We start from the raw sequence: 115,343 nt of genomic DNA, 5'->3' as shown, positions 1-115,343 counted from the left end.
GCCGAGGTCGGTCGCGATGCGCACGGCGGCACGGCAGTCGTCGAGCGCCTGCTGGTAGCGGCCCAGCCACCAGTTGATGTACCCGCGACTGGCGAGCGCGTCCGCCTCGAAGGCGATGTCGCCGTCGGCACGCGCCGCGGCGAGCGCGTTGGTGTGCATGACGAGCGCGTCCCCGTGGTTGCCGCTGATGTGGAAGTACCGCCACATCGTGGCGGCCAGCCGCGAGGCGTGCCGGAACCAGCCGTGTGCCAGCGCGTGCCCGGACATCGCGACCAGGTTGACCCGCTCGGCGTTGAGCCACGCGAGCGCGGCGTCGTAGCTCGACAGGTCGGCGGTGACGGGTGCGCGCTCGGTGAGAGTGGGCCGGTGCGCCCGTTCGGTGGGCGCGACGACGTCCATCGCTGCGGAGGCGGTGGACAGGTAGTGGTCGAACAGCCGGGTCAGCGTCGCCCGGCGATCGGCCGCACTGTCCGTGCGCACGGCGAGGTTCGTGGCGTGGGCCCGCAGCAGGTCGTGGAAGTGGTAACGACCGGGAACCGCCTGCTGCAGGAGGTTCGCGTCGACGAGGCTTTCGAGCTGCTCCTCGGTCTCCCTGGGCGTGCGGCCGGTGAGCGCGGCGGCCGCGTGCGGCTCGATGTCCGCTCCGGGAACCAGGCCCAGCGCGCGGAACAGCTGCTTGTTCCCGGTTTCCAGGTGCTCGTAGGAAAGGGTGAAGGCGACCGTGACGCTGTGGTCCTCCGTCCGGAGCTCGTCGAGCCGGCGGCGCTCGTCCCGTAGCCGCGAGGCCAGGTAGGAGATGGTCCACGACGGCCGGTGCCGCAGCCGGGCCGCCGCGATCCGGATGGCCAGCGGCAGCCTGCCGCACAGCTGGAGCACCTCGTCGGTGGCTCCGGGTTCGTCGAACGGCCGCTCGTCACCCACCCCGCGCACGAACAGCCGGCGCGCGTCGTCGACGGGCATCAGGTCGAGGGCGACGATGTCCGCGTCGAGACCGGTGAGCCGGTGCCTGCTGGTCACCAGCGTCAGGCACTGCGGTGAACCCGGCAGGAGGGGTTCGACCTGTGCGGTGTCGACCGCGTTGTCGAGCACGACCAGCGCGCGGCGCCGGGCGAGCTGTGCGCGCCAGAGTGCCGCCCTGTCCTCCAGCTCCCGCGGAATGCGTTCGCCGGGAACTCCCAGCGCCCGCAACAGCTTTTCCAGCACGGCGGCCGGGGTGGCGGGCCGCTGCCCGGGGGTGTGCGCGTGCAGGTCCACGAACAGCTGCGCGTCGGGGAACCGGCCGGCGAGCCGGTGGGCGGCGTGCACGGCGAGGGTCGTCTTCCCGACGCCGGCCATCCCGTCGATCGCGGAGATCACCATCGTCGTGCCCTCGGCGCCCGGCGTGACCGACAGGAGCCGGTCGAGCTCGGTGGCGCGTCCGGTGAAGTAGCTGATGTCCCGCGGCAGATCGCGCCGGGGCGTCCAGTGGCCGGTCTCGCCGCCGGTGACGTCCTCGTACAGCTTCCGCAGTTGCGGCCCGGGTTCGATGCCGAGCTCCTCGCGCAACGCGCTGCGGATGCGGCGGTACACCAGCGCGGCCTCCGCCCGCGAGCCCGACCGGTGCAGCGCGGTCATCAGCTGGGCGGCGAGCCGTTCCCGCAGCGGGTTCTCCTCCGCCCGGAGCGCGAGCTCGCCGGTGATCTCGCGGTGGCGGCCGAGTGCCAGTTCGAGCTCCGCGCACTCCTCGCAGGCGGTCAGCCGTTGTTCGTCGAGCCCGTTGGCCTGCGGGCCCAGTGCGGGGCAGTCGAGCCCTGCCAGCGCGGGACCCCGCCACAACGCCAGCGCCGCCCGGAACTCGACGACGGCTTCCCGCGCCCGCCCTTCGGCGGCCAGGCTGCGGGCGCGCTCGGTGCGGCGCGTGAAGTCGAGCGCGTCCAGCCGATCGCCGACGCCCAGGAGGTAGCCGCCCGCCACGGCTTCGATCGGGTGGCCGGTGAGCGTCCGCCGCAGCTCGGACACGGCGTTGCGGACCTGTTTTTCCGCGCTGGCGGGAGGATCCGCCTCCCAGACGACGTCGACGAGGTGCCCGAGCGGCACCACCCGCCCCTGCGCCAGAACGAGAGCGGCGAGGACCTTCCGCGGTTTCGGCCCGCCCAGCGGCAGCTGCCGGCCGCCCTCCCACACCGCCAGCGGTCCGAGCACCCCGAACTTCACCATTTCCCCCCGGAAACACGCAGCCGAACCTGCTGACGATAGCAGGATCGGGGGTGCGCCGAGGACGGAACGAGGACGGGATTTGCCAGTATCCGCCGACGGCATCGTCCTGGGAGGTCTTGTTGCAGTTACGCGGCATCTGCCACATCCGAGGAGAAAGCGCTCTCCCGCGCCGGTGCTTCGACTGTCGAGTTTGGACAGTGTTGCCGGCGTGCACGTGAACCCCGCAGACCTCGGCGGGCACCCGCTACTGGTGCCGACGGTCCGCGCTCCGGTGGCCCAGCGACTGGGGGTGCGGTTGCCCCTGGGGGCGTTCTTCGAGCGGGCGACCGTCGCCGCGCTGGCGGAGCGAGCGGCCACCGCCTGAGGCGGCCGGCTTCGTCCACCCTCCCCGGGCGGACGAAGCCGGTCGATCACCGGCGGGCGAACCCGGTCCACTGATGGTCACGCAGCGTGATCGGTTCCGATGGCGTGCGGTAAGCGCTTCCCGGAGGCAGCACGCCGGGTGCGGGTCCTTCTCGGCCGGTGGCACCACCGCTGACCTGCGCGTGACGGTTGTGGACCGTCTGCAGTGGAGGGCGCCCGCCGGGCGCGGGCCGCCGCCCGTTATGCTCGCCACCCCCACCGGTGAGAACCAAACGAGGACAGGCACATGGAAACCGAGAGCGACCAGCAGGCCGGTTCCGCGGACATCCTGAGCAGCGCGGCGCACGCCGTCAGCTTGGCCAAGTTGAAGACGATGGACGAGAAGGTCCGGTACGCCTGCGAGGCGCTGGACCAGCCGTCCACATCGGATGTCCTGGCGTTCCTGATGACCTACGGAGTGGTGACCAACCCCAAGCGCGAGCGCTCCTCGGTGGCCGCGCAGGTCAAGAAGTGGCGGGCGGAGCGTGGCCTCGGCGCCACCGGCGACATCCCGCGCATGACGCCGACGATGCTCGCCGAGCTCGACGCCGGCCGCGCCGCGGACGAGGCCAAGGCCGACGAAGCCAAGGTCGACGAGGCCGAGGCCGAGCCGGTGGAGGAGCCCGAGGCGGCTCCGGTGCAGGTCGAAGAGGCCGCGGCCGAGCCCGTGAAGGTGGCGGAGGCGGCTCCGGTCGCCGAGCCCGAACCGGCGCCCGCGCCCGCTCCGGTGCAGACCGTGCAGCTCAAGGAGATCACGGTCCCGGCGAAGCGCGCGACGCCGGAAGGTTCGCGCGGCTTCTACCTCGTGGCGTTCATGTCGCTGCTGGTTTCGGTCGACACCTCGTGGCGGTTCTTCGGCGAGAAGCTGGGAATCACGAACGTCTACGAGCGCGGCGCGATGTTCGCCGTGGTCGAGGTGGCGCTGATCGCGTGTGGTTTCGCGATGCGCGCGGGCATCCGCAGCCCGCACGGCAAGCCCGGCCCGGCGCGCCTGATCCTGTGGGCGCTGTGTGCGGCGTCCGGTTACATGGCCTTCGACCTGGCCGGCCCGGTTTCCGGCCTGGCGCGCGTCACGCTGGGCCCGGTGCTCGGCGTCGTGATGCTGCACCTGGCGCTCGGCATCGAGCTGCGTCACAGCCGCACCAGCGTCAGCACCTGGGCGCGGGTCAGCCGCGAGCTGAAGGAGCGTTGCCTTTCGCGCCTCGGCCTGGGTGACGACGAGCGTGACGCGCTCGCCCGCACCCGCGACCGCGCGGCCCGTCGTGCCGCGCACCTGGCCCGCGCGTCCTGGATCACGCCGTTCCGCAAGGCGCGCCTGGACCGAGCGCTGCGTTCGGCCAACGTGGCGCACGACGAGCGCATGCGCTCCCGCCTGATGGCCGAACTGGCGGCCGTCCAGCACGCCGACGAACTCCGCCGCCTGGACCTGGCGTCCCCGTGGTCGGACTCGCTGAGCAACGCGCTGAAGTACCTGAAGCGCTGAGGTTTCGCTGGTAGCTGTGGGCCGCACGGTTTTCCGTGCGGCCCACAGCTGTGTTCGGGGCTGGTCAGCTGCCCGCGGCTTGGTGCAGCTTCAAGGCCCGAGTCCGAAGGTGACGGCGCAGAACCCCTCGGTTCTTGCCCCGTGTTTTCGCGGCATGGCAGTTGGGGCAGAGCGCGATCATCCGACTCGGGTGATCCACAGCGGTTGGCTGGCGAATCAGCACCGCGTCCCGAGCTGACGAAGCTGAACTTGCCCGCGCGAAGCACTGCCTCTCGGTCGGTCAGATCCCGCAAAGCCATGCCGCCCCCAAGATGATCATTATCCGCGGCAGACGACTCTACTCCCGGATGAGGTCCGGGCTCTGAGCGGTGACGAGGAACGCTTCCGGCTCCTCCTGGTGAGGAACCGGAAGCGCCCGGTCGTCAACTCGCTTGTGGTCGCACCCGATTTGGTACACGAGCTGACTGTGCAATCCTGCGACACGCCCGTTTTCAGCCTTCCCGGCGGCTGCGCCTCACCGCGTCGTGTCAGGTCATGGCCGAGCGGGGCCAGGCCCGCCGCGATCGACCGCGTCCGCCCGTAACCTCTGCTGGGTGATGAAGCGTCGCAGGTGACCCTCTGCGCGCTGAAGCACGAGGTGCTCGTCGGGGTCGCGGACCTGGCCCCGTCGGGACCGAGCGCGTACCCGGCGGGAACCTTGTCTCGAAAGGACTTCCGCAACCCGGAAACCTCGATCGCCGAATCCGCCATGGAAAATCGCGAACACTCCGGGAAGCGGGCCCGCTCTCGATAGAGTGGGCGGATGGCAGCGCGCACCCACCCCCAGGAGGGCCAAGGCCGGTATGACCGCACCCGGTGGTGACTACCTGAGTACGGCCGAGGCGGCGCAGCGGCTGGGGGTGAAGACACAGACGGTGTACGCCTACGTGAGCAGGGGGCTGCTCAACCGGGTCCGCGTGGAGGGGCAGCGCACGAGCGTGTTCGTGCGCGCCGAAGTGGACAGGCTGGCGCGCCGGGCGCGGGAGGGAAGCCGGCCCGCGGGGTCGATCGAGCGCATCGCCAGCGCGGTGACCCTGATCGAGGACGACGAGCTCTACTTCCGGGGCCGGCGGGTGGCCGATCTCGTGGTCACCGAGTCGATCGAATCCGTGGCGTCCCTGCTGTGGACCGGCGAGTGCGTCGCGGGGCCGGGCTTCGCCACGTCGCCGCGAAGCGTCGCGTTCGCGCGGGCCGCGTCGGCCGGGCTTCCCGAGGTGGCGCCGTTCACCGACCGGCTGCGCGTCGGCGTCATCGCACTCGGCGCCGCGGATCCGGAGCGGGACGACTGCACACCCGACTCCGTGGTCCGGATGGCGCGCGAGACGATCGGTGCGGTGGTCGACGCACTACCGGGACCGACGGCCACGGGCGGGCTCGCGGACCGGCTGAGGCCGAAGCTGTGCGAGCGCCCGGAAGCGGGCCCGGTTCTGCACGCCGCGCTGATGCTGCTGGCCGACCACGGGCTCGCCACGTCCACCGTGGCCGCCCGGATCACGGCGAGCACGGGGGCGCATCCCTACGCGATGGTGTCCACCGGCCTGAGCGCTCTGGACGGCTCGTACCACGGCACCGCGAGCAGACCGGCGTACCGGCTCCTCGCGGAGGTGATGCACGATCCCTCGAACCTGACGCGGCACCTGGCCGGCAGGCGGGTCGTTCCCGGTTTCGGGCACCGGGTCTACCGCCACCGGGATCCGCGCGCCGAGGTCCTGCTGCCCCTGTTGCCCGCCGGTCCTGCCACGGAAGCCGTCGACCGGCTCGTCGCCGGTCTGCGCGGTCGCCACCACGCGTTCCCGAACGTCGACCTCGCGCTCGCGGCGATGCTGCACACCTACGGCATGCGGCCCGACGCGGGCGAGGTCGTCTTCGCGGTCGCCCGGATGATCGGGTTCGTCGCGCACGCCATCGAGGAGTACCGGGAGCCGCGCATGCGGTTCCGTCCGAACGGGATCTACAAAGGGCCGCCCACGGAGGAGGACGCAATCGGGCAGTAATGCCCCTTTTCGCCTCTCTGCCCGATTCGCCCGGCTGTCTCACGTCTACTCCCTTCGGGTGGCCGCGTGCCGCTCGGACAGTTCTGAAATAGCCCGTTCGTGGCACGAACGGATTATTGATTTCCGATTTTCAATGGGTCCCGCCGGAATGCGATGTGATGTACATCACAAGAGGTGGACGTGCCGTCTGGATCTATCAGAGCATCTGTCTGCGACTCGGCTGCCACTTCCGCCGGGCGCGACTGGGGCTGATCACACACTGGGGAAATTGAAGGGTTTCGTTCGCGAACCGACTCGTATTCCGCTGAACACTTGAGTCTTTCGCGGGAAACCTTCCGCCTGCCTTGCGCGGCGGACGAAAACTGCGGATTCCGCAGGAACTGGGTGATAAACCGTGCCTTTTTGCCGATTCGACGCACCTGATCTGGACCACCTGATCGGCGGCGAGCGAACACCGGGCTCCGGGTACGTCGAGGTGACCGACGCGCCCGACGGGAGCCCGCTCTACCGGTGTCCGATGGGGACGGCGTCCGAAGTGGACTCCGCGGTCGGCTGCGCCGCGGAGCGGTTCTCCACCTGGCGGTGGAGCACGAGCCAGGAAAGATCCGGGATGCTCGCGCGGACAGCGCGGCTGCTCGCCGGCTCGGCCGATGAGCTCGCCGCGCAGGTGACGCGGGAAACGGGCAAGACACTCGCCGCGGCCCGTGCCGAGGTGCGGTCGGCGGTACGCATACTGGAGACCACCGCGAGAGCCGTCCCGACGACCGCCGGCAGCGTGGTGACCGAGCATTCCCGGCAGGTCTGGGGCTTCGAGCTGACCGAGCCCGCCGGCGTCGCGGCGGTGATCGGGACGTGGAACATGCCGGTGCAGATCGCGGTGCTGAAGATCTCCGCCGCGCTCGCCGCCGGGTGCGCGGTGGTCTACAAGCCTTCGCCGCTCGCCGCCGCCACAGCCGGTGTGCTGGTCGACGCGTTCGCGCGGGCCGGGCTGCCCGCCGGGACGTGCGTGCTGCTGCACGGCGGTGCCGAGACGGCGCGCCTCCTCGCGGCACACGGTGGCGTCGCGGTGCTGTCCGCCACGGGAAGCGAGCTGACCGGGCAGGAGCTGATGCGCAGCGCCTCCGTCGGGGTGAAACGCTGCGTCCTCGAACTCGGCGGGAAGAGCGCGAACATCGTGTTCGCCGACGCCGACCTCGATCGTGCGATCGAAGGCGTGGTCGCGGGGTTCGTGCGGAACCAGGGCGCGGTGTGCACGGCCGGCTCCAGGGTGCTGATCCAGCATGCCGTCTACCAGCGGTTCCTGGAGCGGCTGACGGCGGCGGTCGCGGCCGTGCGGGTGGGTGATCCGTTCACCGCCGTGGACGTGGGCGCGATCCGCAGCCAGGAGCACTGCGACCGCATCACCGAGTCGGTCGAAAAGGCGGTCGCGACCGGGGCGACCGTGCGCACCGGTGGCGGCAGGGTGCCGGTGCCGGGCCGGTCGGGCGCGTACTTCCAGCCCGCTCTGGTCACCGAAGTCGACCAGAGCGACGCGTTGTGGCGGGACGAGCTGTTCGGCCCGGTCGCCGTGTGCGCGCCGTTCCGCGACGAGCAGGAGGCGATCAGCCTCGCGAACGACTCGCGGTTCGGGCTCGCGGCCGGAATCTGGGCTCGCGACCTGACCCGTCTGGAGCGGGTCTGGCGGGAACTCGACGTGGGCACCGTCTACGTCAATTCCTATCACCGCACCGATTCCATTCCACTGGCCGCCGGTGGCCGGAAAATGTCCGGGCACGGGGTCGAGCACGGCGCGGCCGGAATTCGAGAATTCCTCGCGAGCAAAAGCGTGCACATCTACCGCTAGCCGGTATCGGGAGGCAAAGATGAGAGAGTACGGGAATTTCCTGCGCAAAATCTTCACGAAAGTGGACCGGGTACCGCTCGACGTCGTGCGGAGGTACCAGGACTTCTATTCGGCCCTGATCTGCGACGTGCTCGGGAAGCACCAGGTGATGCACGTCGACCTGACACCGTTGAGCCCCGGTATGCGGTTCTGCGGTCCCGCGGTCACGTCACTCGGCCCCGACCTGACCGTGCGCCGGATGGCCATCGACCTCGCCGAGCCCGGCGACGTGCTGGTGGTCGCGGCCGGTGGCGTCCGCGACTACGCCTGCTTCGGCGACGGCACCGCGCAACGCATGATGACCAAGTCACTGGCCGGCGCGGTGATCGACGGATGCGTCAGGGATGCGGCGGGCATCCGCAGGCTGGGCTTCCCCACTTTCTGCCGCGGCGTGACGCCCCGCAACTACCACTACCCGGCCGCCGGTGACCACGGAGCCGTGAACGTGCCCGTCGTGTGCGGGGACGTCCTCGTCGAGCCGGGTGACCTGGTGTTCGGGGACGACGACGGGGTCGTCGTGGTACCGGGGGCGATGGCCGCGGAGGTGGCCGACGAGGTCGCGGACCGGCTCTCGGCCGAACGCGCCCAGCGCGGTTCCTGGACCGACTACCCGCCGTTCGCGGTGGAGGAGGAACTGGTGCGCCGTGGCTACGACGTCCAGTGACGCTCCGGCACTCGCTCCACTGACCGGCCAGGTGGCGATCGTCACCGGTGCGGGCGGCGGCGGGTGCGGAACCGCGATCGCGGTCGCCCTCGCCGGGGCGGGGGCACGGGTCGCGGTGAACGGCATGGAGCACCACCGCGCCCGGCTGGAGGAGCTCACCCGGTCCTGTCCCGGCGGCGCATTGCATCCGTCGATCGCGGACGTCGCGGACGGTGAGCAGGTGGAGCGCATGGTCGACGAGGTGGCGCGGCGGCTCGGCACGCCGACGATCGTCGTGCACAACGCCGGCCCGTCCCTGCCCCCGAGGCGCATCACCCAGCTGCCTGCCTCCCACTGGCGCGCCGAAACCGCGGTGATCCTCGACGGCGCCTACCACCTGGCCAGGGCGACGGCCGCGGGCATGACCGAAAAGGGGCACGGCCGGTTCGTCTTCATCTCGTCGAACACCGCCTTCCGCGGCGGCCGGGGCCGCAGCGCCTCCTACGCCGCGGCGAAGGCGGGTCTGCACGGGCTGGCGGCTCAGCTCGCGCTGGAGCTGGGACCGGCGGGCATCACCTGCAACGTCGTGGCGCCCAGCCAGATCGACACCCCGCGGGCCCGCCGCGGCGGACGGCGCGACGACGACAGCATGCGCCGCTCGGCGGCCCAGGTACCGCTCGGCCGGGTGGGCAGTGCCGACGACATCGCCGGCGTGGTGACGTTCCTGGCCGGACCGTCCGCCGCGTACCTCACCGGGCAGGTGATCCGGGTCGACGGCGGCTCGGCTCTCGCTCCCCCTGCCACCGCACTCGCCCAGGAGTCCGCATGACAGCGACACCTTCCGCCCGCCGGGAACACGATCTACTGGCACCACGGACGTTCGGCCGGACCGGACGCGCGGTCAGCGCCATCGGTCTCGGCACCTACCACCTCACCTCCGACCGGGGCGTGGCGCACGACGAAGCGCTCGACATCGTCCGGGCCGCCTACGACTCGGGTATCAACGTCTTCGACACCGCTCCGATGTACGGGGTCGGAGAAGCCGAGTTCATCCTCGCCACGGCGCTCGGCGGTGACTTGCTCGAACGGGTCGTCACCATCGACAAGATCGGCCGGTTCGAGAAGAGCATCCTCGCCAGGCTGGGCGAGCGGTGCTACACCGATCCCGCGGCGATGACCGCGCAGCTCGAACACTCGCTGCGCGTGCTCGGAGTGCGCAGGCTTCCGGTCCTCCTGCCGCACGAGACGGACTGGACCGAGTGGTGGCCGGACGGGGTCACCGAATCGGCCCCCGTGCTGCGGTTCCTCGCCGAGGCCAGTCAGCGGGACCTCGTCGGGCACGCCGGTCTTTCGGTGCGGAAGCCGGAGCAGGCCGTCACGCTCGCGGGCACTGGCCTGTTCGATGTGGCGTTGTACGTCCACTACTTCAACATGGTGTGGGCCGACACCGGTGCACCCGCGATCCAGGCGTTCACCGAGCAGCGGATGGGAGTGGCCGTCGGCGCACCCTACCGGCAGGGTCTGCTCACGTCGCTCGATCCGGACCTGCCGCGGCGGTTGTCCGCCGAAAGACGCGCTTCGGTCCCGCCCGGCGTGGTGCGCAGGATCGAGGGAGCGCAGCGGATCGCGCGGGAGGCGGGGCTGTCGATGGTGGAGATGGGCCTGCGCTGGCTGCTCGGAGATCCGCGCGTGCACACCGTCGTCGTGGGCCCGAGGTCCGCGCGGGAGCTGAAGGAGAACGTGGCGTGGGCCGCGCAGGGCCCGCTGCCCGCCGACGTGACAGCCGCGCTGGCCGCGCTGACCGCCATCGAACCGGGGAGCTGGGAACGTGGGTGAACGCCTTCGCGCCGGAATCGTCGGCCACGGCGGCCACGGCAACTACGGGCACCAGATCGACGCGGGTTTCGCCGCGGAGCCCCGGGTCCTGGTCGCGGCGGTGGCCGATCCCGACCCGGAAACCCGGGCGGCCAGTGCCGCCCGCACCCGGGCGCAACGGCAGTACGAGTCCTGGGCCGAGATGCTTTCCCACGAGGACCTCGACCTCGTTCTCGTCTGTCCACGGTGGATCGCCGGGCACGAGGAGGTGGTCGTCGCGGCGCTGCGGGCGGGCGCGCACGTCTACTGCGAAAAGCCCCTCGGCCAGGACCTCGCGCAGGTGGACCGGATGCTGGCCGAGGCCGACCGGGCCGGGCGGCTGCTGGCCACCGCGCTGCCCGCCGTGCACGAACCGAGGTTCCGGCGTTTCACGGATCTGCTGGCGAGTGGCGAGCTCGGCGAACCACTGCAGATGCGCGGGCTGTGCAAGTGGGACCACCGGGCCGGTGGCGAGGACCTCTTCGTGCTCGGTGGGCACCTCGCCGATGCGATGCGGCGCATCGGCGGGGACGCCGTCACCTGCGCCGGGTACGTCGGCACGGGCACCAAGCCGTTCACCCGGCAGGAGGCACGTCAGGGCGCGGAGGAGATCGGCCTCGTCGGCGGTGACCGGGTGCACGCCACCTACACCTTCGAACGCGGTCTCGTGGGCACCATCGAGTCGTGGCCCTGCGCCATCGAGGACCGCGCGGAACAGCCGTACCGGCTGGAGGTGCACTGCACGCGGGGCATCGCGGTGCTGCGCGCGCCCTATGCGGACGGTTCGGTGTGGTACACCCGCAAGCCGGTCGTCTACGCGGGTCACGACGACTGGTGCCGGCTGGACACCCGCGCCCCGGAGTCGTACGCGGGCTACCACGCCCACGCCGCGGCGGACTTCGTGGACGCCGTGCTGGAGGGACGGCCTCCGGCGTGCTCCGGGCGGGACGGTGCGGCCGCGATCGAGATGCTGCACGCGATCTACTGGTCGCACCTGGACGGACAGCTGGTGCGGCTCCCGCTGGACCGGCGGTGGCATCCACTGTCCGAAGTAGACCCCAGGACGACGGCGTGAACCCGCGGCTGGGCATCTCCTCCGCCTGCGCGAAACACCTCGACAGCGAGGAACTGGCGTCCTTGGTGCTCTCCCTCGGCGGGCGGACGGTCGACCTGCGAGCCGGGCGCGGCCACCGCTGGGAGCAGTCCGGACTGGACGGCTTCCGCGCTCTGGGCGTCGAGGTGGGGCACGTCGGGCTCAGCGTGGTGCTCGGGAATCCCCGCCACGATCCCGAGAAGGTCGCGAAAGAGGCGGCGCGCTACGGCGGGGTTCCCCTCCGGGTGTTCGCGGCCGAGCACGTCGCGGCCGACGATCAGCTGGTCGCGGAGCAGGTGGAGGCCCTGACGGGCGCGGCCGGACCGGTGGGCGACGTGCTCGTCGACACGCACCAGGGGTACGCCTCGCTGCGCCAGATCGAGGAGCTCCACGACCGGTACGGCGTGCGGGCCGTCGTCGATCTGGAGGGCCTGGCGTTCCTGGAGCCCAGCGTGGAAAAGGCCGCGGCACGGCTGGCGGCGTTCACCCAGACCGTGCACGTCAAGGGTTTCGCGCTGCGGCCCGGATCGCTCAAGACCCGGCACCGGCCACTCGGCCCCGCCGACCGGGTCGTCCTGTCCCGGGCCCGGGAGGCGTTCGCCGGGGTTCCCCGCGTCTGCCTGCAATCCGAGGCGGGTTCCGTGGCGCAAGACTTCGCCGTTCTGGCGGAGGTCTGGACCCAGTCCGGACTGACAGCCCCATCTGGGGGGACACCGAGCAAGGGAAGGGGGTGACCGAGATGGAGCGCGTCTTCACCGACGACAAGGAGACCATCATCGTCCTGGCGAACCTGGAGAACTGAGTCCAGGTTCCGCCGGGCGGGTGGGGTGCTTCGGCGCCCCACCCGCCCCCGGCGGCACCCCGGAACCTTCCCGCCGACGACCCGGAGCCAGCAATGAAGACCAGTGACCCGCCGGAGATCGCGTGGACGTCCGGTACCTGGCGGAGCAGAACTCCCGAACGAACCTGGTGCCTGCTGCAGCCCGTGGCCGAGGCCGCCGGGGTCACCAGGGTCGCGGACGTGACCGGCCTCGACGACATCGGCGTGCCCGTGCACATGGCGGTGCGGCCCCACGCCCGCACCCTGTCGGTGTCCCAGGGCAAGGGGACGACCGGCCTCCTGTCCAAGGTCTCCGCCGTGATGGAGGCGATCGAGCTCCACTACGCGGAAAACCTCGTGGCCGCCGACATCGAGGGTGCCACGGCCGCGGACCTCGGCAGCCTGCTCCACTACCCCGTGGAGGCGCTGGAACTGCATCCCGGTGCGCTGTGGCATCCGCGGTTCCCCCTCGACTGGCTCACCTGCACCTCGCTGCTCACCGGTCGCGCCTCCGCCGTACCGCGCGACCTGGTGCTGCTGGACCGCACGGTGGTTCCCGGCAGCTGGTACCCCCCGCTGTTCTCGGCCACCAGCAACGGCCTGGCGAGCGGCAACTCCGACCAGGAGGCGATGCTGCACGCCTTGTGCGAGCTCGTCGAACGCGACAGCGTCGCGGCGGCGGGAGACGTGCTGGGCAGACGCCGCTTCGATCCCGCGGTGGTGGGTGATCCGGCCGTCGACGCCCTGTGCGCCCTGATCAGCGCCGCGGACGTGCGGCTGAGCGTCTTCGACCTGACCGGGCCGACGGGGGTGCCGTGCGTGGGTGCCTCGGTCAGCGGCGGCAGCGTGCCGTTGACGTTCGGCGGCTTCGGCTGCCACCCCGCCACCGCCGTCGCGACGTGCCGGGCCATCACCGAAGCGGTGCAGCAACGCCTGACCGTCATCGCGGGCACCCGGGACGACCTCCCCGACGAGGTGTACGACCTGCTGCACCTGGGTTTCGTCCGGGAGACCACCCCCGTGCGGGACGGGCTGGAGTACGTGAGCCCGCCTCCGGCACTGCCGGTGCGCGGATTCGGGGAAGCGGTGGAGTGCCTGGCGGTGAAGGTCCGCGAGCACACCGGGCACGAACCGGTGTGGCTCCGGCTGACCGAGCCCGGTACCCCGGTTTCCGTGGTCAAGGTCGTCGCTCCGGGGCTGAAGCTGGCGGGGCACGGCAACTACACAGCGGCAGGAGGCTGACCGGGGTGTCCACTGTGCACGTCTACATCGGACCGACCATCGACGTGGACCGCGTGCGGGAACTGGCTCCGCACGCCCGCGTCCACGGCCCCATCGCGCACGGCGACCTGCTTCGCCTGGAACTGGGGCCCGAGACCACCGTGCTGATCGTCGACGGGGTCTACTACCAGCGGCCCGCCGTCAGGCACAAGGAGATCCTGCACGCGCTCGCACGCGGCACCGTGGTCGTCGGCGCGAGCAGCATGGGCGCGTTGCGCGCCTGCGAGTTGCGTGACGCCGGGATGATCGGGGTCGGTGACGTCTACGACCAGTTCGCCTCCGGCGTGCTCGACAGCGACGACGAGGTGGCTGTGGCGCACCTGGGCGCCGAGGACGGCCACGCGCCCCGCACCGTCGCGCTCGTGAGCGTCCGCGCGGCCTGCCGGCACCTCGTCTCCGCCGGCCGGGTCACCGAAGAGCTCGCCGACGCCGCGGTCGCGGCCGTCCGCGGGCTCTACTTCACCGAACGGACGCCGTTCGCGGTCCGCTCGGTCGTGCGGCAGGCCGGCCTTCCCGCCGCCGAGGCGGAGGAACTGCTCTCCGCACTGGGCAGAACCCCGGCGGACGCCAAGTACGCCGACGCCGAACGCGCACTGCGTCTGGTGGCGGAAGTCGAGCGGCCGCAGGGGGTTTCAGTGGTCCAGACCGCTCATGTGCGGCGGTGGTTGCGCCACCACGGTCCCCACGCCCGCGACACCCAGGCCACCGTCGTGCTGCAGGTGGCGTGGCCGCGGATGGCCGAATGCTACGAGGAACTGGTGTGCCAGGAACTGGCCCGGCTCTGGCAGGTGGGCCCGGACCTGCGTGCGCTCGGTGCCGAGTTCGGCCGCCGGACCGGTCTTTCCTCCGTCAGCGCCGGACTGGCGGAGTACTGGCTGGGAGACGGCAACGAGTCTGCCAGCGCTGCCGCGCTCGGCCGGCTGGCCGTGGTCACCCACCGCGCGCGGCCCGGCGTGATCACGGTACTGGACCGCCTTCCCCGGCATCCCGCGGTGCGCGGAATCTGGGCGGAGGCGAGCGAACTGGCCGACCGCGTCTCGGAGTTCAACCGCGCCCTGCTGGCGCGTGATCCCGGTTACCTGCCCGCGAGGATCCCGCGGGCGAGGGTGCTCGACTGGCTCGCGCAGCGCTGGCAGACCGACTCGGTCCGGTGCGCGGCACTGGCCCGCGGATTCCTCGACGAGGACGACGCGGTGCGAGCGGCGCGGCGGTTCCTCCCGTACGACCTCGAGATCGGTTTGGCCGTCACGGGAGGCTGAAACATGTTGATTCGATCAATCTTGACAGCTCGAAAACAGCGACGGTTAATGACGCGGGAAACGACGGACGACGGAGGCGGGCGGTGACGCAGGAACCGAACAGCTCGCGCGGCCGGCCCCGGGTGCTGCTGGTGGGCGCGGCGCCGAACATGTACGCGTTCCTCGCGGTACTCCGGCCGCACGTGGAGTTCATCGCGGCCACGAACTGGCTGCACAAGGCGACCACCTGCGCCAGATCCCGCTGGTGCGACGAGTTCTGGCCCATCAGCGTCGCCGAACCCACCGGCTGGGACGTCACCGCCGGCGTCCCCGCGGACGACGCGACGCTGGGATTCGTGCGGCACGTGCTGGATCTGGCCGCATATCTGGAGATCACGCACGTCGTGCCCGGTAGCGACCAGATGATCTTCTGGCTCTCCGGGTACCGTTCCGCTTTCACTGACGCCGGAATCGTGCTGTGCTGTCCGGATTTCGACGCCGGCTCGCTGGTGCAGGACAAGATCCGGCTCAACGAGTTCGCGGAACGGCACGGGGTTCCGGTGCCGCGCAGGGTGGTGGTCGAAGACGACGCGGCCGCGCTGGCGGCGCGCGAAGACCTCGGTTTTCCCGTTGTGGTGAAGGGACTGACGTCGACGGGAGCGAGCGGCGTGCGCTACGTGACCGACGACGGGGAACTCGTGGCCGCCGTACGGGAGCTGCGGGCGAGCTCACCGGAAGTGGCCCTGCACGAGTACGTTCCCGGCGCCATCGAGCCGTCCGTCACGTTCCTGCTGGACGAGAAGGGAAGACCGGTCGTCGAGACGTGGCTGCGCAAAATCCGCTACGCCGACAGCGGCCGGTCCTGCTGCGTGATCTCCATGCCGCCGCCCCGCGGGGCGGACGCGGTCCGCGAGCTGGCCAGGGAGTCGGGGCTGACGGGCTGGTGCGCGTTCCAGTTCAAAGTGGACTCCCGCGGTGGTGAGCTGGTGCTCATCGAGGGCAACCCCCGGATCGGCAACAACTTCAAGATCCTCGTGGAACTCTGGCGGCGGCTGGGCATCGACGTGGGCAGGCTCACGCTCGCGGCCTGGAACGGGCAGGCGCTGCCACGCCACCTCACCCCGCCCGGTCTGCTGGGAGTCTCGGTGCTCGAAGAGCCGACCGCGTTCGCCGTGGCACTGCGCGGACGGCGCCGGAAACCGTTCCGCCGGGACAACCGGCCGCCGGGCCTGCCCCGGTTCGTCCTGGCGACCCTGGCCACCTACGCCCGCCGTCCGGTGCTCGACGTGATCACGAAATCGCTGCTGCGCGACCCGGCGTTCTTCGTCGCGGCGGCGAAGCGGCTGGTGCGGATCCGGGTTCCGCAGCCGCAGTTCGTTCCCTGGGGGGACGCGACCCTTCCCCTGCGGCGAACGGGAAGCCGGCAGCTGGGCGTGGACGAGGAGCGGGGTGGATGAGCGCGAAAGAACCGGGGAGCCTGTGGAACAGGGCCACTTCCGCCTACGTGGCCGGCACGTTCCTGTCACAGTCGGGAACGTTCGTGTCCGCCACCGCGCAGAGCTGGGTGATCCTCGCGGCCACCCATGATCCGCTCAAGCTCGGGCTGTTCACCGCGGCGCGCTTCCTGCCGTCGACCCTGCTGGCGCCGGTGATCGGCAACTTCGTCGACGGGCGGAACGCGCGATCGCTCGTGGTCGTGGGCAATCTGGTGCAGTGCGGCATGGCCCTGCTCTGCATCGCACTCGCGTTCTCGCCGGGCTCGCTGCTCTTCGTCCCGTTCCTGATCGCCGGAGTGGTCAGTCAGGTCTTCTCGCTGCTGGAGTTCTCCGGCAGGCAGGCGTTCCTCAGCGGGATCGTGCCCGACGAACTGCGGGCCCGCTTCACCGGAGCCACCAATTCGGCGTCCACGCTCGGCCGGATCGTCGGGCCCGCGATCGCCGGGCTCGTCCTCTCGCTGGGCACCGCCGGTTTCGCGTTCGCGCTCGACGCGATCAGCTTCGTGCTGGCCGTCGTGCTCCTGCCCCGGGGCCGGGAGCTGCCGGTGCCGCAGAAGAAGAGTTCCCTGCGCAAGGGCCTGCGCCTGGTGCTGGGCCTGCCGGAGATCAGGGACCTGTTGCTGATCTTCGCCCTGGTCAGCCTGATCTCCTTCAACGTCGCCACGATGATCCCGCTCCTGGCCGGTTCGGACTACCTCAACAGCCCGGCGGCGCTGGGGGCGTTCAACGCCGCGTTCGGGCTGGGGTCGTTCGCCGGTGGCCTGATGCGGACGTACCTGAAGGCGGCACCGGCCGTGTCGGCCCTGATCGGGCTGGTGGTGTTCGGGGCGACGTTCGCGCTCGCCGGGCTGGTCCATCCACTGTGGGCGGTGATCGCGCTGATCGCCGTCAGCGGCATCGGCAGGCTGATGTTCACCGCGTCGTCCACGGCGGTCCTCATCCTGGGTGTCAGCCAGGAAAGACGGGGGCTCGTCAGCGGCCTCTACGCGTTCGTCTTCAACGGCACCACGCCGGTCGGCGCCCTGATCGTCACCGCACTGGCGGAAAGCGCGGGCACCCGGACCACCTTCGTGATCTGCGGCGTGACCGCGCTCCTGGGCAGCGCCCTGTACGCGGTGTCGCTGCGAGCCCGCCGGGCCACCACAGCTGCTTCGGCGTGATCGGAGCCGGAAATGGACGCACTGACGTCTCCACTCGCGCCGGTACGCGGCACTTCCGCCGATGCCGTGTGCACGGTCGCGTTGCGCATTGCCGAGGCCGGTTGCGACGCGGTGGCCGCGGACAGGGTGATGGAGCGGGCGGCCCGTGAGCTGCGGCTGGAGCGGCAGGCAGCAGGCGGGAGGCTCGTCGTCCTCGTGCTGGGCAAGGCGGCCAGGGGCGCGCTCGACGGACTCGGGCGCGCCCTCGACGGGAAGATCCACAGCAGCTTCGCCCTCGGCGGTACCCGTTATCCCGCGCCCGACCAGGCCGACGTCTGCGCTCTCGGTGATCATCCACTGCCGGCGGGAAACAGCACGCGCGCCGTCCGCTCGTTGCGGGAGTTCGTTTCCGCGCAGGCCCTGACCAGCCGGGACACCGTGGTCGTGGCGGTGACCGGCGGCGCGACCGCGATGCTGTCGGAGACGGCCGCACCGCTGCTGCCCGGTGACCTGGCCGAGCTGAGCCGGCTGCTCCTCCGCTCGGGGCTCGACGTCACCACCGTCAACGCGGTCCGGCGCGCCTGCGCGCCCCTGCTGGCCGGGGGCTTGCTCGACCTCCTCTCGCCCGCCCGGTGCATCGGTCTCGTGCTCACCGACAACGTGCAGGTGGGATTCCGCGGAGTCGGGTCGGGCCCGACGTTCGCGACCGAGCTGGACCTCCTGTTCGTGCGGCACGTCGTCACGACCCAGGTGCCCGAAGGTGGCCTCCGCGCCCGCCTGCTCGCCGCGGTGGACGGCGGCGCGAGCCGACGTGGGTTCGGCGTGCGGCACCACAACCACGAAGTGGGCGGACCGGGGCTCGCGTTGTCGGCGATGATCGACGAGGCTCGCGCCCTCGGCCTCGCGGTGGAGAGTCTCGGCGCCGCTGTGCAGGGAGACGTGGAACTGGTCGCCCGGACCTTCGCCGGCCGGCTCGACACCCTGGGCAGCCGTGCCACCGCTGTGCTGGGCTGCGGCGAAGTGACGGTGGCGGTGCGTGGCCAGGGGCGCGGCGGCCGCTGCCAGGAACTGGCGTTGCGCGTCGCGCAGCTTTCTCCGCGCGGGCGGGGGTTCGCGTTCGTGGCGGCCGCGACGGACGGAGTCGACAACCTGCCCGGGGTTTCCGGGGCATGGGTGACCCACGAGACGAAGAGCAGGGCGGCTGCGCGTGGCCTCGACATCCCCGCCCTGCTTCGCGACAACGACTCCCACCGGGCGCATCGCCTGCTCGGTCAGGTCCTCACCGGCCCGGCCGGCATCAGCAACACCTGCGACGTGTACGTCGGTATTACCACCAACCCGCACGGGTGAGAAGCAGGTCGTCCGGGCATCGGGGACGGGAAAGGACTTCTCGGCTGGGGCGTCCCCGGCCGCGCGCTGCCGGTAGGTGGGGATCCCCCCGCGCGGGCATGGTGAAGCCCAGCGCCGCGACGAGCACGAGCTTGCCCCAGGCCATTGCCGGCGACGAGGCAGACGGTTTACCTGCTGCCGCCGGGGCGGCGGGTCCCGCCCAGAGCCACCCACAGGCCCAGCATGACGAAAGCCGCGATGAGCACCCAGGCGATCAGCGCGCCTGTTCTCCTTGAAGTGGTGGGAAAGACGGCGAGCTTGCCGCCGGGGAACCCGGACACGCCCAGCGCCGCCGGCGGGCCGGATTGTGCGTTCGATGTAACCGACGTACCCATGCCGGGTGGTGGGCTCGATATCCGAAGCGCGGAGCCATTCGTCTATGGCGTGGCGCGGTCGGTGCCCTTGATCGTCTCAGCCAGGTAGCTCGGCTTGCCGGTGACCGGATCTACGCCCGCATACACCCGCACCTGGAGCGAGTTTCCGCGCTGGGGATGTTCCCCCGCTTGCGGCCTTCCGTGTCGCTCATGGACACGAGCGTGAGCTGCGCGTTCGGAGGCCGTCAAGGGACAGCCAGCGAAGAGCTGGTCTTGAAAACTCGAAGAAACCCCAGTTCACAGCAGGTGGGCCGGGCGGGGCTCGAACCCGCGGCCAAGGGATTATGAGGCAGCCGTCCGTTGAGGCGGAGAGTGAGGACCAGCGATTCAGATGCGTGGAGGTCGCCAATGGGGGCAAGCGGGGCGGTGGTGGACACCAGTTCGCACCACATTCGTACCCAATAGGACTTCGACCAGATCGTCAGTCGCCGCCCATGTGGTTCGGCTCGCCGTTCGCGATCGCCTTGCGCGCGACATCGAGCATGGCACACTGATTCAAGAGTCCGCGCCGGCCGCGCGACTGGCGCGGCCGGTGTTTTGGAATCTTCGCTGGCCATTGATATCTGACGAGGGCATCGACGTGCGGCTGCGCAAGGGGCTGGACCGACTCGTCCGCGGCGGCAGCCGCCTCCTTCCCGACGGGACGCTCATCCCGACCGACCGCATCGCCGGGACCAACACCAGCGCCGAGGAGAAAACGATCTACGTCTGGTGCTCCGGCAACACCACGCCTTCCGGCGGTAACGTCCAGTTCACGTCCCACGCAAAGGCATTTCGTTGTGGTTCGCCGATGTCCAGTCCGATCACACCCCGACCTGGTCGCTGCCATGCTGAGAGCGCCGTAGGAGCATTGTGCGCGATCGCTTGGAAAGGCTGAATCACGCCTGAAGAAAAGGGTGGCCAAAGGAACGAGATCAGGATATACGCGCCGTTCGGGGATCTGCCCAACGGCGACATCGTCGCCATCGACAACTGCGGAGACAACATGCTACTGATATTCTACGTTGCCATACCAAACGCGCCGCCGCGATGCTCGTCAGCCGCCGGAAACCTCAACAGAATCACCCTTTCCCGGCGACGCGCTGGCATCAGCGAAGCGCACTCGCTCTCGCCCAGCTTTACGACGGATGCTACAAGATCTCAGTGATGCTTCACCTCGCCGCGCTCTGCTAGGTCCCGCATCACCTGGTGCAATGTGTCCTCGATGGCGGGGCTGCTCTTTCGGTAACCCAGCGCGTTCATGGTCGCGCGGCGAAGTTGCGCGGCATCGTGCCCTGGATCGTTCTTCGCGGCGAAGCGCATGGCGTTGGCGACTTCTTCCGGAGCGATTTCGTGGAAGGCGCGGTCACCGGAGGCCTGCGTGCGTCGGAAGACCTGCCACGTCGCCGGGTCGAGCTCGGCCGGCCATGCATACCGACGGCCGAAGCCGTTCGTAACCGAGTACCCCTTCGGGAGCTGGCGCAAGAGGAGATTTCGCCGGTCCTCGCGCACTCGCTGGAGGTCGAAACGCCGGTGTACCAAGCGGGAAAGCCGTTCGAGCTCGATCGGTCCCTCGGCATCGATGACTTCCGCCAACGCCTGCCGGACCAGCCGCTGCACAGCTTTGTCTTCGGCCAACCGATCGATCTGCTCGCGCGTGCCAAGAGGTTCGGGTTCGTAGGCGACGAAGACAGCGACGGCCGATCCGGGTTGCGACGACTCGACCATGGGCGCGAGCCCGCGGATTGCGCGATCGGGAGCCCCCGCTGCTGCTGCGTGGGGTGCTCCTGTCGGCAACTCGAGTCCGGCCGGCTTCCCAGCGACGCGCACGTTCGTGGCCGGTGCATGAGCTGGCCGCACGGGCACAGCCGCGATGGCGTCTTCGATGCGACGCAACACCGCCTCGCGATCGATGATCCACTCGGGTAGCCAGACGCGGACGACACGCTCCCAATGCATCAGCTTCTCGAGCAACACCGGTGTCGCGTCCCGGTCGGCGACTGTGGGACGTCGTGCCCAGGCTGGGCCGTCGAGGAGGACCGCGACCTGCCGACGGTCCGCGCCGGGGGCGCTGACGGTGACGTCGATCGTGAACTGCGACAGCCCGACGTTCGTCTCCACCGCGTAGTTCCGCGCGGTTAGCGCGGCTGCCAGTTCCTGGACTACCCGCTCGACCCGGTCGTTACCCTGGCTCGCGACGTCGCCGGAACGACCGACGCCTCCGGCCGCGACCTCGAGGTAGGCGCGCAGGTGCTTGAGCCCCACGGAATTCGTGCGGGAAAGATCAATGTCACTGGGCGCGAACGAACTGAACACGACCACCTGGGTGCGAGCACGGGTGATCGCGACGTTGAGCCGGCGCTCCCCGCCCTGCTGCGTGAGCGGCCCGAAGTTCAACGGCAGCTGCCCGGTTTCCACGTTCTTGGAAAACGCAAGTGAGAACAGGATGACATCACGTTCGTCACCCTGGACGTTCTCGAGGTTCTTGACGAACAGTTCTTCGCCATCCTGGCGGGCGAGCGCTACCTGGATGGGTTCGTCCGTACTCTCCTCCAGCAGGTTGAGCAGCAGATCGCGTTGCTGAATGTTGAAGGTGACCACACCGATCGAGCGCTCGGCTGTCACCGGGTTGCCGAGCAATCGCCCGATCTCGGAAATTACCGCCTCGGCTTCGAGCTGGTTAGTGCGCGTGCCACCGCGGTCGTAACGCCCATCGATCCGCCGCCAGCTGATCCCGTTCTCCGGCTCGCCACCGGGAGAGGGCAGGCTGGCCAGTTTGTCCTCGTAGTAGTGGCTGTTCGAGAAGGAGATGAGTGACTCGTCAGTACTGCGGTAGTGCCAGGTCAGCGATTCCCTCGGCAATCCCGATTCCACACACTCCGCGAGGATGCTGTCCAGGTCCTCGGGAACCGATGTCAGCTCCTCGCTGTCGTCGGCGTGCGAGGCTTCCATGATCGAGGTCGGCGGCATCTGCTTGGAGTCGCCGACCACCACTACCGACCGGCCACGCCCCATCGCTCCGACAGCTTGGGCGACCCTGATCTGGGAGGCTTCGTCGAAGACGACGATGTCGAAGGTCACCGCCCCGGGCTTGAGGAAGTTGGCCACGGAAGCCGGGCTCATCAGGAAGCATGGAGTGAGCGTGGTGACGATCTCAGGTGCGAGGGCGCAGGCGTCCCGGAAGGACAGCTTGTCCCTCCTGCTGTTGAGCCGCCTCACGAGTTCGCCCGCCTTGGCCTTGAAGTCCTTGTCGACGGCTGGTCTGGCAGCCACCAGCTCGCTGTTAAGGCGATGTGGGTACTGCTCGCGAACCTCGTCGGACAGGCGGAGGTAGTCGCCGACCTGTTGCTCGTGTGCCCCGGTATCGAAGAATCGCAGGTCGTTGGCGGTGAGTCGCTCCTCGAGCGCGGATTGGGCCTGGCCTCGCAGGAACGCCAGCTCGAGGTCGTCCGCGGGGAGCTCGCCGTCCAGGATCTGACGGCGGAAGGCCGACAGTCCGGCCTGGGCCAGGATGTCGCAATGCTGCAGGAGCGCGCCCCAGCGCTGAATCGGCAGGATGCCCAGAGAGCCGAGCTCGGCAGCCCAAGTCCGGCCGTCCCGTGCCCAGGCACCTGTCCATCCGACTTCGGCCGACCACAGGGAGAACTCGGCGTCCGTGGTCGCCAGGAGCTTGAGCCATCGCGCCCACCCGTGGGGCAACCGGGTGAGGAACTGCTGTGGCAATCGCGGGCCCAGCTCCGCGAAGGCCCGCCACAGCGCGGGCAGGTCGCCGAGTAGCCGGCGTGACACCGTCAGCCGATGCGCGGCGGTCTGGAGTGTGTTCACCGAATCAGGCAGCGTTGGTAGCCACGCGCCGTCGAGGGCCAGGCCTGGCACTGTCTGGACCTGTTCGAGCAGTACGGCCGCTGCGGTACGGGCCGCCACCGCAGCCTGGAACGCCTCGAGGACGGTCGTCTCGTCGAGTCGGGCACCGGGCGCGACATGCGGCTGCAGCGCCTCGACGAGGCGCATGCGACGTTTTTTCTTACCCAGCAGGCCTGTGGAGGCTTCGGAGGCCAGTGCCTCGAGCTCGGAGAACCCGGGCAGCGAAAAGAACCCGGGCTGGAACGTCGTCAGTGCGGGCTGGTGGCGCTGGTGGAAGTCGGTGAGCGCGTGTAGTGCCGCTGCCACAGCGGCATCCCATCCAGGACGGCTGGCGGCCATGGTCCGCGGGAGATCCGGCAACACGCCGTCGTGTGCCAGAGTGGCAGCCTCGAGCGCGGTTGCGAGCAGGGTGGGGTGGGGCAGTGCGGCGATCGCCGCACGGAGGGCCTGGGGAAGCGCTTCGAACTGCTGCCGGAGCGTCTCCAGCTCGGCCGCGAGCGCCCCCAATGCGGTGCCGTCCAGCCCATTGACGACGCGGACCCCGGAAATCGACCAGTGGTGACCCGGCCGGATCTGCGCCGACCGCGCGGCTGCCGGCAGTTCACGGCAGGTGTTCTCGATCGCCGCGCGCGTGGCCGTGTCGAGGGTGAAGTAGGTGGTCGGCACGACGGCCATGGGACCGTCGCCGTGGGCGAGCTTGGCCTGGTAGGCGGACCACGCCGAGAAACCGGCGGCGTTGGTGTCGTGAAGCCGCCCGGGATAACGGGACAGCGTGGCGATCCGGGCACGGTAGCCGGCGGTAAGGGCGTCCCAGCTGTGCTCGTCGGCCGTGGCCTGGTGTTCCAGTGAGGCCTTGAGCTGCTGCTGGATACTTCGGAGGCTCTGCTTACGTCCGTGGAGGTCGAGGCAGAAGTCGGTGAGCCCGATCGCCCCGAGACGCCGTTTTACGACATCGAGCGCGGCTTGTTTCTCGGCGACGAAGAGCACTGTCTTGCCTGAGCGCACGGCGTGGGCGATGAGGTTCGTGATGGTCTGGGACTTGCCCGTGCCCGGTGGGCCTTCGAGCACGAAGGAATGGCCCTGCTCAGCCAGGGCGACGGCGCGCATCTGCGAACCGTCGGCGGCGATGGGGAGGTGGAGGGAGCTTTCGTCCACGCTCACGTCTGGCTGTCCGGACCGTAGCTGGAAAGGTTGCCCGGAGTTGTGGACCAGGTGCCGGACGACCTCGTTGCGCTCGAAGACCTGCCAGTGGTCGGTCAGGTCCCGCCACATCTGGAAGGTCGAGAACTGCAGGAGCCGTAGGCTGGCCGACTCGTCGATCCGGTAGATGAGGTTGTTGTCGATCATCGCCTTGCGGATGGCCCGCAGCGACGCGGTGATGTCGATTCCGGCGTCGTCGGTGATCGGGTCTTCGAGTTCCCTGATCCGCACGCCGTGGCGAACCCGAAGCCACTGCACCAGACAGTAGTTCGGCGCGGCTGTCTCCGCTCCGTCGATCACGATGGTGTAGGGGCGGCGCCCGCTGCCACCCTCGATCCGGACCGGGAGCAGGAACAGGGGAGCGTGCGCCTCGCCGGAGGGGGTGGGGTGCACGAGGGCGCCCAAGGTCAGGTAGAGGTAGTTGCCCCCGGTTTCCTGTTGGAGCGTTCGGGCATCGCGTTGCAGCCCTCGCATCCGCGCAACATAACCGGCCTGGGTCACCGCCGCGTAAACCCTCCGGTCCCGGGTCAGCTCTTCCGCGATCACCTCATCGGGGAGGTCCTGCGCCCTTCTCACACCGCGCAGTTCCTGCAGCCCGCCGAGGGTGTCCTGAGCGACGACATGCACGGACTTGCCCTGGTGTACCAGGTCGTCGAGTTCGGCCAGCGAGCCGGCAGGCGTGTGCAGGTCGACGCCTTTGCCCCGCTTGGGCAACTTGAGCAACGGGTTGCGCAGGCTCAGATCGAGAAGAGCGCGCCGCCACGCCCGCACGCGCGCGGGTGCGCCGTCCTCGGCTGCCTGCGGCTCGAGGTTCTCCTCCTGGTCCAGCGCGCCGTCGATCTCCAGGTCGGCAGGCAGTGCCACGGCGGTGTGTATCGCCTGGCCAGCGGTGTCCGTTGCCGCGACGGGCGCCGTGGTGTCGGCCGAGGGCAACGGCCGGACCCCCGACCGGTGCGCGAGGTGGATATCGACCATGCCGTGCAGTGCCAGGGGGCCGCGCAGGTGAGCGCGTCCGGCCGCAACGGCTGCGGGGAAGGCGAGTGAGCTCTCGCCCGGACCTACGCCGGTCAGCTCGACCGCGACCGCCTTCTCCGACTCGACGATGTTGATCATCTGAGCGGGTTCGTAGCTGACGGTTTCCGGCAGGCGGTCCCCGTGGAGGAAGAAGCCCGCGAACGCATGTCCCTCGACGATCCAGATGAGCGGATGCAACCCGGCCTCCTCGAGGCAGGCTGCGTAGGTGACGGACAGATCGATGCAGTTGCCGAGCCGGTCACCCAGTACGGCAGCGGTTGTCCTGATCTTCTGGCCCGTTTCCTCGAACGAGGCAGGCAAGCCGAGGTAGCCGATCTTTTGCTCGCGCAGGGCTTCGTAGATCGCCGCGCCGATCTGGGCCGCGCGCCGTGGGCCGGCCTGGTAGCCCTGCAGGGATCCGGATCCGGTGTCCCGCTCGAGCAGCCGCGCCGCCGATCGAAGGACCTCGAGGACGGCACCGGTGTTCGGTTGGACGAATGCGGCGACCGACTCGAATAACGCCGGCGCGTTGAACCACTCGTTGTGTGCGAGCACCCGGGAGGGGGCCCGCAGGACCAGTCCACGCTGGTCAGCCGTGCGGACCGTGATGCGGTAGTCGACCGGGAAAGCCTCGTTCGCCCGCTTCAGCACACCGGTGTCCGGTGTGAAGCCGGGGAACTCGTCCCAGCCGGTGGCGTCCTTGCCCTCGATAAGGGGGATCCGGCGGCGCCAGGCCTCGCAAAGCGGGCCGTCGGGCCCGAGCAGCTCGAGGATCACCTCGACGTCGCGGACCGCTTCGTCGCCGCTGTTCTCGACTGCCAGGTGCCGGACGACGGGTACTCGGTTGTGGACCAGCGCGTAGTACATCGCCGGTGGGTGGAGGAGCTCAATCCGGAGACCGTCGTCCTCGGTGGAGACGGTTTCGAACAGCGGGGTCGTCATCATGCTCGCATTCGGGCAGCTCGTCGGTCGCGGAGATCGTCTTTCGAGGTAGTCGATGGGAAGGGGGATTTCGTTAGCGCCAGTGCGCTGCCGGGTGGCTGCCGCACCGGTGCGGAACTGGGAGGACCGCGACCCGACGCATCTGACGTGCTGCCCGCCAGCCCAACCCCGCGTCACCACGGTGTGGAGCCAGGCTGGGGAGCTGGTCTCGGGGATTCTTCCAATGCTGGCTGAAGACCGGGATTCGGCCTGATGGCGGTGCTGGTTTCAGCGTCTGCGGAGCTCTCGGGTGGCCGTTCCTGGACCGACCGGAACCAGGCAGTAGGTACCGGCGCTCGCGCTCGCTTGATGACAGTGCTCGTGGTCAGCGCGTCGATGACCTCAGAGCGGGCGGACACCGTCCGCCGTGACCCGGTGGGCCTGGGACAGCTGATCGTCGCAGGTCGGGTGATTCCGAACGGCTGGGCTCACGCGTGGTAGAGCCAGAACCCTGAAACCAGGATGCGGACGCCCGGGCAACGGTGCCCGGAGGAGTTCCGCAACCTGTTCCTCACCGCTACTGCACTCGATCTGCCCGGGCCGGCACAGTGGCCCGGCCGATCACCAGGCTGCGTGATCTCACCAAGGGCGTCTCCCCGGGTCGTCGGCCGTGTCCCCAGGGCACCGGCGGGGACCAGTCGTGAAACAGGCGGGGTCCCGAAGCTGTCTTCTAATCCGTTACATCGGGCCTGTTACGTTCTGTCGCTCACGAACGACAAGACGCAGTGACTCCTTCAGGTGATCAAGTGTTGACCGGGCCGATCTCTCTCGACGCGCTCTTGACCCCTCGATGGGGTTGACGAAGAGTGAGCTAACATCACTGAGAGGGGTGGTTATGGCCGGGGCGGCGGCGGCTGAGCTCAAGTCCGGCTCGCTGGTGTCGGTGCGTGGGCACAAGTGGGTGGTCAGCGACATCGACGCAGCAGACGATGCCACCCTGGTCTCCTTGCAGAGCGTCGAGGACGGTCGCTTCGGCGACACCTTGGACGTGATCTGGGAGGTCGAGCCCGGTCGTTCGGTGCTACCCAGCGGCTCGCTGCCCGGGATTACCGACCAGGGATTCGACGCCCCGGAGCAGCTCGCGGCGTTCCTCGACGCGGTGCGCTGGTCAGCGGTGACTTCCGCGGACACCCGCACCCTGCAGGCGCCGTATCGATCAGGTGTGGCAATCGAGGACTACCAGCTCGAGCCTGTAGCTCGTGCGGTCGCTGCGCCGCGTGTCAACCTGCTTCTCGCGGACGACGTGGGTTTGGGCAAGACGATCGAGGCGGGCCTGGTGGCCCAGGAGCTCCTGCTGCGCCATCGCACCCAGCGGATCATGGTCGTCTGCCCTGCGGGGCTGACGACGAAGTGGCGGGACGAGATGGCCGACAAGTTCGGCCTCGTTTTCGTGATCGTCGACTCGGAGCGCTGCGCGCAGGTCCGGCGTGACTTCGGCAGTGCGGCCAACCCGTTCAACGTGCACCCGCTCACGATCGTCAGCCTGCCCTGGCTGCGTGGCGCCAAGGCCCAGCGTCTGCTCGACGAAGTGCTGCCCGCCGACGGTCCGTCCTACCCCCGCACCTTCGACCTGCTCATCCTGGACGAGGCGCACCACGTGGCGCCCGCGGCGCCCAAGCAGGTTTACGCGGTCGATTCGCAGCAGACCAAGCTGATCCGCAGGCTCGCGCCACACTTCACGCACCGGCTGTTCGCCTCGGCCACGCCGCACAACGGATATCCGGAGTCGTTCACCGCATTGCTCGAAATCCTGGATGACCAGCGCTTTGCCAGGGGGGTCGAGCCGGCCAAGGAGGCGGTCCGCGAAACGGTGATCCGCCGGCTGAAGCGGGATATCACCGACACCGACGGTAAACCTCGTTTTCCCGCACGACATGCCACCGCGATCCCGGTGGAGTACCCGGAGTCCGAGCGCGAGATCCACGCCTTGCTCACACGTTTCGCGGAGTTGCGGAGGAAGAAGCTCACCACGAGGCGCGGGCGCAAGGCCACGGATTTGGTGACTTTGCTGCTGAAGAAGCGGATGTTCTCCAGCCCAGCGGCACTCGCGCACACGATCGAGGTGTACCTCGACACGTTGCGGGCCAAGGGCGCCGCCAGCGTGGTGGAGGACGACGTACCGGAGTGGTTGGAAGACTTCTTCGACGACGTAGCCAGTTACGACGACGAGCGGCTCGCCGAGGCGGAGGACGACGCGCTCGACCGTGCGCGGCCCATGCAGCCGGATGCGGACAAGGACGAGGTTTTCCTGCTCGAGCGGATGCGCGACTGGGCTCTCACCCACGAGGCCCAGCCGGACGCCAAGGCTCGCGAGCTCATCAAGTACCTGTCCGGTGTGTGCCGGCCGGACGGCAAGAACTGGACCAACGAGCGCGTCGTGGTGTTCACCGAGTACCGCGACACGCAGCTGTGGCTGGCCAATCTCCTGCGTCAGGAGGGCATGGCCGGCGCGCGACTGGCCGAGCTGCACGGCGGCATTGGGCAGGACGAGCGCGAACAACTGCGCCTGGCGTTCCAAAAGGAGCCCACCGAGCACCCGGTGCGGATCCTGCTGGCCACCGATGCGGCGAGCGAGGGCATCGACCTGCAGCGGCACTGCCATCGGCTGGTCAACTACGACATCCCGTTCAACCCCAACAAGCTGGAGCAGCGGATCGGCCGAGTCGATCGTTACGGCCAGACCGAACGCCCTGACATCCGGCATTTCGTCGGCACCGGCTGGGAAGGCGCGGTCGGCACCTACGAGGCCGACCTGGAGTTCCTCTCCCGTGTCGCGACCAAGGTCTCCCGGATGGAGGAGGACCTGGGCTCGGTCAACGCTGTGCTGTCCGCCGAGGTGCAACGGCGCATGCTCGGCGAGTCGCCACGGGTCGACGTGGACGAAGCAGGCCGCGATGCCCAGCAGCTGGCCGTGGAGTCCAATGTCCGAGACCAGGTACGCAGATTGCGAGGCAACCTGGACGAAACCGTGCGAGAACTCGGCATCACTCCCTCGCGAGTCAAGCGGGTCGTCGACACCGCCTTGGCGCTGGCACGCCAGCAGCCGCTCCGGCCGCACCGGGATGACAAGCACCTGGCCGAGGGGCTGTTCGAGGTACCGACGCTGACCGGTTCCTGGGTACGTGCGAGTGAGGGGCTGTTCGAGAAGTTCAGCGGTACCGGCGAGGAAGGAAAGCGCGATCGAGGCGTCGCGCCGCGCCAGTTGCCGGTGACGTTCGACCAGGAAGTGGCCCGCGGTCGTGACGACGTGGTGCTCGCACACCTGAACCACCCGCTGGTGGCGATGTCGACACGACTGCTGCGCACTGCGGTGTCGAACGACGATGTCGGCCTTCGTCGCGTTACCGCCGTCGTCAGCGACGACCCGGCGCTGGAAGACGTACTGGTCGGCGCCTACTCACGGTTCGTACTGGTGGGTGCAGACGGCGTGCGCCTGCACGAGGAGGTGTTGTATGCGGGTGGCTGGGCGCCGGAGAGCGGACGATTCCGCCGGCTGGAGAACCTGACCACCCTCGGTGGCATTCTCGACCGCGCTCTGACGAAGGGCACGCCGTTGTCCCCGCCGGTGTGGCGGCGGGTCGCGGAGCGGTGGCCCCGTGTTGCCGACGGGCTTCTCAACGCGATTGACTGGCGCTCGAGGACCCGGCTCGATTCGTTGCAGAACCGCCTCGCGCAACGCGAGCAGGACGAGCGTGACCGCATCAATCATGTGCTCGACCAGTTCTCGGCGACCTTGCAGGCGAAGCTCGCCGAGGACGACGACGAGGACGCCTTGTTCAGCAGGGCGGACGCCAAACCCGCCGAGGAGCTGGCGCAGTACCGGCGGGACAGGCAGATGTGGCAGCAGCGTCTCGACGGGCTTGCCCTGGAACGTGACCGGGAGCTCGCGGCGATCACGGCGCGCTACAGCCACCAGGAACACCACCGCTTCCCGGTTGCAGTGGTATTCGTCGTACCGAAGCGGGAGGCAACGCGATGAGTCCTCAGCCGGTTCGCGGCCGGGGCCGCCGTTCACACGCTCCGGACAGCGCACAGCAGCACCGGGACTGGCTCGACCTGGTCGACGTCAGTGGTCCGTTCCTGTCCCTGCCCGTGCTGCGCAACGCGTGGCCGACGTTGGATGCGCTGGAAGACAAGCCCGCGCTGCGGTCTGCGCACGCCGACTGGTCGGCCAATCCGGTCGGGGGTCAGCGGGCCTGGCTCGACTACGTGCTGGGCGATTTGCTGGGCTGGTCGACGGGTGAACCGGTGCTGCGCTGGCGGGACACCTCCGATGTGAGCGCGTTGGTGTTGGACGTTCCCGAGCATGACACGCAGGTCATGCCGGACTTCGCCGTAGTGCGGCCCGGTGAGGACGTCAAGCCGGGCACCACGGAACTGGTCGGCCTGGTGTGCCCGCCCGGCTCACCGCCCGGCGCACGCGTGCAGGGGGAGTCGTGGGCGGCCACGCCGGTGGACCGGCTGGCGAAGTTGTGCCGTCATCATGAGGTGGAACTGGGCCTGGTGACGGATGGTCGCTGGTGGACGCTGGTGTGGGCGCCGCGGGCCAAGGTGACGACCACCGCTACCTTTGATGCCGCGTCGTGGGCGGAGAAGTCCGACGAGCACGTGGTGCGGGCCTTCCTGTCCCTGCTTCGCAGGCAGCGGTTCTTCGGGGTGCCCGACGACGAGAAGCTCGTCAAGCTCCTGGCTGACAGCGGAGATTCTCAGGAAGAGATCACCGAGGCGCTGGGTGTTCAGGTGCGGCAGGCTGTGGAGTTGCTTGTCGCCGCCATCGGCCGCGCGGACACCGCGCTGCAGGACCGAGGCGAATCCGGTCTATCCTATGCGGACGCCCACGAGGTTTACCGGGCCGCTGTTTCGGTGATGATGCGCATCGTCTTCGTGCTTTTCGCGGAGGAGCGCGGGTTGTTGCCCGCAGACAACGAACTCTACCTGCGGTCCTATTCCGCGGGGCGCTTGTGCGTGCTGCTGGAACAGCAGGCCCGCGAAGGCAGCGAGGACGATCTGGAGCACAGTTCGCAGCGCTGGAACCAGTTGCTCGCGCTGTTCGAGGCTATCTACCACGGTGTCGACCATCCGAAGCTGACGATGCACGCCCACGACGGCTCGCTGTTCGACCCAAAACAGTTCCCGTGGCTGCCGAACACCATCGACGACCGGACCGTGCTGCACATGCTGCGCGCGGTGCAGTACGTGGAGATCGGGACGGGGAAGAGCAAGGAACGCCGGAAGCTGTCGTTCCGCGAGCTGGACGTCGAGCAAATCGGCTATGTGTACGAAGGCCTGCTCTCGTACGACGGTTTCCGCGCGAACGACGTCGTGGTCGGCCTCATCGGCAAGGCCGGCGAGGAGAAGGAAGTCGCGCTCAGCGAGCTGGAGGCGCTGGCCGCTGGTTGCCCCGACGTGCCCGCGCTCGCCAAGGCGATGGCCGAGGCGTACAAGGACCACAAGATCGGCACGGCGAAGGGCTTGGAGCGCGCGCTCAAGCCGCTGACCGGTGCGGACAGGGAGAACGCGCGCCGAAAACTGCTCGCGGCTTCCGGTGGTGACGCGGAGTTGACCGAGCGACTGCTGCCGTTCTACGGCACGATTCGGCAGGATCTGCGCGAGCTGCCCGTGGTGATCATGCCGGGGCAGTTGTACGTGACCGATTCGCCGTTGCGCAAGAACACGGGCACCCACTACACACCGCGCGACCTCGCGGAAGAGGTCGTCGAGGGTGCGCTGGAGCCGCTCGTTTACGAGCCGGGGCCGCTGCAGACGGCTGACAAGGATACGTGGAAACCCAAGTCCAGCAAGGACATCCTGTCGCTGAAGGTCGCCGACATCGCGATGGGCTCGGCGGCGTTCCTCGTCGCCGCGGCGCGCTATCTCGGTGACCGGCTGCTGGAAGCGTGGATCCGCGAAGGCGACGACCGGGTCCGGGAGTACCGGGCGACCGACCCGATCAGCGACGCCGAGGCGGACCCGGTGGTCGTCGAGGCCCGGCGCGAGATCATCGAGCACTGCCTGTACGGCGTGGACATCAACGAGATGGCCGTCGAGATGGCGAAGCTGTCACTGTGGTTGGTCTCCATGGACCCGCACCGCCCGTTCACGTTCCTCGACGACCGTCTCGTCGCCGGTGACTCGCTGCTGGGAATCACCTCGCTGGAGCAGCTCGAGTACATGCACCTGGACCCGAAGAAGGGCCGGAAGATTCACGAGGGGACGCTGTTCGACGAGACCGAGAAGATCCGCGCTCTCGCTCGCGAGGTAGCGGAGGAGCGCCGACGGCTGGTGGACATGGATGGTTCCACGGTGGAGGCGCTCGATCGCAAGCGGGCGATTCTGGAGGAGCTGGAGCTCAAGACTTCGCGGGCGCGGGTTTTCGCGGACCTGGTCGTGAGCGCAGCGCTGGCTCATGCGGGACGGGGTGAGCGTGGGCTGGCTGCCGGTTCGATCGCGGCCGCCGACCTCGCGGGAAAGTTCGATTCCGCGGAATCTGATGTTCGTGAGCAGGTGTTGGAGTGGCTGGACACGGATCTGCCGGTGGGCGCCTTTCGTCGGGAGCCGTTGCATTGGCCCCTGATTTTTCCAGAGGTCTTCGAGCGCGGCGGGTTCGACGCTGTGGTCGGTAATCCGCCGTTTCTCGGCGGTCAGAAGCTGACGGGAGCGATGGGTACGGCGTACCGCGAGTACCTTGTTCACGGGATCGGTAATGGGGTGCGTGGAAGCGCCGACCTCATCGCGTACTTCGCGCTCCGCGTGTACTCGGTCTTGAACAACGCCGGACAGACGGGACTGATCGCGACCAACACGCTCGCGCAAGGCGACACCCGGGAGGTGGGGCTGGACCAGCTGGTCGCCAGTGGTGCGACAATCCGGCGATCGACCAAGAGCAAGCCCTGGCCGTCAAGGTCGGCAGTGCTCGAGTACTGCGCCGTCTGGCTGAGCCAGAGGCGACTCGGTTCGGATGCCCAACGCCTTGCCGATGGGGTAGTGGTGCCTGGCATCACGCCGTCTCTGGATGCCGAGTCAAGGGTGACGGGGAACCCGGCGCGGCTCGCGCGCAGTCGCGGTATTTCCTTCATCGGATCGTATGTCCTCGGGCTCGGGTTCACCATGGAACCCGGGCGAGCGCAGGAACTGATAAATGGTGACCCTGCCAACCGTGAGGTGTTGTTCCCGTATCTCAACGGTCAGGACATCAACTCCAGCCCCACAGTTTCGCCGAGCCGCTGGGTCATTAACTTCCACGACTGGCCGGAGGATCGGGCACGGAAGTATCACGATTGCTACGAGCAGGTCCGCCGTGAGGTGAAACCGGAACGTGACAGAAACAAGCGGAAGCCGCGACGCGAACAATGGTGGCGGTTCGCCGAGCGGGCGCCAGAGTTATATAAGGCGATCGCCGGGCTAGACCGGGTCATGGTGCTCACGCGGGTGAGCAAGACCGTCATGCCGGTGATGGTGCCGACCGGTCAGGTGATCTCGGAAGCCGTCGTCGTGTTCGCCACCGAGGACACGGCGATGCTGGCGTTGCTGTCGAGCGCGCCGCACTACTGGTGGGCGAAAACCCGCGCCTCCTCGATGAAGGCCGACCTGCGTTATACCCCTTCCGACGTCTTCGAGACCTTCCCCCTCCCGGACCTCACCGAAGACCTCCGCAGCCTGGGCGACGAACTCGACACCTACCGCCGCGGCGTGATGCTCTCCCGCACCTCCGGCCTGACGAAGACCTACAACCTGGTCTTCGACCCGGACTGCCGCGACGAGGACATCGAGGAGCTGCGCCGGATCCACCGCGAGATCGACGCGGCCGCCATCCGCGCCTACGGGTGGGAGGACCGAATCGAGCAGGTGGGCGGACTGGACCACGGCTTCCACAAGGTCGGGCGGGAGACCCGCTACACGATTGGTCCCGCGGCGCAGCGGGAGATCCTCGACAGCCTGCTCGAGCTGAACCACGAGCGCTACGCGGAGGAGAAGGCGCAGGGGCTGCACGACAAGAAGAAGCGCAAAACCGTGGACGAGGGAACCCTGTTCTGATGCAGTCCACGACGTCGATGAGCAAGGACGGGCGGCTGGCATGACCGACGCGCAACCCGCCGGACCGGACACCGGCGACGGGATCGCCGCACTGGACCGCCCGCAGGAGTTTCCCGAGGTCAGTTCCTTCCAGGTCCGTGACGAGTTCCAGGAGCTCGTCGTCAGGGACTTGCTCGGGCCGTGGGACGGCGAGCGTGAGGAGTTCCGGCCGAGGTCCAGCGGTCCGCGCGAGCGGTACCTCGTGGGTATGCTCGGTCCCAAGCATGAGCCCAAATCGACCCGGCAGGCCGCCGACTCGATGACCGACACCGAGCCGGGCGTGCAGGGTGAGGGCTCCGCCGAGCTGCCCGAGGTCCTGACGCCGCAGGCGCTGGGACGGATCTGGGCATCGTCGATGGGGTTGTCCTGCTGCGTCGGTTCGGACGTGGATGTCCTCGCCGTCCGGGTCGAGTGGGGGCAGTACGGCAAGCGTGACACAACCGACGAGGAAGGCAACAAGCGGACCGTGTGGGCGCGTGAGCCGGTCACCCACACAGTCGAGCTCCGCCTGACGGACAAGGCCGACTTTCGCATCCCGCTGACTGCAACGGAGGCCGATGAGCCGGGAGTCCGGCTGGCCGCGGCGATCCGCACTCGTGGCGACCGCCGCACGGTCGAACTGACCTTGGTCAACGCTCAGGCCGAGCCCAGCTCGAACCCCGACACCGCATGGCTGTTCCAGGCCAAGCTCACCGTCACCGCGCTCGATGGCGCGTCGGCGATCTTCCACCCCATCGACGATCCGCTGCACGGCGGCGACCCCGTGGAAGACCCGGAGGAAGCCCACCTGCGCCTGCTGTACCGCAACCAGTTGCAGTACGCGGCCGGGCACAACGTCGCGGTGCACGCGGAGGTCCAGCCGGGTACACGCCGCGCGCATCGGCTGCAGACCACCTGGTTGCCGGCTTACGACGTGCCCGCCACCGAAGCTCCCAGCGGGGCCGGAACTCCGCTGGCGGGTACCGAACTGTCGATGGATGATCTCGCCGAGGCCGAGCCCGAAACGCTCCGCGCCGGTTTGCTGCCGCTGGCCGACGGTTACGCGGCGTGGCTGAGCGAACGCCAAAGCGAAATCGGTGAGCTGCCGGAGAACCTGCGCGCGACGGCGGAGTCCGCACTGTTCACGGCACGCCGGGCCGCGCAGCGAATCCGCGCCGGCATCGCCTTGCTGACCGACGAGGCAACGCCAGGACATGCCGACGCGCTCCGTGCTTTCCGCTTCACGAACCGGGCCATGGCGGCCCAGCGGCGGCACACCGAGATTGGCAAGCTGCGGGAGAACCCCGAGATCACCTATGCCGAGGCGAGAGCCCGCGTGGAAGCCAGGGGAAAGGGCGCCGCGTCGTGGCGCCCGTTCCAGCTGGCGTTCGTGCTGCTCAACCTGCCTTCACTGGCCGAGGTGAACCATCCCGAACGGGCCGCGAACTCGAACGCACTGGTGGATCTGCTGTTCTTCCCGACGGGTGGTGGCAAGACCGAGGCCTACCTTGGCCTGACCGCGTTCACCTTCGCCATCAGGCGCCTGCAAGGGGTTGTCGGCACCGGCGAGGACGCTCGCAGCGGCGCGGCAGGGGTCGCCGTCTTGATGCGCTACACGCTGCGTCTGCTGACCGCGCAACAGTTCCAGCGCGCCGCCGCGCTGGTCTGTGCGGCCGAGGTGCTGCGCAGGGGAGACGAAGCGATCTGGGGTGAGGAACCGTTCCGCATCGGCCTCTGGGTGGGCGGCAGCGTCTCCCCGAACTGGTACGAGGCAGCGGCGGATCAGGTCGCCGAAGCCCGCGAAGCGGGCAGTGGTACGCGGGCCAACGTGCTGCAGACGCTCTCCTGTCCCTGGTGCGGCTCGTTGCTGCTCGCGCACCGCGACATGCACACCGATGCGGATGCCCGCCGGGTGTACCTGTACTGCCCGAACGCCGAAGGTGCCGAAGCCTGCCCGTTCTCGCATCCGCACAGTCCCGAGGGCCTGCCGATTCTCACCGTGGACGAGGAGATCTACCGGTACGCACCCAGCCTGGTCATCGCGACCGTGGACAAGCTCGCCCAGCTGCCGTGGAAGGGGTACGCGGGCATGTTGTTCGGCCGGGTGCACCAGTACTGCCCGCGGCACGGATTCCGGCACGACGACCTGGACAGCAAGGTCGGGTGTGGTGGCAAGCACAACAAGAAGGCCAGGCATCCCGCGGTCACGAGCCGGCCAGTCGTCCCGCTCCGGCCGCCGGACCTGATCATCCAGGACGAGCTGCACCTCATCTCCGGTGCGCTCGGCACGACGGTCGGCTTGTTCGAGGCCGCGGTGGACGAGCTGTGCACCTGGACCGCCTCGGGCGCGGCGACCGGTCCGAAGATCGTGGCGTCGACAGCCACCACCAAGCGTGCCGCCGAGCAAGTGCGCGGCGTGTTCGGGCGGGACCTGGCGATCTTTCCGCCGCAGGTGACCGACGTGGCGGACACGTTCTTCTCCCGGCAGGTGCCGGTGAGCGAGCGGAACCCGGGCCGGCGGTACCTGGGCTTGTGCGCGCACGGTGTGCGGCTGAAGTCCGCCGAGATCCGGCTCGCCGAGATCCTGCTGCTGGCCGGCCAGACCATGTTCGACGCCTACGGCACACCAGCCGACCCGTACATGACGATGGTCGGGTACTTCAACGCGACCCGCGAGCTCGCCGGAATGCGCCGGTACCTCGACGACGACGTGACCACCCGGGTGCGCAGACACGGGCGCGTCAAGGGCATCTCCGACCGGCTCATCGGCGGCACGTCGATGCTGACCGTGCAGGAGCTGACCTCGCGGATCTCGTCAGGCGACATCAGTGACGCGCTCAAACATCTCGAAGTCGGCTTCGACCCTGAACTCGACACCACAGCGCGCCGACGCGCCATCGCGGAGAACTGGCGGGAGGTGATGAGCGCGAACCGCGGCAAGTCGCCGCGCAATGCGGAACGGGTCAAGCCGCACCCGCTGGCCGACCGCTCCGGCGAACGCAGCAAGAGCGGACGGACGCCGGTCGACGCCGTGCTCGCGACGTCGATGCTGCAGGTAGGCGTGGACGTCTCCCGGTTCGGGCTGATGGTGGTCACCGGCCAGCCCAAGAACACCGCCGAATACATCCAGGCCTCCTCTCGCGTTGGTCGTGACCAGCGACGACCAGGACTGGTTGTGACGCTCTACAACTGGACGAGACCGCGAGACCTCGCCCACTACGAGGACTTCGAGCACTACCACGCCACGTTCTACCGGCAGGTGGAGGCGTTGTCGGTCACGCCCTACACGCGCCGCTCGCTCGACAAGGGCACGGCGGCGACGTTCATCGCCGCCGTGCGGAACGTGGTCGAGTCGCACTCGCGGAACCGCGACGCACAGCAGGTGGATCTTGATGGTCCGGTCGTCCGGCGGATCGTGGACAGGATGCTCGCCCGCGCAGAGGTCGTCTACGGCGAGCGCGGACGCGAGTACCTGGCCGAGCGGCTGGCGAGACTGAAGGATGTCTGGAAGGAACGCAAACAGGGTTCCGTCCAGCTGGGCTACGAACGGCAGACCACCAAGCAGCAGCTGCTCACCAACCTCCTGCGCGCGCCCAGCGAAGGCGAGTGGCGGGAAACGACCGTCGCGCTGTCGATGCGGGAAACCGAGAACGAGATCAACCTCCTGGTACCCGCGGGGGAGGAGCTGTACGCGGCCACATATGGCGCCCCCGCATGGACGTTCGCGCCTCCGGAGGTCGAATCCGACGAATCCGACGACCTCACCGGTGACGAGCTGGGTGACGCGGCGTGGCAGCAGCCGGCGAGCACGAGGAGCGCTGAATGAGCACCAACCACCGTCGTCGCGTTGGCTCTGTCCGCCCCAGCCACCTCATGTTCACCAGTGGCGTGGGAGCACTGGTTGACCTGCCCAACTTCTCGGTGTTGATCCGGGGGCTGGACGACTGGTCGTTCGAGGCAGTCAAGGGACGTGAGGACTGGGGGCCGATCGACGAGCCGCGGTTGCTCGGAGCGGTCCGGGCGATCGCCGGGCCGAAGGTCAAGGAGCTGCTGCCGGCGCCGTGGCTCGACGGTATCGACAGTGATCCCACCGGGCCGGCTTCCCGGGTCGGTGTGCCGTCCGTGCCCTTTCCCGCCTGGTTCCGGTGCACTGCCTGCAACGAACTCGCGGCCATCGACTCGCAGGTCTTCGGTTTCGAGAACGACAAGGCGCGACGCCCACACGACGCTCGGTTCTTCCATGACAGTTGTACGAGGAAGAAGTCGGGCAAGCGGCCGCTCGCGGTGCCGGCACGGTTCGTGCTCGCGTGCACCGCCGGTCACCTGGACGACTTCCCGTACCGGGAGTTCGTGCACCGCGGTGAAGGTTGTCCGAACGCGCCGCAACCGCGCCTGCAGATGGACGACCGCGGTGGCAACCTGGGCGCGAACGTGCAGATTCGCTGCGTCAGTTGCGGGCAGCAGCGCAACATGCGGGAGGCACTGGGACAGCGGGGCGAACAGAATCTGCCCCGTTGCCGGGGCCGGCACCCCCACCTGGCGACCTTCGCGTCGTGTGCCTCGCCGATCTCGCCCAAGGTGCTGGTGATCGGCGCATCCAACCAGTGGTTCGCGCAGACACTGTCCGCGTTGTCCGTGCCCGCGGCCTCGGGCAGCGAAGTGGACACCCTGGTCGAGAAGCACTGGGACGCCATCTCGCCGTTGCCCGTGGCCATGTACCCGTACGCGCGGGAGAACGTGCCCGCGTTCCGATTGCTCGACAAGTGGACTGACGAGCAGGTTGCGGAATCGATCGAACGCGTTCGTGCGGCCAAGGAAAGACCTGAGGAGGAAGCCCCGGGCGGCTACCCTGACCTCCGCACGGCCGAATGGCAGGCGTTCACGTCGGCCGAATGGGGCGAGCCTACCCAGGACTTCACCTTGCGGCGGATCAGCGGCGGAGTGCCGGTCCCCCTCAAGGGCATCTACGACGACGTCATCCAGGCCGAGCGACTGCGCGAGGTACGTGCGCTGGTCGGCTTCACCCGCCTCGACGCGCCGGACCCGGACGATCCCGAGCTGGTAACTGTCGCCCCACTCTCCCGCGACAAGCCGACCTGGCTTCCCGGCAGCGAGGTCCGGGGAGAAGGGATCTTCCTCCGGCTCTCCGATCACCTCCTGGCTGTCTGGACCGAACGCGTCGGCGACTCGGAAGCCATGCACAAGCACCGTGACGCCTACGCGCAGTTCCGCAGGAACCGGTACTCGGACCGGGTGCAAGGGCCGTTCGACCCGATGGCCCATTGGCCTGGCGAGCGTTACATCGCCCTGCACACGTTGTCGCACCTGCTGATCCGGACGATCGCGCTCGAATGCGGCTACAGCTCGGCGAGCCTGTCTGAGCGCATCTACGCCGGCACCGACGAGGACCCGCGCAGCGGGATCCTGATCTATACGGCGGTGCCCGACGCCGAGGGTACCCTGGGTGGCTTGGTAGCCCAGGCGGAGCCGGAACGCCTCGTGCGGCTGACTCGGCGGGCGCTGCGTGACGCGATGCGCTGCTCGTCCGACCCGCTGTGCGCAGAGCGATTGCCACAGCTGCCCGCGGACTTCCTGCACGGCGCCGCTTGCCATGTCTGCCTGTTCGTGTCCGAAACGACCTGTGAACGTGGCAACCGCTTCCTCGACCGCCGGTTCGTCGTACCGATCGCCGATCCGGAGCTGGCACTGTTCCCTGCCGTCCCATGAGCGCATTCGAGGATGCTGCCACCATCGCCGCGCCGTTTCTGGGCGCTGCGGCGCTGCGCACTCTCGCCGAGCGTGTCGGCCAGGCTTGGCCGGAACACGCTGTGCTGTCGGGGTTGGGCGATGAGCTCATCGATGCGGCGCGGCCGATCCTGCAAGCGATCCGGCGCGACGACGAGCCGGCCTCGCAAGCAGCAGCGTTCCTGCGCGGACTTGCCGCGGGCTATAGCGGCCAGGTGGCGTCCGTGGGAGTGGAGACAGTGTGGAGCGGGCCGAGTAGCCATGCCGTCCCCGTGCGTGCGACTGCGCAGGCGCTGATCGACGTCGTCGCCGCGGCGATCAGTGAGCTGGTGCTGATGACCTACTCCGCGAAGCCCCACGAGCCGTTACGGCAGGCGCTGACGGACGCGACCGCACGAGGTGTCCGGACCACCGTCGTGGTGGAAACGCTTCAGGGTGCGGGCAGCGCTCTGGCGGGAGGCGAACCCGCGGCGGCGTTCGCCGGAGTTCGTGGTGTCCAGCTGTGGCACTGGCCAGTCGGGCGGCGAAGCCAGCAGGGGGCGAAGATGCACGCGAAACTTGCGGTAGCCGACCGGAACGTGTTGCTCGTCTCGAGCGCGAATCTGACTCAGTCGGGCGTGGCGAAGAACATCGAGGCAGGGATCTTGGTTCGTGGCGGCACCGCTCCTGTACGCGTGGCCGAGCACATCGCCGAGCTGAAGGCGTCCGGTGTGCTCGACAGATTGACTGTCAGTGGCGGTCCCAGCGAATGAAGGACGTGACACCGGACGGATGTGGTAGATCTCCTGAACAGTGCACCAGGGGAGGAACGGTGGCACCGCGGAAAGCGATCAATGGTCGCCATGAATTGCGGCGAGCAGTAGGGAGAAACGAATGCCTTCGCTCGCCATAGACAGGGACTTCCTGCGTGAGTACGCAAAGCTGGAGAAGCCCGTACAGGACCGGGTGACCGAAGCCTTCGCCAAGTTCGAGCAATCCTCGCACGCTGGCCAGCACCTGGAGAAGGTGTCGAACGCACGGGACGACAGGTTCCGCACGATCCGCATCACACAGTTTTGGCGCGGGGTCGTCCTCGCGCCGGAGTCGGGCGACACGTACACCCTGCTGAAAGTGCTGCCCCATGACGACGCCTACGTGTGGGCACAACGCCGTTCGGCGTCGGTGAACGCGACGACCGGCCGCATCGAGATCCGGGATGTCAGCGCGATCATGGACAGCATGACCGGCTTGGCCGGTATCGCGAAACACGCCCCGGTGATGCTCTTCGACGGTGTCAGTGATGCTGACCTGCGCCGGCTCGGCATCGACGAGCAGACCCTTGCCTTCGCGCGGGTGCTCACCGATCCCGTCCAGCTCGACGCGGCTCGCTCCTTCCTTCCCGGGACACAGTGGGACGTGCTCGCGGGACTGGCGGCCGGGCTCAGTCCCGAGGAGGTGTGGGCAGAGCTCGGGGAGGCGATCGTCGGCGAGCACTACGATCCTGATGATTTGAGCGCTGCTGTGGCACGGAGTTCGGACCGGGTCGTGCTCGTCGACGGACCGGATGAACTGCTCGCCGTGCTGCGCCATCCTTTCGCGCTATGGCGGGTCTACCTGCATCCCGTGCAGCGCAAAACGGTGGAAGCGCACTACCGAGGTCCTGCGCGGGTGAGCGGCGGCCCCGGCACCGGCAAGACGGTGGTGGCGCTCCACCGTGCTCGGTATCTGGCGCGGCTCGACGACGGGCCGGTGCTGCTCACCACGTTCACTTCCACCTTGACCGGCTCGTTGTCGGCAGGGTTGAAGCTGCTGGTCGAGTCCGACCAGGTTCGCGAGCGGATCGACGTGCGCAACGTCGACCAGTTGGCCCACCAGGTGTTTCGGGACCACCATGGTGCACCCCGGTTGCTGGATGCCGGCCAGGAAAACGAACTGTGGCGCTCGGTGATCACCGCGCTCGGGCTTCCCTTCAGCGAAGCATTCCTGAAACAGGAGTGGCGGCAGGTGATCCTCGCCCAGAATGTGAGCACCGCGCAGGAATACCTGTCCGCGAAACGGACCGGGCGTGGCCGTCGACTCGGGCCGCGACAGCGGGCGGAAGTGTGGCAGGCGATTTGGGACTTCTCGCAGCGGTTGCGCGAGTACGACCTGTGGACCCACGAGATGGTGTGCGCCGAAGCCGCACGTCTGCTGGAAGGGCAAGCCGACAAACCCTACCGGCACATCGTGGTCGACGAGGCGCAGGACCTGAGCCCCGCGCAGTGGCGGCTATTGCGCGCCGCCGTCGATCGCGGGCCCAACGACCTGTTTCTCGTCGGAGATACGCACCAACGGATCTATTCGCACGTGGTGAGCCTTCGCGACGTGGGGATCGAGGTGGCAGGGAGATCGACGAGGCTCACGCTGAACTACCGCACCACCGCTGAGATCCTGGCATGGAGTCTGGGCCTGGTACGCGGCGAGCCAATAGACGACATGGATGGAGGGCTGGACTCACTCGCCGGCTGTCGCTCGGAAATGCACGGAATGTTGCCCACTATCACGGGATACCACAGAAAGAGTGGGGAGCTCGACGGCCTCTCGGCGACGGTCCGCGGATGGTTGGAGGCTGGAGTGAAGCCCGGAGAGATCGGCGTCGCGGCGCGTGCGAGGTGGCTTGTCGACGCTGCGGTGAAGGTGTTGACAGCCGACTCCGTTCCTGCCGTGGCCTTGACCGGCGCCGCGGTCCCCGCGGATGCAGTGTCCGTAGGGACGATGCACCGGATGAAGGGGCTTGAGTTCCGGTGTCTCGCCGTGATCGGTGTCAACGACAAGTCTGTGCCGCCTGTAGGTGCGGTGACGTCGGCCGCTGATGATGCCAGCGCCCACCGCCAGGACATGCAACGGGAACGGTGTCTGCTGTTCGTCGCCTGCACTCGGGCGCGGGAACAGCTGTCCGTCAGCTGGCACGGTGACCGCAGCGAGCTGCTGGCCGGTCTGGGCTGAACAACAACCACTGGAGGTACAGATGGGGAAGCTCTCGACCATCCTCGACCAGATCGACATCGGCACGGTGCTGCTTCCGGAGTTCCAGCGGGGCTACGTGTGGAACCGTGATCAGGTACGCGGGCTGATGCGGTCGCTGTACCTGGGGCATCCGGTCGGCGGACTGCTGCTGTGGGAGACCGATGCGGAATCGGTGTCCGTACGCGGAGAGACCGCCGGTGCGGGTACGCATCTGCTGCTGCTCGACGGCCAGCAGCGAATCACAACTCTTTACGGTGTGGTGCGCGGAAAGCCGCCGGCCTTTTTCGAAGGCGATGATTCCGCCTTCAGTGGCCTCCACTTCCACGTGGACACCGAGACCTTCGAGTTCTACGCCCGGGGAAAGATGGCCGATGACGTCCACTGGGTCGACGTCACGAAGCTGTTCCAGGACGGGCCGATCGCGTTCCTGACGGCCTTCGCCGAAACGCCGGACAAGGCGGCGACCTATCTGCGAAGACTCAATACCCTGTGGCAGGTCACGGAGAAGGAATTCTACGAGGAAAAGATCACGGGCAGCGACAAGACCGTGGACTCCGTCGTGGAGATCTTCAACCGGGTCAACTCGGGCGGGACCAAGCTGTCCAAGGGCGACCTCGCGCTGGCGAAATTGTGCGCGCACTGGCCGGAGGCGCGCCAAGCGATGCGGGACCAGTTGCTGCTCTGGCAGCAGGCCGGGTACAAGTTTTCGCTCGACTGGATCCTGCGCAACGCCACCGCCGTGGCGACGGGGAGGTCGCTGTTCACGGCGCTGGACCGGATCTCAGTGGCAGATTTCCAAACCTCGCTCCGTGAGTCGTTCCATCACGTCGGGACGTTCCTCGACGTCGTCGCGGGCCGTCTCGGCCTGGACCACGACCGCGTGCTCATGGGCCGGTACGCCTTCCCGGTGGTGTCCTTGCTTCTGCACCGCAGCGGCGGACACTTCGAAAATCATGTCCACCGGGACAAAGTCCTCTACTGGTACGTTCAAGCCGCGCTGTGGGGGCGGTTCGCCGGGTCGACGGAGACAGTGTTGCAACAGGACTACGACACCGTCCACCGTGAAGGCATCGATGGCCTCATCGCGGCTTTGCGGCGCTGGCGTGGCGGAAACCTGGACGTCCGCTCACACAACTTCGAGGGAGCCACCAGGGGTTCTCGCTTCTACCCGATGCTGTATCTGCTCACTCGCGTGAAGGGCGCCCGCGACCTGGGCAGCGGGCTGGAGCTGCGCGCGGAAATGCTGGGTAAGTTCGCCTCGCTGCAAGTGCACCACATCTTCCCGAAGGCCTTGCTCTACAAAGCCGGCTACTCGCGTGGCCAGGTGAACGCACTCGCGAATTTCTGCTTCCTGACTCAGGACACCAACCTGAAAATAGGCAAGCGAGCGCCAGAGGACTATTTCGCGGAAGCTGAAAGCAAGTATCCAGGGGCCCTCGCCTCCCAGTGGATTCCCCAGGACCCGGTGCTGTGGCGTGTCGACCGCTATGAGGATTTCCTTGCGGCCCGCCGTGAGCTCCTCGCCGAGGCGGCGCAGTCTTTCCTGACAAGTTTACTCAGGAGCACCGATGGTGCGTCGGCTGCGGAATCGCTCGTACCGTTGTCGGTGTCCCCCGAAGACGACGAGGATGTGCACACGGCACAGGTCCGAGACCTCGTGGAGGAGTTGCGGAAGCTCGGCTGCGCCGAACCTTCCTTCGACGCTGAGATCGCCGATCCTGTCAGCGGGCGCCAGCTCGCGATCGCGGAGGCACTGTGGCCCGAAGGATTGCAGCCAGGACAGGGAAGCCCAGTAGTGCTGGAACTCGATCCTCAATCCGCGGACCTCACCCGGTTGGCAGAGCTGGGCTACGAGGTGTTCACGTCTGCGGACGCGTTGCTCGGTTTCGTGTATCGACGTAATGAGGTGGCTGCCGGTACGGACGCGCCGGCGGTGGAATTGGAAGAGGAGCCGCCGCAGGTGGGCCAGGACGAAGGGCGGCTCGCGGAGCGGTTCGGTGCGGAGATGCAGAGCCTGTTGGAACGTAGCAGGCGTGAGGCGCAGTCCCCGGCGATCCACCTCCTCAGCATGCTCGCGGATCTCGGACCGCTCGAAACTGCACGAAGGCTGTTGCGTGCGCCCGCTGTTTCGGACAGCTTCGCCGCTTTGTGGGAGCGCGGGAGGTTGGACCTTACCGTCGAGGCTCTTGTCATCAACCCGCTGTTCGCCGATCTCTTTTCCGACCAGGAACTAGGGACTGCTCGGACGCGACTCGAGCAATTCGGGTACCTGGCGGATGACGCCCTGCGTTCCGCGGAACCGGACGAACAGGTGGACGGTCTGCCCGAGTGGACGGAGGCGGACAGCGAGCTCGCCAAGCGGGTATGGACCCAGCTCAGCGGTAGCGCCCGACGGTTGTTCGCCGTCCTGATGGACAGTCCCGGCGAGGTCTTCAGTGGTGAGGAGCTGGCTCTGATCGTCGGTGCCGACTCCGGTGCGGGAGGCGTGGCCGGACAGCTGGGCTGGCCCGGCCGGTACTGCCAGTCAGTCGGACGGCGGCCAGCCTGGAACTACTTCTATCCCGACGATGGCAGGGTTCGCTACTCGATGTCGCCCCAGGTCGCGGCCTTGTTCCAGCGAGCACGGGAAGCGAACTGACACGACCGGCTTCGGATGGATCAGGTGGATCAGGACCGGGTGGGCGCGCGCCGTTGATGGTGCTCGCCCGGTCCTCTCAAACGCGCCCTGCGAGGCATAATCGGCGCGAGACGACTCAGGGTCGCATTTCGCACCCAAAGATCGCTTCTAGCGCTCTTGCGCCCGCTGTTTCCCCAGTTCACCCCAGGTGGGCCGGGCGGGGCTCGAACCCGCGGCCAAGGGATTATGAGTCCCCTGCTCTAACCAACTGAGCTACCGGCCCCGTGGCGCATGGGCGTTACCCCCGGCCGTCATAGATGTCGTCAACATACCGCACCTGCCCGGGCCGTGGGGGAGCACCCGCCGGGGGAGGGCGTGGGCCAGGGGTGCGAGGGAGGGAGCTTAGAGTGACCCCCGTAGTCACCCAGAGGAGGCAGTGAGTGGGCAAGGTCGTCGTGTTGTCGACGGGTGGGACGATCGCGTCTCGGCGGAACGCGCAGGGGGCCAGTGTCGCCAGTGACGCTTCCGACGAGCTGCTCAGCAGGCTGCCCTACCCGCCGAACGTCGCCGTGACCGGCCGGGACGTCCTGCGGCTCGGCAGCTACCTCCTCACCCCCCGCGACATGGGGCTCATCGCCAAGGAAGTCCGGAAGGCCCTTGAAGAGCCCGACGTGCGGGGCATCGTCGTCACCCACGGCACCGACACCATGGAGGAGACCGCCTTCCTCGTCGACCTCGTGCACGACGACCCGCGGCCCGTGGTGTTCACCGGCGCACAGCGGGCCGCCGACGCGCCCGATACCGACGGGCCTCGTAACCTCGCCGACGCGATAACGATCGCGGCGGCTGAGGAGGCTCGGAACCGCGGTGTGCTCATCGTCTTCGACGGTGCTGTCTATTCAGCGAAAGGTACGCGCAAGACTCAGACCCTCGCCGCGGCCGCCTTCGCTACGCCTGACGGCGGGCCGATCGGGCAGGTACGCCAGAACACCGTGAGTTTCACCGCCACTCCCGAGCGGAAAGCGCCGATCGAGCTCGGCGAACTCGACGCCCGGGTCGACATCGTCGCGCTGTACCCCGGTGCCGACACCGCCGCGCTCGACGCTGTCGTTGCCGCCGGGGCGGGCGGCGTCGTGCTTGAGGCGACTGGTGCCGGGAACGCCAATCCGCGGATCTGCGAAGCCGTCGCCAGGCTCACCGAAAACGGCACAGTCGTGGCATTGTCCACCCGCGTGCACGCCGGGCCTGTCGTCGCGCTCTACGGCAACGGTGGGGGCGTCGACCTGGTTGCGGCGGGGGCGATCCCGACCGGCACGCTGCGGCCTTCGCAGGTCCGCATTCTCCTGACCGTGCTCCTGTCGCTTCACCGGGACCCGGCGCGAGTGGCCAAGGAGCTGGCTCAGGCGTGCGCTTCCAGGTAACGAGCGAAGCGGGCCTCCACCTCTGCAGCAGTCAACCCGAAATCCGACAGCGAGTACCGATGCCCAGGGCGGGAAGCGCTTTCCCGCGACAAGGCAGCCATCGCCGAGCGGGCGTCCGAGGAGAACGGCAAGTCGAAACGGGAATATATCGACTCGACCGTCCCCAGTGGATCGGCCACGAAGTCCGGGTAGTACACGTCGCAGAACTGCGCCGGGTCGTAGCGCTTCCGGGACTCCAGGAACGTCTCCGCACCCCGCGCCCACAGCTCCAGTTGCGCCTTCCCCACCACAGCACCGGAAAACACCTCGGACCAGCCGGCCGCCGCCTGCTCGTTCAGGCTGCACACTGACGCGACGATCGTCGACGGTGCTCTGTGTGTCTGGATCACCAGCGCGTCCGGGTACACCGCCATCAGCGCGTCCAGCGCGAACAGATGGCTCGGATTCTTCAGCACCCACCGGCGGTCCTTGTCCGGCAACCCGATCAGCTGCAGGTTTCGCCGATGCCGCCGGTACGCGTCCGTCCAGTCCTGTTCCCGTAGCCACGCCGAATAGGTCGGCAGGTACGCCAGGCACTCGTACGACACCGACTTCGCCGACTGGCGCAGCAACTGCCAGCACTCCTCGACCTGATCGGCCGACATCTCGTGCGCCCCCAGGAACTCCGGGTGCTCCACGTGATGCTGCTCGTACCCGGCCTGAATCCGTTGGAACACCGGGTTTTCCGCCCACGTCGAGCGCGGCGGCCGCGGCTGCGGGACCTCCGTCAGCCACACTTCGAGCCCCTGGTGCGCCGGGTCCGCGGTGAGCAGGCGGTGCAGCGCAGTCGTGCCGGTGCGGGGAAGGCCGGTGACGAAGATGGGCCGCTCGATCGGCACCTCCGCGTGCTCGGGAAAGCGCTTCCACGCCGCCTCGCTGAGCAGCCGGGCGACCAGCGCCCCCCGCAGGAAGGCACGCTTCACGCGCCGGCCGAACGGAGTCAGGGCCGCGTCCCGCTCGTACGACTCCAGCAGGACCGCCAGCCCCTCGCGGTAGTCGTCGTTCCCGAAATCGTCGAGCCCCGTGAAGCGGGTCGCCGACTCGTGCAGGTCCTCGACGGTTCCGACGTTCTCGCGGGTCACGAGTGGTACTCCCCGCCGTTGACGTCCAGGCATTGCCCGGTGATCGCCCGCGCCAGGTCGGAGAGCAGGAACACGACCGCGTCGGCGATTTCGTCCGGCTCGGGTAGCTTGCGCAGGTCGATCGTGGCCGCAGTCTCCTCGTACACCTGCTCGGCCGGCACGCCCCGCTGCTGCGCGAGGTAGGCGAAGTAGAACTTCAGGTGGTCGCCCCAAATGTAGCCCGGTGCCACCGAGTTCACCCGGATCCCGCGCGGCCCCAGCTCGGTCGCGAGCGCGGACGCGACCGCCAGCAGCCCCGACTTCGCGGTCTTGTACGGCCCGAAGCCCTGACGCGAGTGCCGCAACACCGCCGAGTTGATCATGACTGCGGAGCCGCGTGTCTTCTCCAGCTCCGGCACGAACAACCGGGTCAACCGCAAAGTCGCGAGCACGTTCGTTTCGAGTGCCGCCCGCATTTCCGGCAGTCCGACGTCGACCAGGCCGGTGATCGGCGGCATCGCGAAAGCGTTGTTCACCACCGAATCGACGCGGCCGAAAGCGTCCACAGTGGAGAAAACCAATCGGGAAACCGCCGACTCGTCGTCGATGTCCGTCGGCACCACCAGCGCACGCCGGCCGAGCTCGTCGACCTCCTTCGCGACCTCGCGCAGCCGCGACTCCGTCCGGGCGGCGAGCACGACGTCCGCACCCGCCCGCGCGCACTGCACCGCGATCGCCCTGCCCAGCCCCGAGCCGACCCCGGAGACCACGACAACCTTGTCCCGCAACAACATCAGCCCAGCATCCTCGTCGCGACGGCGGCCTGCCGGGCCGCGATCCGGGCGGCGAACCCGTCCGGCGCGATCTTCGCCTCGTCGTAGTACGGCAGGCGCGCCGGAAGTTCGTCCACTGTGCACAGTTCGACCTCGGGCCCGTCCGCCGGTTCCAGCGCGCGGGACAGCCGCTGCCACCGGAGCTGCACGTAACCGCGGCGGTGCCCGGTGCGCTCCAGCCAGTTCACCACCCCGGGATCGCGCTCGCTGATCACGAACCGGATCTTCCCGTCCGGATCCACGCGCGCCTGGTCGGCGGTGAGGCTCGTCTGGTGGTTGAGGTAGTCGAGCGAGATGTACCACATGCTGCCGAGCTGGATGCCCTGGTACGGCGCGTCCGAGCGGGGCACGGTGACCACCATGACCTGGTCGTCGTCGAGGTCGTAGTGCCCCACCGACGAGAACTGCGTGCTCAGGCCGCCCGGTGTCGCCCGCGGTTCGGTCAGCGTGTTCACCGGCAGGTCCAGGTAGAACCACTTCGGGAACGCGAGGAACGTCCGCAGCCGCGACAGCAGCATCTTTCCGGCCACGCCGTACCGTTTCTCCAGTAGATCCCTCGAAGGCGGCGCCGGCGCCTGCCCGGCCTTGTCGGCGCGGCGGATCCGGATCGTGCCGCGTTGTTCGTGCGCCCAGTCGCTGTACACCTCGCGCACCACCAGCATCGCCGAGCCGGGCCCGAGGGTGAAGTAGCCCGGCCGCGCGGCATCGGGACCGAACCGGATTTCGTATCGCCCGTCCGGCCCGATCTCGATCTCCCGGTCGTCGAACGCCGTCAAGCTGTCCGGCACGTCGACGGGGGAGTAGTCGCCGTTGAGGACCTGGAAACTGAGGTCGCGCGTGGTGCCGCGCGTGCCCGTGACGACGTACTCGGCGTCGTCGCGCAGGTAGGAGTGGAAGTACAGGGTGTCGGGATTGTCCAGGCCCAGCTTCGTGTACGGGCCGGTGGACTGGACGAAGAACGGGAAGTCCCGCTCGTAGGCCCACGCCATCTGCAGCGACGCGCGGATGCTGCCTGCCAGATAGTCGTAGCCCTCGACGAGATCCTGCTCGTCACGTACGTGCTCGGCTTCGGCGATGACGCGCTCGGCCTCCGCGATGGCCGCCGCGAACTTCTCGGTCAGCACGCCCGTCCTCCTAGAACGCGTTCTCGGGTGCCCAGCGGTTCGCGGTGAAGCGCAGGCTCGGCAGGTCCTCGAACGAGAGCACGAACTCATACGTCCGGGTGTAGCCGGTGTGCGTGATGCGCCACTGCCCGTCCTCGCCGCGGCGGTAGGAGTCCTCGTAGACCGCGGCGCCCTTGATCATGACGCGGTGCTCCTGCGAGATCACCGTGTCCTCGAACGGCCACAGCCCCGTCGCGGTGTCACCGTCGATGTCGATCTCCGGCTGGACCGCGAAATGCGTCGTGAGGATCTCGCCGCCGAGCTTCTCGCGCAGGAACCCGGTGATGGCCTCGCGCCCGGCCAGCACGATCGGCTCGCCGTAGGTGGGCGTGCCGTAGCTCGCCGTGGCGTCGGGCGCGAGCGTGTCCGCGACGTCGTCCCACCGCTTGAGGTCCACGCAGCGGAGATACCGGTGCTTCACCCGTTTGATCTCTTCGAGCGCGCCGAGGTCCATGCCGACCAGCATCCTCCGGGGATTGACCGAAAGCAAGAACGTGTTCTAATTTTGCGAAGTGACCAGCACGTACGAGCTGTCCGGCCTCGAAGCGCTCGAGGCCGAGTCCGTGCACGTGTTCCGCGAGGTGGCGGCCACCTTCGAACGGCCCGTGCTGCTCTTCTCCGGCGGTAAGGACTCGGTGGTGATGCTGCACCTGGCCCGCAAGGCGTTCTGGCCCGCGCCGCCGCCGTTCCCGGTGTCGCATGTGGACACCGGGCACAACTTCGACGAGGTGCTCGAATTCCGGGACCGGACGGTGGAAAACCTCGGCCTGCGGCTCGTCGTCGCCAGTGTGCAGGACGACATCGACGCCGGCCGCGTGGTCGAGGAGACCGGGCCGCGGGCGTCGCGCAACCGGCTGCAGACCGTCACATTGCTGCGCATGATCCAGGAAAACGCTTTCGACGCGGTGTTCGGCGGTGCCCGGCGCGACGAGGAGAAGGCCCGCGCGAAGGAGCGCGTGTTCAGCTTCCGCGACGAGTTCGGCCAGTGGGACCCGCGTGGCCAGCGACCCGAGCTGTGGCACCTCTACAACGGGCGGCACCGCAAGGGCGAGCACATCCGCGTCTTCCCGCTGTCGAACTGGACCGAGCTCGACATCTGGTCCTACATCGCGGCCGAGGGGATCGAGCTGCCGTCGCTGTACTACGCCCACCGCCGCGAAGTCGTGCAGCGCGACGGGATGCTGCTCGCGCACACCCGGCACCTGCGCCTGCTGGACGGCGAACGCCCGTACGAGGCGACGGTCCGCTTCCGCACGGTCGGCGACGCGACGTGCACCGGTTGCGTGGAGTCGACGGCCGCCACCGCCGAGGAGGTGGTGGCCGAAACCGCCGTGACCCGCCTGACCGAGCGCGGCGCCACCCGTGCCGACGACCGGATTTCCGAGGCGGGCATGGAAGATCGCAAGCGGGAAGGGTACTTCTGAGATGCCCCGGGAACTGCTGCGGCTCGCCACGGCGGGCAGCGTCGACGACGGCAAGTCCACCCTCATCGGCCGCCTGCTCTTCGACTCCAAGACGTTGTTCACCGACCAGCTCGCGGCCGTCGAGCGCGCGAGCCGCGACCACGGCGAGGACTACCCGAACCTCGCTCTGCTCACCGACGGCCTGCGCGCCGAGCGCGAGCAGGGCATCACCATCGACGTCGCCCACCGCTACTTCGCCACGCCGCGGCGCAAGTTCGTCATCGCCGACACGCCCGGGCACATCCAGTACACGCGCAACATGGTCACCGGCGCTTCCACCGCCGACCTCGCGCTGGTCCTCGTCGACGCGCGCAAGGGCGTGCTGGAGCAGTCGCGGCGGCACGCGTTCCTCGCCAACCTGCTCGGCATCCCGCACCTGGTGTTGTGCGTCAACAAGATGGACCTCGTAGGCTGGTCGTGGGATCGCTTCCAGGAGATCCGCGAGGACTTCCGCCGGTTCGCCATGAAACTGTCGGTGCCGGACCTGACATTCATCCCGGTTTCCGCGCTGCACGGCGACAACGTCGTCCACCGCGGCACGAGCATGCCGTGGTACGAGGGCACGCCGCTGCTGCACCACCTGGAGCAGGTGCACATCGCGTCGGACCGCAACCTCGTCGACGCCCGTTTCCCCGTGCAGTACGTGATCCGCCGCGGCGACTACCGCGGGTACGCGGGCACCGTCGCGGGCGGGGTGTTCAAGTCCGGTGACGAGGTCGTCGTGCTGCCGTCGGGGTTCCGGTCGCGGATCCAGGAGGTCCGCGCGCCCGGCGGCCGCGAGCTGACCGAGGCGTTCGCGCCGCAGGCGGTCACGATCCGGCTCGCCGACGACCTCGACGTCGCGCGCGGCGACCTGATCTGCCGTCCCGGCAACCGGCCGCAGAGCGGGCACGACGTCGACGCGATGGTCTGCTGGTTCGCCGATGGGAGCGCTCTCACCCCGGGCTCGACGTACGTCCTGCGGCACACCACCCGCGAGACCAGGGCCGAGGTGCGCTCGCTCGAATACCGCCTCGACGTCAACACGCTGCACCGCGACGAGTCCGCGACCACCTTGGGGCTCAACGAGATCGGCCGCGTGCGGCTGCGCGCGAGGCAGCCTTTGCTGTTCGACCCGTACCGGCGCAACCGTGACACGGGCAGCTTCATCCTCGTCGACGAAACCACGAACGACACCGTCGCCGCGGGCATGATCACCGGCGCCGCGACGCCCGTCGTGTGGCACGCCGCCACCGTCACCCGCGACGAGCGGCCGACCCGGGGGCTCACGGTGTGGTTCACCGGGCTGTCGGCGTCGGGCAAGTCCAGCATTGCGGCGGAGCTGGAGCGGCTGCTCGTCGCCGCCGGGCGCCCCGCCTACCGGCTCGACGGGGACAACCTGCGCCACGGGCTCAATGCCGACCTCGGATTCGGCGCCGCCGACCGCGCGGAGAACGTGCGCCGCGTCACGGCCGTCGCGCAGTTGTTTGCCGACGCCGGGATCGTGGCGATAGTGTCGTTGATCAGTCCGTACCGGGCGGACCGGGCCAAGGCCAGGGCCGAGCACGAGGCAGCGGGGCTGTCCTTTGTGGAGGTTTTCGTGGACACACCACTGGCGGTGTGCGAGGCGCGCGACCCGAAGGGCATGTACGCCCGGGCCCGCGCCGGCGAGATCCGCGGCTTCACCGGTATCGACGACCCGTACGAGCCGCCCGCCGAGCCCGAGCTCGTGCTGCGGCCCGGAGACGGCGATCCCGCGACGATGGCCTCGGCCATCCTGAACCTCCTGGACCGGTGACATGGGCGTCAACCAGCGTGCGCAGATCCGCATGACCGACGAGGAGGCCGAGGAGTTCGTCGCGCGCGGCCGCACCGCGACGATGGCGACGCTCGGCCCCACGGGCACGCCCCACCTGGTCGCCATGTGGTACGCGGTGGTGGACGGGAAGATCTGGTTCGAGACCAAGGCCAAGTCGCAGAAGGTGGTCAACCTCCGCCGCGACGACCGGATCACGGTGCTCGTCGAGGCCGGGCACACGTACGACCAGCTGCGCGGCGTGTCGATCGAGGGCCGCGCGGTGATCAGCGACGACGCCGACGACATCTGGCGCGTGGGCGTCAGCGTGTGGGAGCGCTACCACGGGCCGTACACCGACGAGGCGAAGCCGCTGGTGGAGATGATGATGAACAAGCGGGTGGTCGTGCGCGTCGACCCGCTGCGGACGCGCACGTGGGACCACCGGAAGCTGGGCCTGGACCCGATGCCCCTCGGCGGCACCACGGCGGAGTTCCTGAAGGACTAGCGGTCCACCGGAACACTCCCTAAGCCAGCAGCTTCTCCCGCAGCCGCTGGGCGTCGGTGTCGTCGAAGCCGTTCTTCGCCAGCCACGTGAGGGCGCCGCGGTAGCGCTCGTCCACCTGCGTCAGGAAGGCTTCCATCGTCGCCGCGCGCGGGCGGTGCCGGTCGTCGTCGTCGCGTTCCTCCAGGTCCGGCGCGTACGTCGGGGAAGCACGCAGCCGGGCCATGATGCCCTCGATCCGCGTCCCGCTCGCCGCGTAGTCCGCCACCACGGCTTCCCGCTCGACGCCGGCCACCGTCAGCGACAACGCCACCACCACGCCGGTGCGGTCCTTGCCCGCCGCGCAGTGCACGAGCGCCGCGCCCGGCGACTCCGCGATCGTCCGCAGCGCCCCGACCACGCTCTCCGGCCTGTCCTCCAGGTAACCCAGGTACAGCGCGCACATCGGGTCGTCCGGGTACCGCGCCAGCGCCTTCTCCCGCCGCGTGAACAGCGCGTCCGCCGCCGCGTCCGTCGCTTCGCCGCGCTCGGGCAGCACGGACAGGTGCACGTGCCGCACCCGCTCGACCGCCCGCAGCGGGCCCGGCCCCTCGGACTCGACCTCGTGCGTACTGCGCAGGTCGACCACCGTCCGCAGGTCGTAGTCGTCCACGAGCAGCTTGACGTCCGCGGGCGTGAGCCCCTGCAGGTTGTCCGAGCGCAGCAGCGTGCGCTCCGCGGTCACCCGCCCGTCGGAGGCCGGAAGTCCACCCACGTCACGGGCGTTCGCCGCCCCTTCGAGTCCGAGCCATGGCATGCCCCCATCGTTCACTGCGAGATCGAGTCCGCCAAGGGAGCGTCCGGGCGAACTGGATCACTCTTCACCCGCCGCGGCAGCCGCAGCGTGCCCACCAGGCCGCGCCGCCGCAGCCACGGCAGCCAGGCCAGCATCCCGATGTGCGCCGCGATCGCGTGCCCGGCCACGGTGACCACCGACAGCAGCGAACCGGGCTGGTCGAACAGGTAGATCACGCCGATGACCAGCTCCAGCAGCACGACCGCGGGCAGCCGCAGCCGTTTCTCCAGCACCGGCACCATCGCCCCGGCCGTCGCGAAGAAGCCGTAGCTCACCCCGATGTCGAGCCAGTGCGCGTCCTCCGCGGGCAGCCAGCCGTGCCGCAGCGCGACCATCACCGGCAGCTCGGTGGCCAGCGTCGCGAGCACGTGCCCGCTCGCGAAGACACCGAACGTCCAGCCCGGCCCCACCCGCCGCTCCAGCGGCGCCACCGCGAGGGCGAAGATCAGCACGTAGACCAGCCAGCCCGAGTTCTCGATCCACAACGCGCTGCTGACCAGGCTCGCCACCGGCCGGTGCCACAGGTTGTGCGCGTCCGTGCTGGCGCCGGCGAGCAGCTTCGCCGACACCGACTCGCCGACCACCCGCTGCAGGATCGTGGTCGCGAGCAGGACGGCGAGGTACCAGAACGTGAACGGGGTCGCGGTGGGGCTCGGCAGCAGCACGGCGGCACGGGTGGTCCAGTGCGGCCGCCGGGCCTTCGTGTCCTCGGGCACCCCGCCAGTCTGGGGGCTCATCCTGAGCGCCGGCCATCGCCCGGCTGTGAGTCGGCTGAGAAGACGCACTCCACCACCATGCGCCGAAATCGCGTGATTCGCTCGCGAAGTTGGGGCACGGTGAGATCATGCGCACAGCCTTCGACGCCCGGTTCGACGTTCCCGACGGCTACCTCAACACCCCCAGCATCTCCGTTCCGCCCGCACAGGTCGCCGACGCCGTCGCCACGACAGTGGACCGCTGGCGGCGCGGCCTCGACGTGCCCGCGGACTTCGAGGAGTCGGTGGCACGCTCGCGGCAGGGCTTCGCGGACCTGGTGGGCGTGCCCGCGGACCGGGTGGCGGTCGGGGCGTCGGTGTCGCAGCTGCTGGGTGCGGTCGCGGCCGGGTTGCCGGACGGCGCGAAGGTGCTCACCGCCGAGGGCGACTTCACCAGCGTCTCGTTCCCGTTCGCCGCGCGCCCCGGCGTCACGGTCACCGAGGTCCCGCTCGCCGAGCTGCCGGACCGCGTGGCGGGGCACGACCTGGTGTCGGTCAGCGTCACCCAGTCGGCGGACGGCGCGAACGTGGACCTGGACGCCCTGCGAGCGGCGAGCGAAGCCGCCGGCGTGCCGGTCGCGCTCGACGCCACGCAGGCACTGGGGTGGCAGCCGTTGCGACTGGACTGGGCCGACTGGGTAGCCGCGGCCGGGTACAAGTGGCTGCTGTCCCCGCGCGGCTCGGCGTGGCTGGCGGTACACCCGCGGGCGCTGGAGCGGGGCGTGCCGGTGAACGCCGGCTGGTACGCGGGGGAGGACCCGTGGCAGTCGCTGTACGGGTTGCCGCTGCGGCTCGCCGCGGACGCGCGGCGCTACGACCTGTCCCCGGTGTGGCTGGCACAGGTCGGGGCGGCGGTCGCGCTGCCGTACCTGGCGTCGCTGGACCTGACGGCGGTGCGAGCGCACTGCGTCGGGCTCGCCGATGCCCTGCGTGCCGGGCTCGGGCTGCCCGCGGGGGACAGCCCGATCGTCGCGTTCGACGGTGACGCGGACCGGCTCCGGGCGGCGGGCGTCGTGGCGAGCGCCCGCGCGGGCAAGGCCCGGGTGGGGTTCGCGCTGTACAACACGCGCGAGGACGTGGAGCTGGTGCTCAAAGCTGTGCGGTAGCAGCGTCGAGCAGCCGGTGCAGCCGGACCTCGTCGGCGAAGCCGGGAACCGGCTCGCCCGCGGCGAAAGCCCGGTAGAGCGCGGCGACGTTCTCGCGGAAGTGGGGGGCGACGTCACGGCGCACGAGATCGCGCGCCGGGCCGGGGTGGGCATCGGGACGTTCTACCGGCGCCTGTCCTCTGCGGGCCGTGCTCGCCGACGTGCTCGACGAGATTGCCGTGCGTGCCGAGCAAGCTCTCGAAGATCCCGACCCGTGGCGGGGTTTCGCCGGGTTCGCCCGCGACTACGTGCGCCAGCTGCGGCGTGAACGAGGCCCTCGGCGGGACCGGGCTGGACCTCGACGTGCCGCTCGCCCGCATCCGCACCGGGCTGCGGAAACTCGCCGCCGTCCTGCCCGGCGATCACACGCTCGGCCTCGCGACGCCTCACGGGCAGTGGCTGCGCAACCTGGACCTGACGCTCGACGGGTTGCGCCTTCCTCACACGGTCGAGTGAACCTTCCGATACGGTGTCCACTCGTGGTCGCTCCGCAATACCCGCCGCACCGCGGTGACACAGCGCCGTTGCCCCGCGTCCCGGCCCAGCCCCGGCGCGGTGGTGGCCGGCTGCTCAAGGGTGCGGGCCTCGTGGTGGTGGCCGTCGTGGCCGGGCTCGTGTGGTGGCTCATCCAGCGCGGCTCCTCGCCCGACCCCGCCGCGCAGGCCCCTGCCCAGCAGTACACCTTCACCGCCACCGAGGGGCCGGTCGCGTCCACCGACTGCGCCGCCAAGTCCACCGACGACGTCAAGCGCTGGTTCGGCGAGCACCCGTGCCTCCGGCTCTCGCGGGCGCTGTTCACCACCACCGCGAACGGCGGGAACGTGCTGGTGTCCGTCGCCCTCGTGACCATGCCGGACCAGGCGCAGGCGCAGCAGCTCAAGGCGCTGGCCGACCGCGACGGCACCGGCAACGTCAACGACCTCGTCCGCGACGGCACCGCGAAGGTCGCGGGCGCGCCGAAGCTCGCGGACGGCGAGTACGCCTCCCGGGTCACCGGAACGCAGGTGACGATCGTCCTGTCCGCCTTCTTCGACGGGCGCACCGACGCCGCCACCCTCGGTCGCGTCAACGGCGAGGCGCTGGGTCTGTCCTCAAGGCTGGGCTAGCGCCGGCTGTCGACAGTGGACCGACCGCGCCCCGCGTGACCTACGCGCTCACGCCGATCAACGGCAGCGCCGCGGGCGTCTCCCCGGCGGCCTGCCGCCACCGGGTGCCCCGCCGTGCGGAGCCCAGCAGCGCCGTCAGCGCGACCGCCCGCAGGCCCTGGTCGGCGGTCTGCTCCAGCACGCCCGCCCACGCCGCCGCGCAGTCGGTCTCCGCCGTCGCCACCACGCTCTTCGCCGACGTCGCGTCCGTGACCGGCTTCGGCGTGATGTACGCGGGCTCGGGCCCGTCCGGCGTGACGCCCGCCGCGTCCAGCATCCGCACGCACGCGTCGCGGCGGTCCTGGTGCTCGTGCGCCCCCTCGCTCGCCCCCGCGTCGTAGTTCGCCGGCAGGAACGCGCTCACCAGCCCGTACACCCACACCGCCGCGTGCTCGGCGTCCAGTGCCTTCTGCAACGGCGCCACCGCCTCGTCCGGGATCGAGGCCACCGCCTGCACCGTGCCCGGGTCCTTGCCCGGCCCGAGCCGGTCGTCGAGCTGCTGCGCCCCCGCGCACCCCGCGGCCACCGCCGCCACCAGCCCCGCCCGGTACCCCTCCAGCACCGGCACCAGCGCCTCCGCCTGCTCACGCGCCGTGGCGAGCCGCTCCTTCAGCGCCGCGAGCCCGCTGCCGCCCGGTGTCACCACGCGCACGGCCGACTTCGGCCGGTTGAGCCGGTCCACCTCCGCCTGCAGGGCCTGCGCCTGCGCACTACGGGTGGCCGCCACCTCCCGGGCCACACCGGCCTCAGTGGACGATCCGGCCGCCAGCGCGTTCGCCGCCGCGGCGTCCGCCGTGGCCTGTTCCGCGAGCAGGGCCAGCGGATCGGGCTCGTCGGAGTAGCCGGTTCTGCAGGCGGCGAGCGGGACGGCGAGTGCCGCCAGCGCGCTCAGCCGCAGGACGTCACGACGGGAACGGGGACTCACGTCGCGCCATCCTGCCAGGAGGGCGGCAACCACGGGCGGCTACGGGGGCCAACCGGTTAAGCTGGTCCCTCACCAACAGAGACCAAACAGGAGAGAGAGCGCCAAGGTGCCAGGAGAACTCGCCGGCAGACTCGAGCCGATCGTGGCGGACGCGGTGGCCGGCGCTGGTTTCGACCTCGACGCGCTCGACGTCCAGCAGGCCGGGCGCCGCAAGCTGGTGAAGGTCGTCGTCGACGCGGACGACGGCGTGGGACTCGACGAGGTGGCCGAGGTCAGCCGCGCCGTGTCCGCCGTGCTCGACCAGCACGACCACCTCATCGCGGGCGCCTACACCCTCGAAGTCACCTCGCCCGGGGTCGAGCGCCCGCTCACCGCGCAGCGGCACTGGCGGCGCGCGAAGTACCGGCTGGTGCGGATCACCCCGCACGAGGGCGCCGGCTTCGTCGGCCGCGTCGGCCACGCCGGGCCGGAGTCGGCGCGCGTCCTCGTCGACGGCGCGATCCGCGACGTGCGCTACGCCGACGTGGCGAAGGCGGTCATCGAGATCGAGTTCAAGCAACCGCCGACGGAGGACCTGAAACTGCTGGAGCAAGACGCCTCGGGGATGATCGTCGACGGCACCGGGACGGAGGGAGAGCCGAAGTGAACGTGGACATCGCCGCACTGCGCGCGATCGAGCGGGACAAGGACATCCCCTTCGAGACCGTGATCGAGGCCATCGAGACAGCGCTGCTGACGGCCTACAAGCACACCGACGGCCACCAGCCGCACGCGCGGATCGACATCGACCGCAAGACCGGCTACGTCCGGGTGCTCGCCCACACGCTCGACGAGAGCGGCGAGGTGGACGAGGAGTGGGACGACACGCCGGAGGGCTTCGGCCGCATCGCCGCCACCACCGCGCGCCAGGTCATCCTGCAGCGCCTGCGGGACGCCGAGCACGAGAAGACGTACGGGGAGTTCTCCGCGAAGGAGGGCGAGATCGTCGCCGGCGTGATCCAGCGCGACGCGCGGGCGAACGCGCGCGGCATGGTGATCGTGCAGGTCGGCGACACCGAGGGCGTGCTGCCGCCCGCCGAGCAGGTGCCGGGGGAGTCCTACCAGCACGGCAGCCGCCTCAAGGCGTACGTCGTGGGGGTGTCCCGCGGCAGCCGCGGTCCGCAGATCACGCTGTCGCGCACCCACCCGAACCTGGTGCGCAGGCTGTTCGCGCTCGAGGTGCCGGAGATCGCCGACGGCACGGTGGAGATCGCGGCGGTCGCCCGCGAGGCCGGGCACCGCTCGAAGATCGCGGTCCGCTCCACGGTCTCGGGCGTCAACGCGAAGGGCGCGTGCATCGGCCCCGTCGGCGCGCGGGTGCGCAACGTGATGAGCGAGCTGGCCGGTGAGAAGATCGACATCATCGACTACTCGGAGGATCCGGCTCGCTTCGTGGGGAATGCATTGTCGCCCGCGAAGGTTGTGTCCGTGCAGGTGGTGGACGAGCGCGCGAAGACGGCCCGCGTCGTGGTGCCGGACTTCCAGCTGTCCCTCGCCATCGGCAAGGAGGGGCAGAACGCCCGTCTCGCCGCCCGGCTCACCGGGTGGCGCATCGACATCCGCAGCGACGCGGCGGGCAGTGAGCCGGAGGACACACCGCGCGCCGCGGCAACCGGTTCGGCTGAGTGACAGGCCAGGAGCTAAACTCGAACATGGTTGGAAGCCCGCGTTCGGGGAACGCGCGCGACGGACACCGGGAGGCACCGGTCCGCACGTGCGTGGGATGCCGGAAGCGGGCTTCGGCCGGTGAGCTGCTGCGGGTGGTCGCGGTGGACGGGCACGTGGTCGTCGACGAACGTCGGCGGCTGCCGGGCCGGGGTGCATGGCTGCATCCCGAACCGGGCTGCCTGGCCAAGGCCGAACGGCGCCGGGCGTTTTCCAGAGCGTTACGAAGTTCTGGAACACTCGACGGCACGGACGTGCGGCGGTACTTCGAGCGGCACGCCGGCCAACGGTCCGGGGGACCTTCCCCCGTCCGAACGGAAACGAAGGAAGCAGGTCGACCCGTCATGAGTCAGCCGTGAAGCTGAAGCCATGAACGCGCGACGATAGGACGAGGTCAGCGGGTCCCTACCGCCGGCTGGCCTCATCAGATGAGGAGAGCAGTGGCAGGCAAGGCCCGCGTGCACGAGCTGGCGAAAGAGCTCGGTGTCACAAGCAAGGAAGTTCTCGCCAAGCTGAAGGAGCAGGGCGAGTTCGTGAAGTCCGCGTCATCCACCGTCGAGGCACCCGTTGCCCGGCGGCTGCGTGACGCCTTCACCGCCGGTGGCGGCAAGTCCGGCAAGTCCGGTGGTCGCAAGCCGGTACCGGGGCCGTCGAACAACGGCGGTGCCCCGTCCGCCCAGCGGACCCCCGAATCCACCCAGGACCGCCCGCGTCCCAGCGCGGTGCCCGGTCCTCGTCCCGGACCGCGGCCGCCCGCGCCGCCGCAGCAGCAGCCGCCGCAGCAGCAGCCGCAGTCCCAGCAGCAACAGCGCCCGCAGCAGCCGCAACCGCAGCAGCAGCGTCCGCAGCAGCAGCCCCAGCAGCCGGAGGTGCCCGCCGCCAAGGCGGAGCCGCGTCCGCAGCAGGCGGGCCCGCGGCCCGGTCCGGCGCCCGCCCAGGGTGGCGGTGCCGGCAGCTCGGTCGTGCCCCCGAAGCCGCAGGGCCCCAAGCCCGGCGGTCCCAAGCCCGGTCCGCGCACCCCGCGGGTCGGCAACAACCCGTTCGGTGTCGGTTCCGGCGCGCCCGCGCCGCGTCCCGCCGCGCCGCGTCCCGGCGGCGGCAACGACCGCGGCCCGCGCCCCGGTGGTGCCGAGCGGCCGGCTGAGCGTTCCGGTGGCGAGCGGCCGGCTGCCGGTCCCCGTCCCGGTGGCGGCAACCGGCCGAGCCCCGGCAACATGCCGCCGCGTCCGAACCCGGGCATGATGCCCGGCCGCACACAGCGTCCCGCTGGTCCCGGTGCGGGCCGTGGCGGTCCCGGTGGTGGCCGTGGTGGTGCCGGTACGGGCCGTGGTGGTCCCGGTGGCGCCGGTCGTGGCGGTCCCGGTGGTGGCGGCGGCGGTGGTTACCGCGGCGGTCCCGGTGGCGGTGGCGGTGGCGGCGGCTTCCGGGGTGGACCCGGTGGCGGCGGCGCCCCTGCCGGTGGCGGCGGCTTCCGCGGTGGCGGCGGCCCGCGTGGCGGCGGTGGCCGCGGCGGCACGGCCGGTGCCTTCGGCCGTCCCGGTGGTCCCTCGCGCAAGGGCCGCAAGTCGAAGCGGCAGAAGCGCCAGGAGTACATGGACAACATGCAGGCGCCCAGCGTCGGCGGTGTGCGGCTGCCCAAGGGCAGCGGCGAGACCATCCGCCTGCCGCGTGGTGCCTCGCTGACCGACTTCGCGGAGAAGATCGACGCGAACCCGGCTTCGCTGGTGCAGGTGCTGTTCCACCTCGGTGAGATGGTGACGGCCACGCAGTCGGTGTCCGACGAGATCCTCGAGCTGCTCGGCTCGGAGATGAACTACACCGTGCAGGTCGTCTCCCCGGAGGAGGAGGACCGCGAGCTGCTCGAGTCCTTCGACATCACCTACGGCGAGGACGCCGGTGACGAGGAGGACCTGCAGATCCGGCCGCCGGTCGTCACCGTCATGGGCCACGTCGACCACGGTAAGACCCGCCTGCTCGACACCATCCGCAAGACGCGGGTGCGCGAGAGCGAGGCCGGTGGCATCACCCAGCACATCGGTGCCTACCAGGTGGAGACGGAGCTCGAGGGCAACAAGCGGCTCATCACCTTCATCGACACCCCGGGTCACGAGGCGTTCACCGCCATGCGTGCCCGTGGTGCGAACTCCACCGACATCGCGGTGATCGTGGTCGCCGCCGACGACGGCGTCATGCCGCAGACGGTGGAGGCGATCAACCACGCCCAGGCGGCCAAGGCGCCGATCGTGGTCGCGGTCAACAAGATCGACAAGGAAGGCGCCAACCCGCAGAAGATCCGGCAGCAGCTCACCGAGTACGGGCTCGTGGCCGAGGAGTACGGCGGCGACACCATGTTCGTCGACATCTCCGCCCGCGAGAACATCAACATCGAGGGGCTGCTGGAGGCGATCCTGCTGACCGCCGACGCCACGCTGGACCTGCGGGCCAACCCCGACATGGAGGCCCAGGGCGTCGCGATCGAGGCACACCTGGACCGCGGTCGCGGTCCGGTCGCCACGGTGCTGGTGCAGCGCGGCACGCTGCGCGTCGGTGACTCGGTGGTCGCCGGTGACGCGTACGGCCGCGTCCGCCGGATGGTCGACGAGTACAACCAGGACGTCACGGAGGCGCTGCCTTCGCGGCCGGTCCAGGTCATCGGGTTCACCTCGGTGCCCGGCGCCGGTGACACGTTCCTGGTGGTGGACGAGGACAGGGTGGCGCGGCAGATCGCCGAGCGCCGGTCCGCCCGCACCCGCAACGCGCTCAACGCTTCACGGCGCAAGCGGGTCAGCCTGGAGGACCTGGACTCCGCGCTGAAGGAGACGTCGAGCCTCAACCTGATCATCAAGGGCGACAACTCGGGTACCGTCGAGGCGCTCGAAGCGTCCCTGATGCAGCTGGACGTGGGCGACGAGGTCGAGCTCAACGTGGTGCACCGCGGCGTCGGTGGCGTCACCGAGTCCGACATCGACCTGGCGACGGCGTCCGACGCGATCGTCCTCGGGTTCAACGTGCGGGCCCAGGGCAAGGCGACCGAGCGGGCCAACCGCGAGGGCGTCGACGTCCGGTACTACACGGTGATCTACCAGGCGATCGAGGAGATCGAGCAGGCTCTCAAGGGCATGCTCAAGCCGGAGTACGAAGAGGTCGAGCTCGGCAAGGCGGAGGTGCGCGAGGTCTTCAAGTCCTCGAAGATCGGCACCATCGCCGGCTGCCTGGTCACCTCGGGCGAGATCCGGCGCAACGCGAGGGCCCGCCTGCTGCGGGACGACGTGGTGGTCGCCGAGAATCTCCCGGTGTCCTCGCTGCGGCGGTTCAAGGACGACGTCGTCGAGGTGCGCGACGGCTACGAGTGTGGTCTCACGCTCGGGTCGTACAGCGACATCAAGGTCGGCGACGTGGTCGAGACCTACGAGCAGCGCGAGAAGCCGCGCGTCTGACGGTCGTTGAGCGAGCCGGGGCCGGTCCTTCGGGGACCGGCCCCGGCCCTGCCGTAGAGGGAGTCCGTTGTTCGTCGGAGCACTCGAGTTCGACCTGTTGCTGGGCGACATCCGGTCGCTGAAGCAGAAACGTTCGGTGGTGCGGCCGCTGGTGGCGGAGCTGCGCAAGCGGTTCGATGTCTCGGTGGCCGAGGCCGGGCACCTGGACCTGCACCGGCGGGCCCTGATCGGAGTCGCGGTGGTGGCCGCCGACGGCGAGCATGTCCGTGACGTGCTCGACGAGTGCGAGCGGTTCGTGGCGGGCAGGCCGGAGCTGGAGCTGCTGTCCGCGCACCGCCGCCTGCTCGGGCCCGAAGATTGAGCAAGACGAGAAAGTAGGGGATGTGCGATGGCCGATCCGGCGCGTGCGCGGAGGCTGTCCAAGCGGATCTCGCAGATCGTGGCCTCGGCCATCGAGCACGAGATCAAGGACCCGCGGCTGAACTACGTGACCATCACCGACACCCGTGTCACGGCGGACCTGCACGACGCGACGGTGTTCTACACGGTGCTGGGCGAGAACCTGGAGTCGGCGCCGGACTTCGCCGGTGCGGCGGCGGCGCTGGAGTCGGCACGCGGCGTCCTGCGGTCGAAGGTCGGGCAGGGCACGGGCGTGCGCTTCACGCCGACGCTGACGTTCGTCGCGGACACCATCCAGGACACCGCGCGGCAGATCGAGGACCTGCTGGCGAAGGCCCGGGAGGCCGACGCCGAGGTGGCGCGCCGCTCGGCGGGCGCCCAGCACGCGGGCGACCCGGACCCGTACAAGGCACCGCGCGAGGACGAGGACGAAGAGGACTGACCGTCCTTTGTGGAGGCGGGTCACCCCCGGTGGGGTGGCCCGCCTTTTTCGTGTGCTGAGCGGTGCCCGCGGGCTGGAGCACCGCGGAGTCCGGGAACGGCCGCGTGCAACCCGCCCGAACCGCACGAAAGCGAGCCCCAACCCCGCAGCTCAGCCCTTGCAAGCCACCATCAGATCCCGCTGGATGGCCTGGTCCACGCGATGCGCGAAGTCCGGCAGCTCGCGCACCCGCAAACCCGAACCCTCCAGGATGTCCGCCACCTCGTCGCGCTTCGCGACGTGCGTGTTCCACGAGATGCCCAGGGCACCCCCGGCGCGGAGCGTCCGCACCCACGCCGGGACGGCGGACTCGAGCAGTTCCAGCGGGCTGCGAGAGAGGTCCTCCGGCCGGTGGCTGCCGTGCTGCACGCCGTACGGGGCGTCGGTCACGATGGCGTCCACCGAACCCGCCTTGAGCAGGTCGGCCGCGGTCGCCGTGTCGCAGTTGTAGTAGGTGACGCGGCGGACCTCGCCCGCCTTGTAGCGCTCCTTGGTGAGCCCGAACCCGAGCTCCAGCCGCTGCCCGAGCTTCACCTTGTTCCGGCGCAGCTGACCGGACTCGGCCGTGTGCTTGATCCGCCGGGTGCGCAACCAGGTCTTGACGAAGTGCTCGTAGGCCTCGAAGTCGCGCTTGTCGAGTTCGAAGCCGGTGGCGTCGAGGCCGTAGTTCATGGCCTGGTTCAGGGTGGTCCCGCGGCCGCACAACGGGTCGAGCACGTGCAGCGGGCGGTGCAGGAACGCGGTGGGCTCCGCCGTGGACAGCAGCGTGACGTTCAGCAGCAGCCGGGTGAACAGCTCGTTCGTCTTGCCCGGGTACTTCTGGATGGTCAGCAGGTCCGAGCCGAACCAGTCGAGCGGGCCGACCTCCACCGGTCGCAGCACCCCGTCGCCCAGCTCGAACAGGGCGTAGAGCGCGGACAGGTTCGACAGCAGCGCGACGTCCTCTTCGGACAGTCGCCCGGCGGTCGAGAACGTCACGTAGGTGACCCCACCGAGCTGTCGCTCGCCGATCTCCGCGGGCGGGGTGCTCAACGCTTCACCGAACACGGCCAGCTCGGCGCGCAGCAGGGCGGCCGAGGCGTCGGCGTACACCCGGTTGGCCGAAGGGTAGAGGAGGATCCCATAGTCGAACATCGCAGCAAAGGGTACTTTGCGGCCATGAGCCCTTCGTCGCCGCTCGACCTGCTCACCACCGCCACCGACGTCACTCTGCTCGCCCACGTGCGCCCGGACGCGGACGCACTCGGCAGCGCGCTGGCCCTCGGGCGGGCGCTGCAGCAGCGGGGCGCGGTGGTGCGGGTGTCGTTCGCACTTCCCGACGAGGTTCCGGAAAGCCTGCGCGGCCTCGACGCGGGCAACCTCGTGGTGGCCGCCAACGAGGTTCCGCCGAGCAGCCCGCTGCTCGTCTGCTGCGACACCCCGGCGCCCGCCCGGCTCGGGTCGCTGGCCGACCGCGTCGAGGCGACGAAGGCCGCGGGCGGTTCGGTGCTCGTGGTGGACCACCACGCGTCGAACACCCGGTACGGCACTCACCACGTCGTCGACGACACGGCCGAGGCCACGGCGGTGCTCGTGCTGGACCTGCTCGACCAGCTCGGCGCCCCGCTCGACGAGCCGATCGCGCGGTGCCTGTACGCCGGACTGGTCACCGACACGAGCGGTTTCCGCCGGGCCACGGCGTCCACGCACCGGGCGGCCGCGCGGCTGGTCGAGGCGGGCGTGGACCCGGACAGGCTGTCCCGCGAGGTGGTGGACGACCACCCGTTCGCGTGGCTGCCGATGCTGTCGAAGGCGCTGGGCACCGCGTGCCTGGAGCCGGAGGCGGCGCAGGGCTACGGGCTCGTGCACGCGTTCGTCACGCTGGACGCGGCCGCCGACGTGCGGCTGGAGGAGGTCGAGGGGGTGGTGGACGTCGTCCGCGGCATTCGTGACGCCGAGGTCGCGGCGGTGTTCAAGCAGCAGGGGCCGCGGGAGTGGACGGTGTCGCTGCGAGCGGTCGGCAAGATCGACGTCTCCGTCGCGGCGCGCACCCTCGGCGGCGGTGGACACCGCCTCGCCGCGGGCGCCACCCTGCACGGCACGCCCGACGAAGTGCTCACCGCGGTCCGCGACGCCCTCGCCGAAGCCCCGTTGCTGTAGCAAACCAGTGCACGGACGTCGCTCCGGTCCACTCGTTCGCGAAGCATGCAACAGTGAGCCGATGGGCGAAGACACCTGGGCCGGGCTGGCCGACCAGTTCGTGGACGGGGCTTATGCCTCGCTGAAGGGGCGTGTACGCACCTACGTCCTGCACCAGCAGCTGCTGGAGCACCTGCCGCCGCCCCCGGCGTCGGTGCTCGACGTCGGAGGTGGCGCGGGTCATCAGTCGTTTCCGCTGGCCCAGGCCGGTTACGAGGTGACGTTGCTCGACTCGTCGCAGGCGATGCTGGACAAAGCCCGCCAGCGGCTCGGTCAGCTGCCAGACGAGGTGCACCAACGGGTGGAGCTCGTGCGGGCCGACGGCGGGAACGCCGACGAGGCGGTGCACGGCCGGCGCTTCGACGCCGTGCTGTGCCACGGCGTGCTCGGATATCTGGAGCACCCGGAGCCGGTGCTCGACCAGCTGTGCCAGTGCGCCGCGCCGGGTGGCGTGGTCTCGATCATGGCGGGCAACGCCAAGGCGGCGGCCGTGCGCCCGGCCCTGGAACGGCGGTGGGAGGACGCCCTGGCGTCGTTCGATGCCAAGGACGAGATCGGCGTGCTGGGAGTGCCGACGCGGGCCGACACCGTGGAGGAACTCGGCGATTCCCTGCGGAGCCGGGGCGTCGAGCCGGTGCGCTGGTACGGGGTGTGGCTGTTCGTGGACTGGCTCGACCTCAGCGGAGCCCAGTCCGAGCCGGTCGACGCAGCCCAGCTGGCAGCGGCGGCCGCCGTAGAACTCGAAGCCGGCCGGCGGGATCCCTACCGCGAGCTCAGCCGCATCTTCCACCTGGTGGGCCGCAAAGGCCCGCTTTCGTCCGGCGCGGCTGCTTTCCGGTCAGATCACGCTTTCGTCCGGCATAGTCGGGCTTCTGGCCAGGCCACATCTTCGTCCGAGCCCTAGGACCTTCTGGCCAGGCCACGCCTCGGCCCGGCACTGTCGGGCCTTTCGACTGCCCGCTCGAACGCGCGGCCCCGCCGTCCGCCATCCAGCGCCCTCAACTCAGCCCCCGCCACACCCACCCCCCACCCCGCCCCTACAGCGACCGTCGTCACAACCGCCACGCTCGTCCCCGCCCCCGGCCTCTCGGCCGGTTAGCCTCGGGCCGTGCAGATGACCGCCGAGCGGGTGCCCGCCAGGAAGGTGTTCGGGCTCGCGGTTCCCGCGCTCGGGGTGCTCGCCGCGGAGCCGTTGTACGTCCTGGTCGACACGGCCGTCGTCGGTCACCTCGGGGCCTTGCCGCTCGCCGGGCTGGCGCTGGGGGGCGTGGTGCTCTCCCAGATCTCCACCCAGCTGACCTTCCTGTCCTACGGCACCACCTCCCGCACCGCCCGGCTGCACGGCGCCGGGCGGCGAGCGGAGGCCGTCAGCGAGGGCGTCCAGGCCACCTGGCTGGCACTGACCGTCGGGCTCGTCCTCGTCGTCGCGGGGCAACTGCTCGCCGCCCCCATCGCGCGGGCTCTGTCCGGCAGCGACGACATCGCCGCGGCGGCCGTGTCCTGGCTGCGGATCGCCCTGTTCGGCGCGCCCCTCATCCTCGTCACCATGGCGGGCAACGGCTGGATGCGCGGGGTGCAGGACGCCGTCCGCCCGCTGCGTTACGTCCTGCTGGGCAACGGGATCTCCGCCGTGCTCTGCCCCGTCCTCGTGTACGCCGCCGGGTGGGGGCTCGAAGGCTCCGCCGTCGCCAACCTCGCCGCCCAGGTCGTCTCCGCCGGGCTGTTCCTGCGCGCCCTCGTCGCCGAGCGTGCGCCGCTGCGGCCGCACCCGAAGGTCATGCGCGCGCAGCTCAGCCTCGGCCGCGACCTCGTCCTGCGCAGCCTCGCGTTCCAGGCCTGCTTCGTCTCCGCCGCGGCCGTCGCCGCCCGCACGTCCACCACCGCCGTCGGCGCGCACCAGATCGTGCTGCAGCTGTGGACGTTCCTCTCGCTCGTACTGGACTCCGTCGCGATCGCGGCCCAGTCGCTCGTCGGCGCCGCGCTCGGCGCGGGCGCGCAACGGCAGGCGCACGGCGTCGCGAACCAGATCACGCGCTACGGGCTGATCCTCGGCTGCGTGCTGTGCGTCGTCTTCGCCGCGCTGTTCCCGGTGCTCCCGCACGCGTTCACCGCCGACCCCGGCGTGCTCGGCGAAATCCCGCACGCGTGGTGGTTCTTCGTTGCGCTGCAACCGATCGCGGGCGTGGTGTTCGCCCTCGACGGGGTGCTGCTGGGCGCCGGCGACGCCGCGTTCCTGCGCACCGCGACGCTCGTCAGCGCCGCACTCGGGTTCCTCCCGCTGATCTGGATCTCGCTCGCCCTCGGCTGGGGGCTCACCGGCATCTGGACCGGCCTGTCGCTGTTCATCGTCCTGCGCCTGATCGCCGTGGTCGTGCGATGGCGCTCCGGCCGCTGGGCCGTCACCGGCGCGGTGCGCTGATCCCGTGTGGCCGAAAACACCGAGGTCAGCGGTAAGCATTTCCGCCGTCCGGTCGATACAACCATTGATCATCCCCGCGCGCAGCTAGGAGGCTTCTTCCGTGCCGCCCCAGCAGGCACCTGTGATCGGCAAGGCCAGCCGCCGGTCGTGGCTCGTCTGGTTCACCGCAGCTCTCGTCTACCTCCTCTCCGTCTTCCACCGCACCTCGTTCGGGGTCGCGGGCCTGGCAGCCGCTGACCGCTTCGGCGTCGGCGCCGCCGCTCTCGGCACCTTCACCGTCCTGCAGGTCGGCGTCTACGCCGCGATGCAGATCCCCACTGGCGTCCTCGTCGACCGCTACGGCCCGCGCAAGGTCCTCGTCGCCGCACTGCTGTTCCTCGGGCTCGGCCAGATCCTGCTGGCGCTCGCGCACTCCTACGGCCTCGGGCTGCTCGCCCGCGGCGTGCTGGGCTTCGGCGACGCGCTCACGTTCGTCAGCGTCCTGCGGCTGGTCGCCGCGCACTTCCCCGGGCGCCAGTACTCCGTGGTCACCTCGTTCACCACCGCGCTCGGGTACGTCGGCAACCTCGCCGCGACCGTTCCGCTCACGTTCCTGCTCGCCGGACCCGGCTGGCTGCCGACGTTCCTCGGGGCCGGCCTGCTGACCGCGCTCTACGCCGGGTTCGTCGCCGCGCGGGTGAAGGACACGCCGAGCGGCCAAGTCGCGAAGGCCGCGCCCGTCGACCGCCGCCGGCTCGGGCGCGAGATCCGCTCGGCGTGGCGGGTCCCGGGCACGCGGCTGGGCTTCTGGGTGCACTTCTCCACGATGTTCGCGCCGAACGTGCTGACCCTGCTGTGGGGCGTGCCGTTCCTGGTGGAGGGCCAAGGGCTGACCGCCGCGTCCGCGAGCGCGCTGCTGACGGTGTTCGTGTTCGGCTCGATGATCGGCGGTCCCGTGGTGGGCGCCCTCATCGGGGCGCGGCCGGGCCTGCGGATGCCGCTGGTCGGCGGTTACCTCGGCGGCGCCGCGCTGGTGTGGGCGCTGCTGCTCGGCTGGCCGGGCAGCATCCCGGTCGCGGTCCTGGTGCCGTGCTTCGCGTTCCTGTCCCTCGGCGGGCCGGCGTCGATGATCGCCTTCGCGCTGGCGCGGGACTACAACCCGTTGCGCCGCGTCGGTACGGCGACGGGAGTGGTCAACGTCGGCGGTTTCGTCGCGACCACGGTCACCGCGCTCGCCGTCGGTGTGCTGCTGCAGGTCACCGGCGGGAACTTCCGCCTCGCGCTGCTGGCGGTCGTCGTCGTGCTGGCGCTGGGCACGTTCCGGATGCTCGTGTGGTGGCGCCGCGCCCGCGCGGAGCTGTTCGCGGCGCAGGCCCGCGGGGAACAGGTGCCGGTGCAGGTGCGCCGGCGGCTGTGGGACGTTCCCGAGCACCGCGAGCTGCCCGTCGCGGCCTGAGGCCTGGCGTACGGTTCCGGTCATCTGGACGGCACCGGGTTCGGTACCGGAACTGCTGCCGCACGTCGTCGCCCGGCGCCAGCACCACGAGCTCACCCGTGACTGAACGAGCATCCACGACGGCACGGTCCACGAGTACGCGGTTGACGAGATCGCGCAGGTCGACGACCTCCTCCGGGTGTGGAACCTGGGCGGCGACGGCACGGAGTTCACCTGGCGCGTCGTGGACTCGGTGAACGAGGCGGGCGCGTGGGCCGAACACCCCGGCAGCCCGGAGCCCGCGCTGCCGCGCTCTCCGGCACGGTGCACGGGAACGTCATCCAGGCCGGGGAGGTCCACCACACCGGTCTGCCGAAACTGCTGCGGCGGCTGTTCGGCCGCTCCTGACCCGGGCACCGTCGGCGGCGGACCGCAAGCGCCGCCGGATAGGGTGACCCCCCGTGCCGCCGAAGTCCCCACCGCCACCGCCCGGTCTGCTCGTCGTCGACAAGCCGCCGGGCATGACCTCGCACGACGTCGTCGCCCGGGTGCGCCGCATCATGGGCACCCGCAAGGTCGGCCACGCCGGCACGCTCGACCCGATGGCCACCGGCGTGCTCGTGCTGGGCGTCGAGCGGGCCACGAAGCTGCTCGGCCACCTGGCGCTGGACCGCAAGACGTACCTGGCCACGCTGTCGCTGGGCTCGGCCACCACCACCGACGACGCCGAGGGCGAGGTCCTGTCCACAGCGGACTCGCTGGAGGCGGTCACCGACGAGCGGATCGCGGCCGGGATCGCCGGGCTGACCGGCGAGATCGAACAGGTGCCCAGCGCGGTGAGCGCGGTGAAGGTGGCGGGCAAGCGCGCCTACGCCCGCGTCCGGGCCGGGGAGGACGTCGCGCTGCCGCCGCGCAAGGTGACGGTCTACCGGTTCGACCTGCTCGCCACGCGCCACGGGGCCGACCGCGTCGAGCTGGACGCCGTCGTCGAGTGCTCCTCCGGCACGTACGTCCGGGCGCTCGCCCGGGACCTAGGCGCGGGGCTCGGCGTCGGCGGACACCTCGCCGCGCTGCGCCGCACCACAGTCGGCCCGTTCACCCTCGCCTCGGCGCGGACCCTGGAGCAGCTGGAGGAGCGGCCCGCGTTGTCGCACGACCTGAGCGAGGCCGTCGCGAAGGCGTTCCCGCGCCACGACGTGGACGCCGCGACCGCGAAGGCCGTCCAACATGGACAGCAGGTGCGCGCGGCGGGGATCGAGGGCACCTACGGCGTCTTCGGCCCCGACGGCCGGGCGCTCGCACTGGCCGTCGACGCCGGCGGCGTGGCCCGGTCGGTCGTGGTTCTCGAACCCGCCTAAAGTGAGCACCGTGCAAAGGTGGCGTGGGCTGGAAGACCTCCCCGGCGGCTGGGGCAGGTGCGTGGTCACGATCGGCGTGTTCGACGGGGTGCACCGCGGGCACCAGGCGCTCATCGGCAAGACCGTCGAGATCGCCAAGGCCCGCAGCCTGCCCAGCGTGGTGCTGACGTTCGACCCGCACCCGTCGGAGGTCATCCGCCCCGGCAGCCATCCGGCGCAGCTGACCACCCTGCGGCGCAAGGCCGAGCTGGTCGAGGAGCTGGGTGTCGACGTCTTCGCCGTCCTGCCGTTCACGCCGGAGCTGATGCGGCTGTCGGCGCACGAGTTCGTGCACGAGATCCTCGTCGACCGGCTGCACGCCGCCGCCGTCGTGGTGGGGGAGAACTTCACGTTCGGCGCGCACGCCGCCGGCACCGTGTCGCTGCTGCGCGAGCTGGGCAAGCGGTTCGGCTTCGCGACGTACGGGGCGGAGCTGCAGGGCGAGCACGACGACAACGCCGAGATCACCTTCTCCTCGACGTACGTGCGCTCCTGCATCGACGCCGGTGACGTGGCCGCGGCCGCCGAGGCGCTGGGCCGCCCGCACCGGCTCGAAGGCATCGTCGTGCGCGGAGACGGCCGCGGGCACGACCTGGGCTACCCGACGGCGAACCTGTCGACCCCGCGCTTCGCCGCCGTGCCCGCCGACGGCGTGTACGTGTGCTGGTTCGTCCGCGCCGCCGACCCGGAACGCCGCCTGGCCGCGGCCGTCTCGGTCGGCACCAACCCCACGTTCTCCGGCCGCGAGCGCACCGTCGAGGCGTTCGTGCTCGACGTGGACGAGGACTTCTACGGCCAGCACGTCGCGCTGGACTTCGTCGCCCGGCTGCGCGACCAGATCCGGTTCACCTCGGTGGAGGACCTGATCGTGCGGATCGACGAGGACGTCGTCCAGACGAGGGGTGTGCTGGGGCTGGCCTCCGGCTGAGCGCGTTTGCGGAAACCGGTCCCCCCAGCGGCCGAACCTGGCAAAATGCACCTGCGTCCGCCGGGCGGTGGCAGGGGAGCAACAGGGGAGAGCGGGAAACGTGGAGGACTCCAAGATCGTCCAGCGCAACATCGCGTTGCAGCGGGAGTGGTACGGCGAACCCCTGGGGGACAGGGTGCGCCGGCTGGTGGTGGCCTTCGACGTGTCCCAGGCGTACCTGGCCGAGGTGCTGGGGATCAGCGCCCCGATGCTCAGCCAGGTGATGAGCGGCCGCCGCGCCAAGATCGGCAACCCCGTCGTGCTCGCGCGGATGATCATGCTCGAACGCAAGTGCCTGATCCCCGAGGTCGCCGCGGGACACAAGGAGGCCCTGCTGGCGGCGCTGGAGGACGTGAAGGACGCGCGGCCCACCGTGGGCCGCGACAACATCCCGGTCGCCGCGGTGGACGACCGGTCGGCGCTGGCCGCGTTGCGCGAGGTCGCGGAGGACGAGGACCTCACCGAGGCGGCCAAGCGACTGGACGACGACTTCCCGGCGATCGCCGACCTGCTGCGCAGGGCGGGAACCCAGAGGTGAGCCCATGCTGCTGTTCTCGGCGTTGCTGCCGCCGTCCCGCGTCGTCGAGTCGCTGAGGACGCACCTGGACCCGCTGCGGGAGGAGGTGCCGGAGCCGCGCTGGGCGCCTCCCGCGCAGTGGCACATCACGCTCGGCTTCTACGGGGAGGACGACCCGGAAGCGCGGGTAGAATGGCTGGGGAAGGCGCTGGCCGGCAGGTCGGCGCCGACGCTGCGCCTGCAGGGCGCCGGCACCTTCTCCCGCGTGCTCTACCTCGGGGTGTACAGCGAGGGCCTGACCGAGCTGGCCGCCGCGGCGGGCGCGGAGGAGGAGCGGCCGTACCTGCCGCACCTCACGGTCGCGCGCACGGCGGGCGACGTGCCGGCGGAGCTGCCGCGGCGGCTGTCGGGGTTCGTGAGCGAGCCGTGGACGGCCGTCGAAGCGGTGCTGATGCGCAGCGACCGCACCGGCGAGGGCACGCGGTACTCCGTGGTGGCCCGGTTCCCGCTCGAGGTCCGGCAGGCCGGTGCGGGACCTGCCTGATACCCTGAAACACCGGGTCCGGCTGCAGTCCGTGGCGGCCGTGACCGACTCACCCGGCGCGCAGCCGCGTCCGGGCCGCACGGCACAGAGAAGAACCAAGGAGAACACGGCGTGGCGCTGTCCACCGACGAGAAGAAGTCGATCCTCTCCGAGTACGGCCTGCACGACTCGGACACCGGATCCCCCGAGGCCCAGGTGGCCCTGCTGACGAAGCGGATCATCGGCCTCACCGAGCACCTGAAGGCTCACAAGCACGACCACCACTCGCGTCGCGGGCTGCTGCTGCTGGTCGGCCGCCGCCGCCGGCTGCTCAACTACGTGGCGAAGGTGGACATCGAACGGTACCGGTCGCTGATCCAGCGACTCGGCCTCCGCCGATAGCAAGGCTCCGAGGGGGAGTGGCCACCCGGTCGCTCCCCCTCGGCACATAACAGCAACAAAGAGGCAAGGCGAGAACCGCGCGAGGACTTTCCCGCCGGTCCTCGGTAGTGGCTTCCGGGTTCATCCCCGGTGGCTTCGATCGAAGACCGGCCTCGTTCCTCGGGCGTCACCCCGCACGGGTGGGGTGAGTTTCCCGCCGCACGAACGAGGAGAAAACCAACATATGACCGACGCAGTCGGCAACCAGGTGCACGAGACCGAAGCCGTCATCGACAACGGCCGGTTCGGCACCCGCACCATCCGTTTCGAGACCGGCCGCCTGGCCCGCCAGGCCGCCGGCGCCGTCGTGGCGTACCTGGACGAGGAGACCATGCTCCTGTCCGCCACCACGGCCTCGAAGCAGCCGAAGGAGCACTTCGACTTCTTCCCCCTGACGGTGGACGTCGAGGAGCGCATGTACGCCGCGGGCCGCATCCCCGGCGCGTTCTTCCGCCGCGAGGGCCGCCCCTCCACCGACGCGATCCTGACCGCGCGGCTGATCGACCGGCCGCTGCGCCCGTCGTTCGCCGACGGCCTGCGCAACGAGATCCAGGTGGTCGTCACGGTGCAGAGCCTGCACCCGGAGGACCCGTACGACGTGCTGGCGATCAACGCCGCGTCCGCGTCCACCCAGATCGGCGGCCTGCCGTTCTCGGGCCCGATCGGCGGCGTGCGCGTCGCGCTGATCGAGGGCCAGTGGGTCGCGTTCCCGACGTGGACCCAGCTGGAGCAGGCCACCTTCAACATGGTCGTCGCGGGCCGCGTGGTCGCTGATGATGTTGCGATCATGATGGTCGAGGCCGAGGGCACCGAGCACACGCTCGACCTCGTCGCGGCCGGCGCCACCGCGCCCGACGAGCAGACCGTGGCCGAGGGCCTCAACGCCGCCAAGCCGTTCATCCGCGTCCTGTGCGAGGCCCAGCAGAAGCTGGCGGACGTCGCGGCCAAGCCGACCGGCGACTTCCCGGTGTTCCCCGCCTACCAGCAGGACGCCTACGACGCCGTCGCCGCCATCGCCACCGAGGACCTGGCCAAGGCGCTCACCATCGCGGGCAAGCAGGACCGCGACAACGCGACCGACGAGGTCAAGGCCGCGGTGCTGGAGAAGGTCGGGCTCGGTGAGGGCGAGGCGTTCGCGGGCCGCGAGAAGGAGATCGGCGCCGCGTTCCGCGCGCTCACCAAGAAGCTGATCCGCCAGCGGATCCTGCGTGACAAGGTGCGCATCGACGGCCGTGGCATCACCGACATCCGCAGCCTGTCGGCCGAGGTCGGCGTGGTGCCGCGGGCGCACGGCTCGGCGCTGTTCGAGCGCGGCGAGACCCAGATCCTGGGTGTCACCACGCTGAACATGCTCCGCATGGAGCAGCAGATCGACTCGCTGTCGCCGGAGACCACCAAGCGTTACCTGCACCACTACAACTTCCCGCCGTTCTCCACCGGTGAGACGGGCCGCGTCGGCTCGCCGAAGCGGCGCGAGATCGGGCACGGCGCGCTCGCCGAGCGGGCGCTGGTGCCGGTGCTGCCGAAGCGCGACGAGTTCCCGTACGCCATCCGCCAGGTGTCGGAGGCGCTGGGCTCCAACGGGTCCACCTCGATGGGCTCGGTCTGCGCCTCGACGATGGGCCTGTTCAACGCGGGCGTGCCGCTCAAGGCGCCGGTCGCGGGCATCGCGATGGGCCTGGTGTCCGACGAGGTCGACGGCGAGACGCGCTACGTCGCGCTCACCGACATCCTCGGCGCGGAGGACGCGTTCGGCGACATGGACTTCAAGGTCGCCGGCACCAAGGACATCATCACCGCGCTGCAGCTGGACACGAAGCTCGACGGCATTCCGTCCGAGGTGCTCGCCGGTGCGCTCAAGCAGGCCAAGGACGCGCGCCTGACGGTGCTCGAGGTCATGCTCGAGGCCATCGACGGCCCGGACGAGATGAGCCCGTACGCGCCGCGCGTCACCAGCGTGAAGATCCCGGTCGACAAGATCGGCGAGGTCATCGGGCCGAAGGGCAAGATGATCAACTCGATCACCGAGGAGACCGGCGCCGACATCTCGATCGAGGACGACGGCACGATCTACGTGGGCGCGGCCGACGGCCCGTCGGCGGAGGCGGCGATCGGCAAGATCAACGCCATCGCCAACCCGCAGCTGCCGAAGGTGGGCGAGCGGTTCCTCGGCACCGTGGTGAAGACGGCCGCGTTCGGCGCGTTCGTCTCGCTGCTGCCGGGCAAGGACGGCCTGATCCACATCTCGAAGCTCGGCAACGGCAAGCGCATCGGCAAGGTCGAGGACGTGGTCAACGTGGGCGACAAGCTCCGCGTCGAGATCGCCGACATCGACAACCGCGGCAAGATCAGCCTCGTCCTGGTCAAGGAAGAGGACGAGAAGGCCGAGCCCGCCGAGGCCGGGGCGGACGCCCAGTAAGGCAGTATTTTCCCCGCGAATGGCCCGTTCGAGCGAGTCTCGAGCGGGCCATTCGCGCGTTGAAGGAGTTAAGGACCTCATGAGTCGACAGATCCCGGGGTACGAGCAGCGTGCGGGCAGCACGCGGACCCTGGACGCAGCGGTGAAGCGGACCGTGCTGCCCGGCGGGCTGCGCGTGATCACCGAGCACGTGCCCGGCGTGCGGTCGGCCACCGTGGGCCTGTGGGTGGGCATCGGCTCGCGCGACGAGCCACCCGCCGTGGCCGGTGCGGCGCACTACCTCGAACACCTGCTGTTCAAGGGCACCGGCACCCGCAGCGCCACGCAGATCGCCGAGGAGATCGACGCCGTCGGCGGCGAGTTCAACGCGTTCACCGCCAAGGAGCACACCTGCTACTACGCGCAGGTGCTCGACGAGGACCTGCCGCTGGCGATGGACCTGGTCACCGACGTGGTCTTCGACGCGCTGTGCACGGAGTCCGATGTGGACACCGAGCGCAGCGTGGTGCTGGAGGAGATCGCGATGCGCGACGACGACCCGGAGGACCTGCTGCACGAGACCTTCGTCAGCACGGTGCTCGCCGGGCACCCGCTCGCGAAGCCGGTGCTGGGCACCGAGGAGTCGATCCGCGGGATGTCGGCGAAGGCGTTGCGCGGGTTCTACCGCCGCCGCTACACGCTGCCGCGGATGGTGCTCGCGGTCGCGGGCAACGTCGAGCACAACCAGGTGCTTCGCTTGGCGCGCAAGGCTTTGCGCGATCGGCTGTCCGGTTCGGACGCTCCGGTGCCGCCGCGGCGCGGCCGGGCGCGCATCACCGCGGGGCCGCGGCTGGAGCTGCACACCGATGACACCGAGCAGGCGCACGTGATGCTCGGCATGCGCGCGCTGTCGCGGCACGACGAGCGCCGCTACACGCTCAACGTGCTGAACGCCGCGCTCGGCGGTGGCATGAGCTCGCGGCTGTTCCAGGAGGTCCGGGAGCAGCGCGGGCTGGCGTACCAGGTGTACTCGTCGATCGCGGCGTACGCCGACACCGGGCACCTGTCGGTGTACGCGGGCTGCCAGCCGGAGCGCCTCGGCGAGGTCGCGAACGTGCTGCGCGACGTGCTGGGCCTCGTCGGCAAGGAGGGTTTCTCCGACGCCGAGGTCGCGCGCGCCAAGGGGCAGCTGCGCGGTGGGCTCGTGCTGGGCCTGGAGGACACCGCGTCGCGGATGTCCCGGATCGGCAAGCAGGAGCTGAACTACGGGCTGTACGCGAGCGTGGACGAGACGGTCGAGCGGATCGACGCGGTCACCACCCAGGAGGTGTATGACCTGGCTCGCAGCCTGTTCGGCGCGCCAGGAGGGGTCTCGGTGGCCACGGTGGTCGGGCCGTACGCTCATGCCGACGACCTGCCGGACGACCTGCACGAGGTGATTGCGCGATGACCCGCGGCGAGAACAACCCGATCCGAGTCGGCGTGCTCGGTGCCCGCGGCCGGATGGGGGCCACGGTGGTGCGGGCCGTCGAGGCCGCGCCGGACCTGGAGGTCGTCGCGGCGCTCGACGCGGGCGACGAGCTGTCCGCCCTCACCGGGGCGCGCGCCGAGGTGGTCGTCGACTTCACCCACCCCGACGCCGTGCTGGACAACCTGCGCTTCCTGGTGGAGAACGGGATCGCCGCGGTCGTCGGCACCACCGGGTTCACCGAGGAGCGCCTGTCGACGGTGCGGGAGTGGCTGCGGGACAAGCCCGGGCTGGGTGTGCTGGTGGCGCCGAACTTCGCGCTCGGCGCCGTGCTCGCCATGCGGTTCGCCCAGCAGGCGGCGCGGTTCTACGAGTCGGTCGAGATCATCGAGCTGCACCACAACCGCAAGGCCGACGCGCCCTCGGGCACGGCGGCGCACACCGCCCGGCTCGTCGCCGAGGCGCGCCGCGAGGCGGGGTTGAAGCCGGGCGCGGACGCGACGACGTCCGAAGTGGACGGTGCCCGCGGCGCGCTGGTGGACGAGGTGCGGGTGCACTCGGTGCGGCTGCCCGGGCTGGTGGCGCACGAGGAGATCCTGTTCGGGCAGGAAGGCGAGACGCTCACCATCCGCCACGACTCCATGGACCGCACGTCGTTCATGCCGGGCGTGCTGCTCGGCGTGCGCGAGGTGCTGGGCAGGCCCGGGCTGACCGTCGGCCTCGAGAACGTGCTCGACCTGTGAGGGCCCGCAACGTCGCGCTGCTGCTGACCGCCGCGCTGGTGGTCTACCTGGTGCTGCTGGCCGACCGGGCGGTGGAGCTGGTGCGCACGGGTACGGCGGTGGGAATCACGCTGGGGATCGCGGTGTTCGTGCTGCCGCTGCTCGGCGCGTGGATGGTGGTGGCCACCTGGCGGTCGGGCGTGCGGATCCAGCAGCTCGGGCGGCGGCTCGACGAGGAGGGCGGCCTGCCCGACGTGTCGGACCTGCCGCGCCGCCCGTCGGGCCGGGTGGACCGCGCGGCGGCCGACGCGTGGTTCGAGGACCGCCGCGCGGAGCTGGAGGCCCACCCGGACGACTGGCGGTACTGGTACCGGTTGGCGTACGCGTACGACATCGCCGGTGACCGCCGCCGCGCCCGCGCCACCATGCGCAAGGCCGTCGACCTCGAAGCCGCGGAGCGGGCGAGCTAGGTTGTGTTTCCCAAGCGGCGGCAGCCGCTTGCTGCGGGCCGTCAGCTTGCACCGCGGCGGGTTCTGAGGTGGTTCCTCGCGAGGACAGCGCCTCCGTGGTGACCTGGCGGTCATGAGGAGGCGATCCCGGAGCGAGGGGCCGCCTGAGTGGATCAGCCGCGCGCAGCGTGCCCGTTGAGGGTGGTGGCGGGCTGGCGGGAGGGGCCGCTACCCGCACCGGCCGTCAAGCCGCTTTGGGAACAGTCCCTAACCCCGCAGGAACGCCAGTATCCGGTCGGTCTGGCCGGGGATCCAGTGCCCGGCCTCGGGCAGCACGGTCACCTGCGCGTGCGGCACCGTCTCGCGGAAGCGGCGGGCGGTCTCGGCCGAGTCGAGCATCGCGTCGCGGGCACCGACGATCACCTGCACCGGCATCCTCAACCCGCGCAGCGCCTCGTCGTCGAACCTCGGCAGCCGTTCGCGGCGGGGCAGGAAGTGCGTGAAGATCAACGTCAGGTACTCGGCGACCGCTGGTGCCTGCTCGGCGTCGACGCCCGCCACCGCCTTCAGCGACCGTCGCAGGTCCTCGGGGCTGGTTGGCTGGGGCGCGGAGGACGCGACCGGTTTCTGGCCGCCCACCCCGCCCGGGCACAGCAACGACAGCCGCGCCACGCGGTCCGGCCGCCGGATCGCGTAGTCCAGCGCCAGCCAGCCGCCGAGTGACGCCCCCGCCAGCGCGACCGGTCCGAGGCCGAGCCCGTCCAGCACGTCGTCCAGCCAGCCCGCGGGCGCCTCGCCGCCCAACTCGAACCGCGCGGGCGCGCTCAGGCCCGGCTCGCCGACCACGTCCACCGCGTGCACGCGGAAGTGCCGCGCCCACACCGGCACGTCGCCCATCCACATCGCCGCGTTGGAACCCGAGCCGTGCAGCAGCACCAGCGGCGACCCGTCCTCCGGCCCGCACCTGACCACGAACGTCTCGCCCTCCCGCGTCGGCACGCGCACGTGCTCCGCGGGCACCGGCCACGCGGCCAGCATCTCCTGGTAGTGGCGGCGGATCTCCTGCCCGCCGGCTTCGGTCCGGTAGATCACGACTCCAGCACCGCCTCGACGTACTCGAGCAGGCGCGCGGTGTCGGTGAGCCCGCCGAACACCACCACCTTCAGTCGCCCCCGCTGCTCGTCGTAGGCCGTCTGCACGCGCAGCGGCCGGTCACCCTGCCGCGCGCTCGCCGCCATCAGCAGCGTGGTCACGCGCCCCACCTTCTCCGGGCCGACCGCGTCGACCTCGACGATGGCGGACACCTCGACGTGCCGCTCCCGCCGCACCTCCGGCTCCTCGGTCACCGGGGTGCCGAGCAGCGCCTCCAGGTCCTCCTGCGTGATCCGGTACTGCTTGCCGATGCGGACGGCCTTGAGCCGCCCGTCACGCACGTAGCCGCGGACGGTCCGGACGTGCAGCCCGAGCCGCTCCGCGACTTCCTCCGCAGAGTAGAGCTTTCCTGTCATGAACTGACCATAACAGCCGAACGATAGGGAAGGATAGGGAATTTAGGGGAACTACACGTGAAACCACGACGTGAAGAGGGCGGGGCAGGCCGCGAGCACGCTGTACCGGGCGAACCGCCCGGCCAGCCCGACCGTGACGAACGTCGACATCCGCATGTCCGCCAGTCCGGCGAGCACGGTCGTCGCCATGAACGGCGGGAGCCCGACCACGGAGCTGATCCCGTACGTGCCCGTCATCCAGGCCGGGTGCCGGTGGCACCGCTCGCGCAGGGCCTCCACCTTGCCGCGCAGCCACTTGGTCCGGACGTGCCAGCGGTCGCGCCACCGGCTCGGCGGGCGCTGCCGGTGCAGCCGGTCGTGCAGCACCGCGGGCAGCTTGATCGACCCGCGCGCGGCCAGGTAGTAGAGCAGCTTTCCGGCGATCTGCCCGATCGCGACGGCGGCGCCGACGAGGAGCCACTGCGTGCCCGGTTCGCCGGTCACCAGGCCGAGCACGAACACCTCGATGCTGATCACGGGGATGAGCGCCGAGCCGAACGCGACCCCGAGCGTCAGGAAGAACCAGCCGAGCATCGTGCCTCCTGAGGTCTCCTCGCGGACGTGCCCACCCACATCACCCAGTCGGTGTGGCCGGCGAACCCGTTTCGCTCTAAAGACCAGTCAACAGCATCACGATCGGGTGTACAGGGGGGTTCACCGTACTCTTGGCTTCCTGTTGACCACCGTCCGGTCACCTGCTGTCCATCTGACGCTGGAAACCTGACACCGTGCGTGACGAAAGCAGGGCCCTGCCCGCCCGGTTCGCGGCCCTGTGCGCCGCCGTGGTGCGTCCGCTGCCGGTGGCCGTGCCGCCCAGTCTCGTGGGTTTCGCGCTCCTCAACGGGATGACGTTCGGGGTGGACCTCGCGTTGCTCACCGTGGGCCGGTCCGTCCTCGGGCTGCCGGTCTGGCTCGCCGTGACGCTGGGCTACCTGGTCGCCTTCGGGCTGAGCTTCGTGCTCAACCGGACCCTCAACTTCCGCTCCCACGCCCCGGTCGGCGGGCAGACCGCGCGGTACGCGCTGGTGATCGGCGTCAACTACCTCGTCTGCATCCTCGGCGTGGGCGCCGGGCTGGCCGCGGCGGGCCTGGAGTACCACCTGTCGCGCCTGCTCGCGGGCGCCGCCGAGGCGATCTTCATGTACTGCGCGATGCGCTGGTTCGTCTTCCCGGACACCCGAGAGGGGACCCGCTCGACGGTCGCGACACGCGGGCAACCATGATAGGGGCCGCCGCGTCTGTTCGCAGGGCACGTCTCGTGGCTACGCACCTGGGAGAAGTGTTTTGAATTCAGTGGTCTCGACCTGGAGGCAGGGCAGCGCCGCCGTCCGCGCGCGCCTCGCCCTCCAGTTGCTGCTGGCGGTGGGCCTGTTCTGCGCGCTCGCTTACTACGCGCACGGCATCGTCAAATGGCCCACCGACGTCGACGTGTACCGCCTGGGCGCCGACACGTTCCTCAAGGGCCACTCGATCTACACCGAACTCCCCGTGTCGTCGATCGGTGGCGCGCTGCCCTACACGTACCCGCCGTTCTCGGCGGTGCTGTTCGTGCCGCTGGCGATCGTCCCGCCGCACATCGGCTACCCGCTGCTGACCGGCCTGACGTGCCTCTGCCTGTTCCCGATCATCCTCGCGTACCGCAAGACGTCCCCGGAGCTGCGCGGCCTGCTCGCCAAGCCGTGGATGGTCGTCGCGGGCGCGTGCGTGCTCGTGGTCGCGCACCCGGTGGCGAACACGATCTTCTGGGGCCAGATCAACGTCATCCTGATGATGCTGGTCGCGGTCGACTGCCTGTGGCCGAACCCGAAGTGGCCGCGCGGCGCGCTGATCGGCATCGCGGCGGCGGTCAAGCTGACGCCCGCCGGGTTCGTGCTGCTGTTCCTGCTGCGCAAGGACTTCCGCGCGGTGGTCACCAGCTTCGTCAGCTTCTGCGTGTGCACCGCCATCGCGTTCGTGCTCATGCCGCACGACTCGTGGCTGTACTGGACCGACCGGGTGTTCCACGCGTCGAGCATGAACATCGGCCCGATCCACGCGAACGAGTCGGTCATGGCCAGCTTCGAGAAGCTGGGCCTCGGGGGCCACACGCTGACCCTGGTCGGCGGGCTGGGCGTGGTCCTCGTCGTGGTGATGACGTGGCTGGGCACCCGGCGCGCGCTCGACGACGGCAACCTGCCGATGGCGCTGGGTGTCAACGCCACCGGCGTGCTGCTCGTGTCGCCGATCTCGTGGTCGCACCACTGGGTGCTCGCGCTGCCGACGGCCGCGCTGATCATGGTGATGGGCTACCAGAAGCACAAGTTCTGGCTGCTGTTCTCCGGCTGGGTCGGCGTGGTGATCCTGTGGATCGCCCCGCACTACCAGGTGCCGCTGGAGTACCAGATCTGGAGCTTCCCGCAGAAGGTCGCCGGGTCGAGCTACCAGATCATCGCGGTGATCTTCCTGGTGGTGATGACCGTGCGGTGGTTCCTCGGCCGCCGTCGTCCGGCCTCACTCGACCAGCTCGATTTCGAGGTGTCCGGTCAGGCGGACCTCGCGCAGCCGGCGCTGGCCGGTGTCGAGGGTGCGCACGGTGCCGTCCGGACGCCAGCCGGCGCGGCGGAAGAAGGCCAGTGACGCCGAGTCCGACTCGGCGACCCAGCTGATCCCGCGCTCCTTGTCCTGCCGGCGCAGCCCTTCGGCGGCGCCGTGCAGGAGCCGGCCGCCGTGCCCGCGGCGGCCCCAGCGCGGCTCCACCAGGATGGTGGCGATCAGCCCGGTGCGGTCGGCGTCGTCGGGCAGCTCGCCGGACGCGCTCGCGACCTCCTCGCGGGGCGCGGGCCCGGCGACGCAGAAGCCCACGGTGAAGCCGCCTTCGGTCGCGACGTAGACCGTGGTCGCGGGGTGCGCGATCGCCTCGGCCCACTGCTGTTCGGCGGTCGCGTCCAGTTCGGCCAGTGCCTGCTCGCCGAGCAGGTCCGCGTAGGCGGTGCGCCACGTGGTGCGCTGGATGCGGGCGATCTCCGGGGCGTCCCCGGCCACGGCGGCACGGACTTCGACGGTGGTCATGGCTGGAAGATAGCGGCCTCCGTTTTTGTCGGTGGGTGCTGGCACGATGAGTTCCGATGGACACGATGAGCAACGCGGTGGCCAGGCGGGTCGCGCTGGCCGCCCAGGGTTTCGCCGATCCCCGGCCGGAGGTCGCCACGCGGCGGCACCTGCGCCGGGTGCTTTCGCATGTGCAGCTGATCCAGCTGGACTCGGTGAACGTGGCGGTGCGGGCGCACTACGCGCCGCTGTTCTCGCGGCTGGGGGCGCACGACCAGGCGTTGATCGACGAGGCGGCGTGGTCGCACAGCGCGCGCCGGCCCCGGATGCTGGTGGAGACGTGGGCACACGAGGCGAGCCTGATCCCGGTCGAGGACTGGCCGCTGCTGCAGTCGGGCGCGAAGCGGCGCGGGTGGTGGCGGAACTACGCGCGGCTGGTCGAGCAGTCGCCGTCGCTGGTCGACGACATCCTGGCGGTGGTCAAGGAGCAGGGCCCGATCGGGGCGGGCGGCATCGAGCGCGAGGTGGTGGGGGAGTCCCAGCGGCGGCAGGGGCCGTGGTGGGACCGCTCGGACGTGAAGAAGGTCTGCGAGTGGCTGTTCGGGATGGGGCAGCTGACCACGGGCACGCGCCGGTCGTTCGAGCGGCTGTACGACCTGACGGAACGGGTCGTGCCGCCGGAGGTCCTGGCGCGGCGGATCGCGCCGGAGGAGGCGGCGCGGGAGCTGGTCGCCCGCTCGGCGGCGGCGCTGGGCGTCGCGACGGAGCCCGACCTGCGGGACTACTACCGGCTCGGCCCGGACGTCACGTCGCAGGCGGTGCGGGAGCTGGTGGAGTCCGGGGTGCTGGAGCCGGTGCGGGTGCGGGAGTGGCGGGCGCAGGCGTACCGCTTCGCGGGGGCGCGGGCGCCGCGCAAGGTGCCGGGGCGGGCGTTGCTGTGCCCGTTCGACCCGCTGATCTGGGAGCGGGCGCGCACGGAGCGGCTGTTCGGGTTCCGGTACCGCATCGAGATCTACGTCCCGGAGCCGAAGCGCGTCCACGGGTACTACGTGTTCCCGTTCCTGCTCGACGGCGAGCTGGTGGCGCGGGTGGACCTGAAATCCGACCGGGAGGCGGGGCTGCTGCGGGTGCAGGGCGCGTTCGCCGAGCCGGACGTCGACGTGGTGAGGGTGGCCGGCGAGCTGGCGGCGGAGCTGCGGGTGATGGCGGAGTGGCTCGGCCTGGACGGCGTGGCCGTCGGGGAGCGAGGTGACCTGGCACCCGTGCTGCGGCGGGCCTGAGGGTTTTCGGTATCGGGCTGCGGGTCGAGGCTGTGCGAGGCTCGTCTCGGTTCGGGGCCTCGGCGAAAACGCGTGCCCGAAGCGGAAAGCCGCCCGAAGCCGGAACCCGGGCGGCGAGGGGCGCCCGCCGGTCGCTGAGAACGCCCCTCGCCTTCCCCCTGGCAACGCCTGCTCTGCAGACGCAGCTTCGCCTACTGGGTCGCGCGCGTGAGGACCGCCGAGCCGACTCCCGTGCGGGCGCGGATCTTCAGCGGCACCTCGCCCTCGGGGGCCTCCGTCTCGACGTCCAGCTCGCTCGACACCTTGCCCGAGCCCGACGTCAGGTCCACCTCCGCCGTGACACCCGGGCGCACGCCGACACGGATCTCGCCGCTGCCCGTGATCAGCTCCAGCGAACCGCTCGCCGCCTCGGCGACCGACAGGTCACCGCTGCCGCTGCGGGCCATGATCTCCCCGGCCGCCGCGCCCAGCCACACGTCTCCCGTGCCCGTCACGAGCGTCACCGAACCCGCGAGCGACGACGCCTCCACGTCACCGCTGCCGGTGCGCAGCTGCAGCCCCGCGAGCGTCGGCCCCAGCCGGATCGCGCCGGAACCGGTGCGGACCTGCGCGGCGCCCTCCGCCCGGTCGAGCTTCACCTCGCCCGAGCCCGTGAGCACGTCCACGCGACCACACGCGCCCGTCACGTTCACGTCCGCCGACCCGGCCCGGATCTCCAGCCCGGAACCCGCCGGGGCCCGGACGGTGACCGCCAGCGGGATGTTCCGCAACGGCAACGGTTTCGGCGCCCGCACCGCCAGCCGCCTGCCGGTCAGCTCCACGCGGGTCTGCTGCACCGCCTCGACGGGACTGCCGCGCAGCTCCCCGCCGAACTGCTCACCGAACCGCTCGTTCACCCAGTTCAGCAGGTTCGTCACGCCCTGCGCCCACGACTCGCGGATGTCCGGCGCGTGCCGCACCTCCACCGTCGCCTCCGCGGTGTCGGTCAGCTCGATGTCGATCCTCCCCAGCGTCACGCTGATGTCGAGGTCGAGCGGCCCCGCCACCTCGAACGTCTCCGTGCGGACGAGGTCGTCCCCCTGTGGTTCGCTCATCGTCATCCCCTCACCCAGCCGTGCAGGTGCGTGTCGGTGTTCTTGCCCGGGCGCGGCTCGCTCTTCCCCTCACCACGCAGGTGCGGCACGCCGTGCAGCGCGCCCTGCACCGCCTGGGAGATGAACGTGTTGAGCGAGACCCCCTGAGCGGCCGCGGCCTGCTCGGCCTGGCCCTTGATCTGCTCCACCAGCCGCAGCGTCATCCGCGTGATGTTGTCGCTGCCCTCACCGGGCGGCGGTGGTGGCGGAGGCGGCGGCACCGGTCCGGTCTCGTGCGACGGCGAGCCGGTGCCGGTGACCACCACGCGCACGTCGCGGCCGTCGAGCCGGACGTCCACGACGTGGTCGGGCAGTTGGGTGGTGACCTCGGCGGCCAGGTCGGCGAGCGCGTTCATGAGCGCGAGCCGGACCGCCGGTTCCAGTGCCCCGGACAGGACGGCGGCGGCGCGGCGGGTGTTCTCGTCCCCCGCGGACGCCGTCGCACTCAGGTCCTCCCGGAGGCTCGTGATGTACGGCGACAAATCCATGACACCAAAGTGACACCATTCGTGGTGTCAGTCAAGTGTCATGCTGGAGTCACGGTTCCCTGTTACCGTCGGAAGACGTGATCAAGCTCCCGGAAGGTCTGCTCGACCTGCTCCGCCGTCCCAGCCCCTGCTTCCTCGCCACCGCGATGCCCGACGGCTCGCCGCAGCTGACCCAGACCTGGGTCCACACCGACGGCGAGCACCTCGTGATCAACGTCGTCGACGGCCATGTGAAGGCCAGGAACGTCGCCCGCGATCCGCGCGTGGCGGTGAACGTCGTCGATCCCGACAGCTTCTTCCGCTACTACGCCGTGCGTGGCCGTGTGGTCGAGTCGACCACCGAAGGCGCGGCGGAGAACATCGACGAGATCTCGCAGAAGTACCTCGGCCGCCCGTACCCGAACTTCACCGGGCGGCCGGAACAGCGGCGGGTGCTGAAGATTGCGGTCGAGTCCATCGCCCACTCGCCGGAGGACGGCGGCTAGGCTGCTGGGTCGGAATGAGGGGAAGGAGTGCGAGAGTGGCCGAGACCGTTTCGCCGAAGGTGCAGTTGATCGCGAAGACGGAGTTCTTCCCGCCGGAGGACGTGCCTTGGTCCACCGACGCGGACGGGGGTCAGGCGCTCGCCGAGTTCGCGGGCCGGGCCTGCTACCAGTCGTGGAAGAAGCCGAACCCGAAGACGGCCACCAACGCGGGCTACATCGACCACATCATCGAGGTCGGGCACCTGTCGGTGCTCGAACACGGGTCGGTCACCTTCTACATCACCGGCATCTCGCGCTCGCTCACGCACGAGCTGATCCGGCACCGGCACTTCTCGTACTCGCAGCTGTCGCAGCGCTACGTGCCCGAGCGGGACGCGGCGTTCGTCGAGCCGGACGTGATCGCGGACGACCCGGAGCTGCACGAGAAGTTCCTCAAGGCCGCGCAGGCCAGTGTGGACGCCTACACCGAGCTGCTCGCCGGGCTGGAGGAGAAGTTCGCGGACGCGCCGTCGGCGACGCTGCGGCGCAAGCAGGCCCGGCAGGCCGCGCGTTCGGTGCTGCCGAACGCCACCGAGACCCGCATCGTGGTGACGGGCAACTATCGCGCCTGGCGGCACTTCATCGCCATGCGCGCCACCGAGCACGCCGACGTGGAGATCCGCGCGCTGGCCGTGGAATGCCTGCGGCAGCTGCAGAAGGCGGCGGGGAACGTGTTCGCCGACTTCACCATCTCCACCCTGCCCGACGGCACCGAGGTCGCGTCCAGCCCGAAGGTGCTGGAGGGGTGAAGCGGCTCGCGATCGACGTCCGGCCCGGGGAGTACGCCGTCGCGCGGCTGGACGCGGACGTCACCGTGCCCGCCGCGCTGCTCGCCCCCGGCCGGACGGCCCTCGTCTCGGTGACCCGCACCGACGGCGAGGTCTCGCTCGTCTGCCCGGTGGCCGAGGTGCCGGAGGGCGCGAAGGCCGACGCCGGGTGGCGGCTGCTCACCGTGCGGGGCCCGCTGGCGTTCATGCTGACCGGCGTCATCGCGGCGCTGTCGAACGAGCTGGCCTCGGCGGGCGTGGCGCTGGTGACGTTGTCGACGTTCGAGACCGAGCACGTGCTGGTCAAGGAGACCGACCTCGCCCGCGCGGTGCGTGCCCTCCAGAGTGGCGGGCACGAGGTGTACCTGCCTGAATAAACCGGTGCGATCCGGGTAACACCATTCTCGCGCGCCTTGAACTCCCGAGTTCGGCGTGCCTAAACTTCGAGTTGGGCGAGCGAGAGGATGGCGTATGGCGCTGGCGGCGGCGGTCCGGCCGAGGCTGGCGCGCGTGCGGGCGGGCTCGGTGCTGCTGGGGCCCGCGTTCGTCGCCGCGATCGCGTACGTCGACCCCGGCAACGTGGCGTCCAACGTCAGTGCCGGGGCGCAGTTCGGCTACCTGCTGGTCTGGGTCGTGCTCGCCGCCAACCTGATGGCCGGGCTCGTGCAGTACCTCTCGGCCAAGCTCGGCCTCGTCACCGGGCTCTCGCTGCCCGAGGCCATCCGCGAGCGGATGCCGCGCGCCGGGCGGCTGGCCTTCTGGGCGCAGGCCGAGCTCGTCGCGGTCGCCACCGACCTGGCCGAGGTGGTGGGCGGCGCGATCGCGCTGAACCTGCTGTTCGACCTGCCGCTGCTGGTCGGTGGCGTGATCACCGGCGTGGTCTCCATGGGCCTGCTGCTGGTGCAGGACAAGCGCGGGCAGCGGCCGTTCGAGCGCGTGATCACCGGGCTGCTGGCGGTCATCGCGATCGGCTTCGTGACCAGCGTGATCGTCGAACCGCCGTCGGGCACGGGCGTGCTGGGCGGCCTGGTGCCGCGCTTCGACGGCACCGAAAGCGTGCTGATCGCCGCCGCGATGCTCGGGGCCACCGTGATGCCGCACGCCGTCTACCTGCACTCCGGGCTCGCCCGCGACCGGCACGGCCGGACGCGGGGCCGCAAGCTCGCCGGCGTCCTGCGCGCGACCCGGTTCGACGTCACGTTCGCGATGCTGCTCGCCGGCGCGGTGAACCTGTCCATGGTGCTGCTCGCGGCCACCGTCCTGCGTGGACGCGGCGACGTCGACTCGATCGCCGGCGCGCATTCGGCCATCGGGGAGCTGCTCGGCGGCGGCATGGCGCTGTTGTTCGCGGTGGGCCTGCTCGCGTCGGGGCTGGCGTCCACTTCGGTCGGTGCCTACGCGGGCGCGATGATCATGCAGGGCCTGCTGCGCAAGCGGATTCCCCTGCTGCTGCGGCGGTTGGTCACGCTCGTGCCCGCGATCGTGGTGCTCGCGTTCGGAGTGGACCCGTCGCGCGCCCTCGTCGTGTCGCAGGTGGTGCTGTCGTTCGGCATCCCGTTCGCGCTGGTGCCACTGGTGCGGATCACCAGCGACCGGGCGGTGATGGGCGCCGACGTGAACTCCCGGACGACCACCGTGCTGGCGTGGGGGATCGCGGGCGTGATCAGCGTGCTCAACGTCGTGCTGGTGTACCTCACCGTCGCGGGCTGAACAGCGGGAACCACCGGGGCCGCCACGGGGTCGGACTAGCATCCCGCTGTCCGCCCGACGAAAGGCGCTTTCCCGTGACCTCCGAGCACACCACTCAGGCCACCCAGCCGGCTCCCCGGCTCGTCGCGGGCCGCTACGCGCTGCTGGCCGAGCTGGGGCGCGGCGGGATGGGCGTGGTGTGGCGCGCGGAGGACCGCGTGATCGGCAGGCACGTGGCCGTCAAGGAGCTGCGGCTGCCCGACGGCGCCGAGGACACGGTGTTCGGCGAGCGGGTGCTGCGCGAGGTGCGCACCGGCGGGCGCCTCAACGACCCGGCCGTGGTGACGGTGTTCGACGTCGTCGCCGAGCACGGCAGCACTTTCATCGTGATGGAGCTGGTCGAGGCGCCGACGCTGAGCGAGCTGGTGCGCCACCGCGGTCCGCTGCCGCCGGCGCAGGTCGCCGACCTCGGCCGCCAGGTGCTCACCGCGCTGCAGGCCGCGCACGCGGCGGGGATCGTGCACCGGGACGTCAAGCCCGGCAACATCATGGTCGCCCCGAACGGGCGCGTGAAGCTCACCGACTTCGGCATCGCACAGGCCGTGGACGACCCGCGCCTGACCACGAGCGGCATGATCATCGGCTCGCCCGCGTTCATGGCGCCGGAGCGGGTCGCGGGGGAGGAGGCCGTGCCGGCGTCGGACCTGTGGTCGCTGGGCGCCACGCTGTTCTTCGCCGCCGAGGGCACGCTCGCCTTCGAACGGCCCACCACCGCGGCGACGCTGCACGCGATCCTGCACGAGGTGCCGTACCTGACCCGGGTGCAGGGCCCGCTCGCCGCGGCGATCATGGGCCTGCTGATCGCGAACCCGCAGGCCCGCATCTCCGCCGAGCAGGCGCACCAGCTGCTCGCGATGGCCGCCACCCCGCAGCCCACACTGCCGCACGGCGCCGCCGCGTGGTCCGGTCCCGTGCCGACGAAGGTCGCGCCCGCGCCACGCCGGAGCAGGCCGTGGTGGATCGCGGCCGCGGTGGCGGCGGTGGTGCTGCTCGCGGGCGGGTTCGTGCTGGGGGACCGGTGGGCCACGCCGGACGCCGACCAGGCGATGCGCCCGACGCAGACCTACGGCACGGGCGGCGACATCCCCACCTTCGTCACCTCGTCCAGCTACCCCTGCCTCAAGATCGAGCTCGGCAGCGGCGGGGTGCGGCAGGACGACTGGAACGACTGCGACGAACTGCACTTCGCCGAGCTGTACGACACCGCCACCACCTACGACTCGACCGACTCCGACGCGGTCAAGCCCGGCTATCCGGACCGGCTGCGGACGTGGGCCGAGGCCCGCTGCGCCATGACGTTCTACTCCGACGCGGTCAAGGACCGGACGGGGCTGAGCTACCAGGCGCTGGTCCCGTCGAAGCAGGCATGGGAGACGCAGACGGAGAACAGCTACTCCAGCGAGCCCGTGCGCAAGGTCTACTGCCTCGCGAGCAGGCCGCAGGCGTTCCCCGGCGCGGTGTCCACCCCGCTGAAGTAGCAGCAGAAGTTCCCGCCTCCGCCCGCGGCCGCCGGTGATTCTCCGGCCACCACGGGCCCTGCCCTGCCGATCGTGCCGAATCGGCAGGTCGTCGCGGAGATCGTCGGGCGGAAGAGGTACCGTCAACAGCATGTCCACTCCACCCACCGCCGCCCCCGGCAGGCCGTTCGGGCGCGTGCTCACCGCGATGGTCACCCCCCTCGACGCCGACGGCGCGGTGGACCTGAAGCGCACCGGTGAGCTCGCCGAGCACCTAGTGGACCTGGGCAACGACGGGCTCGTCGTCAACGGCACCACCGGGGAGAGCCCCACCACTTCCGACGCCGAGAAGGCCGACATCATCCGCGCGGTCGTCGAGGCGGTCGGGGACAGGGCCACCGTCGTCGCCGGTGCCGGCACGTACGACACCGCGCACAGCATCGAGCTGGTGCAGCAGGCCGAGAAGGCCGGCGCCCACGGTGTCCTGCTGGTCACGCCGTACTACTCGCGGCCGTCGCAGGCGGGCCTGTACTCGCACTTCACCACGGTCGCGGACGCCACCGAGCTGCCGGTGATGCTCTACGACATCCCGCCGCGCTCCATCGTGCCGATCGAGGTCGACACCCTGCGCCGGCTGGCCGAGCACCCGCGCATCCTCGCCGTCAAGGACGCGAAGGGCGACCTGCTCGCGGGCAGCGAGGTCATCGCCAACACCCACCTCGCCTACTACTCTGGCGACGACGCGCTGAACCTGCCGTGGCTGTCGGTCGGCGCCACCGGCGTGGTGAGCGTGATCGGGCACGTCGTCGCGGGCCGCATCCGCGCGATGCTCGACGCCTACGAAAGCGGCGACACCTCCACCGCCCGCACGAACCACCGCGGGATGCTGCCCGTTTACCGCGCCATGTCGCGGGTAGGTGGCGTGGTGTTCGCGAAGACGGCACTGCGGCTGAGGGGGCACGACGTGGGCGACCCGCGGCTGCCGCTCGTCACCGCTACGTCCGACCAGGTGCAGGCGATCGCGGCGGACCTCACGCAGGCCGGGGTCCCCCTCGACGACAGCGTGGGCACGGACTGGCACAGTGCGAGGGTCGCGCAAGCGGACTCGGCCGCGGCCTACGTCGCGCCGACCACCCATACCAGCGTTGGGATCATTCCTAGGTGACTGCAAGTTCTCCGAAACCCGCCGGGCCCGGCCCGGTGAACCCGCCGCCCGCCCTGCCCGACGGTGCTCTGCGCGTCGTCGCGCTCGGCGGCATCGGCGAGGTCGGCCGCAACATGACCGTCTTCGAGCACGCCGGGCGGCTGCTCATCGTCGACTGCGGGGTGCTGTTCCCCGAGGACGCGCAGCCCGGTGTGGACCTGATCCTGCCCGACTTCCGGGCGATCGAGGACCGGCTCGACGAGATCGACGCGCTCGTGCTCACCCACGGGCACGAGGACCACATCGGCGCGGTGCCGTTCCTGCTGCGCCTGCGCCCGGACCTGCCGGTGTACGGCTCCCGCTTCACGCTCGCCCTGCTCGACGCGAAGTGCCGCGAGCACCGGCAGCGGCCGAAGCTGATCGAGGTGACCGAGTCCGAGCGGCGCACGGTCGGCCCGTTCGAGCTCGAGTTCTTCGCCGTCAACCACTCCATCCCGGACGCGCTCGCGGTCGCGATCCGCACGCCGGCGGGCGTGGTGCTGCACACCGGTGACATCAAGCTGGACCAGCTGCCGCTCGACGGGCGGCTGACCGACCTGGCGGGCTTCTCGCGGCTCGGCGACGAGGGCGTCGACCTGCTGTGCATCGACTCGACCAACGCCGAGGTGCCCGGGTTCGTCACGCCGGAGCGTGACATCGGCCCGGTGCTCGACGACGTGATCGGCAAGGTCACCCAGCGCGTGATCGTGGCGTGCTTCGCCAGCCACGTGCACCGCGTGCAGCAGGTGCTCGACGCGGCGGTGCGGCACCGCAAGCGGGTCGCGTTCGTGGGCCGCTCGATGGTGCGCAACATGGGCATCGCCGCGGACCTGGGGCTGCTGAACATCCCGGACGGCCTGCTGATCGACCTGGACCAGGCGGTGAACCTGCCGGAGACGCAGGTGCTGTTCGTGTCCACGGGTTCGCAGGGCGAGCCGCTGTCGGCCCTCTCGCGCATGGCGCGCGGCGAGCACCGGCAGATCTCGATCCGCGCCGGCGACACCGTCGTGCTGGCCAGCTCGCTGATCCCGGGCAACGAGACCGCCGTGTTCGGCGTCGTCAACGGCCTGGTGCGCCTCGGCGCGCACGTGGTGCACCAGGGCAACGCGAAGGTGCACGTGTCCGGGCACGCGTCGGCGGGCGAGTTGCTGTTCCTGTACAACGCGATCCGCCCTAGCAACGTCATGCCGGTGCACGGCGAGTGGCGGCACCTGCGGGCGAACGCGGCGCTGGCCGTGCGCACCGGGGTGGCGCCGGAGAACGTGGTGCTCGCCGAGGACGGCGTGGTCGTGGACCTCGTCGACGGGCAGGCGCGCACGACCGGCCGGGTCGAGGTCGGGCACGTGTACGTGGACGGGCTGTCGGTCGGCGACGTGGGCGAGTCGACGCTGTCGGACCGGCTGGTGCTGGGCGAGGGCGGGTTCATCGCGATCACCGTCGCCGTGGACTCGGCGACCGGCCGCGCGGTGAGCACCCCGACGGTGTCGGGGCGCGGGTTCTCCGACGATCCGAAGGCGCTCGACGCGGTCGTGCCACTGGTGGAGATGGAGCTGTCACGCACCGAGGCCGAGGGCATCACCGACAGTCACCGCATCGCGCAGGCGGTGCGGCGCACGGTGGGCCGCTGGGTCGCCGACACCTACCGCCGCCGGCCGATGATCGTGCCCACCGTCATCCCCGTGTGAGCCGAACGGAGTAGTCCGCACTCCGCCCGCTGGCCCCTGCGCTGATCGAAAATCGCTCTAGCCTTTAGCCGTCACGGCAACGTTGCGGCTACGGGGTGCGGGAGGCGATTCCGGTGGGGCGACACGTGCCGGCCACCGGGCGGCGGCGCGCGCCGACGGTGCTCGCCGCCACCGCGGCGGTGCTCGTGCTGGGCACCGCGGGCTGGGTCGTGCTCGACCGGGTCACCGAGGACCCGGGCTGTGTGCGGGAGGACGTCGTCCGGGTGGCCGTCGCGCCCGAGGTGGCCGCGGCGGTCGACCGGATCGGCCGGGACGTCGCGGACGGGCAGTGCTTCCGGTTCGAGGTGGAGGAACGGGACCCGGCCGCGGTCGCGTCGTCGCTCGCCGTCGCGGACGGCACGCGGCGGCCGGACATCTGGATCCCCGACTCGACGCTGCGGCTGCGCCGCGCGAAGGCGGCCGGGGCGGCGGACGTGCCGTCGTCCGGGTCCTCGATCGCGAACTCACCGGTGGTGTTCGCGATGACCGAGGAGGCGGCGAAGTCGTTGGGGTGGCCCGGAAACCAGCCGGCGTGGCCGCAGCTGCTCACGTCGTCCGTCTCCTTGGGACTGCCCGATCCGGCGGCCGACCCGGTCGGGGTCTCGGCACTGCTGGGCATCGCGGAAGCGCTTCCCGCGCCGTCCGAGTCCGCCGCCGCGTTGCGGAAGCTGGCGCCGAACACCTTGCCGGGCCTGGACGACCTGTACGCGCGGCTGCCCGGCGCGGGCAGTTCCAAGCAGCCGATCAGCGCCTTCCCCGCGTCGGAAACGTCGGTGCTGCGGTACAACGCGCGCAACGGTGTCGCCGCGACGCCCGCCCAGCTGGTGGCGGCGTACCCGCCACAGCCGGTGCCGTCGCTGGACTACCCGTTCACGGTCCTGGGCAACGCGGGAGACGCCCAGCAGGCCGCCGCCGCGAAGTTGTTGCGCGCCTTGCTCGATCCCACCGGGCAGGCGGCGCTGGCGGACGTCGGCGTGCGCACCCCCGACGGGCGGATGCTGTTCGGGCACTTCGCCGACACACACGTGTCCGCGCGGACGCAACCGCTCGCGCCGCTGCCCGCGGACGACGTGCTCGACCAGGTGCTCAACCAGTGGGCGAAGGTCAACACGAGCTCGCGGGCCCGGGTGCTGATCGACATCTCCGGCTCGATGAACGCGGTGGTGCCCGGTTCCGGCAGCCGCACGCGCATGCAGCTCACGGCGGACGCGGCGGCGCGGGCGCTCGACCTGTTCAAGCCCACGTCGGAGACGAGCACGTGGGTGTTCGCGACCAACCTCGACGGCGACCGCGACTACCGCGAGGTCCTGCCCATGCTGCCAGTCGGCACGCAGCTCGCGAACGGTGCGGCACAACTACTTCGCAACCTCCAGGCGACGCCGGACGGGCAGACCGGGCTGTACGACACGGTGCTGGCCGCGTACCAGCAGGCACGCGCCGACTGGCAGCCCGGGCGGCTGAACCTGGTGATCCTCATGACCGACGGGCGCAACGAGGACCCGCACGGCATCAGCCGGGACGACCTGCTCGACCAGCTGCGGCGCCTGCAGGACCCGAAGCGCCCGCTGCCGGTGATCGGCATCGGGCTGGGGCCCGACATCGACCTGCCCGAGCTGGACGCGATCGCCGGCGTGACGGGTGGGCGGACGTTCGTGGCGCCGGACCCGGCGAAGATCGCGGACGTGTTCTACGGCGCGCTGGCCGGCCTTTCCTGTCCCACGGCGGGTTGTGCCTGAGTCTGTCTACTGTGGACGCGCTGCACGATGGCGGCGCCGCTCAGCAGCACGAGCGCGCCGAGCAGCTGGAGCCAGCTGAGCTTCTCCCCGAGCAGCGCCCACGCGCTGGCCGTCGCGACCACCGGTTCCAGCAGGCCGATCACGGACGCGACGGCGGCGGGCAGGTGCCGCAGCGCCGTGGTGCCGACCGCGTAGGCGAGCGCCGTCGAAAACAGCGCGACCGCCACCAGCAGCACCCACACCGGCGGGTGCCACGGCCCGAACGCGGTGGGCGCGCCGAGCAGCGCCGGGGGCAGTGTCCACGGTGGCGAAACCACGCAGACCGCCACCGCGCCGATCACCATGCCCCAGACGACCAGTCCCAGCGGCTCGCGGGTGGTGGCGCCGTGCTCGCCGAGCAGGAAGTACGAGGCCGAGCAGACCGCGCCGCCGAGCCCGGCGAGGAAACCGATCCCGTCGAGGCCGAGTCCCTGCCACACCTCGGCGACCAGCGCCAGTCCCAGCATCGCCAGTGTGATCCCTGCCCACATGGCGCGCGGCAGCCGGACCCGGCGCACGAACCGCGTCCACAGGGCGATCAGCACCGGCGAGGTGAACTCGATCAGGATCGCGATGCCGACCGGAAGCCGGTTCACCGAGACGAAGTAGCACAGCTGCACCCCGGCCACCCCGAGCAGCCCATAGCCCAGCAGCAGTGGCCACTCGGTGCGGCGCACGCGCAGCAGGCGCGGCCGCACGAGCGCGACGCCCAGGAACAGGACGAGCGCCGCGAGCCCGATCCGCGCGGTCGCGACGTGCTCGGGGGACAGGCCGGCGAGCATCGCGGGTTTGGCGATCGTGCCCGAACTGCCGAAGCAGACGGAGGAGATCAGGATCAGCGCCGTGCCCCGCCCGCGGTGGGGCGGTGGAGCGGGCCGGACGGCGGGGAGTTCGATAGCCACCCACGCGAGGTTATGTGCTCCCTACCGGCGATGACGAAGGGTTTAGCGGGCCTTCAGTCCGTCGGCCACGTAACCCGCGATCGTCGCCAGGCGGGTGCCCTGGATGCGGAGCGCTTCGAGCGCCTCCTCGTCCGGCTCGGCGGACTTGCGTGACACGAACGAGCCGCCGTAGGGGTTGCCCGACTCCATCAGGTGCGCCTCCGCGTAGCCGAGCGGCACCACGATCGCGCCCCAGTGGTAGAAGATGTTGTTGATCGCCAGCACCGTCGACTCCAGGCCACCGTGCCGGGTGGACGCGGTGGTGAACGACGTCGCCACCTTGTTCGCCAGCTTTCCCTGAGCCCACAACCCACCTGTGGTGTCCAAAAAGGACTTGAGCTGTGCCGCGGGACCACCGAACCGGGTTGGGCTGCCGACCGCGATCCCGTCCGCCCATTCCAGGTCGGCCAGCGTGGCCGGCTCCGCGTGCGGCCCCGAGCCGACGTACGCCTGCCAGCGCGGGTTGGTCGCGATCGCCTCCGGCGGCGCCGTTTCCGCCACCGTCCGGACCCGGACCTCGGCGCCCGTTTCCCGCGCACCCCCGGCGAGCGAGGCGGCGAGCTTGGCGGTGTTGCCGGTCGCGCTGTAGAAGACCACGAGGATGCGTGTGCTCACGCTCCTCACCCTAACGATCACCCCGATGCGGGTCCCAGGATCCGGACGGGTCAGGCCCCCGGCCGCCAGGGGCTGACCGTGTCCGTCGGGCGGGTCGGGTCGTGGAACTTCGGGCGGTCGGGTTCCGACGCGCGCAGCGGGACCAGCCCCGCCGTGATCGCGCGCATGATCTTCGCGTGGGCGCGCACCCCCGCGCCCGGTCGCTGCGCGTCCACGTCCGACAGGTCCACCGGCGCGCCGAAGTGCACCCGGAACGTCGGGCGGCGCAGGGGCGCGGTGAACCCCGAGCGGGCGAGCGGCAGCAGGTCCGCCGGCCCGTTCACCTTCTCCGTCCCCCAGTACACCGCCTCGTGCGCGCCCCACTGGCTGATCGGGATCACCGGCACCCCGGCGGCCAGCGCGAGGCGTGCCGCGCCCGTCTTGCCGCGCTCCGGCCACAGGCCCGGATCGTGGCTGATGCGGCCCTCCGGGTAGACGATGATCGGGCTGGACGTCGTCCGCATCGCCTCGACCGCCTGCCCGAACTGCTCGACCGCCGACGCCTTGCCCCGGTCGATCCGCAGGTGCCCGCTCGCCCGCAGCGCCGGCCCCAGCACCGGGGCGTCCAGCAGCCCGCCGGCCAGCAGGAACCGCGGCGCGATGCCCAGGTGCTTGCACGCGGCGATCAGCACGAACGCGTCGAACACGCCGATGTGGTTGGCCGCCATCAGCAGCGGCTTGCCCCGCAGCTCGCGCGGGACGCCGCCGGTGACCTTGAGCCTGCCCACGAGGTGGACCAGCCCGGTGTCCAGCGTCGACATCGTCCGCCAGATCGCGGGCGGCCTCCGGTTTTCCAGCGCGACCATGCGCAAGAGCATCTCAGATTCACTCGCCTGGCCCAGCGGGTGCTGCGCCTGGGACGAAAGTTCGGCCTGCGCCGCGAGTGGCGGATGGGACTGCTGCGTCTCGGCGGTTACCGTAGAAGCCATGGCTGGGGCGACGACGAGGAGAAGCACGACGACGAAACGCAGCGGCAGCAAGAGCCCGGCACGCAGGTCGCGTTCCGGGAGCAAGCCTGCTGCGCGGTCGTCGGCGCGCAAGCCCGCGGCCCGCCGTCGCTCGTCCGGTGGCGCGTTCGCGAAGACCGTCCGCGGTGGCTGGACGCTGGTGGCCCGCGGGGTCGGCAGCATGGCGCGCACGGTCGGGCGCGGCCGCGAGCTGGAGCCGGAGCACCGCCGTGACGGGCTGGCGCTCGGGCTGATCGCGCTCGGCCTGATCCTCGCCGCCGCCGTGTGGTGGCGGGCGGGCGGCCCGGTCGGCGGCTACCTGGAGCTCGCGGCACGCACGGTGTTCGGCGCCGCGTCGGTGACACTGCCGCTCGTGCTGGTCGTCACCGCGATCGCGCTCATGCGGTCCGAGCCGCGCCCGGAGACCCGGCCGCGCATGGTGATCGGCACCGTGCTGGTCACGTTCGCCCTGCTCGGGCTGCTGCACCTGTTCAGCAGCCGCCCCGCCTCGAATGACGACCGGATGTACGCGGGCGGCCAGCTCGGTGCCCTGTCCGGTGGCCTGCTCGCGCGCGGGATCACGCCGTGGGTCGCCACGCCGGTGCTGATCCTCGCCCTCGGCTACGGCGTGCTGGTGTTCACCGGCACCCGGGTCCGCGACATCCCGCAGACGCTGCGCGAATGGGGTCTCGACCCCGAGGAGCGCGAGCGGATGGCGGACGAGCAGCGCGCCTTCGAGGAGGAGCAGAAGGCCGCGGTCACCGAGGCCGACCCGAAGGCGGTCCGGCTGCGCAAGCCGTCGCGGCGGCGCCAGGCGAGCAGTGACCAAGCCGGGGAGCAGCTGGACATCGAGGCCGCGCTGGCCGAACCGCCGACACCGGCCCGGCCGCCGAAGGTCAAGCCCGCCGAGGTGCCGGAGAAGAAGCCCAAAAAGGCGCCCGAGCCCGCGCTCACCGTCACGCGCACCGTCGAAGGCGACTACCGGCTCCCGTCCGCGGACCTGCTGCACCTCGGCGACGTGCCGAAGACCCGCAGCAAGGCCAACGACGCCATGATCGAGGCGATCACCGGCGTGCTGGAGCAGTTCAACGTCGACGCGCAGGTCACCGGCTTCACCCGCGGCCCCACGGTCACCCGGTACGAGGTCGAGCTGGGGCCCGGCGTGAAGGTCGAGAAGATCACCGCGCTGACCAAGAACATCGCGTACGCCGTGGCCACGGACAATGTGCGGCTGCTGGCGCCGATCCCCGGCAAGTCCGCGGTCGGCATCGAGGTGCCCAACTCCGACCGCGAGATGGTGCGCCTCGGCGACGTGCTGCGCTCGCCGACCGCGGCCAAGGACAACCACCCGATGGTCATCGGGCTGGGCAAGGACATCGAGGGCCACTTCGTCACCGCGAACCTGACGAAGATGCCGCACCTGCTGGTCGCGGGTTCCACCGGTTCCGGTAAGTCGAGCTTCGTCAACTCGATGCTGGTGTCGCTGCTCGCGCGCGCCACGCCCGACGAGTGCCGGATGATCCTGATCGACCCGAAGATGGTCGAGCTGACACCGTACGAGGGCATCCCGCACCTGATCACGCCCATCATCACCCAGCCGAAGAAGGCCGCCGCCGCGCTCGCCTGGCTGGTGGAGGAGATGGAGCAGCGCTACCAGGACATGCAGGCCAACCGGGTGCGCCACATCGACGACTTCAACAAGAAGGTGCGCTCGGGTGAGATCACCGCCCCGCCGGGGAGTGAGCGCGAGTACCGGCCCTACCCGTACATCATGGCGATCGTCGACGAGCTGGCCGACCTGATGATGACCGCGCCCCGCGACGTCGAGGACGCGATCGTCCGGATCACCCAGAAGGCGCGCGCCGCGGGTATCCACCTGGTGCTGGCGACACAACGGCCGTCGGTGGACGTCGTGACCGGCCTGATCAAGACGAACGTGCCGTCGCGGCTGGCGTTCGCCACGTCGTCGCTCACCGACTCGCGCGTCATCCTGGACCAGCCGGGCGCGGAGAAGCTGATCGGCATGGGCGACGCGCTGTACCTGCCGATGGGCGCGGGCAAACCGGTCCGCGTGCAGGGCGCGTTCGTGGGCGATGACGAGATCGCGGCGATCGTGAACTTCACCAAGGAGCAGGCGCAGCCGGAGTACCAGGACGGCGTCACGGCCGCGAAGCCGGGCGAGGCCAAGGAGATCGACCCGGAGATCGGCGACGACCTCGACGTGCTGCTCCAGGCGGCCGAGCTGGTGGTGACCTCGCAGTTCGGCTCGACGTCGATGCTGCAGCGCAAGCTGCGCGTCGGGTTCGCCAAGGCCGGGCGGCTGATGGACCTGCTGGAGAGCCGCGGCGTGGTGGGCCCGTCGGAGGGCTCCAAGGCCCGCGACGTGCTCATCAAGCCGGACGAGCTGGACAGCGTGCTGTTCATGATCCGCGGCGGCGGCGACCCGTCCGCGGCGGAGGAGGACTAGCGGAGCAGGTAGTGCAGTGCCCGTTCCGCGCGGTCGGGGTCCGGCGGCTCACCGGTGATCGCGTCGGTGTAGACGAACGATTCGCCGACCCGGACGCACAGGTAGGCGAGGTCGTGCGGGTCGATGTCCCCGGCGGGTAGCGCACCCGCGTCGCGTTCCCTGGTCAGGAGCGTCTCGACCAGCGCGACGAGGCGGGGCTGGAACGTGTGGCCGCCGCGGGTGAGGACGCGCAACGCGGTCTCGGTCTCGTTCGTGAGGAAGTGGCGCATGCCGGCGTGCGCCAGCGTCTGCCGGACGAACGCCGACATGGCGTTCGCGATGCGCGTGCCGCCGGCCCCCTCCGCCGCGGCGTAGGCGTCGAGCAGGGTCCGTTCGCCGAGCCGCCAGACCACTTCGGCGAGGATGGCGTCGCGGTCGCCGAGCCAGCGGTAGATAGTCACCCGGTTGACACCCAACGCGGCGGCGAGGTCGTTGACCTCCACCCGCCGCCGCGCGTTGAAGGTCTTCTGCGCCAGGCGCAGCGCGCTTTCCCGATCGGGACGGCCCGCCGCTGTCATCGTGGGCAGTCGGCGGTGACGTAGCAGGCGAGTGCGGGCTCGGACGGCACCCGCCTCGCCGCGACGGTCAGCTGCGCCGCGACCTGGGCCGTCAGCGTCGCGAACGTGAGCGGGCCGGTCACCGGGTCGACGCCGGGCATCAGCAGCCGGCCGCAGACCGCTCGCTCGATCCGGGACGGGTCCGCCGGGCCGGAGTGGGTCAGCGCGTCGACGGCGAGGGCGGACGTGACCGGGTCCATGGTGCCGATGAGCAGGTGCTCGGGAACGGCCAGCGGGCAGACGTCCTGCACCGCGACGTTCGTGACCTTCCCGCCGCCTCCGTGCAGTGACGAGGTGCCGTGGTCGTCGAGGTTGGGCTGCACGAACTCGTCGGTGCGTGAGTAGATCTCGGTGTAGCTGATGCCGGGGAAGGTCTCCTGCCCGGAGTTGAGCGCCGTCATGAACGCCGAGTTCGCGCGCTGCTGCCACAGTGCCGGCGCGCAGTCGGGGACGCACAGTGCGGGCACGACGACCGAGCCGTGGTTGGTGCCGGCCATCCCGATCACGTCGTCGACCATGCCGCGGGTGTCGGGCCAGAACCGCAGCGACCAGCGCATGATCATCCCGCCCTGGCTGTGTCCCATGACGGCGATCCTGCGTCCGGCGAGCCGGTACATCTCCCGGATGCCGTAGGTGACGTACTGGGCCCGCAGCTGCATGTCACCCATGTTGTAGGGATCCACCGGCGAGTCCGAGACGCAGTACGGGATACCGAGCCCGCGGAACAGCGGCTCGTAGTCGAAGCCGAAGTTCTGGTCGCTGTCGACCGTCGTGGCCGGCGTGAGCAGGACCGGTTCGCGGGTGGCGTTGCGGACGTCGGCGGTGCACCGGAGGCTCTTCGCGAGATCGGGCACCGTCAACGCCGGTCCGGGCCGGTCCACCGGCGCGTAGCCGTCGGCCCCGGCGACGCCGCTCCCGCCGACGAGAGCGAGCAGGGCCGCGACCGCGACGGTGAGCAGGCAGTACCGCAATGGGGGACGCATCCGAAAATCCTTTCCGCCCGGCATCGCTTCGTCGCGAGGCTATGCAACTAAAGCACGAAATGTTGCATCCCGGCAAGGCGGACCGGGCCTGGCCGTTCCGGGCCGGACCCCCCAACCGCGGGAACCACTCGTCACGGCCCGCGCGGCGCCGGGCTCACATCGTCACGACGACCTTCCCCAGGTTGTGCTCGCGGGCGTAGGTGACCGCGGCCTCCACCGCGTCCTCGAACCGGTAGCGGCGGGCGATCCGGACTGACAGCACACCGCGTTCCGCGGCCTCGGCGACCTCGCGCATCCCGCCGATCTCGCCGTCCATGTCCATGAAGTAACGCAGGTCCACATCGTCCCGGCCGAGGAGTTCCTTCGCCGGCTCGGGGTAGATGATCGTCACCAGCCGTCCGCCGGGCCGTAGTGCGGCCGCCGCCGCGGACAGGCGGTCGTGGGGCAGCACCAGGTCGAAGACGGCGTCGACCCCCGAGGGGTAGCCCGCCGCGTCGTATCCGAGGACCTCGTCGGCACCGAGCTCCCGCAGGACCGTGTGGTCGGTGGCGGCCCCGGTCGCGACGACTCTGGCCCCCGCGGCGGCGAGGAGCGGGACCAGCGCGGTACCCACGCCTCCGGTGGCGCCGATGACGAAAGCGGTCTCCCCGGGCCGGATCGCGGCGAGGGTCATGACCCCCAGCGCGGTCATCCCGGCGATCGGCAGCGCGGCGGCCTGCTCGACGGGTACGGCGGCCGGGCGATGCGCCAGCAGTGGTGTGCTGGCTTCGAAAACCGCGTACTCGGCCAGCGCGCCCGTGCTCAGTGACGGACGGCGGGCGGCGACCACGAGGCGCAGCTGCCGGGGCAGGGCCTGCCCGAAGACCTCGTCACCCACCTGGTAGTCCGTCACCCCGGCGCCGACTTCGGTGACGGTACCGGCGAACTCGTTGCCGGGGACGTAGGGGAACTCCAGCTCGGCGGTCCCGCGGTAGGCGCCTGTGATCACCCTGATGTCGGTGGGGTTGATCGCGGCCGCGGCGATCTTCACCTGGATCTGCCCCGGGCCGGGGCGGGGCAGATCCAGGTCGGCGAACGAGAGCTGCTCGGGCTCTCCGTACCTGGTCGCGACAAGGGCTTTCACGAAAGTTCCTCCAGTAAACGGACCGGCTGGTCAGGTTGACTGCTCCGACCGTACAGACAAACGGACCGCACGGTCAACTTGCTAGGATTGCCGGGTGAGCTCGCCTCCCCGGACCTTGCGCGCCGACGCCGCACGCAACCGCGAACTGCTGCTGGCCGCGGCCGAGGCCGAGTTCGCCGAACGCGGCCCCGACGCCTCGGTCGCCGACATCGCACGCCGGGCCGGGGTGGGGAAGGGCACCGTGTTCCGCCACTTCGCCACCAAGGACGAACTGATCGCGGCGATCGTGCGCACGCACGCCTGCGCACTCGACGAAGTCGGGCAACGACTGCTCACGGCGGAGGATCCCGCCGCGGCGTTGCTGGAATTCCTCACCGTGGCGGGCGGTCAGCGGGAGCAGCGCGACCTGTCGTTCCTCCTGAACGCCGACGACGCCGGCCCGGAGGTGGTCGCGCTCCGCGAGCGGCTGTACCGCACGGTCGGCCTGCTGGTCGACCGTGCGCGCGAGGCGGGTGCCGTCCGGGCGGACGTCACCGGCAACGACGTCGTGCTCCTGATGTGCGCGCCGAACCACGTGGTCGGTTACGTGAAGGACCCGCCACCCGATCTGTGGCGCCGTTACCTGGCGATCATCTTCGACGGGCTGCGTCCCGAGGGAGCGCACCCGCTGGCGCCGCCGGCGCCGGAGTTCTAGACGTTCGTCGGGCAGGGGCCCGTCGCCAGCGCCGTCGGCGCGGGTTCCATGCCCTGCACCGGCGTCGTGCAGCCCGTGAGCACCAGCTTGTCGTCCTGCTGCTCGTAGGTCTCCCAGTACAGCGGCGCGAGCGCGAAGCTGGGGACGTACGTGCTCTGCCGCACCGACGCGTCGGGGCTGCCGTCGCCATTGAGATCCCGTGCGTCCGACGCGACGCCCTCCACGGTGGCGTCGACGGTGATCTTCGTGTCCAGCCGCAGGGACGCCACGGCCGCGGAGTGCACCCCGTACTCGAACGCGACCGAGCAGTGCCCCGCGCCGCACACACCTGCCGTCACCACGTCGTACGGGTGCCCGTCGCTGCCGATCACCTGTGCCGTGTCGACGAGGCTCGTGCCGTTCCAGTACGCCAGGACATTGCCGCCGCCCGCGTGCTGCAACCCGTCGAGCCGGTGCCCGCCCGGCAGCGCCGCGGAGAACACCGTCTCGCAGCCCTGCTCGCACCCCGGCACGACCGGCGGCGCCGTCACCACCGGGGCCGCCTGCTGCGGGGCGACCGGCGCCTGCAGCGCGGCCGCCGACGGGATCGCGAGTGTCACGACGGCCAGCAAAGCCAGCACGCTCCCGCGCAGCCCCCTCTTCATGCGCTCCATTGTGGACCCGATCAGGCTCAGAGCTCCAGCAGCATCCGCGCGTTGCCGAGCGTGTTCGGCTTCGCGTAAGGCAGTTCGAGGAACTCGGCCACGCCGGGGTCGACGGAACGGCGCATCTCGTCGTACACCTGCTGCGGTACCGGCGTGCCGTCGATCTCCCGGAACCCGTGGCGCGCGAAGAACTCCGTCTCGAACGTGAGCACGAAGATCCGCCGCAGGCCGAGCTCCACCGCGTGGTCGACCAGTCGCCCCACGATCCGGTGACCGATGCCCTGCCCGCGGGCCGCCTTGTCCACCGCGACCGTGCGGATCTCGGCCAGGTCCTCCCACAACACGTGCAGCGCCCCGCACCCGAGCACCTCGCCGCCGGAGTCCGCGACCCAGAACTCCTGCATGTCCTCGTACAGGGTGACGAGCTCCTTCTCCAGCAGCACGCGCCCCGCGTCCGCGTCCACGAGCGCCTTGATCTTGCGGACGTCGGCGATGCGGGCCCGGCGGATGCCGACCCGGCACGAAGGATCTTGCGGCACCGATCGACCGTAACCGGGGCGCGACCGGGCCGTCGCGCCGGGTTGCGCCACCTGCGCATCCGAGCCGCCCGCGCGCGCCAGCTACCCTGAGTGGCGTGTCTTCCGCCACCGAACCCCGTCGTGTCTCCCTGCTGACCCTGGGGTGCGCCCGCAACGAGGTCGACTCCGAGGAGCTGGCCGGCCGCCTCGCCGCCGGCGGCTGGGAGCTGACCGAGGATCCCGAGGACTCGGACGTCGTGGTGGTCAACACCTGCGGCTTCGTCGAGTCCGCGAAGAAGGATTCGGTGGACACGCTGCTCGCCGCGGCCGACACCGGGGCGAAGGTCGTGGCCGTCGGCTGCATGGCCGAGCGCTACGGCGCCGAGCTGGCCGACAGCCTGCCGGAGGCCGACGCGGTGCTGGGCTTCGACCACTACCCGGACCTGGCGGAGAAGCTCGGGTCGATCGTGTCCGGCCACCGGATCGAGTCCCACGTGCCGAGCGACCGGCGCAAGCTGCTGCCGATCACGCCCGTCGACCGGTCCAGCGCGGCCGCCGAGGTCACTGTGCCCGGGCACGGCTGGGTCCCGCGCGCGCGGCTGCAGGACGGCCCGGTGGCGGCGCTGAAGATCGCCTCCGGCTGCGACCGCCGGTGCTCCTTCTGCGCGATCCCGTCCTTCCGTGGCTCCTTCGTCTCCCGCCGCCCCGACGAGATCCTCGCCGAAGCGGCCTGGCTGGCCGGACAGGGCGTCAAGGAGCTGTTCCTGGTCAGCGAGAACTCCACGTCGTACGGCAAGGACCTCAGCCGTGAGGACGGCGGCACGCGGGCGCTGGAGCGGCTCCTGCCCCGGCTCGCCGCGGTCGAGGGCATCGAGCGCGTGCGCGTGTCGTACCTGCAGCCCGCCGAGACGCGGCCGGACCTCGTGCGCGCCATCGCCACCACGCCCGGCGTCGCCGACTACTTCGACCTGTCGTTCCAGCACTCCAGCGAGCGCGTGCTGCGGCGGATGCGCCGGTTCGGCTCCACCGACTCGTTCCTCGCGCTGATCGACCAGATCCGCGAGCTGGCCCCCGCCGCGGGCATCCGCACCAACGTCATCGTCGGGTTCCCCGGCGAGACCGAGGAGGACGTCGCCGAGCTGGAGCGGTTCCTCACGCACGCCCGCCTCGACGCGGTCGGCGTGTTCGGCTACTCCGACGAGGACGGCACCGAGGCCGAGGGCTTCGACGGCAAGGTCGACCCGGACCTGGTCGCCGAGCGCGTCACGAAGATCTCCGCGCTGGCCGAGGAGCTGACCACCCAGCGGGCGGAGGAGCGCATCGGCGAGGTGGTCGACGTGCTCGTGGAAGAGACCGGGGACGAGGTGGTCGGCCGCGCGGCCCACCAGGCGCCCGAGGTCGACGGCGCCTGCATCGTGCTCGACGCGGGAGACGTGGCGGTCGGTGAGTTCGTCCGCTGCCGCGTCGTCGACAGCGAGGGCGTGGACCTGCTCGTGCGCCCGGACGCCGACGGATGAGTGCCGTGCCCGACGAGTCCGCGCAGACCGGCCGGCCCACCCCGGTGCCCCCGCGGACCCGGGTCTCCAACCTCAACGTCGCCAACTTCCTGACGCTGTCGCGGCTGGTGCTGGTGCCGGTGTTCGTCGTGGCGTTGTTCGTCGACGGCGGGGCCAGCACGGGCTGGCGCTGCGTGGCCACCGCGCTGTTCGCGATCGCGTCGCTGACCGACCAGGTCGACGGCTGGGTCGCCCGCCGCTACGGGCTGATCACCGACTTCGGCAAGATCGCCGACCCGATCGCCGACAAGGCGCTGATCGGCGCCGCGCTGGTGGGCCTGAGCGTGCTCGGCGAGCTGCCGTGGTGGGTGACGATCGTGATCGCGGTGCGCGAGATCGGGGTGACGCTGCTGCGCTTCTGGGTGATCCGGTACGGCGTGATCCCGGCCAGCCGCGGCGGCAAGGCCAAGACGCTGACGCAGATCGCCGCGATCGTGCTGTTCCTGCTGCCGCTGCCCGCCGGGTCGGACCCGGTGTCGTGGGCACTGATGGCGCTGGCGCTGGCGCTCACCGTGGTCACGGGCGCCGACTACGTCGTGCGGGCGGTCCGGCTGCGCGCCTCGGGCACCAGGACCGTGGCCCCGTGACCCTCGCCCGGCAGCTCGTCACCCGCCTGACCGAACGCGGCGAGACGATCGCGGCCGCCGAGTCGCTCACCGCGGGCCTGGTGTGCGTCACCCTGACGGACGTCCCTGGTGCGAGTGCCGTGGTGCGCGGCGGGCTGGTCGTGTACGCGACGGAGCTCAAGGCCCGGCTCGCCGGGGTCGACTCCCGGCTGCTGGCCGAGCACGGCGCGGTGCACCCGGAGGTCGCCGCGCAGCTCGCCGAGGGCGCGCGGGAGCGCTGCGGGGCCACCTGGGGCCTCGGGCTGACCGGGGTCGCCGGGCCGGACCCGCAGGACGGCGTCGTGCCCGGCACGGTGCACATCGGGCTGGCCGGTGCCGGGGTGCGGGACGTGCGGACGCACTGGTTCGAGGGCGATCGGGCACTGGTCCGAACCGAATCCGTCCGCGCCGCGTTGCTCCTACTGGGGGAACATCTGGCCTGAGCCAGGCGTTCGCCCTTGGCGTACGGCCGTGTCAACCGCTGCACTGGGAGGCTCGGTCTGGGTAACGTGGTCGGTACCAGGAAGGGAGGCGCGTGATGACCGTGCTGTTGCGTGAGGCGATCGGTGATCGGCTCCGGCATGCCCGCACGAACCAACGTCGCACGCTGCGCGACATCTCCCGCGCCGCCAAGGTGAGCCTCGGGTACCTGTCCGAGGTGGAGCGGGGGCAGAAGGAGGCGTCCAGCGAGCTGCTGGCATCCATCTGCGAGGCGCTGGAGCTTCCGCTCGGTGAGCTGCTGCACAACGTGGCCGCCGACATCTCGGCGCTCGAGACCGTCGACGTCGCGCTGCCTGATGGTGACCGGGCCGAGCAGCCCGAGCGCCGCGAGGCGGGCAGGCTGGAAGGCGGCCGGATGGTGGACGGCGTGATCGGCAACGACCTGGCCGACCTGCGGGTTTCCGGCCAGCGCATGGGCCCGGCCCTGCGCACCACGATCCGCGCGCCGAAGATGGTCGCGGCCTAGTTCCCCAGGTTCTCGTGCCCGAGGCCACCTCCTTCCCGGGAGGTGGCCTCGGTGTCTTTCCGGTGACCGGTCTCCGGGTAGTCCCTGAAATCCCCCCGGGTCGCCTGGAAGAGCGGGCGCCGACCTGACACGATGGAACCCGCACCGAGGCCGGGACGTTGCTGGATCAAGAGGGGAGCAACGCCCCAGGCCGGACAGACTTTCGACAGTGGGACGCAAGAAGGCAGGCGGAGCAGATGGCCAACCCGTTCATCAAGGCGTGGAAGTACCTGATGGCGGCGTTCTCGTCCAAGATCGACGAGCACGCCGACCCGAAGGTGCAGATCCAGCAGGCCATCGAGGACGCGCAGCGCAACCACCAGGCGCTGTCGCAGCAGGCCGCGGCCGTGATCGGGAACCAGCGGCAGCTGGAGATGAAGCTCAACCGGCAGCTGGGGGAGGTCGAGAAGCTGCAGGCGTCCGCGCGGCAGGCCCTGGTGCTGGCCGACGAGGCGCGCGCCAAGGGTGACGAGCAGAAGGCCGTGCAGTACGAGAACGCCGCGGAGGCGTTCGCCACCCAGCTGGTGACGGCCGAGCAGAGCATCGAGGACCTCAAGACGCTGCACGACCAGTCGCTGCAGGCGGCGGCGCAGGCCAAGCAGGCCGTGGAGCGCAACGCCACGATGCTGCAGCAGAAGCTGGCCGAGCGCACCAAGCTGCTGTCGCAGCTGGAGCAGGCCAAGATGCAGGAGAAGGTGTCGGCCTCGCTCAACCAGATGTCCGAGCTGGCCGCGCCGGGCAACACGCCGTCGCTGGACGAGGTCCGCGAGAAGATCGAGAAGCGCTACACCACCGCGCTGGGCGCGGCGGAGCTGGCGCAGAACTCGGTCCAGGGCCGGATGCTCGAAGTCCAGTCGGCCACCACCGAGCTGGCGGGCCACTCGCGGCTGGAGCAGATCCGGGCGTCGATGCGGGGCGACTCGGTCGCGCAGGTGACCGACGGCGGCTCGCAGGGCAAGGCGGCATCCCCTTCCCCGACGGCCGACATCCAGCGCGAGATCCAGGCGCGGGTGCAGGCCGAGCAGAAGAACCAGAACTGACCGGAGCGCGTCATGGCGTCGGGCAGACGGGACTTCGGCGAGTTCAGCGCCAAGCTGGAGAAGCACATCGAACGCCTGCCCGACTACGCGCAGCGCGCTCAGGAGAAGCTGCAGCGGTACTTCCCGCAGGAGCCGGCACGGCGGCCGAACCCGTTGCGCCGCCCGGTGCCGCCCCCGGTGTCCCCGATGGCCGTGCCGGTGTTCGCCGAGGCGCGGGCCCGGTGGGCGAGGTGGAACGAGCCGGCGGCGAAGCTCGAACGGCGCAAGCGGCGCACGTCCCGGGCGCTGACGTTGTGGCTCGTGCTGACGCTGCTGTGCGTGCTGTATTCGCTGGCCACCGGGTTCGGGCTGATCGGCCCCGGCGGGGCGAGCGAGGCGCTGGAGGGGATCGCGGGAGTGATCATCTTCGGCACGCTGGGGGTCCGTTCCGGGTTGCGGCTGCGCCAGCTGCACAGGGTTGAGCTGCCGGTCAGCACGGCGCCGCCGCCGCTGCCGGACGCGCGGTCGTCGGCGCGGCAGCCGATGGAAAGGCTCGCCGAGTGTGAGGCCTCGCTGTCGGAGCTGCTGCGCCAGCTGGCGGCGCCCTCGTCGCTGGTGCCCGCCGAGTCGGTGGACGAGGCCCGGGCGACGGCCTCGGAGGCGGCGGCCGCGCTGCGGGCGCTGGCCGGGCGGATCCAGGCGCTGGAACGGGCGTGCCGCGCGGCGCCGTCGGGGGAGCGCAAGGCCCTGCAGTCGGCCATCGCCACGCTGCGCGAACAACTCGACGACGGCCTCGAAGACTACGGCGCTCTCATCGCGGCCGCGGGCCACGCGGTCGCCGCGGGCGGCAGCGGACTGCGCCAGTCGAAGGACGCTCTCACCGACGCGACCGACCGCCTCGCCGGGCTGGCGATCGCGCTGCGCGAAGTCTCCTGAGAGCCGGTCGTTCGGGTCCAGGGCCCTGACCGCCACCGCGGGTCGCCCATTCTGGTACTACCTGGTACCACTCGATACCTGTGTGTAACACCAACCTGCTGGTGTCCGGGATCTTCGGTGCCTACCGTCAGAGGATGGAGACGCTGCCGCTGCCCCCAGAACCGGCGCCCCTACCCCCGGCGCCGATCAGTGCTCACCGTCAGGTCCTCGCCGCCTACGACCGTATCGGCGAGGCCGACCTCCCCGAACTGTGGACCACCCTCCGCTCCAGTGAGGACGTGCTCGTCGAGGCCAAGGCCGTCGATGTCCGCGTCCGCGCCGGTGAGGCCCTGCCGCTGGCCGGGCTGCTCGCCGTCGCACCGCCCGACGCCATCGCCACCCGCCGGCTGATCGAAGCCGGTGCCGTCGTCCTGGGTGAGGCCGCCTCCCCCGCGGACGTCGTCAGTGATTTCGTCGACATAGCGATCGGAGAACGCGTCCCCGCGCAGCCCGGTGTGCTCGTGTTCACCCCCACCGCCGGGCTGGTCCCCGGTGGGCTCAGCGTCCTGGCGCGGACCGTCGCCGACGGACAGTCCGTGTTGTCCGCCATCACCGGACCCGACGTGGACGATCCCACCAGCCGCCCGTGGCCCGAGTCCGTCCGGCTGTCCGCCGGGGAACGGCCGCACCTCGCCGTCCGGCCCGGCGCCGGCCCGGCCTTCCGCAAAGCCGTCGGCGACCTGCTCGCCGGTGGCGCCACCGTCGAAACCGCCGTCGCGCTCGCCGGGCACGACGCGCTCCTCGCCCCGGCCGGCTCGCTGGAGCTCACCACGGTCAGCACCTGCGCGGCCGACATCCTCGTCCGGCCCTTCGACGACCAGATCGCACTCGACCTCGCCGCCTACCTCAACGACGAACAACTCAGGATCCCTTACCCCGCAACGGGAATCGACCTCGTCGTGTTCGGCGCGCACCTGCGGGGACAGCCGCTCAACTCGCGGCTCGTCGAGCTGGGTGCCCGTTTCCGCGGCGAGGCCCGCACCGCCTCCCGCTACCGGATGGTCGCGCTGCCCGGGAACCAGCCCGGCATCCTGCCTGCCGCCCAGGGCTCGGTGCTGACCGGCGAGCGCTGGACGATCTCCCCGGCCGGGCTGGAAAAGTTCCTCGCGGGACAGCCGCCTGCCGAGATCGAACTCGAAGACGGCGACACCGCGATCGGGCTGCACTGCACCACGGAGGCCGCCGGCTCCTGTCGTGACATCACCGAGTTCGGCGACTGGCGCGCGTACCTGCGCTACCTCACCGCCATCCGGCCAATGTCCGGTTGATCTCGCGGACCAGCCCGGGGCCCTTCAACGCGAACCCGGTGTAGACCTGGACGAGGCTCGCGCCCGCGTCCAGCAGCCGGCGCGCGTCCTGTCCACTGAGGACTCCGCCGGCCCCGATGATCGGCAGCCTGCCACCGGTCTGCGTGTGGACGAACCGCACCACTTCGCGGGCCCGCTCGGTCAGCGGACCACCGGACAATCCGCCGGTTTCCCGGCCCACCACCGCTTCGAGGCCGCTGAGGCCTGCGCGGGAAAGCGTCGTGTTCGTCGCGATCACGCCCGCCACGCCGTGCTCGTCGCACACTTCGAGGAGTTCGGCGAGCGCGCTGTCCGTCAGGTCCGGGGCGACCTTGACCAGCAGGGGAGTGGGCTCGCCCGTCGCCAGCTCCCGCGACGTGCGTTGCAACTCGCCCAGCAGCTCGGAAAGCGCGCCCCTGTCCTGGAGCTCGCGCAGGCCCGGAGTGTTGGGCGAGCTGACGTTCACCGCGAAGTAGTCCGCGTACGGGTACAGGCTCCGCAGCGAGTACCGGTAGTCCGCCACGGCCTCGGTCAGCGGGACCACTTTGGACTTGCCGATGCTGATCCCCAGCGGCACCCCGGGTTTCCCGCCCGCGGCGAGGCGGGCCGCGAGCGCGTCCGCGCCGGAGTTGTTGAACCCCATGCGGTTGATCACCGCGTCGTGCTCGGCGAGGGTGAACAGCCGCGGCTTCGGGTTGCCCGGCTGCGCGAGCCGCGTGACGGTGCCCACCTCGACGAAACCGAAGCCCAGCGCCGGCCACGCGTGCAGTGCGCGCCCGTCCTTGTCCATCCCGGCGGCGAGCCCGACGCGGTTGGGGAAGCGGAGCCCGAACACGGTCGCCGGGTCGTCCACGCCGTAGTGCCCGCGCAGCAGCGGCGGGTCGGCGGGCAGCAGGCCCAGCAGGCGCACGGTTCGTTCGTGCACCACTTCGGGGTCGTCGCCGGACAGGCGGTAGAGGGTGGGCCGGAGGAGCTTCTCGAAGAGCACACCCCCATCTTCGCTCAGCTCTTCTGCCACTCCGTGGCCAGGATGGCGTACACCAGCTCGTCGGTCCATTCGCCCTTCACGCGCTCGACCTCGCGCAGGTGGGCCTCCTGGCGCATGCCCAGGCCCTCCATCAGCGACGCGGACGCGATGTTGCGCGGGTCGCACCGGCCGAAGATGCGGTGCAGCCCCAGCTCGTCGAAGCCGAGGCGGAACACCTCCGTCGCGGCCTCGGCGGCGTAGCCCTTCCCGTGGTGCCGGGGGTGCAGGATGATCATGATCTCACCGGTGCCGTGCTCGTGGCTGGCCCACGTCAGCGAAGCGTCGCCGATCAGCTCGCCGGTCTCGACGAGCTCGATCCCGAGGGACAGCGTCTGGCCGGGACGGGTGAGGGTGGTGTGCTCCGCCTTCTTCTCCAGCAGCTGCCGGCTTTCGGTGCGCCGGTGCGGTTCCCACAGCAGGAAGCGGACGACTTCCGGATGCGAATAAATCGCGTGGAACGCCGTGATGTCGTTCCTCGTAAACGGCCGCAGGATCAGCCGCGGCGTCTTCAGTGGATATGTGGGCTGAAGCACAGGCAGCAGCGTAGCCGCAGGCAGGGGCCTCGTCAGGAAGCTTCCGGAAGGGAAGTACCGAAGTGTTAGGAAAAGCCGGGTCGGTGCGGCAACATCACCCGCGGGAGTGACGGTAATTGCGGCAGAAACGCCTGCGCTTTCCGGAAAGCGGGAAGTCCGGATCGGTTTTCCGTCCGAAACAGGAAGACCCCCGGCGTGCTTTCCGGCAACGTCGTCAGCCGTTGCCGGCCCGAGCCGGACTTGCTCGGGACGCCGGGGGTCCGGGGACTGCCTGGTATTCGCTCGCAGGCCTCTACTGTCCTGTCGCGCCTCCGGACGCCGGGCGGCGGTCGACGGAGGGCGGCACTTCGTGACGGCACCCGCCGTCACGAGCTTTTTCGCAGCTTCGGTCCGCTAGCGGACAGCCACCTCACGAGTCCTGTAGTTAATCAACTTCGGACCACCTCCTTTCTCGTGTACTGCCAAGTTATGCCTGCCCGGGGGCCGCTCGCAACATCATTAATTTCACCTTGCGGGAGCGGGTCCGCGCTGGCAGCGGGGGCAGTACCAGGTGGGCCGTTGCTGCACGTCGTGTCCCTGCGTGCCCACCCGCAGCAGCCCACCGCACCGGAAGCAGCCCTGCCGGGAACGCTCGTACACCCAGTTCTGCCTGCCGCGCGTGGTGTCACCCGTGGTGCTCTGCTCGTGACGCCACGCGTTGGCCAGCAACAGCTTCCGGGCGAGCGCGACGGTCTTGCCCGCGTCCACTTCGGACACCGGAACCCAGGGCGTGACCCCGAGCAGGAACGCGATCTCGCACTTGTACAGGTTCCCGACGCCCGCCATGACGCGCTGGTCGAGCAGGGCGAGGCCCAGTTCGCGGTCCGGCTGCTCCATCAGCGCGGCCGCCGCCCGCTCCGCGTGCTCGTCCGTCCACTGTGGATCCAGCAGGTCCGGCCCCAGGTGGCCGACGAGCCGGGACTCCTCCCCGGTCGGGAGCAGCTCCAGGTCGTGCAGACGGAACCCGACGGCCTGGATCTCCTCGGCCGCGAGGACCACCCGCACGTGGTGCGCGGGATGGCGCCACCGCGCGCCCGGCCGGTAGAGCTGCCACGAGCCGTCCATCCTCAGGTGGCTGTGCAGGCTCAGGTCGCCGGAGAACCGGGTGAACAGGTGCTTGCCGACCGTCCGCACGGCCAGGACGGTGCGGCCGGACAGGTCGGTGGTGGCCAGCGCGGGGTGCCGGAAGTCCGTCTTGACGAGCGTGCGCCCGGCCAGTGCCCGGTCGAGCTGCTTGCCGGCCAGGAAGACGGTGTCACCCTCGGGCATCGGTGCGGATCGCCTCGATCGGACCCGTGGTCTCGGCCTCGGTCTCCGGCTCGGGGTCCATGCGGTGCC

The 115,343-nt window shown here is 70.4% G+C and carries 98 protein-coding genes, 1 tRNA gene and 1 pseudogene (2 of these 100 only partly in view); 69 read left to right on the top strand and 31 right to left on the bottom strand.

What is annotated here, in order from left to right:
* Positions 1 to 2,196, bottom strand: the 5' portion of a protein-coding gene (locus tag FHX82_RS12880) for an AfsR/SARP family transcriptional regulator (RefSeq protein ID WP_183176619.1). It extends 660 nt beyond the left edge of the window; 2,196 of the gene's 2,856 nt are visible here — the first part of the coding sequence; the start codon lies at positions 2,194 to 2,196; its stop codon lies off the left edge, out of view.
* 190 nt (positions 2,197 to 2,386) lie between these two features.
* Here FHX82_RS12880 and FHX82_RS12875 point away from each other — a divergent pair, with 190 nt between their 5' ends.
* From FHX82_RS12875 to FHX82_RS12810, 14 genes are all read left to right on the top strand, one after another.
* Positions 2,387 to 2,560, top strand: a complete 174-nt coding sequence (locus FHX82_RS12875) for a phosphopantetheine-binding protein (protein ID WP_183176618.1) — start codon at positions 2,387 to 2,389, stop codon at positions 2,558 to 2,560.
* 285 nt (positions 2,561 to 2,845) lie between these two features.
* The gene (locus FHX82_RS36945; RefSeq protein ID WP_229881299.1) at positions 2,846 to 4,081 is read left to right on the top strand and encodes a hypothetical protein; all 1,236 of its coding nucleotides are present in this window, start codon (positions 2,846 to 2,848) and stop codon (positions 4,079 to 4,081) included.
* Positions 4,082 to 4,923: 842 nt separating this feature from the next.
* Positions 4,924 to 6,114, top strand: a complete 1,191-nt coding sequence (locus FHX82_RS12865) for a citrate/2-methylcitrate synthase (RefSeq protein WP_145936806.1) — start codon at positions 4,924 to 4,926, stop codon at positions 6,112 to 6,114.
* Between the two features lie 394 nt (positions 6,115 to 6,508).
* Positions 6,509 to 7,957 (top strand): aldehyde dehydrogenase family protein, encoded by a 1,449-nt coding sequence (locus FHX82_RS12860; RefSeq protein WP_145936807.1) that lies wholly within the window; start codon positions 6,509 to 6,511, stop codon positions 7,955 to 7,957.
* A 19-nt stretch (positions 7,958 to 7,976) separates the two neighbouring features.
* Positions 7,977 to 8,660: an RraA family protein gene (locus FHX82_RS12855; RefSeq protein ID WP_145936808.1), complete on the top strand. Its 684-nt coding sequence runs from the start codon at positions 7,977 to 7,979 to the stop codon at positions 8,658 to 8,660.
* Complete coding sequence (locus FHX82_RS12850) at positions 8,641 to 9,468, top strand: SDR family NAD(P)-dependent oxidoreductase (RefSeq protein WP_145936809.1); 828 nt, start codon at positions 8,641 to 8,643, stop codon at positions 9,466 to 9,468. The genes FHX82_RS12855 and FHX82_RS12850 overlap by 20 nt, the downstream gene beginning before the upstream one ends.
* Positions 9,465 to 10,475, top strand: coding sequence for an aldo/keto reductase (locus FHX82_RS12845; RefSeq protein WP_145936810.1), 1,011 nt, complete (start codon positions 9,465 to 9,467; stop codon positions 10,473 to 10,475). The genes FHX82_RS12850 and FHX82_RS12845 overlap by 4 nt, the downstream gene beginning before the upstream one ends.
* Positions 10,468 to 11,568, top strand: a complete 1,101-nt coding sequence (locus FHX82_RS12840; RefSeq protein ID WP_145936811.1) for a Gfo/Idh/MocA family protein — start codon at positions 10,468 to 10,470, stop codon at positions 11,566 to 11,568. Before FHX82_RS12845 ends, FHX82_RS12840 begins: the two co-directional genes overlap by 8 nt.
* A complete protein-coding gene (locus FHX82_RS12835; RefSeq protein ID WP_145936812.1) occupies positions 11,565 to 12,320 on the top strand; it encodes a hypothetical protein in 756 nt (251 codons plus the stop codon). Before FHX82_RS12840 ends, FHX82_RS12835 begins: the two co-directional genes overlap by 4 nt.
* A gap of 161 nt (positions 12,321 to 12,481) precedes the next feature.
* On the top strand, positions 12,482 to 13,648 hold the full coding sequence (locus tag FHX82_RS12830) for a YcaO-like family protein (RefSeq protein WP_145937100.1): 1,167 nt from the start codon (positions 12,482 to 12,484) through the stop codon (positions 13,646 to 13,648).
* Positions 13,649 to 13,653: 5 nt separating this feature from the next.
* The gene (locus tag FHX82_RS12825) at positions 13,654 to 14,946 is read left to right on the top strand and encodes a TfuA-like protein (RefSeq protein WP_183176617.1); all 1,293 of its coding nucleotides are present in this window, start codon (positions 13,654 to 13,656) and stop codon (positions 14,944 to 14,946) included.
* 83 nt (positions 14,947 to 15,029) lie between these two features.
* A complete protein-coding gene (locus FHX82_RS12820) occupies positions 15,030 to 16,382 on the top strand; it encodes an ATP-binding protein (protein WP_145937102.1) in 1,353 nt (450 codons plus the stop codon).
* Positions 16,379 to 17,581 (top strand): MFS transporter, encoded by a 1,203-nt coding sequence (locus FHX82_RS12815; protein ID WP_145937103.1) that lies wholly within the window; start codon positions 16,379 to 16,381, stop codon positions 17,579 to 17,581. Before FHX82_RS12820 ends, FHX82_RS12815 begins: the two co-directional genes overlap by 4 nt.
* A 12-nt stretch (positions 17,582 to 17,593) precedes the next feature.
* On the top strand, positions 17,594 to 18,910 hold the full coding sequence (locus FHX82_RS12810) for a DUF4147 domain-containing protein (protein ID WP_145937104.1): 1,317 nt from the start codon (positions 17,594 to 17,596) through the stop codon (positions 18,908 to 18,910).
* A 167-nt stretch (positions 18,911 to 19,077) separates the two neighbouring features.
* Here the strand turns inward: FHX82_RS12810 and FHX82_RS12805 are convergent, their stop codons facing one another.
* Positions 19,078 to 19,284 carry a hypothetical protein gene (locus tag FHX82_RS12805; RefSeq protein ID WP_145937105.1) on the bottom strand — a complete coding sequence of 69 codons (207 nt, stop codon included), beginning with the start codon at positions 19,282 to 19,284 and terminating at the stop codon, positions 19,078 to 19,080.
* Between the two features lie 475 nt (positions 19,285 to 19,759).
* On the opposite strand from FHX82_RS12805, the gene FHX82_RS12800 reads away from it, so the two are divergent.
* Positions 19,760 to 20,200 carry a hypothetical protein gene (locus FHX82_RS12800; protein WP_145937106.1) on the top strand — a complete coding sequence of 147 codons (441 nt, stop codon included), beginning with the start codon at positions 19,760 to 19,762 and terminating at the stop codon, positions 20,198 to 20,200.
* A 263-nt stretch (positions 20,201 to 20,463) separates the two neighbouring features.
* Here FHX82_RS12800 and proA read toward each other — a convergent pair whose 3' ends face one another.
* Positions 20,464 to 26,325, bottom strand: a complete 5,862-nt coding sequence (proA, locus tag FHX82_RS12795) for an anti-phage protein ProA (RefSeq protein WP_229881296.1) — start codon at positions 26,323 to 26,325, stop codon at positions 20,464 to 20,466.
* Between the two features lie 871 nt (positions 26,326 to 27,196).
* Between proA and drmD the strand changes: the two genes are divergently transcribed.
* From drmD to FHX82_RS12760, 7 genes are all read left to right on the top strand, one after another.
* The gene (gene drmD, locus FHX82_RS12790; RefSeq protein ID WP_145937107.1) at positions 27,197 to 30,340 is read left to right on the top strand and encodes a DISARM system SNF2-like helicase DrmD; all 3,144 of its coding nucleotides are present in this window, start codon (positions 27,197 to 27,199) and stop codon (positions 30,338 to 30,340) included.
* Positions 30,337 to 34,395, top strand: a complete 4,059-nt coding sequence (locus FHX82_RS12785) for an Eco57I restriction-modification methylase domain-containing protein (RefSeq protein ID WP_145937108.1) — start codon at positions 30,337 to 30,339, stop codon at positions 34,393 to 34,395. The genes drmD and FHX82_RS12785 overlap by 4 nt, the downstream gene beginning before the upstream one ends.
* 40 nt (positions 34,396 to 34,435) lie before the next feature.
* The gene (gene drmA / locus FHX82_RS12780) at positions 34,436 to 38,239 is read left to right on the top strand and encodes a DISARM system helicase DrmA (RefSeq protein ID WP_145937109.1); all 3,804 of its coding nucleotides are present in this window, start codon (positions 34,436 to 34,438) and stop codon (positions 38,237 to 38,239) included.
* Positions 38,236 to 40,140, top strand: a complete 1,905-nt coding sequence (gene drmB, locus FHX82_RS12775) for an MrfA Zn-binding domain-containing protein (protein WP_145937110.1) — start codon at positions 38,236 to 38,238, stop codon at positions 40,138 to 40,140. Before drmA ends, drmB begins: the two co-directional genes overlap by 4 nt.
* Positions 40,137 to 40,910 (top strand): DISARM system phospholipase D-like protein DrmC, encoded by a 774-nt coding sequence (gene drmC, locus FHX82_RS12770; protein ID WP_145937111.1) that lies wholly within the window; start codon positions 40,137 to 40,139, stop codon positions 40,908 to 40,910. Before drmB ends, drmC begins: the two co-directional genes overlap by 4 nt.
* A gap of 121 nt (positions 40,911 to 41,031) precedes the next feature.
* A complete protein-coding gene (locus FHX82_RS12765) occupies positions 41,032 to 43,122 on the top strand; it encodes a UvrD-helicase domain-containing protein (protein WP_145937112.1) in 2,091 nt (696 codons plus the stop codon).
* Complete coding sequence (locus tag FHX82_RS12760; RefSeq protein WP_221215898.1) at positions 43,088 to 45,781, top strand: GmrSD restriction endonuclease domain-containing protein; 2,694 nt, start codon at positions 43,088 to 43,090, stop codon at positions 45,779 to 45,781. The genes FHX82_RS12765 and FHX82_RS12760 overlap by 35 nt, the downstream gene beginning before the upstream one ends.
* Before the next feature lie 188 nt (positions 45,782 to 45,969).
* Here the strand turns inward: FHX82_RS12760 and FHX82_RS12755 are convergent.
* Positions 45,970 to 46,043, bottom strand: a tRNA-Ile gene (locus FHX82_RS12755).
* Between the two features lie 157 nt (positions 46,044 to 46,200).
* Here FHX82_RS12755 and FHX82_RS12750 point away from each other — a divergent pair.
* The gene (locus FHX82_RS12750) at positions 46,201 to 47,181 is read left to right on the top strand and encodes an asparaginase (RefSeq protein WP_145937113.1); all 981 of its coding nucleotides are present in this window, start codon (positions 46,201 to 46,203) and stop codon (positions 47,179 to 47,181) included.
* Here FHX82_RS12750 and FHX82_RS12745 read toward each other — a convergent pair.
* From FHX82_RS12745 to FHX82_RS12730, 4 genes are read right to left on the bottom strand one after another with little or no spacing between them, the layout of a single operon-like run.
* Positions 47,160 to 48,302, bottom strand: coding sequence for a sulfotransferase family protein (locus FHX82_RS12745; RefSeq protein ID WP_229881293.1), 1,143 nt, complete (start codon positions 48,300 to 48,302; stop codon positions 47,160 to 47,162). The two genes, FHX82_RS12750 and FHX82_RS12745, sit on opposite strands and share 22 nt — an antisense overlap.
* The gene (locus FHX82_RS12740) at positions 48,299 to 49,075 is read right to left on the bottom strand and encodes an SDR family oxidoreductase (protein WP_145937115.1); all 777 of its coding nucleotides are present in this window, start codon (positions 49,073 to 49,075) and stop codon (positions 48,299 to 48,301) included. The genes FHX82_RS12745 and FHX82_RS12740 overlap by 4 nt, the downstream gene beginning before the upstream one ends.
* Positions 49,075 to 50,238, bottom strand: a complete 1,164-nt coding sequence (locus FHX82_RS12735; RefSeq protein ID WP_145937116.1) for a hypothetical protein — start codon at positions 50,236 to 50,238, stop codon at positions 49,075 to 49,077. Before FHX82_RS12735 ends, FHX82_RS12740 begins: the two co-directional genes overlap by 1 nt.
* Positions 50,239 to 50,248: 10 nt before the next feature.
* Positions 50,249 to 50,731: a nuclear transport factor 2 family protein gene (locus tag FHX82_RS12730; protein WP_145937136.1), complete on the bottom strand. Its 483-nt coding sequence runs from the start codon at positions 50,729 to 50,731 to the stop codon at positions 50,249 to 50,251.
* Positions 50,732 to 50,789: 58 nt separating this feature from the next.
* Here FHX82_RS12730 and cysD point away from each other — a divergent pair, with 58 nt between their 5' ends.
* From cysD to FHX82_RS12715, 3 genes are read left to right on the top strand one after another with little or no spacing between them, the layout of a single operon-like run.
* Positions 50,790 to 51,701: a sulfate adenylyltransferase subunit CysD gene (gene cysD, locus FHX82_RS12725; RefSeq protein ID WP_145937117.1), complete on the top strand. Its 912-nt coding sequence runs from the start codon at positions 50,790 to 50,792 to the stop codon at positions 51,699 to 51,701.
* Position 51,702: 1 nt separating this feature from the next.
* Complete coding sequence (cysC, locus tag FHX82_RS12720; RefSeq protein ID WP_145937118.1) at positions 51,703 to 53,517, top strand: adenylyl-sulfate kinase; 1,815 nt, start codon at positions 51,703 to 51,705, stop codon at positions 53,515 to 53,517.
* Between the two features lies 1 nt (position 53,518).
* On the top strand, positions 53,519 to 54,022 hold the full coding sequence (locus FHX82_RS12715) for a pyridoxamine 5'-phosphate oxidase family protein (RefSeq protein WP_145937119.1): 504 nt from the start codon (positions 53,519 to 53,521) through the stop codon (positions 54,020 to 54,022).
* 19 nt (positions 54,023 to 54,041) lie between these two features.
* Here the strand turns inward: FHX82_RS12715 and FHX82_RS12710 are convergent, their stop codons facing one another.
* Positions 54,042 to 54,815 carry a tyrosine-protein phosphatase gene (locus tag FHX82_RS12710; protein ID WP_145937120.1) on the bottom strand — a complete coding sequence of 258 codons (774 nt, stop codon included), beginning with the start codon at positions 54,813 to 54,815 and terminating at the stop codon, positions 54,042 to 54,044.
* Between the two features lie 11 nt (positions 54,816 to 54,826).
* The gene (locus FHX82_RS12705) at positions 54,827 to 55,570 is read right to left on the bottom strand and encodes a rhomboid-like protein (RefSeq protein ID WP_183176616.1); all 744 of its coding nucleotides are present in this window, start codon (positions 55,568 to 55,570) and stop codon (positions 54,827 to 54,829) included.
* A gap of 128 nt (positions 55,571 to 55,698) precedes the next feature.
* On the opposite strand from FHX82_RS12705, the gene FHX82_RS12700 reads away from it, so the two are divergent.
* Positions 55,699 to 56,715 (top strand): aminotransferase class V-fold PLP-dependent enzyme, encoded by a 1,017-nt coding sequence (locus FHX82_RS12700; protein ID WP_145937121.1) that lies wholly within the window; start codon positions 55,699 to 55,701, stop codon positions 56,713 to 56,715.
* Here the strand turns inward: FHX82_RS12700 and FHX82_RS12695 are convergent.
* Entirely contained in the window at positions 56,699 to 56,839 is a 141-nt protein-coding gene (locus FHX82_RS12695) for a hypothetical protein (protein WP_183176615.1), read from the bottom strand. The genes FHX82_RS12700 and FHX82_RS12695 overlap by 17 nt on opposite strands.
* 98 nt (positions 56,840 to 56,937) lie before the next feature.
* Between FHX82_RS12695 and FHX82_RS12690 the strand changes: the two genes are divergently transcribed.
* Positions 56,938 to 57,210: a hypothetical protein gene (locus tag FHX82_RS12690; RefSeq protein ID WP_183176614.1), complete on the top strand. Its 273-nt coding sequence runs from the start codon at positions 56,938 to 56,940 to the stop codon at positions 57,208 to 57,210.
* A 23-nt stretch (positions 57,211 to 57,233) separates the two neighbouring features.
* Positions 57,234 to 57,860 (top strand): hypothetical protein, encoded by a 627-nt coding sequence (locus tag FHX82_RS12685; protein WP_145937123.1) that lies wholly within the window; start codon positions 57,234 to 57,236, stop codon positions 57,858 to 57,860.
* A 40-nt stretch (positions 57,861 to 57,900) separates the two neighbouring features.
* On the opposite strand, the gene FHX82_RS12680 is transcribed toward FHX82_RS12685, so the two are convergent.
* Positions 57,901 to 58,824: a ferritin-like domain-containing protein gene (locus FHX82_RS12680; protein ID WP_145937124.1), complete on the bottom strand. Its 924-nt coding sequence runs from the start codon at positions 58,822 to 58,824 to the stop codon at positions 57,901 to 57,903.
* 106 nt (positions 58,825 to 58,930) lie between these two features.
* Between FHX82_RS12680 and rimP the strand changes: the two genes are divergently transcribed.
* From rimP to rbfA, 6 genes are all read left to right on the top strand, one after another.
* Complete coding sequence (gene rimP / locus FHX82_RS12675; RefSeq protein WP_145937125.1) at positions 58,931 to 59,470, top strand: ribosome maturation factor RimP; 540 nt, start codon at positions 58,931 to 58,933, stop codon at positions 59,468 to 59,470.
* Positions 59,467 to 60,492, top strand: a complete 1,026-nt coding sequence (gene nusA / locus FHX82_RS12670; RefSeq protein WP_145937126.1) for a transcription termination factor NusA — start codon at positions 59,467 to 59,469, stop codon at positions 60,490 to 60,492. The genes rimP and nusA overlap by 4 nt, the downstream gene beginning before the upstream one ends.
* Positions 60,493 to 60,515: 23 nt before the next feature.
* Positions 60,516 to 60,887, top strand: a complete 372-nt coding sequence (locus tag FHX82_RS12665) for a YlxR family protein (protein WP_145937127.1) — start codon at positions 60,516 to 60,518, stop codon at positions 60,885 to 60,887.
* Positions 60,888 to 60,968: 81 nt separating this feature from the next.
* A complete protein-coding gene (infB, locus tag FHX82_RS12660; protein WP_145937128.1) occupies positions 60,969 to 63,965 on the top strand; it encodes a translation initiation factor IF-2 in 2,997 nt (998 codons plus the stop codon).
* A 67-nt stretch (positions 63,966 to 64,032) separates the two neighbouring features.
* The gene (locus FHX82_RS12655; protein WP_145937129.1) at positions 64,033 to 64,326 is read left to right on the top strand and encodes a DUF503 domain-containing protein; all 294 of its coding nucleotides are present in this window, start codon (positions 64,033 to 64,035) and stop codon (positions 64,324 to 64,326) included.
* A 27-nt stretch (positions 64,327 to 64,353) separates the two neighbouring features.
* Positions 64,354 to 64,806 carry a 30S ribosome-binding factor RbfA gene (gene rbfA, locus FHX82_RS12650; protein WP_145937130.1) on the top strand — a complete coding sequence of 151 codons (453 nt, stop codon included), beginning with the start codon at positions 64,354 to 64,356 and terminating at the stop codon, positions 64,804 to 64,806.
* Positions 64,807 to 64,956: 150 nt separating this feature from the next.
* Here the strand turns inward: rbfA and FHX82_RS12645 are convergent, their stop codons facing one another.
* Positions 64,957 to 65,979 (bottom strand): TRM11 family SAM-dependent methyltransferase, encoded by a 1,023-nt coding sequence (locus FHX82_RS12645; protein ID WP_145937131.1) that lies wholly within the window; start codon positions 65,977 to 65,979, stop codon positions 64,957 to 64,959.
* Positions 65,980 to 66,003: 24 nt separating this feature from the next.
* On the opposite strand from FHX82_RS12645, the gene FHX82_RS12640 reads away from it, so the two are divergent.
* From FHX82_RS12640 to FHX82_RS12575, 14 genes are all read left to right on the top strand, one after another.
* Positions 66,004 to 66,984 carry a DHH family phosphoesterase gene (locus FHX82_RS12640; RefSeq protein WP_145937132.1) on the top strand — a complete coding sequence of 327 codons (981 nt, stop codon included), beginning with the start codon at positions 66,004 to 66,006 and terminating at the stop codon, positions 66,982 to 66,984.
* Positions 66,985 to 67,045: 61 nt separating this feature from the next.
* The gene (locus FHX82_RS12635) at positions 67,046 to 67,927 is read left to right on the top strand and encodes a class I SAM-dependent methyltransferase (protein WP_145937133.1); all 882 of its coding nucleotides are present in this window, start codon (positions 67,046 to 67,048) and stop codon (positions 67,925 to 67,927) included.
* Positions 67,928 to 68,137: 210 nt separating this feature from the next.
* A complete protein-coding gene (locus FHX82_RS12630; RefSeq protein WP_145936987.1) occupies positions 68,138 to 69,442 on the top strand; it encodes an MATE family efflux transporter in 1,305 nt (434 codons plus the stop codon).
* A gap of 121 nt (positions 69,443 to 69,563) precedes the next feature.
* Positions 69,564 to 70,877 (top strand): MFS transporter, encoded by a 1,314-nt coding sequence (locus FHX82_RS12625; RefSeq protein ID WP_145936980.1) that lies wholly within the window; start codon positions 69,564 to 69,566, stop codon positions 70,875 to 70,877.
* Between the two features lie 249 nt (positions 70,878 to 71,126).
* Entirely contained in the window at positions 71,127 to 71,264 is a 138-nt protein-coding gene (locus FHX82_RS12620) for a hypothetical protein (RefSeq protein WP_183176613.1), read from the top strand.
* A 53-nt stretch (positions 71,265 to 71,317) separates the two neighbouring features.
* Entirely contained in the window at positions 71,318 to 72,214 is an 897-nt protein-coding gene (gene truB / locus FHX82_RS12615; RefSeq protein ID WP_145936979.1) for a tRNA pseudouridine(55) synthase TruB, read from the top strand.
* Between the two features lie 10 nt (positions 72,215 to 72,224).
* Entirely contained in the window at positions 72,225 to 73,181 is a 957-nt protein-coding gene (locus tag FHX82_RS12610) for a bifunctional riboflavin kinase/FAD synthetase (protein ID WP_145936978.1), read from the top strand.
* A 100-nt stretch (positions 73,182 to 73,281) separates the two neighbouring features.
* A complete protein-coding gene (locus FHX82_RS12605; RefSeq protein WP_145936977.1) occupies positions 73,282 to 73,758 on the top strand; it encodes a helix-turn-helix domain-containing protein in 477 nt (158 codons plus the stop codon).
* Positions 73,759 to 73,762: 4 nt separating this feature from the next.
* On the top strand, positions 73,763 to 74,281 hold the full coding sequence (thpR, locus tag FHX82_RS12600) for an RNA 2',3'-cyclic phosphodiesterase (protein WP_145936976.1): 519 nt from the start codon (positions 73,763 to 73,765) through the stop codon (positions 74,279 to 74,281).
* Between the two features lie 111 nt (positions 74,282 to 74,392).
* Positions 74,393 to 74,662, top strand: coding sequence for a 30S ribosomal protein S15 (rpsO, locus tag FHX82_RS12595; RefSeq protein WP_145936975.1), 270 nt, complete (start codon positions 74,393 to 74,395; stop codon positions 74,660 to 74,662).
* Between the two features lie 223 nt (positions 74,663 to 74,885).
* The gene (locus tag FHX82_RS12590) at positions 74,886 to 77,120 is read left to right on the top strand and encodes a polyribonucleotide nucleotidyltransferase (RefSeq protein ID WP_145936974.1); all 2,235 of its coding nucleotides are present in this window, start codon (positions 74,886 to 74,888) and stop codon (positions 77,118 to 77,120) included.
* A gap of 79 nt (positions 77,121 to 77,199) precedes the next feature.
* Positions 77,200 to 78,549, top strand: coding sequence for a M16 family metallopeptidase (locus tag FHX82_RS12585; protein WP_145936973.1), 1,350 nt, complete (start codon positions 77,200 to 77,202; stop codon positions 78,547 to 78,549).
* Positions 78,546 to 79,310: a 4-hydroxy-tetrahydrodipicolinate reductase gene (dapB, locus tag FHX82_RS12580; RefSeq protein WP_145936972.1), complete on the top strand. Its 765-nt coding sequence runs from the start codon at positions 78,546 to 78,548 to the stop codon at positions 79,308 to 79,310. Before FHX82_RS12585 ends, dapB begins: the two co-directional genes overlap by 4 nt.
* Positions 79,307 to 79,759: a tetratricopeptide repeat protein gene (locus FHX82_RS12575; RefSeq protein WP_145936971.1), complete on the top strand. Its 453-nt coding sequence runs from the start codon at positions 79,307 to 79,309 to the stop codon at positions 79,757 to 79,759. The genes dapB and FHX82_RS12575 overlap by 4 nt, the downstream gene beginning before the upstream one ends.
* A 246-nt stretch (positions 79,760 to 80,005) precedes the next feature.
* Here FHX82_RS12575 and FHX82_RS12570 read toward each other — a convergent pair whose 3' ends face one another.
* The 3 genes from FHX82_RS12570 to FHX82_RS12560 are packed head-to-tail and all read right to left on the bottom strand — an operon-like array spanning position 80,006 to position 81,819.
* Positions 80,006 to 80,830, bottom strand: coding sequence for an alpha/beta fold hydrolase (locus FHX82_RS12570; RefSeq protein ID WP_229881291.1), 825 nt, complete (start codon positions 80,828 to 80,830; stop codon positions 80,006 to 80,008).
* Positions 80,827 to 81,246, bottom strand: coding sequence for a helix-turn-helix domain-containing protein (locus tag FHX82_RS12565; protein WP_145936970.1), 420 nt, complete (start codon positions 81,244 to 81,246; stop codon positions 80,827 to 80,829). The genes FHX82_RS12570 and FHX82_RS12565 overlap by 4 nt, the downstream gene beginning before the upstream one ends.
* Before the next feature lie 51 nt (positions 81,247 to 81,297).
* Complete coding sequence (locus tag FHX82_RS12560) at positions 81,298 to 81,819, bottom strand: YqaA family protein (RefSeq protein ID WP_145936969.1); 522 nt, start codon at positions 81,817 to 81,819, stop codon at positions 81,298 to 81,300.
* A 194-nt stretch (positions 81,820 to 82,013) separates the two neighbouring features.
* Between FHX82_RS12560 and FHX82_RS12555 the strand changes: the two genes are divergently transcribed.
* Positions 82,014 to 82,508: a GtrA family protein gene (locus FHX82_RS12555; RefSeq protein ID WP_145936968.1), complete on the top strand. Its 495-nt coding sequence runs from the start codon at positions 82,014 to 82,016 to the stop codon at positions 82,506 to 82,508.
* A gap of 70 nt (positions 82,509 to 82,578) precedes the next feature.
* Positions 82,579 to 83,496: pseudogene (locus FHX82_RS12550) on the top strand (glycosyltransferase family 87 protein); the annotation flags it as partial.
* A gap of 279 nt (positions 83,497 to 83,775) precedes the next feature.
* Here FHX82_RS12550 and FHX82_RS12545 read toward each other — a convergent pair.
* Complete coding sequence (locus FHX82_RS12545; protein WP_145936967.1) at positions 83,776 to 84,333, bottom strand: GNAT family N-acetyltransferase; 558 nt, start codon at positions 84,331 to 84,333, stop codon at positions 83,776 to 83,778.
* A 56-nt stretch (positions 84,334 to 84,389) separates the two neighbouring features.
* On the opposite strand from FHX82_RS12545, the gene FHX82_RS12540 reads away from it, so the two are divergent.
* On the top strand, positions 84,390 to 85,592 hold the full coding sequence (locus FHX82_RS12540; protein ID WP_145936966.1) for a winged helix-turn-helix domain-containing protein: 1,203 nt from the start codon (positions 84,390 to 84,392) through the stop codon (positions 85,590 to 85,592).
* 191 nt (positions 85,593 to 85,783) lie between these two features.
* Here the strand turns inward: FHX82_RS12540 and FHX82_RS12535 are convergent, their stop codons facing one another.
* Together FHX82_RS12535 and FHX82_RS12530 are read right to left on the bottom strand one after the other, a co-directional pair.
* Positions 85,784 to 86,686, bottom strand: coding sequence for a DUF4097 family beta strand repeat-containing protein (locus FHX82_RS12535; RefSeq protein ID WP_145936965.1), 903 nt, complete (start codon positions 86,684 to 86,686; stop codon positions 85,784 to 85,786).
* Positions 86,687 to 86,688: 2 nt separating this feature from the next.
* Positions 86,689 to 87,213 (bottom strand): toxin-antitoxin system HicB family antitoxin, encoded by a 525-nt coding sequence (locus tag FHX82_RS12530; RefSeq protein WP_145936964.1) that lies wholly within the window; start codon positions 87,211 to 87,213, stop codon positions 86,689 to 86,691.
* Between the two features lie 77 nt (positions 87,214 to 87,290).
* On the opposite strand from FHX82_RS12530, the gene FHX82_RS12525 reads away from it, so the two are divergent.
* The 8 genes from FHX82_RS12525 (at position 87,291) to FHX82_RS12490 (ending at position 96,353) form a co-directional block, all read left to right on the top strand.
* Complete coding sequence (locus FHX82_RS12525) at positions 87,291 to 87,698, top strand: PPOX class F420-dependent oxidoreductase (protein ID WP_229881289.1); 408 nt, start codon at positions 87,291 to 87,293, stop codon at positions 87,696 to 87,698.
* 35 nt (positions 87,699 to 87,733) lie between these two features.
* On the top strand, positions 87,734 to 88,486 hold the full coding sequence (gene thyX / locus FHX82_RS12520) for an FAD-dependent thymidylate synthase (RefSeq protein WP_145936963.1): 753 nt from the start codon (positions 87,734 to 87,736) through the stop codon (positions 88,484 to 88,486).
* Positions 88,483 to 88,881: an ACT domain-containing protein gene (locus FHX82_RS12515; RefSeq protein WP_145936962.1), complete on the top strand. Its 399-nt coding sequence runs from the start codon at positions 88,483 to 88,485 to the stop codon at positions 88,879 to 88,881. Before thyX ends, FHX82_RS12515 begins: the two co-directional genes overlap by 4 nt.
* A gap of 94 nt (positions 88,882 to 88,975) precedes the next feature.
* Entirely contained in the window at positions 88,976 to 90,214 is a 1,239-nt protein-coding gene (locus FHX82_RS12510; protein ID WP_183176612.1) for an Nramp family divalent metal transporter, read from the top strand.
* Positions 90,215 to 90,288: 74 nt separating this feature from the next.
* On the top strand, positions 90,289 to 91,731 hold the full coding sequence (locus FHX82_RS12505) for a serine/threonine-protein kinase (protein ID WP_145936961.1): 1,443 nt from the start codon (positions 90,289 to 90,291) through the stop codon (positions 91,729 to 91,731).
* Between the two features lie 130 nt (positions 91,732 to 91,861).
* Positions 91,862 to 92,875, top strand: a complete 1,014-nt coding sequence (gene dapA / locus FHX82_RS12500; RefSeq protein ID WP_145936960.1) for a 4-hydroxy-tetrahydrodipicolinate synthase — start codon at positions 91,862 to 91,864, stop codon at positions 92,873 to 92,875.
* 68 nt (positions 92,876 to 92,943) lie between these two features.
* Positions 92,944 to 94,578, top strand: coding sequence for a ribonuclease J (locus FHX82_RS12495; RefSeq protein WP_308431612.1), 1,635 nt, complete (start codon positions 92,944 to 92,946; stop codon positions 94,576 to 94,578).
* Positions 94,579 to 94,691: 113 nt separating this feature from the next.
* The gene (locus tag FHX82_RS12490) at positions 94,692 to 96,353 is read left to right on the top strand and encodes a substrate-binding domain-containing protein (protein ID WP_145936958.1); all 1,662 of its coding nucleotides are present in this window, start codon (positions 94,692 to 94,694) and stop codon (positions 96,351 to 96,353) included.
* Here the strand turns inward: FHX82_RS12490 and FHX82_RS12485 are convergent.
* Genes FHX82_RS12485 through FHX82_RS12475 form a run of 3 tightly spaced genes read right to left on the bottom strand, consistent with a single transcriptional unit; the run spans position 96,305 to position 98,805 of the window.
* A complete protein-coding gene (locus FHX82_RS12485; RefSeq protein ID WP_145936957.1) occupies positions 96,305 to 97,294 on the bottom strand; it encodes an EamA family transporter in 990 nt (329 codons plus the stop codon). The two genes, FHX82_RS12490 and FHX82_RS12485, sit on opposite strands and share 49 nt — an antisense overlap.
* Positions 97,295 to 97,336: 42 nt before the next feature.
* Entirely contained in the window at positions 97,337 to 97,948 is a 612-nt protein-coding gene (gene wrbA / locus FHX82_RS12480; protein ID WP_145936956.1) for an NAD(P)H:quinone oxidoreductase, read from the bottom strand.
* Between the two features lie 50 nt (positions 97,949 to 97,998).
* Positions 97,999 to 98,805 carry a lysophospholipid acyltransferase family protein gene (locus tag FHX82_RS12475; protein WP_145936955.1) on the bottom strand — a complete coding sequence of 269 codons (807 nt, stop codon included), beginning with the start codon at positions 98,803 to 98,805 and terminating at the stop codon, positions 97,999 to 98,001.
* 109 nt (positions 98,806 to 98,914) lie between these two features.
* Between FHX82_RS12475 and FHX82_RS12470 the strand changes: the two genes are divergently transcribed.
* A complete protein-coding gene (locus FHX82_RS12470; protein WP_145936954.1) occupies positions 98,915 to 101,401 on the top strand; it encodes an FtsK/SpoIIIE family DNA translocase in 2,487 nt (828 codons plus the stop codon).
* Here FHX82_RS12470 and FHX82_RS12465 read toward each other — a convergent pair.
* The 3 genes from FHX82_RS12465 to FHX82_RS12455 all read right to left on the bottom strand — a co-directional run bounded on the left by FHX82_RS12465 (position 101,398) and on the right by FHX82_RS12455 (position 104,103).
* The gene (locus tag FHX82_RS12465; RefSeq protein WP_145936953.1) at positions 101,398 to 101,958 is read right to left on the bottom strand and encodes a TetR/AcrR family transcriptional regulator; all 561 of its coding nucleotides are present in this window, start codon (positions 101,956 to 101,958) and stop codon (positions 101,398 to 101,400) included. The two genes, FHX82_RS12470 and FHX82_RS12465, sit on opposite strands and share 4 nt — an antisense overlap.
* Positions 101,955 to 102,980, bottom strand: coding sequence for a lipase family alpha/beta hydrolase (locus tag FHX82_RS12460; RefSeq protein ID WP_145936952.1), 1,026 nt, complete (start codon positions 102,978 to 102,980; stop codon positions 101,955 to 101,957). Before FHX82_RS12460 ends, FHX82_RS12465 begins: the two co-directional genes overlap by 4 nt.
* A gap of 154 nt (positions 102,981 to 103,134) precedes the next feature.
* The gene (locus FHX82_RS12455; protein WP_145936951.1) at positions 103,135 to 104,103 is read right to left on the bottom strand and encodes an NADP-dependent oxidoreductase; all 969 of its coding nucleotides are present in this window, start codon (positions 104,101 to 104,103) and stop codon (positions 103,135 to 103,137) included.
* A gap of 94 nt (positions 104,104 to 104,197) precedes the next feature.
* On the opposite strand from FHX82_RS12455, the gene FHX82_RS12450 reads away from it, so the two are divergent.
* Entirely contained in the window at positions 104,198 to 104,797 is a 600-nt protein-coding gene (locus FHX82_RS12450) for a TetR/AcrR family transcriptional regulator (protein WP_145936950.1), read from the top strand.
* Here FHX82_RS12450 and FHX82_RS12445 read toward each other — a convergent pair.
* Entirely contained in the window at positions 104,794 to 105,441 is a 648-nt protein-coding gene (locus FHX82_RS12445; RefSeq protein ID WP_229881287.1) for a hypothetical protein, read from the bottom strand. The genes FHX82_RS12450 and FHX82_RS12445 overlap by 4 nt on opposite strands.
* 26 nt (positions 105,442 to 105,467) lie before the next feature.
* Positions 105,468 to 105,980, bottom strand: coding sequence for an amino-acid N-acetyltransferase (locus FHX82_RS12440; protein WP_145936949.1), 513 nt, complete (start codon positions 105,978 to 105,980; stop codon positions 105,468 to 105,470).
* A 95-nt stretch (positions 105,981 to 106,075) separates the two neighbouring features.
* Here FHX82_RS12440 and rimO point away from each other — a divergent pair, with 95 nt between their 5' ends.
* From rimO to FHX82_RS12405, 7 genes are all read left to right on the top strand, one after another.
* Positions 106,076 to 107,476, top strand: a complete 1,401-nt coding sequence (gene rimO, locus FHX82_RS12435; protein ID WP_145936948.1) for a 30S ribosomal protein S12 methylthiotransferase RimO — start codon at positions 106,076 to 106,078, stop codon at positions 107,474 to 107,476.
* Complete coding sequence (pgsA, locus tag FHX82_RS12430; RefSeq protein ID WP_145936947.1) at positions 107,473 to 108,102, top strand: CDP-diacylglycerol--glycerol-3-phosphate 3-phosphatidyltransferase; 630 nt, start codon at positions 107,473 to 107,475, stop codon at positions 108,100 to 108,102. Before rimO ends, pgsA begins: the two co-directional genes overlap by 4 nt.
* Positions 108,099 to 108,563 carry a CinA family protein gene (locus FHX82_RS12425; RefSeq protein WP_145936946.1) on the top strand — a complete coding sequence of 155 codons (465 nt, stop codon included), beginning with the start codon at positions 108,099 to 108,101 and terminating at the stop codon, positions 108,561 to 108,563. The genes pgsA and FHX82_RS12425 overlap by 4 nt, the downstream gene beginning before the upstream one ends.
* Before the next feature lie 95 nt (positions 108,564 to 108,658).
* The gene (locus FHX82_RS12420) at positions 108,659 to 109,087 is read left to right on the top strand and encodes a helix-turn-helix domain-containing protein (protein WP_145936945.1); all 429 of its coding nucleotides are present in this window, start codon (positions 108,659 to 108,661) and stop codon (positions 109,085 to 109,087) included.
* Positions 109,088 to 109,323: 236 nt separating this feature from the next.
* Positions 109,324 to 110,166: a PspA/IM30 family protein gene (locus tag FHX82_RS12415; RefSeq protein ID WP_145936944.1), complete on the top strand. Its 843-nt coding sequence runs from the start codon at positions 109,324 to 109,326 to the stop codon at positions 110,164 to 110,166.
* A 12-nt stretch (positions 110,167 to 110,178) separates the two neighbouring features.
* Positions 110,179 to 111,081 (top strand): phage shock envelope stress response protein PspM, encoded by a 903-nt coding sequence (pspM, locus tag FHX82_RS12410; RefSeq protein WP_145936943.1) that lies wholly within the window; start codon positions 110,179 to 110,181, stop codon positions 111,079 to 111,081.
* A 134-nt stretch (positions 111,082 to 111,215) separates the two neighbouring features.
* Complete coding sequence (locus tag FHX82_RS12405) at positions 111,216 to 112,388, top strand: allophanate hydrolase-related protein (protein ID WP_145936942.1); 1,173 nt, start codon at positions 111,216 to 111,218, stop codon at positions 112,386 to 112,388.
* Here the strand turns inward: FHX82_RS12405 and FHX82_RS12400 are convergent.
* The 4 genes from FHX82_RS12400 to FHX82_RS12385 all read right to left on the bottom strand — a co-directional run.
* A complete protein-coding gene (locus FHX82_RS12400) occupies positions 112,360 to 113,394 on the bottom strand; it encodes a quinone-dependent dihydroorotate dehydrogenase (protein ID WP_183176610.1) in 1,035 nt (344 codons plus the stop codon). The two genes, FHX82_RS12405 and FHX82_RS12400, sit on opposite strands and share 29 nt — an antisense overlap.
* A 14-nt stretch (positions 113,395 to 113,408) precedes the next feature.
* Complete coding sequence (locus tag FHX82_RS12395) at positions 113,409 to 113,966, bottom strand: GNAT family N-acetyltransferase (RefSeq protein WP_145936940.1); 558 nt, start codon at positions 113,964 to 113,966, stop codon at positions 113,409 to 113,411.
* 504 nt (positions 113,967 to 114,470) lie between these two features.
* Complete coding sequence (locus tag FHX82_RS12390) at positions 114,471 to 115,274, bottom strand: DNA-formamidopyrimidine glycosylase family protein (RefSeq protein ID WP_145936939.1); 804 nt, start codon at positions 115,272 to 115,274, stop codon at positions 114,471 to 114,473.
* Positions 115,261 to 115,343 carry the 3' portion of a ParA family protein gene (locus tag FHX82_RS12385; RefSeq protein ID WP_145936938.1) on the bottom strand. Its footprint extends 790 nt past the window's final position, so the window shows 83 of its 873 coding nt (coding positions 791-873); the start codon falls outside the window, past its right edge — the gene reads right to left on this strand; the stop codon is at positions 115,261 to 115,263. The genes FHX82_RS12390 and FHX82_RS12385 overlap by 14 nt, the downstream gene beginning before the upstream one ends.

This window comes from Amycolatopsis bartoniae (assembly GCF_014191255.1).
Lineage (GTDB): Bacteria > Actinomycetota > Actinomycetes > Mycobacteriales > Pseudonocardiaceae > Amycolatopsis_E > Amycolatopsis_E bartoniae.
This window is presented reverse-complemented; position numbering and strand designations above follow the sequence as displayed.

What these genes read in the sequence shown, in the direction of transcription:
- FHX82_RS36945 (WP_229881299.1), top strand. Translation starts at nt 2,846, where the DNA reads ATGGAAACCGAGAGCGACCAGCAGGCCGGTTCCGCGGACATCCTGAGC.
- FHX82_RS12865 (WP_145936806.1), top strand. Translation starts at nt 4,924, where the DNA reads ATGACCGCACCCGGTGGTGACTACCTGAGTACGGCCGAGGCGGCGCAG.
- FHX82_RS12855 (WP_145936808.1), top strand. Translation starts at nt 7,977, where the DNA reads ATGAGAGAGTACGGGAATTTCCTGCGCAAAATCTTCACGAAAGTGGAC.
- FHX82_RS12845 (WP_145936810.1), top strand. Translation starts at nt 9,465, where the DNA reads ATGACAGCGACACCTTCCGCCCGCCGGGAACACGATCTACTGGCACCA.
- FHX82_RS12830 (WP_145937100.1), top strand. Translation starts at nt 12,482, where the DNA reads ATGAAGACCAGTGACCCGCCGGAGATCGCGTGGACGTCCGGTACCTGG.
- FHX82_RS12815 (WP_145937103.1), top strand. Translation starts at nt 16,379, where the DNA reads ATGAGCGCGAAAGAACCGGGGAGCCTGTGGAACAGGGCCACTTCCGCC.
- FHX82_RS12810 (WP_145937104.1), top strand. Translation starts at nt 17,594, where the DNA reads ATGGACGCACTGACGTCTCCACTCGCGCCGGTACGCGGCACTTCCGCC.
- FHX82_RS12805 (WP_145937105.1), bottom strand. Translation starts at nt 19,284, where the DNA reads ATGGGTACGTCGGTTACATCGAACGCACAATCCGGCCCGCCGGCGGCG.
- proA (WP_229881296.1), bottom strand. Translation starts at nt 26,325, where the DNA reads ATGATGACGACCCCGCTGTTCGAAACCGTCTCCACCGAGGACGACGGT.
- drmD (WP_145937107.1), top strand. Translation starts at nt 27,197, where the DNA reads ATGGCCGGGGCGGCGGCGGCTGAGCTCAAGTCCGGCTCGCTGGTGTCG.
- FHX82_RS12785 (WP_145937108.1), top strand. Translation starts at nt 30,337, where the DNA reads ATGAGTCCTCAGCCGGTTCGCGGCCGGGGCCGCCGTTCACACGCTCCG.
- drmA (WP_145937109.1), top strand. Translation starts at nt 34,436, where the DNA reads ATGACCGACGCGCAACCCGCCGGACCGGACACCGGCGACGGGATCGCC.
- drmB (WP_145937110.1), top strand. Translation starts at nt 38,236, where the DNA reads ATGAGCACCAACCACCGTCGTCGCGTTGGCTCTGTCCGCCCCAGCCAC.
- drmC (WP_145937111.1), top strand. Translation starts at nt 40,137, where the DNA reads ATGAGCGCATTCGAGGATGCTGCCACCATCGCCGCGCCGTTTCTGGGC.
- FHX82_RS12765 (WP_145937112.1), top strand. Translation starts at nt 41,032, where the DNA reads ATGCCTTCGCTCGCCATAGACAGGGACTTCCTGCGTGAGTACGCAAAG.
- FHX82_RS12740 (WP_145937115.1), bottom strand. Translation starts at nt 49,075, where the DNA reads ATGTTGTTGCGGGACAAGGTTGTCGTGGTCTCCGGGGTCGGCTCGGGG.
- FHX82_RS12730 (WP_145937136.1), bottom strand. Translation starts at nt 50,731, where the DNA reads ATGGACCTCGGCGCGCTCGAAGAGATCAAACGGGTGAAGCACCGGTAT.
- cysC (WP_145937118.1), top strand. Translation starts at nt 51,703, where the DNA reads ATGCCCCGGGAACTGCTGCGGCTCGCCACGGCGGGCAGCGTCGACGAC.
- FHX82_RS12715 (WP_145937119.1), top strand. Translation starts at nt 53,519, where the DNA reads ATGGGCGTCAACCAGCGTGCGCAGATCCGCATGACCGACGAGGAGGCC.
- FHX82_RS12710 (WP_145937120.1), bottom strand. Translation starts at nt 54,815, where the DNA reads ATGCCATGGCTCGGACTCGAAGGGGCGGCGAACGCCCGTGACGTGGGT.
- FHX82_RS12700 (WP_145937121.1), top strand. Translation starts at nt 55,699, where the DNA reads ATGCGCACAGCCTTCGACGCCCGGTTCGACGTTCCCGACGGCTACCTC.
- FHX82_RS12665 (WP_145937127.1), top strand. Translation starts at nt 60,516, where the DNA reads ATGGTTGGAAGCCCGCGTTCGGGGAACGCGCGCGACGGACACCGGGAG.
- rbfA (WP_145937130.1), top strand. Translation starts at nt 64,354, where the DNA reads ATGGCCGATCCGGCGCGTGCGCGGAGGCTGTCCAAGCGGATCTCGCAG.
- FHX82_RS12645 (WP_145937131.1), bottom strand. Translation starts at nt 65,979, where the DNA reads ATGTTCGACTATGGGATCCTCCTCTACCCTTCGGCCAACCGGGTGTAC.
- FHX82_RS12640 (WP_145937132.1), top strand. Translation starts at nt 66,004, where the DNA reads ATGAGCCCTTCGTCGCCGCTCGACCTGCTCACCACCGCCACCGACGTC.
- FHX82_RS12635 (WP_145937133.1), top strand. Translation starts at nt 67,046, where the DNA reads ATGGGCGAAGACACCTGGGCCGGGCTGGCCGACCAGTTCGTGGACGGG.
- FHX82_RS12630 (WP_145936987.1), top strand. Translation starts at nt 68,138, where the DNA reads ATGACCGCCGAGCGGGTGCCCGCCAGGAAGGTGTTCGGGCTCGCGGTT.
- thpR (WP_145936976.1), top strand. Translation starts at nt 73,763, where the DNA reads ATGCTGCTGTTCTCGGCGTTGCTGCCGCCGTCCCGCGTCGTCGAGTCG.
- FHX82_RS12590 (WP_145936974.1), top strand. Translation starts at nt 74,886, where the DNA reads ATGACCGACGCAGTCGGCAACCAGGTGCACGAGACCGAAGCCGTCATC.
- FHX82_RS12585 (WP_145936973.1), top strand. Translation starts at nt 77,200, where the DNA reads ATGAGTCGACAGATCCCGGGGTACGAGCAGCGTGCGGGCAGCACGCGG.
- dapB (WP_145936972.1), top strand. Translation starts at nt 78,546, where the DNA reads ATGACCCGCGGCGAGAACAACCCGATCCGAGTCGGCGTGCTCGGTGCC.
- FHX82_RS12565 (WP_145936970.1), bottom strand. Translation starts at nt 81,246, where the DNA reads ATGACAGGAAAGCTCTACTCTGCGGAGGAAGTCGCGGAGCGGCTCGGG.
- FHX82_RS12560 (WP_145936969.1), bottom strand. Translation starts at nt 81,819, where the DNA reads ATGCTCGGCTGGTTCTTCCTGACGCTCGGGGTCGCGTTCGGCTCGGCG.
- FHX82_RS12545 (WP_145936967.1), bottom strand. Translation starts at nt 84,333, where the DNA reads ATGACCACCGTCGAAGTCCGTGCCGCCGTGGCCGGGGACGCCCCGGAG.
- FHX82_RS12540 (WP_145936966.1), top strand. Translation starts at nt 84,390, where the DNA reads ATGGACACGATGAGCAACGCGGTGGCCAGGCGGGTCGCGCTGGCCGCC.
- FHX82_RS12535 (WP_145936965.1), bottom strand. Translation starts at nt 86,686, where the DNA reads ATGAGCGAACCACAGGGGGACGACCTCGTCCGCACGGAGACGTTCGAG.
- FHX82_RS12530 (WP_145936964.1), bottom strand. Translation starts at nt 87,213, where the DNA reads ATGGATTTGTCGCCGTACATCACGAGCCTCCGGGAGGACCTGAGTGCG.
- FHX82_RS12510 (WP_183176612.1), top strand. Translation starts at nt 88,976, where the DNA reads ATGGCGCTGGCGGCGGCGGTCCGGCCGAGGCTGGCGCGCGTGCGGGCG.
- dapA (WP_145936960.1), top strand. Translation starts at nt 91,862, where the DNA reads ATGTCCACTCCACCCACCGCCGCCCCCGGCAGGCCGTTCGGGCGCGTG.
- FHX82_RS12475 (WP_145936955.1), bottom strand. Translation starts at nt 98,805, where the DNA reads ATGCTCTTGCGCATGGTCGCGCTGGAAAACCGGAGGCCGCCCGCGATC.
- FHX82_RS12470 (WP_145936954.1), top strand. Translation starts at nt 98,915, where the DNA reads ATGGCTGGGGCGACGACGAGGAGAAGCACGACGACGAAACGCAGCGGC.
- FHX82_RS12465 (WP_145936953.1), bottom strand. Translation starts at nt 101,958, where the DNA reads ATGACAGCGGCGGGCCGTCCCGATCGGGAAAGCGCGCTGCGCCTGGCG.
- FHX82_RS12460 (WP_145936952.1), bottom strand. Translation starts at nt 102,980, where the DNA reads ATGCGTCCCCCATTGCGGTACTGCCTGCTCACCGTCGCGGTCGCGGCC.
- FHX82_RS12445 (WP_229881287.1), bottom strand. Translation starts at nt 105,441, where the DNA reads ATGAAGAGGGGGCTGCGCGGGAGCGTGCTGGCTTTGCTGGCCGTCGTG.
- pgsA (WP_145936947.1), top strand. Translation starts at nt 107,473, where the DNA reads ATGAGTGCCGTGCCCGACGAGTCCGCGCAGACCGGCCGGCCCACCCCG.
- FHX82_RS12420 (WP_145936945.1), top strand. Translation starts at nt 108,659, where the DNA reads ATGACCGTGCTGTTGCGTGAGGCGATCGGTGATCGGCTCCGGCATGCC.
- FHX82_RS12415 (WP_145936944.1), top strand. Translation starts at nt 109,324, where the DNA reads ATGGCCAACCCGTTCATCAAGGCGTGGAAGTACCTGATGGCGGCGTTC.
- pspM (WP_145936943.1), top strand. Translation starts at nt 110,179, where the DNA reads ATGGCGTCGGGCAGACGGGACTTCGGCGAGTTCAGCGCCAAGCTGGAG.
- FHX82_RS12405 (WP_145936942.1), top strand. Translation starts at nt 111,216, where the DNA reads ATGGAGACGCTGCCGCTGCCCCCAGAACCGGCGCCCCTACCCCCGGCG.
- FHX82_RS12390 (WP_145936939.1), bottom strand. Translation starts at nt 115,274, where the DNA reads ATGCCCGAGGGTGACACCGTCTTCCTGGCCGGCAAGCAGCTCGACCGG.